113 protein-coding genes, 1 tRNA gene and 4 pseudogenes (2 of these 118 running past the window's edge) are annotated in these 113904 nt (G+C 62.3%); 53 read left to right on the top strand and 65 right to left on the bottom strand.

The window, feature by feature from the left end:
- On the top strand, window positions 1-880 hold the end of the coding sequence (locus ACSQ84_RS04820; RefSeq protein ID WP_436210473.1) for a multidrug efflux RND transporter permease subunit. 2267 nt of this gene lie to the left of the window's left edge; the window shows 880 of its 3147 coding nt (coding positions 2268-3147); its start codon lies beyond the left edge, outside the window; the stop codon is at window positions 878-880.
- A gap of 86 nt (window positions 881-966) precedes the next feature.
- Complete coding sequence (locus ACSQ84_RS04815) at window positions 967-1545, top strand: invasion associated locus B family protein (protein ID WP_436210472.1); 579 nt, start codon at window positions 967-969, stop codon at window positions 1543-1545.
- Window positions 1546-1563: 18 nt separating this feature from the next.
- On the opposite strand, the gene ACSQ84_RS04810 is transcribed toward ACSQ84_RS04815, so the two are convergent.
- Window positions 1564-2307, bottom strand: coding sequence for a spermidine synthase (locus ACSQ84_RS04810; protein WP_436210471.1), 744 nt, complete (start codon window positions 2305-2307; stop codon window positions 1564-1566).
- A gap of 201 nt (window positions 2308-2508) precedes the next feature.
- Here ACSQ84_RS04810 and ACSQ84_RS04805 point away from each other — a divergent pair.
- The 6 genes from ACSQ84_RS04805 to ACSQ84_RS04780 all read left to right on the top strand — a co-directional run bounded on the left by ACSQ84_RS04805 (window position 2509) and on the right by ACSQ84_RS04780 (window position 7831).
- A tRNA-Gln gene (locus tag ACSQ84_RS04805) sits at window positions 2509-2582 on the top strand.
- A 202-nt stretch (window positions 2583-2784) separates the two neighbouring features.
- The gene (gene upp, locus ACSQ84_RS04800; RefSeq protein ID WP_436210470.1) at window positions 2785-3420 is read left to right on the top strand and encodes a uracil phosphoribosyltransferase; all 636 of its coding nucleotides are present in this window, start codon (window positions 2785-2787) and stop codon (window positions 3418-3420) included.
- Window positions 3421-3649: 229 nt separating this feature from the next.
- Complete coding sequence (locus ACSQ84_RS04795; protein WP_436210469.1) at window positions 3650-4684, top strand: ABC transporter ATP-binding protein; 1035 nt, start codon at window positions 3650-3652, stop codon at window positions 4682-4684.
- 19 nt (window positions 4685-4703) lie between these two features.
- The gene (locus tag ACSQ84_RS04790; protein ID WP_436210468.1) at window positions 4704-5996 is read left to right on the top strand and encodes an ABC transporter substrate-binding protein; all 1293 of its coding nucleotides are present in this window, start codon (window positions 4704-4706) and stop codon (window positions 5994-5996) included.
- A 73-nt stretch (window positions 5997-6069) separates the two neighbouring features.
- Window positions 6070-6951 carry an ABC transporter permease gene (locus ACSQ84_RS04785; RefSeq protein ID WP_436210467.1) on the top strand — a complete coding sequence of 294 codons (882 nt, stop codon included), beginning with the start codon at window positions 6070-6072 and terminating at the stop codon, window positions 6949-6951.
- 1 nt (window position 6952) lies between these two features.
- Complete coding sequence (locus ACSQ84_RS04780; protein WP_436210466.1) at window positions 6953-7831, top strand: ABC transporter permease; 879 nt, start codon at window positions 6953-6955, stop codon at window positions 7829-7831.
- Between the two features lie 10 nt (window positions 7832-7841).
- On the opposite strand, the gene ACSQ84_RS04775 is transcribed toward ACSQ84_RS04780, so the two are convergent.
- From ACSQ84_RS04775 to ACSQ84_RS04710, 14 genes are all read right to left on the bottom strand, one after another.
- The gene (locus tag ACSQ84_RS04775) at window positions 7842-8225 is read right to left on the bottom strand and encodes a RidA family protein (protein WP_436210465.1); all 384 of its coding nucleotides are present in this window, start codon (window positions 8223-8225) and stop codon (window positions 7842-7844) included.
- Window positions 8226-8244: 19 nt separating this feature from the next.
- Window positions 8245-10584, bottom strand: coding sequence for an acetamidase/formamidase family protein (locus ACSQ84_RS04770; protein WP_436210464.1), 2340 nt, complete (start codon window positions 10582-10584; stop codon window positions 8245-8247).
- Window positions 10585-10714: 130 nt separating this feature from the next.
- Window positions 10715-11956, bottom strand: a complete 1242-nt coding sequence (locus tag ACSQ84_RS04765; protein WP_436210463.1) for an acetamidase/formamidase family protein — start codon at window positions 11954-11956, stop codon at window positions 10715-10717.
- Between the two features lie 61 nt (window positions 11957-12017).
- Window positions 12018-13643 (bottom strand): amino acid ABC transporter permease/ATP-binding protein, encoded by a 1626-nt coding sequence (locus ACSQ84_RS04760; protein WP_436210462.1) that lies wholly within the window; start codon window positions 13641-13643, stop codon window positions 12018-12020.
- Window positions 13643-14542: an ABC transporter substrate-binding protein gene (locus ACSQ84_RS04755; RefSeq protein ID WP_436210461.1), complete on the bottom strand. Its 900-nt coding sequence runs from the start codon at window positions 14540-14542 to the stop codon at window positions 13643-13645. Before ACSQ84_RS04755 ends, ACSQ84_RS04760 begins: the two co-directional genes overlap by 1 nt.
- 173 nt (window positions 14543-14715) lie before the next feature.
- Window positions 14716-15666 carry a catechol 2,3-dioxygenase gene (locus ACSQ84_RS04750; RefSeq protein ID WP_436210460.1) on the bottom strand — a complete coding sequence of 317 codons (951 nt, stop codon included), beginning with the start codon at window positions 15664-15666 and terminating at the stop codon, window positions 14716-14718.
- 144 nt (window positions 15667-15810) lie between these two features.
- Complete coding sequence (locus ACSQ84_RS04745) at window positions 15811-16662, bottom strand: hypothetical protein (RefSeq protein ID WP_436210459.1); 852 nt, start codon at window positions 16660-16662, stop codon at window positions 15811-15813.
- A gap of 1 nt (window position 16663) precedes the next feature.
- The gene (locus tag ACSQ84_RS04740) at window positions 16664-17356 is read right to left on the bottom strand and encodes a 4-carboxy-4-hydroxy-2-oxoadipate aldolase/oxaloacetate decarboxylase (protein WP_436210458.1); all 693 of its coding nucleotides are present in this window, start codon (window positions 17354-17356) and stop codon (window positions 16664-16666) included.
- Window positions 17353-18078, bottom strand: a complete 726-nt coding sequence (locus ACSQ84_RS04735; RefSeq protein WP_436210457.1) for a PIG-L deacetylase family protein — start codon at window positions 18076-18078, stop codon at window positions 17353-17355. The genes ACSQ84_RS04740 and ACSQ84_RS04735 overlap by 4 nt, the downstream gene beginning before the upstream one ends.
- 26 nt (window positions 18079-18104) lie before the next feature.
- Complete coding sequence (locus ACSQ84_RS04730) at window positions 18105-19109, bottom strand: Bug family tripartite tricarboxylate transporter substrate binding protein (RefSeq protein WP_436210456.1); 1005 nt, start codon at window positions 19107-19109, stop codon at window positions 18105-18107.
- Between the two features lie 10 nt (window positions 19110-19119).
- Window positions 19120-19986, bottom strand: coding sequence for an amidohydrolase family protein (locus ACSQ84_RS04725; RefSeq protein ID WP_436210455.1), 867 nt, complete (start codon window positions 19984-19986; stop codon window positions 19120-19122).
- A gap of 10 nt (window positions 19987-19996) precedes the next feature.
- Window positions 19997-20707, bottom strand: coding sequence for a TetR/AcrR family transcriptional regulator (locus ACSQ84_RS04720; RefSeq protein ID WP_436210454.1), 711 nt, complete (start codon window positions 20705-20707; stop codon window positions 19997-19999).
- 148 nt (window positions 20708-20855) lie between these two features.
- A complete protein-coding gene (locus ACSQ84_RS04715) occupies window positions 20856-22115 on the bottom strand; it encodes an MFS transporter (protein ID WP_436210453.1) in 1260 nt (419 codons plus the stop codon).
- A gap of 231 nt (window positions 22116-22346) precedes the next feature.
- Entirely contained in the window at window positions 22347-23270 is a 924-nt protein-coding gene (locus ACSQ84_RS04710; protein ID WP_436211182.1) for a formylglycine-generating enzyme family protein, read from the bottom strand.
- A 494-nt stretch (window positions 23271-23764) separates the two neighbouring features.
- On the opposite strand from ACSQ84_RS04710, the gene ACSQ84_RS04705 reads away from it, so the two are divergent.
- Window positions 23765-24784, top strand: coding sequence for a helix-turn-helix transcriptional regulator (locus tag ACSQ84_RS04705; RefSeq protein ID WP_436210452.1), 1020 nt, complete (start codon window positions 23765-23767; stop codon window positions 24782-24784).
- A gap of 40 nt (window positions 24785-24824) precedes the next feature.
- Here the strand turns inward: ACSQ84_RS04705 and ACSQ84_RS04700 are convergent.
- Window positions 24825-26645: pseudogene (locus ACSQ84_RS04700) on the bottom strand (putative bifunctional diguanylate cyclase/phosphodiesterase); the annotation flags it as partial.
- Between the two features lie 487 nt (window positions 26646-27132).
- Here ACSQ84_RS04700 and ACSQ84_RS04695 point away from each other — a divergent pair.
- From ACSQ84_RS04695 to ACSQ84_RS04650, 10 genes are all read left to right on the top strand, one after another.
- Window positions 27133-28878, top strand: coding sequence for an ATP-binding protein (locus tag ACSQ84_RS04695; protein ID WP_436210451.1), 1746 nt, complete (start codon window positions 27133-27135; stop codon window positions 28876-28878).
- A gap of 1721 nt (window positions 28879-30599) precedes the next feature.
- A complete protein-coding gene (locus ACSQ84_RS04690; RefSeq protein ID WP_436210450.1) occupies window positions 30600-30950 on the top strand; it encodes an ArsR/SmtB family transcription factor in 351 nt (116 codons plus the stop codon).
- Window positions 30925-31428 (top strand): SRPBCC family protein, encoded by a 504-nt coding sequence (locus ACSQ84_RS04685; protein ID WP_436210449.1) that lies wholly within the window; start codon window positions 30925-30927, stop codon window positions 31426-31428. Before ACSQ84_RS04690 ends, ACSQ84_RS04685 begins: the two co-directional genes overlap by 26 nt.
- 107 nt (window positions 31429-31535) lie before the next feature.
- Window positions 31536-32114, top strand: a complete 579-nt coding sequence (locus ACSQ84_RS04680; protein WP_436210448.1) for a peroxidase-related enzyme — start codon at window positions 31536-31538, stop codon at window positions 32112-32114.
- A gap of 140 nt (window positions 32115-32254) precedes the next feature.
- Window positions 32255-32638, top strand: a complete 384-nt coding sequence (locus tag ACSQ84_RS04675) for a hypothetical protein (RefSeq protein WP_436210447.1) — start codon at window positions 32255-32257, stop codon at window positions 32636-32638.
- A gap of 178 nt (window positions 32639-32816) precedes the next feature.
- Complete coding sequence (locus tag ACSQ84_RS04670; protein WP_436210446.1) at window positions 32817-33110, top strand: acyl carrier protein; 294 nt, start codon at window positions 32817-32819, stop codon at window positions 33108-33110.
- 9 nt (window positions 33111-33119) lie between these two features.
- Window positions 33120-33590 (top strand): 3-hydroxyacyl-ACP dehydratase FabZ family protein, encoded by a 471-nt coding sequence (locus tag ACSQ84_RS04665; protein WP_436210445.1) that lies wholly within the window; start codon window positions 33120-33122, stop codon window positions 33588-33590.
- Window positions 33583-34785, top strand: a complete 1203-nt coding sequence (locus ACSQ84_RS04660) for a beta-ketoacyl-ACP synthase (RefSeq protein ID WP_436210444.1) — start codon at window positions 33583-33585, stop codon at window positions 34783-34785. Before ACSQ84_RS04665 ends, ACSQ84_RS04660 begins: the two co-directional genes overlap by 8 nt.
- Window positions 34786-34834: 49 nt before the next feature.
- Complete coding sequence (locus ACSQ84_RS04655) at window positions 34835-36112, top strand: beta-ketoacyl-ACP synthase (RefSeq protein WP_436210443.1); 1278 nt, start codon at window positions 34835-34837, stop codon at window positions 36110-36112.
- Window positions 36113-36142: 30 nt separating this feature from the next.
- Window positions 36143-37078, top strand: coding sequence for a lipid A biosynthesis lauroyl acyltransferase (locus tag ACSQ84_RS04650; RefSeq protein ID WP_436210442.1), 936 nt, complete (start codon window positions 36143-36145; stop codon window positions 37076-37078).
- 295 nt (window positions 37079-37373) lie between these two features.
- On the opposite strand, the gene ACSQ84_RS04645 is transcribed toward ACSQ84_RS04650, so the two are convergent.
- The 17 genes from ACSQ84_RS04645 to ACSQ84_RS04565 all read right to left on the bottom strand — a co-directional run bounded on the left by ACSQ84_RS04645 (window position 37374) and on the right by ACSQ84_RS04565 (window position 54980).
- Entirely contained in the window at window positions 37374-38294 is a 921-nt protein-coding gene (locus ACSQ84_RS04645) for a pyridoxal-phosphate dependent enzyme (RefSeq protein ID WP_436210441.1), read from the bottom strand.
- 151 nt (window positions 38295-38445) lie between these two features.
- The gene (locus ACSQ84_RS04640; RefSeq protein WP_436210440.1) at window positions 38446-39009 is read right to left on the bottom strand and encodes a hypothetical protein; all 564 of its coding nucleotides are present in this window, start codon (window positions 39007-39009) and stop codon (window positions 38446-38448) included.
- Window positions 39006-40061 (bottom strand): polyamine ABC transporter substrate-binding protein, encoded by a 1056-nt coding sequence (locus tag ACSQ84_RS04635; protein WP_436211181.1) that lies wholly within the window; start codon window positions 40059-40061, stop codon window positions 39006-39008. The genes ACSQ84_RS04640 and ACSQ84_RS04635 overlap by 4 nt, the downstream gene beginning before the upstream one ends.
- 56 nt (window positions 40062-40117) lie before the next feature.
- Window positions 40118-41287, bottom strand: coding sequence for an aminotransferase (locus ACSQ84_RS04630; protein ID WP_436210439.1), 1170 nt, complete (start codon window positions 41285-41287; stop codon window positions 40118-40120).
- Between the two features lie 24 nt (window positions 41288-41311).
- A complete protein-coding gene (locus ACSQ84_RS04625; protein WP_436211180.1) occupies window positions 41312-41590 on the bottom strand; it encodes a rhodanese-like domain-containing protein in 279 nt (92 codons plus the stop codon).
- A 216-nt stretch (window positions 41591-41806) separates the two neighbouring features.
- Window positions 41807-42259 carry a GNAT family N-acetyltransferase gene (locus ACSQ84_RS04620; RefSeq protein ID WP_436210438.1) on the bottom strand — a complete coding sequence of 151 codons (453 nt, stop codon included), beginning with the start codon at window positions 42257-42259 and terminating at the stop codon, window positions 41807-41809.
- Between the two features lie 64 nt (window positions 42260-42323).
- Window positions 42324-44255 carry a potassium transporter Kup gene (locus ACSQ84_RS04615; protein WP_436210437.1) on the bottom strand — a complete coding sequence of 644 codons (1932 nt, stop codon included), beginning with the start codon at window positions 44253-44255 and terminating at the stop codon, window positions 42324-42326.
- A 152-nt stretch (window positions 44256-44407) separates the two neighbouring features.
- Window positions 44408-46306: a potassium transporter Kup gene (locus tag ACSQ84_RS04610; RefSeq protein ID WP_436210436.1), complete on the bottom strand. Its 1899-nt coding sequence runs from the start codon at window positions 46304-46306 to the stop codon at window positions 44408-44410.
- 159 nt (window positions 46307-46465) lie between these two features.
- Window positions 46466-47293, bottom strand: a complete 828-nt coding sequence (locus ACSQ84_RS04605; RefSeq protein WP_436210435.1) for an OmpA/MotB family protein — start codon at window positions 47291-47293, stop codon at window positions 46466-46468.
- A 32-nt stretch (window positions 47294-47325) separates the two neighbouring features.
- Window positions 47326-48099, bottom strand: a complete 774-nt coding sequence (locus tag ACSQ84_RS04600; RefSeq protein ID WP_436210434.1) for a motility protein A — start codon at window positions 48097-48099, stop codon at window positions 47326-47328.
- Window positions 48100-48368: 269 nt separating this feature from the next.
- Window positions 48369-49196 carry an SDR family NAD(P)-dependent oxidoreductase gene (locus tag ACSQ84_RS04595; RefSeq protein ID WP_436210433.1) on the bottom strand — a complete coding sequence of 276 codons (828 nt, stop codon included), beginning with the start codon at window positions 49194-49196 and terminating at the stop codon, window positions 48369-48371.
- Window positions 49197-49220: 24 nt separating this feature from the next.
- Window positions 49221-50189 carry a Bug family tripartite tricarboxylate transporter substrate binding protein gene (locus ACSQ84_RS04590; protein WP_436210432.1) on the bottom strand — a complete coding sequence of 323 codons (969 nt, stop codon included), beginning with the start codon at window positions 50187-50189 and terminating at the stop codon, window positions 49221-49223.
- A gap of 54 nt (window positions 50190-50243) precedes the next feature.
- On the bottom strand, window positions 50244-50963 hold the full coding sequence (locus ACSQ84_RS04585; RefSeq protein ID WP_436210431.1) for an RraA family protein: 720 nt from the start codon (window positions 50961-50963) through the stop codon (window positions 50244-50246).
- A gap of 145 nt (window positions 50964-51108) precedes the next feature.
- Window positions 51109-51993, bottom strand: a complete 885-nt coding sequence (locus tag ACSQ84_RS04580) for a CDP-alcohol phosphatidyltransferase family protein (protein ID WP_436211179.1) — start codon at window positions 51991-51993, stop codon at window positions 51109-51111.
- A 57-nt stretch (window positions 51994-52050) separates the two neighbouring features.
- Window positions 52051-52755: a phosphatidylserine decarboxylase gene (locus ACSQ84_RS04575; RefSeq protein ID WP_436210430.1), complete on the bottom strand. Its 705-nt coding sequence runs from the start codon at window positions 52753-52755 to the stop codon at window positions 52051-52053.
- A 55-nt stretch (window positions 52756-52810) separates the two neighbouring features.
- Window positions 52811-54757 carry an ABCB family ABC transporter ATP-binding protein/permease gene (locus ACSQ84_RS04570; RefSeq protein ID WP_436210429.1) on the bottom strand — a complete coding sequence of 649 codons (1947 nt, stop codon included), beginning with the start codon at window positions 54755-54757 and terminating at the stop codon, window positions 52811-52813.
- Complete coding sequence (locus ACSQ84_RS04565) at window positions 54750-54980, bottom strand: hypothetical protein (protein WP_436210428.1); 231 nt, start codon at window positions 54978-54980, stop codon at window positions 54750-54752. Before ACSQ84_RS04565 ends, ACSQ84_RS04570 begins: the two co-directional genes overlap by 8 nt.
- Here ACSQ84_RS04565 and ACSQ84_RS04560 point away from each other — a divergent pair.
- Window positions 54972-55577 (top strand): TIGR00730 family Rossman fold protein, encoded by a 606-nt coding sequence (locus ACSQ84_RS04560; protein ID WP_436210427.1) that lies wholly within the window; start codon window positions 54972-54974, stop codon window positions 55575-55577. The two genes, ACSQ84_RS04565 and ACSQ84_RS04560, sit on opposite strands and share 9 nt — an antisense overlap.
- A 4-nt stretch (window positions 55578-55581) precedes the next feature.
- Here ACSQ84_RS04560 and ACSQ84_RS04555 read toward each other — a convergent pair whose 3' ends face one another.
- The 4 genes from ACSQ84_RS04555 to cysS form a co-directional block, all read right to left on the bottom strand.
- Window positions 55582-55959, bottom strand: coding sequence for a VOC family protein (locus tag ACSQ84_RS04555; RefSeq protein WP_436210426.1), 378 nt, complete (start codon window positions 55957-55959; stop codon window positions 55582-55584).
- 131 nt (window positions 55960-56090) lie between these two features.
- The gene (cimA, locus tag ACSQ84_RS04550) at window positions 56091-57689 is read right to left on the bottom strand and encodes a citramalate synthase (protein WP_436210425.1); all 1599 of its coding nucleotides are present in this window, start codon (window positions 57687-57689) and stop codon (window positions 56091-56093) included.
- The gene (locus ACSQ84_RS04545; protein WP_436210424.1) at window positions 57686-58195 is read right to left on the bottom strand and encodes a GNAT family N-acetyltransferase; all 510 of its coding nucleotides are present in this window, start codon (window positions 58193-58195) and stop codon (window positions 57686-57688) included. Before ACSQ84_RS04545 ends, cimA begins: the two co-directional genes overlap by 4 nt.
- Before the next feature lie 117 nt (window positions 58196-58312).
- Window positions 58313-59728 (bottom strand): cysteine--tRNA ligase, encoded by a 1416-nt coding sequence (cysS, locus tag ACSQ84_RS04540; protein ID WP_436210423.1) that lies wholly within the window; start codon window positions 59726-59728, stop codon window positions 58313-58315.
- A gap of 287 nt (window positions 59729-60015) precedes the next feature.
- Here cysS and ACSQ84_RS04535 point away from each other — a divergent pair, with 287 nt between their 5' ends.
- Window positions 60016-60324: a hypothetical protein gene (locus ACSQ84_RS04535; RefSeq protein WP_436210422.1), complete on the top strand. Its 309-nt coding sequence runs from the start codon at window positions 60016-60018 to the stop codon at window positions 60322-60324.
- A gap of 167 nt (window positions 60325-60491) precedes the next feature.
- A complete protein-coding gene (locus ACSQ84_RS04530; RefSeq protein ID WP_436210421.1) occupies window positions 60492-61709 on the top strand; it encodes a DUF2865 domain-containing protein in 1218 nt (405 codons plus the stop codon).
- Here ACSQ84_RS04530 and ACSQ84_RS04525 read toward each other — a convergent pair whose 3' ends face one another.
- From ACSQ84_RS04525 to ACSQ84_RS04515, 3 genes are read right to left on the bottom strand one after another with little or no spacing between them, the layout of a single operon-like run.
- Window positions 61710-63461, bottom strand: a complete 1752-nt coding sequence (locus tag ACSQ84_RS04525) for an NAD+ synthase (protein WP_436210420.1) — start codon at window positions 63459-63461, stop codon at window positions 61710-61712. It abuts the gene before it with no gap.
- Between the two features lie 44 nt (window positions 63462-63505).
- A complete protein-coding gene (locus ACSQ84_RS04520) occupies window positions 63506-63859 on the bottom strand; it encodes a diacylglycerol kinase (RefSeq protein WP_436210419.1) in 354 nt (117 codons plus the stop codon).
- Window position 63860: 1 nt separating this feature from the next.
- Window positions 63861-65249, bottom strand: a complete 1389-nt coding sequence (locus tag ACSQ84_RS04515) for a class II 3-deoxy-7-phosphoheptulonate synthase (RefSeq protein ID WP_436210418.1) — start codon at window positions 65247-65249, stop codon at window positions 63861-63863.
- A gap of 175 nt (window positions 65250-65424) precedes the next feature.
- Here ACSQ84_RS04515 and ACSQ84_RS04510 point away from each other — a divergent pair, with 175 nt between their 5' ends.
- The 3 genes from ACSQ84_RS04510 (at window position 65425) to ACSQ84_RS04500 (ending at window position 67881) form a co-directional block, all read left to right on the top strand.
- Window positions 65425-66330 carry an alpha/beta hydrolase family protein gene (locus tag ACSQ84_RS04510; RefSeq protein ID WP_436210417.1) on the top strand — a complete coding sequence of 302 codons (906 nt, stop codon included), beginning with the start codon at window positions 65425-65427 and terminating at the stop codon, window positions 66328-66330.
- A 646-nt stretch (window positions 66331-66976) separates the two neighbouring features.
- Window positions 66977-67174, top strand: coding sequence for a hypothetical protein (locus ACSQ84_RS04505; RefSeq protein WP_436210416.1), 198 nt, complete (start codon window positions 66977-66979; stop codon window positions 67172-67174).
- 527 nt (window positions 67175-67701) lie between these two features.
- On the top strand, window positions 67702-67881 hold the full coding sequence (locus ACSQ84_RS04500) for a hypothetical protein (protein ID WP_436210415.1): 180 nt from the start codon (window positions 67702-67704) through the stop codon (window positions 67879-67881).
- A gap of 110 nt (window positions 67882-67991) precedes the next feature.
- Here the strand turns inward: ACSQ84_RS04500 and ACSQ84_RS04495 are convergent, their stop codons facing one another.
- Window positions 67992-68366 (bottom strand): PilZ domain-containing protein, encoded by a 375-nt coding sequence (locus tag ACSQ84_RS04495; protein WP_436210414.1) that lies wholly within the window; start codon window positions 68364-68366, stop codon window positions 67992-67994.
- A gap of 257 nt (window positions 68367-68623) precedes the next feature.
- Between ACSQ84_RS04495 and ACSQ84_RS04490 the strand changes: the two genes are divergently transcribed.
- The 4 genes from ACSQ84_RS04490 to ACSQ84_RS04475 all read left to right on the top strand — a co-directional run bounded on the left by ACSQ84_RS04490 (window position 68624) and on the right by ACSQ84_RS04475 (window position 70642).
- On the top strand, window positions 68624-68809 hold the full coding sequence (locus tag ACSQ84_RS04490; protein ID WP_436210413.1) for a hypothetical protein: 186 nt from the start codon (window positions 68624-68626) through the stop codon (window positions 68807-68809).
- Window positions 68810-68891: 82 nt separating this feature from the next.
- Window positions 68892-69122: a hypothetical protein gene (locus tag ACSQ84_RS04485; RefSeq protein WP_436210412.1), complete on the top strand. Its 231-nt coding sequence runs from the start codon at window positions 68892-68894 to the stop codon at window positions 69120-69122.
- 170 nt (window positions 69123-69292) lie between these two features.
- Window positions 69293-69616, top strand: a complete 324-nt coding sequence (locus ACSQ84_RS04480) for a hypothetical protein (RefSeq protein WP_436210411.1) — start codon at window positions 69293-69295, stop codon at window positions 69614-69616.
- 261 nt (window positions 69617-69877) lie between these two features.
- Complete coding sequence (locus ACSQ84_RS04475) at window positions 69878-70642, top strand: outer membrane protein (protein WP_436210410.1); 765 nt, start codon at window positions 69878-69880, stop codon at window positions 70640-70642.
- A gap of 213 nt (window positions 70643-70855) precedes the next feature.
- Here ACSQ84_RS04475 and ACSQ84_RS04470 read toward each other — a convergent pair whose 3' ends face one another.
- Window positions 70856-71503, bottom strand: a complete 648-nt coding sequence (locus ACSQ84_RS04470) for a GNAT family N-acetyltransferase (protein WP_436210409.1) — start codon at window positions 71501-71503, stop codon at window positions 70856-70858.
- A gap of 119 nt (window positions 71504-71622) precedes the next feature.
- Between ACSQ84_RS04470 and ACSQ84_RS04465 the strand changes: the two genes are divergently transcribed.
- A complete protein-coding gene (locus tag ACSQ84_RS04465; RefSeq protein ID WP_436210408.1) occupies window positions 71623-71760 on the top strand; it encodes a hypothetical protein in 138 nt (45 codons plus the stop codon).
- 21 nt (window positions 71761-71781) lie between these two features.
- On the opposite strand, the gene ACSQ84_RS04460 is transcribed toward ACSQ84_RS04465, so the two are convergent.
- Together ACSQ84_RS04460 and ACSQ84_RS04455 are read right to left on the bottom strand one after the other, a co-directional pair.
- Window positions 71782-72075, bottom strand: a complete 294-nt coding sequence (locus tag ACSQ84_RS04460) for a helix-turn-helix domain-containing protein (protein ID WP_436210407.1) — start codon at window positions 72073-72075, stop codon at window positions 71782-71784.
- Window positions 72076-72215: 140 nt separating this feature from the next.
- Window positions 72216-72455 carry an addiction module toxin RelE gene (locus ACSQ84_RS04455; RefSeq protein WP_436210406.1) on the bottom strand — a complete coding sequence of 80 codons (240 nt, stop codon included), beginning with the start codon at window positions 72453-72455 and terminating at the stop codon, window positions 72216-72218.
- Window positions 72456-72594: 139 nt separating this feature from the next.
- Between ACSQ84_RS04455 and ACSQ84_RS04450 the strand changes: the two genes are divergently transcribed.
- Window positions 72595-73002, top strand: a complete 408-nt coding sequence (locus ACSQ84_RS04450; protein WP_436210405.1) for a c-type cytochrome — start codon at window positions 72595-72597, stop codon at window positions 73000-73002.
- Window positions 73003-73116: 114 nt separating this feature from the next.
- Here the strand turns inward: ACSQ84_RS04450 and gor are convergent, their stop codons facing one another.
- The 4 genes from gor to ACSQ84_RS04430 form a co-directional block, all read right to left on the bottom strand.
- Window positions 73117-74505, bottom strand: coding sequence for a glutathione-disulfide reductase (gor, locus tag ACSQ84_RS04445; protein ID WP_436210404.1), 1389 nt, complete (start codon window positions 74503-74505; stop codon window positions 73117-73119).
- A gap of 49 nt (window positions 74506-74554) precedes the next feature.
- On the bottom strand, window positions 74555-75094 hold the full coding sequence (locus ACSQ84_RS04440) for a DUF2059 domain-containing protein (RefSeq protein ID WP_436210403.1): 540 nt from the start codon (window positions 75092-75094) through the stop codon (window positions 74555-74557).
- 25 nt (window positions 75095-75119) lie between these two features.
- Window positions 75120-75818, bottom strand: coding sequence for a ribose-5-phosphate isomerase RpiA (gene rpiA, locus ACSQ84_RS04435; RefSeq protein ID WP_436210402.1), 699 nt, complete (start codon window positions 75816-75818; stop codon window positions 75120-75122).
- Between the two features lie 159 nt (window positions 75819-75977).
- Window positions 75978-76970 (bottom strand): AraC family transcriptional regulator, encoded by a 993-nt coding sequence (locus tag ACSQ84_RS04430; protein WP_436210401.1) that lies wholly within the window; start codon window positions 76968-76970, stop codon window positions 75978-75980.
- A gap of 183 nt (window positions 76971-77153) precedes the next feature.
- Between ACSQ84_RS04430 and ACSQ84_RS04425 the strand changes: the two genes are divergently transcribed.
- Window positions 77154-77576, top strand: coding sequence for a cupin domain-containing protein (locus ACSQ84_RS04425; protein WP_436210400.1), 423 nt, complete (start codon window positions 77154-77156; stop codon window positions 77574-77576).
- Window positions 77577-77615: 39 nt separating this feature from the next.
- A complete protein-coding gene (locus tag ACSQ84_RS04420; protein ID WP_436210399.1) occupies window positions 77616-78158 on the top strand; it encodes a cupin domain-containing protein in 543 nt (180 codons plus the stop codon).
- Here the strand turns inward: ACSQ84_RS04420 and ACSQ84_RS04415 are convergent.
- Entirely contained in the window at window positions 78155-78283 is a 129-nt protein-coding gene (locus tag ACSQ84_RS04415) for a hypothetical protein (protein ID WP_436210398.1), read from the bottom strand. The two genes, ACSQ84_RS04420 and ACSQ84_RS04415, sit on opposite strands and share 4 nt — an antisense overlap.
- Before the next feature lie 79 nt (window positions 78284-78362).
- On the opposite strand from ACSQ84_RS04415, the gene ACSQ84_RS04410 reads away from it, so the two are divergent.
- The 5 genes from ACSQ84_RS04410 to ACSQ84_RS04390 all read left to right on the top strand — a co-directional run bounded on the left by ACSQ84_RS04410 (window position 78363) and on the right by ACSQ84_RS04390 (window position 83338).
- A complete protein-coding gene (locus tag ACSQ84_RS04410) occupies window positions 78363-79049 on the top strand; it encodes an HAD-IA family hydrolase (RefSeq protein ID WP_436210397.1) in 687 nt (228 codons plus the stop codon).
- A 144-nt stretch (window positions 79050-79193) separates the two neighbouring features.
- Window positions 79194-79658, top strand: coding sequence for a hypothetical protein (locus tag ACSQ84_RS04405; RefSeq protein WP_436210396.1), 465 nt, complete (start codon window positions 79194-79196; stop codon window positions 79656-79658).
- A gap of 133 nt (window positions 79659-79791) precedes the next feature.
- The gene (gene moaA, locus ACSQ84_RS04400; protein WP_436210395.1) at window positions 79792-80823 is read left to right on the top strand and encodes a GTP 3',8-cyclase MoaA; all 1032 of its coding nucleotides are present in this window, start codon (window positions 79792-79794) and stop codon (window positions 80821-80823) included.
- A 377-nt stretch (window positions 80824-81200) separates the two neighbouring features.
- Window positions 81201-81740, top strand: coding sequence for a TRAP transporter small permease subunit (locus tag ACSQ84_RS04395; RefSeq protein ID WP_436210394.1), 540 nt, complete (start codon window positions 81201-81203; stop codon window positions 81738-81740).
- The gene (locus ACSQ84_RS04390) at window positions 81737-83338 is read left to right on the top strand and encodes a TRAP transporter large permease (RefSeq protein ID WP_436210393.1); all 1602 of its coding nucleotides are present in this window, start codon (window positions 81737-81739) and stop codon (window positions 83336-83338) included. The genes ACSQ84_RS04395 and ACSQ84_RS04390 overlap by 4 nt, the downstream gene beginning before the upstream one ends.
- Window positions 83339-83452: 114 nt before the next feature.
- Here the strand turns inward: ACSQ84_RS04390 and ACSQ84_RS04385 are convergent, their stop codons facing one another.
- The 4 genes from ACSQ84_RS04385 to ACSQ84_RS04370 all read right to left on the bottom strand — a co-directional run bounded on the left by ACSQ84_RS04385 (window position 83453) and on the right by ACSQ84_RS04370 (window position 87638).
- Entirely contained in the window at window positions 83453-84541 is a 1089-nt protein-coding gene (locus ACSQ84_RS04385; protein WP_436210392.1) for a TRAP transporter substrate-binding protein, read from the bottom strand.
- A gap of 167 nt (window positions 84542-84708) precedes the next feature.
- Complete coding sequence (locus ACSQ84_RS04380; RefSeq protein ID WP_436210391.1) at window positions 84709-85797, bottom strand: TRAP transporter substrate-binding protein; 1089 nt, start codon at window positions 85795-85797, stop codon at window positions 84709-84711.
- 187 nt (window positions 85798-85984) lie between these two features.
- Window positions 85985-87127: an Mrp/NBP35 family ATP-binding protein gene (locus tag ACSQ84_RS04375; protein ID WP_436210390.1), complete on the bottom strand. Its 1143-nt coding sequence runs from the start codon at window positions 87125-87127 to the stop codon at window positions 85985-85987.
- A 73-nt stretch (window positions 87128-87200) separates the two neighbouring features.
- Window positions 87201-87638 carry a VOC family protein gene (locus ACSQ84_RS04370; protein WP_436210389.1) on the bottom strand — a complete coding sequence of 146 codons (438 nt, stop codon included), beginning with the start codon at window positions 87636-87638 and terminating at the stop codon, window positions 87201-87203.
- 204 nt (window positions 87639-87842) lie between these two features.
- Between ACSQ84_RS04370 and ACSQ84_RS04365 the strand changes: the two genes are divergently transcribed.
- The 6 genes from ACSQ84_RS04365 (at window position 87843) to ACSQ84_RS04340 (ending at window position 94620) form a co-directional block, all read left to right on the top strand.
- Complete coding sequence (locus ACSQ84_RS04365) at window positions 87843-88712, top strand: NAD(P)-dependent oxidoreductase (protein WP_436210388.1); 870 nt, start codon at window positions 87843-87845, stop codon at window positions 88710-88712.
- Between the two features lie 280 nt (window positions 88713-88992).
- Entirely contained in the window at window positions 88993-90597 is a 1605-nt protein-coding gene (locus ACSQ84_RS04360) for a sensor histidine kinase (protein ID WP_436210387.1), read from the top strand.
- A gap of 45 nt (window positions 90598-90642) precedes the next feature.
- Window positions 90643-90846, top strand: a complete 204-nt coding sequence (locus ACSQ84_RS04355; protein ID WP_436210386.1) for a DUF1289 domain-containing protein — start codon at window positions 90643-90645, stop codon at window positions 90844-90846.
- A 31-nt stretch (window positions 90847-90877) separates the two neighbouring features.
- Window positions 90878-91450: a TIGR02281 family clan AA aspartic protease gene (locus ACSQ84_RS04350; protein ID WP_436210385.1), complete on the top strand. Its 573-nt coding sequence runs from the start codon at window positions 90878-90880 to the stop codon at window positions 91448-91450.
- Between the two features lie 286 nt (window positions 91451-91736).
- The gene (locus ACSQ84_RS04345) at window positions 91737-92723 is read left to right on the top strand and encodes a TAXI family TRAP transporter solute-binding subunit (RefSeq protein WP_436210384.1); all 987 of its coding nucleotides are present in this window, start codon (window positions 91737-91739) and stop codon (window positions 92721-92723) included.
- Between the two features lie 10 nt (window positions 92724-92733).
- The gene (locus ACSQ84_RS04340) at window positions 92734-94620 is read left to right on the top strand and encodes a TRAP transporter permease (RefSeq protein ID WP_436210383.1); all 1887 of its coding nucleotides are present in this window, start codon (window positions 92734-92736) and stop codon (window positions 94618-94620) included.
- Window positions 94621-94824: 204 nt separating this feature from the next.
- On the opposite strand, the gene ACSQ84_RS04335 is transcribed toward ACSQ84_RS04340, so the two are convergent.
- From ACSQ84_RS04335 to ACSQ84_RS04310, 6 genes are all read right to left on the bottom strand, one after another.
- The gene (locus ACSQ84_RS04335; protein WP_436210382.1) at window positions 94825-96225 is read right to left on the bottom strand and encodes a TRAP transporter large permease; all 1401 of its coding nucleotides are present in this window, start codon (window positions 96223-96225) and stop codon (window positions 94825-94827) included.
- The gene (locus ACSQ84_RS04330; protein WP_436210381.1) at window positions 96222-96812 is read right to left on the bottom strand and encodes a TRAP transporter small permease subunit; all 591 of its coding nucleotides are present in this window, start codon (window positions 96810-96812) and stop codon (window positions 96222-96224) included. Before ACSQ84_RS04330 ends, ACSQ84_RS04335 begins: the two co-directional genes overlap by 4 nt.
- 78 nt (window positions 96813-96890) lie before the next feature.
- On the bottom strand, window positions 96891-97946 hold the full coding sequence (locus ACSQ84_RS04325; RefSeq protein WP_436210380.1) for a TRAP transporter substrate-binding protein: 1056 nt from the start codon (window positions 97944-97946) through the stop codon (window positions 96891-96893).
- A 210-nt stretch (window positions 97947-98156) separates the two neighbouring features.
- Window positions 98157-99146 (bottom strand): tRNA dihydrouridine(20/20a) synthase DusA, encoded by a 990-nt coding sequence (dusA, locus tag ACSQ84_RS04320; RefSeq protein WP_436210379.1) that lies wholly within the window; start codon window positions 99144-99146, stop codon window positions 98157-98159.
- A gap of 672 nt (window positions 99147-99818) precedes the next feature.
- On the bottom strand, window positions 99819-100151 hold the full coding sequence (locus ACSQ84_RS04315) for a hypothetical protein (RefSeq protein WP_436210378.1): 333 nt from the start codon (window positions 100149-100151) through the stop codon (window positions 99819-99821).
- A gap of 177 nt (window positions 100152-100328) precedes the next feature.
- Window positions 100329-101321: a LysR substrate-binding domain-containing protein gene (locus tag ACSQ84_RS04310; RefSeq protein ID WP_436210377.1), complete on the bottom strand. Its 993-nt coding sequence runs from the start codon at window positions 101319-101321 to the stop codon at window positions 100329-100331.
- A 55-nt stretch (window positions 101322-101376) separates the two neighbouring features.
- Between ACSQ84_RS04310 and ACSQ84_RS04305 the strand changes: the two genes are divergently transcribed.
- The 5 genes and pseudogenes from ACSQ84_RS04305 to ACSQ84_RS04285 all read left to right on the top strand — a co-directional run.
- Window positions 101377-102006, top strand: a complete 630-nt coding sequence (locus ACSQ84_RS04305; protein WP_436210376.1) for an HD domain-containing protein — start codon at window positions 101377-101379, stop codon at window positions 102004-102006.
- Window positions 102003-102398 (top strand): annotated as a pseudogene (locus tag ACSQ84_RS04300) (Bug family tripartite tricarboxylate transporter substrate binding protein); the annotation flags it as partial. The gene ACSQ84_RS04305 and the pseudogene ACSQ84_RS04300, both read left to right, overlap by 4 nt.
- 7 nt (window positions 102399-102405) lie before the next feature.
- Window positions 102406-102981, top strand: coding sequence for a Bug family tripartite tricarboxylate transporter substrate binding protein (locus ACSQ84_RS04295; protein WP_436211178.1), 576 nt, complete (start codon window positions 102406-102408; stop codon window positions 102979-102981).
- A gap of 59 nt (window positions 102982-103040) precedes the next feature.
- Complete coding sequence (locus tag ACSQ84_RS04290) at window positions 103041-104411, top strand: lipase family protein (RefSeq protein ID WP_436211177.1); 1371 nt, start codon at window positions 103041-103043, stop codon at window positions 104409-104411.
- 93 nt (window positions 104412-104504) lie between these two features.
- Window positions 104505-104945: pseudogene (locus tag ACSQ84_RS04285) on the top strand (Bug family tripartite tricarboxylate transporter substrate binding protein); the annotation flags it as partial.
- On the opposite strand, the gene ACSQ84_RS04280 reads toward ACSQ84_RS04285, so the two are convergent.
- Together ACSQ84_RS04280 and ACSQ84_RS04275 are read right to left on the bottom strand one after the other, a co-directional pair.
- The gene (locus ACSQ84_RS04280; RefSeq protein WP_436211176.1) at window positions 104846-105238 is read right to left on the bottom strand and encodes a LysR substrate-binding domain-containing protein; all 393 of its coding nucleotides are present in this window, start codon (window positions 105236-105238) and stop codon (window positions 104846-104848) included. The pseudogene ACSQ84_RS04285 and the gene ACSQ84_RS04280 overlap by 100 nt on opposite strands.
- 26 nt (window positions 105239-105264) lie before the next feature.
- On the bottom strand, window positions 105265-105624 hold the full coding sequence (locus ACSQ84_RS04275) for a helix-turn-helix domain-containing protein (RefSeq protein ID WP_436210375.1): 360 nt from the start codon (window positions 105622-105624) through the stop codon (window positions 105265-105267).
- 64 nt (window positions 105625-105688) lie between these two features.
- Between ACSQ84_RS04275 and ACSQ84_RS04270 the strand changes: the two genes are divergently transcribed.
- From ACSQ84_RS04270 to ACSQ84_RS04255, 4 genes and pseudogenes are all read left to right on the top strand, one after another.
- The gene (locus tag ACSQ84_RS04270; RefSeq protein ID WP_436210374.1) at window positions 105689-106855 is read left to right on the top strand and encodes a mandelate racemase/muconate lactonizing enzyme family protein; all 1167 of its coding nucleotides are present in this window, start codon (window positions 105689-105691) and stop codon (window positions 106853-106855) included.
- A 29-nt stretch (window positions 106856-106884) separates the two neighbouring features.
- Window positions 106885-107868 carry a Bug family tripartite tricarboxylate transporter substrate binding protein gene (locus ACSQ84_RS04265; RefSeq protein WP_436210373.1) on the top strand — a complete coding sequence of 328 codons (984 nt, stop codon included), beginning with the start codon at window positions 106885-106887 and terminating at the stop codon, window positions 107866-107868.
- A 72-nt stretch (window positions 107869-107940) separates the two neighbouring features.
- Window positions 107941-108885, top strand: coding sequence for a Bug family tripartite tricarboxylate transporter substrate binding protein (locus tag ACSQ84_RS04260; protein ID WP_436210372.1), 945 nt, complete (start codon window positions 107941-107943; stop codon window positions 108883-108885).
- A 690-nt stretch (window positions 108886-109575) separates the two neighbouring features.
- Window positions 109576-110013: pseudogene (locus ACSQ84_RS04255) on the top strand (transposase); the annotation flags it as partial.
- Window positions 110014-110294: 281 nt separating this feature from the next.
- Here the strand turns inward: ACSQ84_RS04255 and ACSQ84_RS04250 are convergent.
- The 4 genes in view from ACSQ84_RS04250 to ACSQ84_RS04235 are tightly spaced (at most 12 nt apart) and all read right to left on the bottom strand, a layout consistent with a single transcriptional unit that may run on beyond the window.
- Window positions 110295-111233 carry a 3-keto-5-aminohexanoate cleavage protein gene (locus ACSQ84_RS04250; protein WP_436210371.1) on the bottom strand — a complete coding sequence of 313 codons (939 nt, stop codon included), beginning with the start codon at window positions 111231-111233 and terminating at the stop codon, window positions 110295-110297.
- A gap of 12 nt (window positions 111234-111245) precedes the next feature.
- On the bottom strand, window positions 111246-111968 hold the full coding sequence (locus tag ACSQ84_RS04245; protein ID WP_436210370.1) for an ABC transporter ATP-binding protein: 723 nt from the start codon (window positions 111966-111968) through the stop codon (window positions 111246-111248).
- Window positions 111965-113755, bottom strand: a complete 1791-nt coding sequence (locus ACSQ84_RS04240) for a branched-chain amino acid ABC transporter ATP-binding protein/permease (protein WP_436210369.1) — start codon at window positions 113753-113755, stop codon at window positions 111965-111967. Before ACSQ84_RS04240 ends, ACSQ84_RS04245 begins: the two co-directional genes overlap by 4 nt.
- Window positions 113752-113904, bottom strand: the 3' portion of a protein-coding gene (locus ACSQ84_RS04235; protein WP_436210368.1) for a branched-chain amino acid ABC transporter permease. 885 nt of this gene lie beyond the right edge of the window; the window shows 153 of its 1038 coding nt (coding positions 886-1038); its start codon lies beyond the right edge, outside the window — the gene reads right to left on this strand; it ends in the stop codon at window positions 113752-113754. The genes ACSQ84_RS04240 and ACSQ84_RS04235 overlap by 4 nt, the downstream gene beginning before the upstream one ends.

The following is a 113904-nucleotide window of genomic DNA, read 5'->3' as shown; positions in this document are numbered from 1 at the left end:
AGTGCTGCCGGAATTGCAGGGCAGCCTCGACACCCTGAACAAGATCTATGTGAAATCCCCGACCACCGGCGACCAGGTGCCGCTGTCGACCTTCGCGAAATGGACCAGCGTGCCGGTGCGGCCGCTGTCGATCAGCCACCAGGGCCAGTTCCCCGCCATCACGATCAGCTTCAACCTCGCGGAGGGTGCGGCGCTGGGCCAGGCAACCGACGCCATCCAGAAAGCGATGGTCGAGATCGGCGCGCCGACCACGCTCAATTCGAGCTTCCAGGGCACCGCGCAGGCCTTCCAGCAATCGCTCGGCACCGTGCCGCTGTTGATCCTTGCGGCCCTCGTCGTCGTCTACCTGATCCTCGGCATCCTCTATGAAAGCTACATCCACCCGATCACGATCCTGTCCACGCTGCCGTCGGCCGGCGTCGGTGCGCTGGCGATCCTGATGCTGTTCGGATTCGATTTCAGCCTGATCGCGCTGATCGGCATCGTCCTGTTGATCGGCATCGTGAAGAAGAACGGCATCATGATGGTCGACTTCGCGATCTCGGCCGAACGCGACGAGCAGCTGGAGCCGGAGGCCGCGATCCGCCGGGCGGCGCTGCTGCGTTTCCGCCCGATCATGATGACGACGATGGCGGCATTGCTCGGCGGCGTGCCGCTGATGCTCGGCACCGGCACCGGATCGGAAATCCGCCAGCCGCTCGGCTATGCCATGGTCGGCGGCCTCATCGTCAGCCAGGCGCTGACGCTGTTCACGACGCCGGTGGTCTATCTCTATCTCGACCGGCTCTCCAATGCGTTTGCGCGCTGGGGACGACCGGCAGATTCCGAGCGCGAAGCCGATCCGGAAGACCAGCGCGCGGTCAAGCAAGCCGCCGAGTGAATTTGCTTGCCAGGTGATTGGGCTCATTACTTGACTTTGCGCGCCTGACAGCACATCCGAGAGCGGCATATTCCGGAGCCGGATCAGTGAAAATCTCAGCAGCGCTCGCGTTCGTCGTCGCCGTTACGTTTGCCTCGCCCGGCTTCGGCCAGACGCCGCCGGCGCCCAAGGCCAAGACCGCGCCGCGTGCGGCCCAGGCAACGCCGTCACCGACTCCGACCCCTCAGGCCGAAGCTGCGCCGGCCAACACCCCTGCCCCTCCCGGCTGGGTCGCGCGCTGCCAGAGCCCAAGCCGCGATGCGCCGCTCGAATGCGCGGTCGAACAAACCGCGGTTCTCACCAAGACCGGACAGGTGATCGTGCTGGTCAACATCCGCGTCGCCGGCGACACCCGCCAGCCGATCGCTATCATCCAGTTGCCGCTCGGACTTAACCTGCCCGCTGGCGCCAAGCTCCAGGTCGACGACGGCAAGGTCTCCGATCTCCAGATCCAGACCTGCGAGCAACGCGGCTGCTACGCCAACAGCCCGATCCCGGCGGAGATGCTGGCGGCGATGAAATCCGGCAAGCAAATGAAAGTGTCGTTCCAGAACATGGCGAAGGAAAGCATCACCATTCCGATGCCGCTCGCCGACTTCGCCGCGGCCTACGACAAGATCAAGTAACGGCGCGCGTCGATCGGCTCAAGCGGCTGCTGCCGGCACCGGCAGATCCGCCTTTGCGGCCACGTAGACGGTGTTGCTGGCATCGTGGTCGCCGCGCCAATTGTCGAAGGTGACGACGTGGGATGTCGAGGTCGCAAAGGCATCGGCCAATAAGCGCTCAAATGCATCGTCCGGCGGATCGTTCGACCACAGCGCGAAGACGCCGCCCGGGCGGAGATGATCGGCGATGCGTGCCAGCCCTTCCGGCTGGTACAGTGCGGCGTGCCGCGGATGCAGCAGCTTGCGCGGCGAATGGTCGATATCGACCAGCACGGCATCGAAACGGCGCGCCGGTGAACCCGTGTCGAACCCTTCGGCGGAGGACGACATCGCAAAGAAATCGCCATGGGCCAGGCGGCAGCGCGGATCGCCGGTGAGCTGCTTGCCGAGCGGAAGCAAGCCCTGCTCGTGCCATTCGATGACCTCTGAAAGCGCATCGACCACGATCAACGATCGCACACGAGCGTTTTCGAGCACCGCGCGTGCGGTGTAGCCGAGCCCGAGGCCGCCGACCACCACGTCGAGCTCTTCCCGACCGAGCGCCGCGAGGCCAAGTCGCGCCAATTCGACCTCGGCCAGCGTGTACTGGCTCGACATCAGAAACTCGTCGCCGAGCTTGATTTCGTAAACATCGACCTCGGACATCGGCCGCCGGCGCCGCCGCAGGCTGAGCACGCCCATCGGCGTCGGCCGGAAATCCAGCTCTTCGAAAGAAACGCTCATGCGCGCAGCCCTGACTGCGGCCCGGCCGCTTCCCAAAATACCGGCGGATTGCCGGGCCCCTTGCAACAACGCCTTCCCCGCGCGCTTGCCAAGGGCTGATGGTAGCGAGTAGAAGGGCGCCAGTTCGCCGGATTCCCAGGATCCGGCCGCTGACAATTACCCAGCCGACATCCTAACATACTGATGTTGTTGAGTAATTCTTGGGGAATGGTGTAACGGTAGCACAACAGACTCTGACTCTGTTTGTCTAGGTTCGAATCCTAGTTCCCCAGCCAATGACCGGCAGCCCGCTCCCCGACACGCCGTGCGCTTCATAAAGATGCACCTTTGGAGACCCGCGTAGCGGCGGCCGGTGCACGTGCCCCCGTACTCTCAAGCGCATCCCGCAAACGGCGGCCGTCGAATTTTCCGAAAAGCGTTTGCAGGGCATGCTACTTGCAGGAAATCCCGCGTACACCCTCCCGATAAATCGATCTCATGACCGCCAACATCGTAACCCTCGTCAGCCATCCCCTGGTCCAGCACAAGCTCTCGCTGATGCGCGAGAAGGAATGCTCCACCAAGGGTTTTCGCGAGCTTCTGAACGAGATCGGCATGCTGCTCTGCTACGAGGTCACCCGGGACTTGGCTGTGGAGATGGTCGACATCGATACGCCGGTCGCTGCGATGAAGGCGCCAAAACTCTCGGGCAAGAAGCTTACACTCGCGCCCATCCTGCGGGCGGGCGCCGGATTTCTCGACGGCATGCTGGCGCTCCTTCCGTCGGCGCGCGTCGCCCATATCGGGCTCTATCGGGATCCCACGACGCTTCAGGCCGTCGAATACTTCTTCAAGGCGCCCCAGGATTTGTCGGATCGCATGGTGATCCTGCTGGATCCAATGCTGGCGACAGGAAATTCGGCGTGCGCCGCGGTCGCCCTGCTCAAATCGCGCGGCGCCCGCGATATCAGGTTCGTCTGCCTGCTCGCGGCCCCCGAAGGAATTGCCCGGTTTCACACCGCGTGTCCCGATATCCCGATCTGGACGGCCGCCGTCGACGAGCGGCTGAATGATCACGGCTATATCGTGCCTGGTCTCGGCGATGCCGGGGACAGGATGTTCGGCACCAAGTAGATGCGTGCGGCGTCGCCTTCGCCTGGAAGCGACCGAAACAGCAAAATATCGCAGCTTCATGCCAAAGGCGGCTTGATCGACAGACGGGTATTGCCCACACTTTGTCCAACTGTCGCAATTTTTGGCACATCTGTTGCATTCAATTCCGGATGGCGTTCCGGGCACCAACGCCGCCCGGGGCCTTCGACAAGACCCGGGGTCCTCGGCAAAACGATACGGAATGGTGCGGATGACAACGGCAGCGGCGCTCGAACTGGTGCAATTGACGAAGAAGTACGGCGGCGTTACCGCCGTCGATGCCATCGACCTCAAGATTCCCGCCGGCGCCTATTGTTGCCTGCTCGGACCGTCGGGCTGCGGCAAGACATCCACCTTGCGGATGGTGGCTGGCCATGAATCGGCGACTTCGGGCGACATCCTGGTCGGGCCGAAGAATGTGACCGACCTGCCGCCTGCCGGTCGAAACACGGCGATGATGTTCCAGTCCTACGCCCTGTTCCCGCATCTCTCCGTGATCGACAATGTCGCCTTTGCCTTGAAGATGAAAGGCGTTGCCAAGGCGGGGCGCCATGCCGAAGCCAACAGATTGCTGGAGCTGGTCGATATGCAGCCCTATGCGGCAAGGCTGCCGGCGCAGCTTTCCGGAGGCCAGCAGCAGCGCGTGGCGCTGGCGCGCGCGCTGATCACCTCGCCGCAGATCCTGCTGCTGGACGAGCCGCTTTCGGCGCTCGATCCGTTCTTGCGGCTGCGGATGAGGACCGAACTGAAAAAGCTGCAGCGCGAGCTTGGGATTTCCTTCATCCATGTGACGCACGGCCAGGACGAGGCGATGGCGCTCGCCGATATCGTGGTTCTGATGAATGGCGGCCGGATCGAACAGCAGGGTTCGCCGCGCGAGATATTCAACCACCCCCGGACCGAGTTCACGGCGAGATTCATTGGCAGCCACAACGTCATCGCCATCGGCAACGAAAGTTTTGCGGTTCGCGAAGATCGCCTCAAGCTGAGACGGCCGGGCGAAGCCTTCAGCGGTCCGTCGGTCGCAGGCACCGTCAGCGAAGTCGAATACCAGGGGACTTACATTCGTATCGCGATTGCCGCCGAAGGCGGCACCGATATCTGCGCCCAGCTCACCGAAGATGAATTCGACGCCGCCAACTACGCCGTCGGTGAGCGTGTTCTCGCCAGCTGGGACCCGGCGCAGGCCAGTCCCTTGATAACCAGCCGTTCTGTAACCGTCCCGCCGCCCGATGAGGCGGCTTGACACTTGAGGGGAGATGATCATGAGCAAATCTTCGAAATTCAAGGGCGGCGTCAGCCGTCGCGCCGTGCTGAAGGGGGCGGCCGGTGCGGTGGGCCTGGCGGCCGGCTCCGGCGCGATTACCGGATTTCCTTACGTGCACTCGGCCGACCCGAAAGTGTTGCGCTACCTCGGGACCGCGGTGAACGCAGGCGACGAGATCTCGAAGAAATGCCTGCAGGATACCGGCATCAAGATCGAGTACATCACGGCTACGACCGACGACGTGACCAAGCGCGTCATCACCCAGCCGAATTCGTTTGACGTGCTCGACACCGAATATTTCTCGCTGAAGAAGCTGGTGCCGTCGGGCAATATTTTCGCGCTCGATGCCAAGAAGATCAAGGAATTCGGTAACATCACGCCGGTGTTCACCAAGGGCCAGTTGCCCAACGGCAAGAAGATCGGCGCCCAGGGCACCGCGCCCTGGAAGGTACTTTACCTCGAGGGCGCCAACTCGAAGAAATTCTCGACAACCCCCACCGAGTTCGTGACGCTGATCCCGACGGTCTACAATGCCGATACGCTCGGCATCCGGCCGGACCTGATCAAGCGGCCGATTTCATCCTGGAGCGAACTGCTCAATCCCGAATTCAAGGGCAAGGCGTCGATCCTGAACATCCCGTCGATCGGCATCATGGATGCGGCGATGGTGGTGGAGGCCACCGGCCAGCACAAATATGCCGACAAGGGCAACATGACCAAGGCCGAGATCGATCTGACCATGAAGATCATGACGGAGGCCAAGAAGGCCGGTCAGTTCCGCGCCTTCTGGAAGGATTTCAACGAGTCCGTCAACCTGATGGCCGCAGGTGAAACCGTCATCCAGTCGATGTGGTCTCCCGCGGTCACCAAGGTACGCTCGATGGGAATTGCCTGCACGTTCCAGCCGCTCAAGGAAGGCTATCGCTCGTGGGCGTCAGGGTTCTGCGTGTCGAAGGCGGTCTCGGGGCCGAAGCTCGACTGGGCCTATGAATTCGTGAACTGGTATCTGTCGGGCTGGGCCGGCGCCTATCTCAATCGCCAGGGCTATTATTCCGCCGTCCTCTCCACCGCCAAGGCCAACATGACGGCGGACGAATGGGGTTACTGGATGGAGGGCAAGGCTGCTGTCGGCGATATCAAGGCGCCCGACGGCACCATCCTGGAAAAGGCCGGCTCCAAGCGTGACGGCGGCTCCTACGACGACCGCATGGGCGGCGTCGCCTGCTGGAACGCCGTCATGGACGAGAACGACTACATGGTGCGCAAGTGGAACGAGTTCATCGCCGCTTGATGCCATCTTGCGACTTGCCGGGCCAGCGCGGCCCGGCAGGTACGTTTGCGCGTTGCTAGAGATCGGCTCCCAGATGGTTCAAGACCGAAAATCCTTCGTTGCGTGGCTGCAAGCCGCGCCGATGATGCTGGTCTTCGCGGTGTTCTTCATACTGCCGCTGCTGTTCGTGACGATCGTCAGTGCGTGGGACTACAATGAATATGAAATGCTCCCCGCTTTCAGTCTGCGCGGTTACACCGATACGTTCGAAGGCTGCATCGCCGAGCTGCCCGGCCTCTGCACGATCCTGAAGACCTACCTGAAAACCCTGAAATTGTGCCTGCTGACCTGGGTCCTGACGCTGCTGATCGGCTTCACCGTCGCCTATTTCCTCGCATTCCACGTCCGGTCCAAAACCTGGCAGATCGTGCTCTCCCTGCTCTGCACCATTCCATTCTGGACTTCGAACGTGATCCGCATGATCGCGTGGATTCCGCTGCTCGGCCGTAACGGATTGGTCAACACCGGCCTCCAGAGCACGGGACTAATACAGCAGCCGCTGGAATGGCTGTTGTTCTCCGAGTTCTCCGTCGTGCTCGCCCTCGTTCACCTCTTCACGTTCTTCATGGTGGTGCCGATCTTCAACTCGATGATCCGGATCGACAAGCGGCTGATCGAGGCCGCCTACGACGCCGGCGCCACCGGCTGGCAGACGCTGGTCAACATCATCATTCCCCTCTCGAAGCCGGGCATCGTGATCGGCTCGATTTTCGTGATCACGATCGTCATGGGTGATTTCGTCACGATCGGCGTGATGGGCGGCCAACAGATCGCATCCGCCGGAAAGATCATCGAGGCGCGGCTCAACGCGCTGCAGTTTCCCGCCGCCGCCGCCAACGCCGTCATCCTGCTCGGCATCACCATCATGATCATTTCGGCGCTGACGCGGATCGTCGATATCCGCAAGGAGCTGTGAGATGGGCGACAAGCGGTCGCGATCTTTTTACGTTCTGGCGGCGTTCTTCGCGGCCTACGTACTGTTCCTCTATGGGCCGATGATCGCGATCTACATCCTGTCGTTTCAGGGCCCCGATGGCGGGCTGACGTTCCCGATGAACGGGGTTTCGCTGGTGTGGTTCGGCAAGGTGTTCTCGGGCGCCGGCATCGTCGACATCGGCGCCGCCTTCAAGCGATCGCTCATGCTCGGCCTCGTCGTCATGGTCCTGACCGTCGTCCTTTCGGTTTCGGCCGGCATGGCCTTTCGAAAATCGTTCCGCGGCGCGACCGTGCTGTTTTATGTCGCGATCGCAAGCCTGATCATGCCATCGATCATCACCTCGCTCGGCATCGCGCTGGAATTTCGACTGCTGGACGATTTCATCATCAAGAGCGGCGCCGAAGGCTGGACCACGGCGATGGGACTTTTCACGTCAGGCCTTGGCGCCCATCTCACCTGGACCTTGCCGTTTGGCCTGCTGATCATGTTCGCGATCTTCAACCGCTTCGATAGCCGGCTCGAGGAGGCGGCGCGCGACCTTGGCGCGACGCCATGGCAGACCTTCCGCCATGTCGTGCTGCCGATCATATTGCCGTCCGTCGTGGGCATCGGTCTGTTCGGATTTACATTGTCGTGGGACGAACTCGCGCGTTCCAGCCAGGCGATCGGATCCGTCAACACCTTGCCGCTTGAATTGCAGGGCCTGACGACAACGGTGACAAAGCCGGACATCTACGCGCTGGGAACATTGACGAGCGCGGTATCCTTTCTTGTCATTTTCTCGGCGCTCGTCGTCATTCTCGTGCTGCAGGCACGCCAACGGCGCCACGGATCGGACGCCGGCAAGGGAATGGTGTAGAGCCGCTCGCTCACCCCCGCCGGCACACCAGATCGATCTCGACCAGCGCATCATAGGCCAGCCCCGTCACGCCGACGCAGGTTCGGGCCGGCAGGCGACCGGGCGCGAAATAGCTGCGGTAGGTCTCATTCATGTCGGCGTAGTCCTGCTTGAACTGCGTCAGATAAATGCGCGCCATCACCACGTGCTCGAACCCAAGCTCCAGGCCTGTCAGCACGAGCCGCAGATTTTCCATCACCGCGCGGGTCTGCGCGACGATACCTTCGGGCAGCATGCCCGGCGTGTCGGGCGTGTCCGGCATCTGGCCGGTGACGAAGACGAAGCCGTCGGTCTCGACGGCATGGCTGAACGGCGCTACGGGCTTCGGCCCGCCCGCGATCATGTGAAACTTCACTGCTGTTGGCCTCCGGTTATCACGACGCGTCCGGGAACAGCCGCTTGCTGAGGATCGCGTGGACGCCCCAATTGCCGTCAACGACCTGGGTGACGCCGAAGTCGACGGCGGCCGACATCAGCGCGATCGCCTCGTCTTCAGAGAGCCCTTTGACGTTCATCAGGAAGCGGCGCATCTTGCGGAACGCATCCTTCATCGCGAGGTCGAGCGAGGATTTTGTATAGACCTCGCTCTGTCCCTGCGCGCCGAATTCAGCCAGATAGTTCGGATGACTGAACCCGGTCAGCACCCAATCGGTCTCGGTCTCGATCAGGGGATAGCTGAGATCGGCAAAAGGGCGGCCCGCGAGATTGCCCTTCTTGTGCAGGATCACCTGAAACGTCCCCGTCATCGAACATTCGATCGCGGTGCCGGAGAGTTCGCCGTCACCCTGCGCCGCATGCGGATCGCCGATCGACAGCAACGCCCCGGGAACCGAGACGGGTAGATAAATCGTCGATCCCTTGCCGAGCCGCCAATTATCCAAATTGCCGCCGAAATAGGACGGCGGCACCGAGTCGACAAAGTCAGCCTCGCGCGGCGCCACGGCGATGACGCCGAAATGCGGCCGCAGCGGAATGCGAATGCCGTCGAGCACGGCGTGCCGCCGCTTCACGCTGCCCGCCACGACCGGCACGCCCGGATAGTCGTAGGTGGTATGGACCACGCCGAAGGGATCGGTCTGCGGCTCCCAGCGGTAGGAATAGAGCGCACGCGCATGCGGCGCGCCGCCGTCATGAAATATCTCGTAGATCGTCACCGCCTCGCGCGGCTTCGGCCCGGCCAGCAATTCGTCGTAATGATATCCCCACCAAGCTGCGACGCTGCTGCCGAACACCCGTCCCTGATATTGCGGGTTACGGCTCGGGCGCGGCACCATGTCGAGAATGCGGACCTCCAATACGTCGCCTGGCTGGGCTTCCTTCACCGCGACCGGGCCGGTGCAGATGTGGACGCCGAACCCCTCGCCCGCACCCCGGCCGAACACCGACGCATCCATCGGCCCGGCGCCGCGCCGGTCGACATTCTTGCAGCGGCTGGTCCAGCCGAACACGCTCTCGGCACCGGCGTCACCGGAGATCATCCGCTCGGGATCATCGGAGGCGTGTTGCGTCAGAGTTTCGATGGTGATGGTGTCGCCGGACGCGATCTCGATCTGCGGTGCCAGCATGCGGCTGAAGTAACCCCAATGCACCCGCGCCGCTTCCACGGAAATATGGTGGTGGGTTTGGTCGGCTTTGGCGATCCGATCATCGGCGTCGGCACGCGGAAAGCTTTTTCGGATCGTTCCCACCGTCTGATGCGCGCGCGAGTGGGCGAGCGCGTCCTGCGGCCAGCCGCGCTGACCTGCCGCCGCCGATGGCGCCGTCGCGCGCTCGACTTCCTGCTGGCGAAACTCGCGCGGCGGCAATCCAAAACGGTGACGGAAGGTCCGGCTAAAATGCGCGGAATCGCCGAAGCCGTAGCGATAGGCGATCTCGGAGATCGACTGATGCGCCCCCGCCGGGTTCGATAGATCGGCCCATGCACGCTGCAACCGCCGTTCGCGCACATAATGGGTGAAATTGTCGCCGACCCCTTCGAACAGCTTTTGCAAATAACGTTCCGAGATTCCCTCGGCCTGGGCAACCCGCGCCGGCGTCAGTTCGGGATCGTCGAGCCGGCGCTCGATGGTTTGGCAGATCCGGTGCAAGATCGCGGCCTGGGTCGCGCTGTGGCCGACATCCGATGTCGGAGCCGCGAGTTGGTGCGCGAAGGTCAGCAGCAGATCGGCGAGCCCCTGCGCGATAGCCGCCCATTCCACGTCGGTCAGCGATTCCAGCGTTCGCGCGGTCGCGTCCAGCATCCGCGAGAACACGTCGGCGAGTCCGCCGGGTGCGACGACACGCGCGTCGCCGAATTTCAGCTTGCCGGTGATGCGGCCATGCAGCGCCTCCGAAGTCACCGACAACACGATCACGCGCATGTCACGCTGGAACACGACGCTCCAGTCGCCGCTGCGCGGCAACAACAGCAAATGGCCGACCGGCACGATCCGGTGTCCCGATCCCTGCCGCAGCACCACGCCGTCCTCGACCGGCAACAGCGCGATCGGCAGGCTGTCACCGGAAGTCGGCAGCGGCGCCACACCCTGCGATCCAGCCGAAATCCGGGTCAAGGCCACGCCGGCGGCGTTACGATGAAACGCGGTCGCATGGCCGTCATGGAAGGCACAGGCGGCGGCGGCCGGCTGAAGGCCCACCGCAGCCAGCACATCCCGCCAGGCATCCGGGCGGTCGCTCGCGGCGTAGGATTCACTCGTGAACGGACGAAAACTCATCGTATCGACCCACCTTGGTCGATCGAAGCAACCTCTGTGCCAGACGCGCGCGATTGGACCACCCGGAAAACCGGCGCCGGAACCACATTGGTTATCGGCGTACCGCCGAAAGGCAATTCCTTTCAACGCATTAGTCGCACCTGAAGACGTTCTTGCGGATCGTGCCATGGACGCCCCAATTGGCATCCACGACCTGGGTCACGCCGAAATCCGCGCCGACCGACATCAGCGAAATCGCCTCATCTTCACTCAGACCGTGCACGGTCATCAGGAACCGGCGCAGTTTGCGGAACGCGTCGCGCATGGCACGGTCGAGGCTGGAATGGTTGGCGATCTCGGTTTGCGCGTTGGCGCCAAGTTCGGCGAGATAGTTGGGATAGGTGAAGCCGTAGACCGACCAGGCCTGCTCGGTCTCCAGCATCGGATGCGCCAATCCTTCGAGCGGGGTGCCGCCGAGGTCGCGATGCTTGTGCAGGATGAATTCGAAATCGCCGGTCAGGGACGTTTCGATGGCGGTGCCGCCGAGTTCGCTGTCGCCTTGCGCGGCATGGGGATCGCCGACCGAGAAGAAAGCGCCGGGCACCGCGACCGGATAATACATCCGTGCGCCCTTGCCCACCCGCCAATCATCGATATTGCCGCCGGTATAGCTCGGCGGAATCGAACTGACGAAATCGGCTTCCGAGGGCGCCAACCCCATGGTGCCGAAGTGCAGCCGGGCCGGCACCTTGACGCTAGTCAGGATATTTTCCCTCTTGCGGATCGTCGCATGATCGACCCGCACGCCGGGATAATCGATGGTCGCATGCACTATGCCGTCCGGATCGGTTTGCGGGGTCCAGACGTAGTTGTAGACTGCCCTCGCGAACGGCTCACCCGACGTGTCGAGTTCGAAGATCGTGATGACTTCGCGCGGCTTCGGCTCCTCGATCAAATCGTGATAATGAAAACCCCAATTCGCCGCCGCGTTGGATCCGAAGCAGCGGCCGGCATGACAGGCGTGACAAGCCGGCCTTGGCCTGACGTCGAGGATGCGCACTTCGAGGATATCGCCGGGTTCAGCGTTCTCGATCGCGACCGGGCCGGTCAAGAGATGGACGCCGACGCCTTCGCCCGAACCGCGAATGAACGGTCCTTCGGTCGGGCCGGAGCCGCGGCGGGCGACCGCCTTATGCTCGCGGGTCCAGTGAAACACGCTTTCGGCGCCGGGGTCGCCCGCGATCATCCGCTCGTAATCGTCGTTGGCGTGGTGGGTCAGCGTCTCGATCGTCGCACGGTCCCCCGAGCGAAGCGTCAGAGCCGGCGCGACCTTCTTGCTGAAATAACCCCAGTGAACGGTCGCCGGTGAAACCGGCAGGGTAAAGTGCTTCATGCTTGTGTCTCCTGGGGCCACGGTCGCAGAATTGCCATGCGTAGCGCGTGTTCACGTAACGTCATCTCACCGGCTCCGGCGCCCTGTCGGCTTCCATCACGCTGAGAAAACGGGCGGTGAGCGGGTGACGCGGGTTGGAGAGAACCTCATGCGCCGGCCCCTCCTCCAGAATCGTGCCGTCGCTCAGAAACGCGACGCGGTCGGCAACTTCATCGGCAAAGCGAATCTGATGGGTGGAGATAACCATGGTCAGGCCGTCGTCGATGGCGAGCCGCCGGATCACCTCCAGCACCTCATTGACGAGTTCGGGGTCCAGCGCGGACGTCGGTTCGTCCAGCAACAGCACGCTCGGGTTCGGCGCCAGCGCGCGCGCTATAGCGACCCGCTGCTGTTGCCCGCCCGAGAGGTGCCGGGGGAGTGCGTCGGCGCGATGGCTGAGACCGACGCGGTCGAGCAATTCGCGCGCCCGCCGGTCGGCGTCGAGCCGCGTCAACCCGTGCACCCAGCGTAATGGCCCCGCGACATTCTCTTTGGCCGTGAGATGGCTGAACAGGTTGAATTGCTGAAACACCATGCCGACACCAACACTGGCGCGCTCGTCGGCGATATCGCGCGGCGATAGGGGCTTGCCGTTGTCGCGGAAGCCGAGCCGCCGTCCACCGACGCGCACGATGCCTGAATCCGGATTTTCGAGATGGTTGATGCAGCGAAGCAACGTGCTCTTGCCGGAGCCGCTCGGACCCAATAGCGCCACCACTTCGCCGATGCGGACCGTCAGGTCGACGCCTTCGAGCACGGCCTGCGCGTCATAGCGCTTGCGCAGATTCTCGACCTCGACCACGACATTGTTGCGCGCGATGGTGGCAGATCGCCTGGCACGATCTTCACGCGTCAGCACCTTTGACGGCGCGAGCTCGACGCTTTCCGGCCGCACTACCACAGCGGGGTCGAGCGCGGCCGTCGCCTTCCCGTCCGCTTTCGGAAACATATCGACGCGGCGCCACGGCAGATATTCGGCAAACCGGCGACGCCGCACGGTGCGATCGAGATCGAGCCACCTCTCGACAAACAGCTGGATGACGCTGATCGCACCGGTCAGCAACAGGTAAAGCAGACCGGATGCCAAGAAGATCGAGAAGAAATCGAACGTCGAGGATGCGAGTTGCGTGCTTCGCAGCGTCAGCTCCTGTACGGCGATGACGGAGGCGAGCGAGGAATTCTTTAGCGCGCTGACCGATTCGTTGCCGAACGCCGGAATCATGGTGCGGATCGCCTGCGGCGCGATTACGCGCCGCATCAGCACCGCCGGCGTCATGCCGAGCGCCTGGCCGGCCGACACCTGCCCGCGATCGACGCCGAGCACGGCTGAGCGAAGCATTTCGGCGATGAACGGCGCTTCGTTGCAGGCCAGCGCCAACCCTGCTGCGATGATCGCGGGCAGTTTGATGCCGATATGCGGCAGAGCGTTGTAGGCAAACACCATCTGCAGCATCAACGGCGTGCCGCGAAAGATCACGGCGTACCCCCGCGCCAGCACGGCCAGGAGCCGGAAACGGCTGAGCTGCATCCAGGCCAGGATCAGCCCGAGGATCACGCCGCCGCCGAGCCCGAGGGCAGTCACCTGAAACGTGACCTGGATGCCCTCGAGCAAATACGGCATGCTTAGATAGTTCAGGAACAGGGACATCAATTGACCGTCAGCAGGCCCGGTTCCATGAGGTTTTCGGGATCAAGACCCCATTTCTTGAGCAGCGCGAGCTGATCGCCGGATTTGTAGATTTCCATCATCGCCGCCATCACGGCGTCGCGGAATTTGGGCTTGTTCTTGGGAACGGCGATGCCGACCGAATACGGGATCGTCACCGCGACCGCCTTCTCCAGCTTGTCGGGATAGGCCTTCACCGCATTATCGACGGTATTGACGTCGTTGATGTAGGTGTCGGCGCGGCCGGCAAGGATCGCCTGGATGCAATTGGCATTGTTGTCGTAGAGCTGCAGCGTCGGCTCAGGCTTGCCTTCGGCCTTGCAAATGGGAATCAGCGCCTGCACCAGCGGGACTTCGACGAAGCCGGTATTTTCGGCCGCCGCCGCCCCGCACAAGGAGGTGTTGATGCCGGTGATCTTTTTAGGATTGCCCTTGGCGACCAGCACGCCATCGAACACCTTCGAATAGGTGATGAAGTCGGCGGCCTTGGCGCGCTCCTCGGTGGCGTAGATGTCCGAGATCACGATATCGGCCTGGCCGGCGGCGAGCGTCGTCAGCAGGGCAGCGAAGGTGACCGCCTTGTAAGTAAGCTTGAAGCCGAGGCATTCGCCGATCTCCTCGCCGAGATCGATGTCGAAACCGATATATTTGCTGGGATCCTTCGGGTCGATCGATTCATAACCTGGCGTATGCGGGTTGATTGCATTGACCAGCGTCTTGCCTTTCCAGTCCGGATATTTTTCCTGCAGTGCCGCGCATCCTGCCGGCAGCGCCTGTGCGCTTGCAGGAATCAGGACTGCAGCGGCAAGGATTGATCCCAGGGCCGCCTTGCGCCACGGAAGTGAGGCGTGCCGTGCCCTTTTGAAAAGCCCTTTATGCATGTTGCCAGCTCCTTCGACTTTGTCATGGCGCCTGCCATGTTCCAAAACTCGAAGGAAAGCCTAGCGGCAACGGTCCCCGAAAAGCTTGTTCTGGGGCGTACAAAAAATTGGATCAGACGAGCCTGCGATTTGGGCACGGCTGCACAAAAAATGTCCGCGCGATTGGCGCCCCCTCACACCGGCGGCGTGCCGTGGGTGTGAAACGACTCGATCGTCTTCAGCCCCCAGGCCTGACCCTTCTTGCGCTCTTCCTCGGTCCAGATGATCGGCTTCCAGTCGGGCGCGAGAATGAGACGGGCGCCGGCGTTGGCGACTTCGACGCGGTTGCCGCCGGGCTCATAGACATAGAGGAAGAAGGTCTGCTGGATCGCGTGCTTGTGCGGGCCGGTCTCGATATGGATGCCGTGCTCCAGGAAAATATCGGCGGCGCGCAAAATTTCCTCACGGCTGTCGAGCGCATAGGTGACATGGTGGAAGCGGCCCATCTTGCCGTAGTGATCGCTTGTGTAGGCGAAGTCGTAGCTCTTGTTGCACATCGTCATCCACATCGCCGCTTCGGTGCCGTCGTTGAGCACGATCTGCTCGGTGGTCCGCAATCCCAGATAGTTTTCGAAGAACAGGCGGTTGGCCTTGATATCGACCGCCAGGCAATTGAGGTGGTCGAGCCGGCGGACATTGACGCCACGCGCCGGAAACCGCTGCGCCTGGTTCTTCAGCGCAGGTTTTAGCTCCGGCGGCGCCTGATACCATTCGGTCTCGTAATAGAGTTCGACGATGTGGCCGTCGGGATCGCGGCACCGAAATGCCGGCCCCTGCCCCATGTCGCCGTCGATCCAGCCGATCTCGAAGCCGGATCCCTTCAGCGCGGCGACGCGGCGTTCCAGCGCCTGCGGACTGCGCGCGCGTAGCGCCATGTGCTCCATCCCGGAGGTTTTTGACGCCGTGAGCTTCAGCGAATAGCGCTCGTAATCATCCCAGCCGCGCAGATAGACCGACTCGCCCTTGCGGCCGCTGACCGTCATGCCCATGACGTCGACAAAGAACTTTTCGCTCTCCTCCGGCTTTGGCGTCAGCATTTCCATGTGGCCGAGATGGGCGAGATCGAAGATCGGCTCGGGGGTCATTGTGTTGCTCCTGATGACCAAAATGCTCGGATCGTCATACCCCGCGAAAGCGGGGTATCCAGTACGCCGCGGCTCCTCTGTCGAACCGAACCTTCCCGGAGTGCTGGATCATCCGCTTTCGCGGATGATGACCGCTTGCGGATGCTACCAAAGCGCCCGCGTTACATCGTCGAACAATTCATCCACGCTGAACGCGCGCGGAATGAGCCCCTGCTGCGCGGAATAACCAATAATCAGCTCCAGCGAACGATGCATTTCGTCGGCGCTGAAGCGCGGCGTGGCCGGCGACGCCGCGGCCGACTCGGTCAGCAGGCGATGCACTTCCTGCACCGCGTCCGGATTTGTCTCGCACAGCGCCCGGCTCACCACCACCATGTGGTTGATCGGGACCACGTTATGCTTGGCAGCCCACGCCTTCTCCTCCGCCGCAACGTCGGCGAATAGCGGCTTCAAATCGGCATGCTCGGATTTCTCGCCGAGCACCGCGTCGAGTTCGCCGTCAACAAGCATCTGGATGATCTGTTTGCCGGCCGGCGCCCGCTTGGTCGTATCCTTGAATTCGGCGACATGGGCATCCTCGAAGGTCACCCAGTCGATCGAATTGAGATCAACGCCGTAATCATTGGCGAGAATGCCGCGCAGCCAGGCGCCGGTAGTTGTGGTGAAGGAGCGGATGCCGACGCGCTTGCCGCCCAGATCAGTGGGCGTCAGTGTGCCTCGTTTCGCGTTGTACAGCGCGAGGCTGTGCTGGAAGCGCGCCATCACCACATGAGGCAGCAGCACCATCGGCTTGTCAAAACCCTTGGCCATCAGATAGGTCACGATCGCCATCTCCGAGACGTCAAACGCGGCCTTGCGAACCATCGGCTTGAAGCCTTTGTTGGTCGGCGAATACTCGACGAAGTCGAACTCGACCAGACCCGACTTCAGCGCCCCGCTCTTCAGCGCTGCTGTCCCCGGATGGTCGCCGAGCAAAGTGCGTAGACGCATCGCCATCTCAGTCGCTCTCCGGCTCGTCGATGTAGACGAGGCCTGCTTTGGCCAGCGGCTCGCGCATCTTGTACATGTCGAGCCCGAGCACGCCGGCAGCAAGCTGCTTGCGCTTGCCGTCCTCGTCGGCGCGGCGCTTTTCGCCCTTGGCGACGACGTCGGCGGCGTCCTTGCGCCCGATCACCACGACGCCGTCGTCATCGGCGACAACGGCATCGCCCGGCACCACGTTGATTCCGGCGCAGACCACCGGCACGTTGACGGCGCCCAAGGTCGCCTTGACCGTGCCCCTGGCCGAAATCGCCTTCGACCATACCGGGAATCCCATCTCGCGCAGCGCCCTGGCATCGCGGACGCCGGCATCGATCACGAGGCCCTTCACGCCGCGCGCGATCAGCGATGTCGCCAGGAGATCGCCGAACATGCCGTCGGTATTGTCGGTGGTGCAGCCGACCACCAGGATGTCGCCGGGCTTGCACTGCTCCACCGCGACATGGATCATCCAGTTGTCGCCGGGCTGCGCCAGCACGGTCACCGCGGTGCCCGCCGCCTCGCCGCCGGCCCATACCGGACGCAGATAAGGCTTCATCAGGCCGAAGCGGCCATAGGCCTCATGCGCGGTGGCGACGCCAAGCGCACCGAGACGATTTACGAGATCAGCATCGGTACGCTTGATGTTGCGGACGACGACCGTTTTCATACCAACTCCTCCATCGCCATCGGGAACAGCCGCTGATAGGCCTCGCCATAGGTCATGGCCTTGCCGGAGTTGCGACCACCCTGCATGCCCCGCTGCAAAGCCACGCGCTCGTAATAGGCCCACAGGTGCTTTTGCGCCGCGAGTATCTCGAACGTTTTGCGCTTCTGCTCCCAGACCTCGTCGATGTTGAGGATCACCTGCGGCTTGAAATTGCACATCTCCGGTTGGTGCGGTTCGAACAGGAACACCGGCGGCGCGGCATAAGTGTACTTCGCGCCGGGCTTGTGGCCCATCGCCTGCGCGACCACGCGGGTTTCCTGCGCGAAATGCGCGGCGTTGGGGTGGTCGAAATTATAGGGATCCTCCAGCGCGTGGGTGAGGACGAAGGACGGATTGAGTTCGCGGTAGATATCGACCATGCGGTCGAAATGCGCTTCGGTGGTGCGCAGCGGATAATCGCCAGCATCGAAGAATTCGATTTCCGCGCCCAGCATTTCGGCGGCGCGCTGCGCTTCATCCCGCCTTCCGGCCTTGACCTTTTCCAGCGTGGCGCCGGATTCTTTCCAGGCGAACTGGCTCTCGCCGCGCTCGCCGAACGACAGGCAGGCGATCTTGATACGGTAACCCTTTTTGGCATGCAACGCGATCGCGCCGCCCGCGCGCCAGACAAAATCGCCGGGATGCGCCGTGACCACGAGACCCGTCTTGTTTGCATTGGTCATTGCTGTTTCCTCCGTTATTGGTCCGGCTATTGCTTCTCGATGCCCGCCCGCTCGATCACTTTAGCCCATTTCTCGATATCGTCCTTTAGCCGCTGCGCGATCTCCTCAGGCGTCGAGGCCCTGGCCTCGATGCCGAGTTCGAGCGCGCGCTTCTTCAGATCGGGCGTGTCGAGCACATCGCGCAGCGCGATGTTGAGCGTCTTGATCACCTCCGGCGGCGTGCCCCTGGGGGCGAAGATCGCGTTCCAGGAGCGCGCCTCGAAATCGCCGCCGCCCGCTTCCTTCACCGTTGGAACGTCAGGCAGGAAGCTGGTGCGGACCAGGCCGGACGACGATACCGCCGTCACCGCCTTGCCTGATATGTGCGACTGCACGGCCGTATAGTTCTCGATCGCCATCTGGATGTCGCCGCGCAATAGCGCGATCAGGACATCGGGCGAACTGCGGAACGGAACGATGGTGACATCGACACTGGCGGTGGATTTGAACAGCTGCGCCGAAAGGTTTTGCGTCGAGCCGACATTGATGGTGCCGACGTTGAGCCCGCCAGGCTTTTCCTGCGCCGCCTTGATGACATCGGCCAGCGTCCGGTACGGCGAGCCGGCCTGGGTGACGAGGATGAAGTCGAAATAACCCATGCTCGAGACCGGAACGAAATCCGTGACCGGATTGAAGCGAAGATTCTTGAACAGCGACACCGAAATCGCGGTGCCGTTGCTGAGCAGCGCCAGCGTATAGCCGTCCGCCGGCGACGACAGCACCGCACGCGCGGCATTGATGCCGCCGGCTCCCGGCATGTTCTCGATAACAAAACGCTGCCCCAGCTTTTCGCCCAGCTTCTCGGTGACGATCCGCGCGGTGACGTCGGCCACCCCGCCCGGACCGAACGAGAGAACCAGCCGCACCGGACGGTTGGGATAACTCTGGGCGTGCACCATCTGCGGCATCAGCAGCGCCGCTGCCAACGCAACGATCGCCCTGATCGATGCGCGCCGACTGTTCAAACCAAAGGCTTCACACTTGCCCGTCATGGTTGACCCGTCAGAATTCGAACAGCCGTGCGGGATTGTCGACCAGTATCTTCTGCTGCAGCGCCGGCTCCGGCGCGAACAGCGGAATGAGATCGACCAGGTCGCCGTCGTTCGGCATCGCGTTGACGTTGGGATGCGGCCAGTCGGTTCCCCAGATCACGCGATCCGGCGCGGTCCCGATGATGCGGCGCGCGAACGGCACTGCATCGTGGAACGGCGGACCGCTGGACACCCGTTCGCAACCGCACACCTTGACCCAGCATTTCTCGTCGCGCGCCATCAGGTCGATCAGGGTCCGGAATGGCAGCTGGTCGAGACCATCGGCGGCCTTGACGCGGCCCATGTGATCGATGGTGTAGCGCACCGGCAGTTTCGCCAGCATGTCGGCATAGTCAGGCAGATCGATCGCATCGAAATGCAGGTCGATGTGCCAGCCGAATGGTGCCACCATCGCAACGATTTTGTGAAACACCGCCATGTCGGGCACGCCACCGAGATGGCGGACGAAATTGAAGCGGCAGCCGCGGAAGCCGCCGTCATGCAGTGCGCGAAGCCCGCGCTCCGTAATCGAGTCATCGATGTTGGCTACGGCGCGAAAGGTCCCGTTGCTGACCGCGATGGCATCGAGTGCGACGCGGTTATCGGTGCCGTGCACGCTGGCATTGACGATGACGGCCCGGCCAATGCCGATCTTCCGGTGCAGTGCCCTGAAATCCTCCAGCGGCGCATCCGGCGGCGTGTACGGCCGTCCCGGCGCGTACGGATATTTGTCGCCGGGGCCGAAAATATGGGTGTGCGCATCGCACGCCAGCGGTGGCAGCCGGAATTTCGGCGTCCGCGTATTCGGATCAGGACCGGGAATAGTTGGCTTCGTCATCATGCTCTCGTCAGGGGCGTGAACGCGAACCGGCCGGCGCTTTCCTGGCCCCGGCCTTCGCAGCGGGTTCTCCGACTGGCGCGCCGTTGATGTCAGGCGCCTGCAGCGAGGCGACGGTGGCGGAAACCAGTTGCTCGATCGCCTCGGCCATGTCGGCGCCATCGGCCTCGCCGCGCGACAGCCGCGTCACCCGCTCCGGGCTGACGAGGGTGTAATAGAGCGCGCCGAGCAGGAACTGGGATCGCCACACCAGCGTCTTGCGCGGCAGATGCGGCAGGCTCTGCTCGATCGCTTCGATGAACGCATTGGTGGTGTCGTCGAAGATTTCCGCGATGATGCGGCCGACCACGGCGTTGCCTTCCGCCGACATGACAGCGCGCAGCCGCGTAAACCGCGCGCCCCCGCCAGCCAGATCGCTGCTCGACGAAAACGCCGGCTGCACATAGGCACGCACGATCGCCTCGAGCCGATCCTGCACGTCGCGCACGCGCTTCGCCGCCACCAGCAGTTCAATGCGGCGCTTGTTCATGGGGCCGCAGTGCCGCTTGTAGATCTCCAGCAGCAGGCCGTCCTTGCTCTTGAAATGATAGGTGACGCTGCCGGGGTTGGCGCCCGCCTCCAGCGCGATGTCGCGGATCGACACCGCATTGAAGCCACGGGTCGAGAACAGCGTCTCGGCCGAGCTCAGGATCGCCTCCCGCATATTGGGATTGCGCGTCATGGGATTGCTTTCCGCTTTCTCTTTTGTACAGATGTACAAATCTAAAGGCCAAGTCAATAAATATATGGCGAGCATCGGACGGCACGCGCACGTGGCGATATAGCCGACGCCGCACGCAGCCAATCAGGAGATCCAGTGAGGCCGCGCCCTACCGCGCATTGGCCGGGGCATGCACCGGCCACAAATCGTCGCGCCAGCGCAGCACGGTGGCGAGTATCAGCGCGAGGCCGAAAGCCGCATACAGCGTTCCGGTCGCCGCAAAACCGATTTCGTCGATCAGGCTACCGGCGGCAAGCAGGCCAAACGGCAGGCCGTAGATCACCATCATGCGCACGCCCATCACCCGGCCGCGAAAATTCTCGGCGGAAGTGCGCATCAGGATGACGGCGATCGAGATCATGGCAAGGCTCTGCGAGAATCCGGCAATCACCAGACAGACGATCGCGGTCGGCACCGTCTGCATCTGCACGAACAGCAGCAGCGTCGCATACCACAGCACGGTCGAGGCGATCATCAGCCGGGCCACCCGGATACCGTGGACCAGGCTCAGCACGATCGAGCCGGCCAGCGAGCCGATGGCAAAACTTGCCGAGAGATAGCCGAGCCCGGTCTGGTTGGTGTCGTAGATCGCCTTGGCAACGTAGGGCAGCAATCCGTTGGTCAGCGGATAGGCCGTGAGGTTGGCGAGGAACGCGACCCAGAGCGCGGCGCGCATGCGCGGTGTGGTCCAGCAATAGGCCACGCCCTCCATCAGGTCGCGCAATGGCGAGGGCCGCAGCGCTTCAGTTTCGGCATCGCCGGTTCGATGCGGCTTCACAGGCGCCGCCACGCACAGCGTCAGCGCCGTCGCGACGAGATAGAGGCAGACGATCGCCACATAGGCCGGCCCCATCCCGAGCGCGGCGAACAATCCGGCGCCGCTCAGCGCGCCGGCGATGCGTGCGGTATCCATCGTGGTCCGGGAAATGCTGATGGCACCGATCAACTGATCGCGCGGCATGATGGTGGCGACCAGCGCGCCGCGCACGCCGAGGTCCGACGGCCGGACCACACCCATCAGCGCCGCGACGGCAAACACAAAGAGCGGGCTGAGATGGCCTGACAACGCCAGCGCCATCAGCACAGTCGCCAGCACGGCATAGCACGCGCGCATCATGGCCAGCAGATCGCGATGGCCGATGCGATCGCCGACGACGCCGAACATCGGGGCGACCAATGTGCCGATATAGCCGAGGGAAGCGAACACCGTGAGCAGCAGCACCGACCCGGTCTCGACCAGCACGTACCAGCCGAGGATGATCATCTCCATCTCGAACGCCCACGAGGTGAGCAGATCGGCGGGCCACTGGAAACGATAATTCCGGATCCGGAACGGAGCGAGCGCGGAAGGCCGCGCGAAGTCGCTCAAGACGCGCTGTCGCGAATCATCGCGTTCCACCCTGCCCTGTTTCTTGTTCTTTGCTTCAGTTTGGATACCGTGCAGCGATCGCTTGTGTCAATTAAGACGCACCTTCGGGCAGGCGCTCGAACTGCACCGCTGCCATGCGCCGACCTATCCCTGGCCTCCCGCGGACGCCAGCATCGGTTCAAACGAACTTTCGTCGCGCTTGCGCCGGGTTTGAATGACATGCCGCCAGATTTATCGCGCGGCCGGGATCCTCAGCACGCATCGAAATCCGAGATGACTGGTGGATGTGTCGATCGCCTCGGCGATGCGCGCGGCCGGTCGGCAGTGGCGGCAATCATTCGGCGCACAGAGATGCGAACCGCCCTTGACGACCTTGCGCGGGATTTTGAGGTTCGGCGCGCGAGGGCCGCGACTTCCCTCCATTCGCCCGCCGCGCGGATTTCCGGGAATGGAGCATGCCTCTGGGGTGGCCGCCTGGTGTTTTGGCGAATACCAGTCGGCCGTCCATTCCCAGACATTGCCGATCATGTCGTAGACACCATAACCATTGGGTGGAAAGGCCGTTACCGGGGAAGTGCGCTCGTAGCCGTCCTGACGAAGGTTGCGCAACGGGAATTCCCCCTGCCAGGTATTGGCCATGTGAACGCCGCCGGGCGTCAATTCATCGCCCCACGCGAATTCGGCGCGGCCGAGCCCGCCGCGCGCCGCAAGCTCCCATTCGGCCTCGTTCGGCAGCTCCTTGCCGGCCCATTGCGCATAGGCGAGCGCATCGCGGTAAGACACCTGCACCACCGGATGATCGTTCAAGCTGTTGATGTCGCTCCTGGGGCCGTAAGGGTGCCGCCAGTTGGCTCCCTTCAGGAAGGTCCACCATCGGCTGCAGTCTCGTAAATCATAGGTCGAGTGCGGTCGCTCGAACACGAGGGAACCCGCCTCGGGCATATCCGGCAACGCACCGGTACAGGACTCCGGATCGGCTGGGGTTTCGGCATTGGTTTTGTAGCCGGTCGCGATCACAAACCGCGCAAACTGACGGTTGGTCACCGGCGTGCGGTCGATCCAAAAGCCGCCCACCGTCACAAGGTGGGCCGGCGCTTCCTCCGGATAGTGATTGTCGGAACCCATCTGGAAGGTGCCGTCAGGAATCCAGACCATATCGATGGTCCGGTCATCTTCCGATTCCCGATTGCCCCGCAGGATGTCGGGTTGCAGCAACGTCACGGCACGAACTCCAGAAATGCGCGGGTGGCACAGCGCATTGGCGGATTGGCTCGATCCCTGAACAGCTCATGGGCGCGAAGCAATGGCGCACCAGCAAGCTAGATGAATCGCGAACGGATGTGATGTGCAATTTGTGCCAATCTGTAATGAAGCAGGCTCACAACACAAATGCGCGATTTCACAAATCGGCCAATTCGTTGATTTGATGCGAGCCGATCTCCAAGAAAAATTGTGTGAATGTGTGATGCAGATGGGAACCCGAGCCATCGAAACTGACGTCGCGCGTGCCAAGTCCGGCTAAACTCAAGTCCGGCTAAACTTATTGTCGTCACGCTCAAGTTGTGACTAGACTGGTGTGCGCTGATTTGCGTTGGCCGATTCCGATCGTCGTCGGGCGAGACGTTGCAAGGCCGAGGGAGCGCCGAACCATGAGCGGGCAGCTTGCGGTCAATACCTGTAGTCTGGACAGCTTCGAAGGCCTTCACCAGGCGATCAGGGGATCCCATGTCGAGGTGATGCAACTCGGCCGCGGAAAGTTTCGCGGCGCGTTGAGCCATGTCGGCATCGGGGATTTTTCGCTCAGTATCGGCTCGTTTTCCGTCGGCGTCCGCACCCAGCGCATTTCGACCGACGACAAGCTGGTCGTGGGCATGCTGCTAAGTTCCGAAGACCGCGTTACCCATTGGTCTTTCGATATGCGTCCGGCGGACGTCCTGATCATGCCGCCCAGCACCGAGCACGACGGAGTTTTCCACGGCGCCTCAGCCTATGCCGCGATCCGTCTCGACCTCGCCGAGGTGATGTCCCTGTTCAAGGGCGAACCAAGGTTGAGCGACCCCGCCGCATGGCTCAACAAGAACGTCTATCACGCGGACCCTTCGATCGGCATGGCGGCGACACGGCGGCTGCCGCTGATCATTTCCCGGCTGGCACGGCAGCAGACCGCCTTATCCGATGCCGTCGCCGATTTCTGGAAGCGCTCGATCGTCGACGCCGTTACCGGAACCATCGTGCAATCGTTACCGCCTGACAGCAGAGGGCTTTTGCCCTCGGCGATGCAACTGGTCGGTAAAGTCGACGACTATCTCGATGCAGCCGGCCTTCGCCCGGTGCACGTTTCCGAAATCTGCGCCCATCTCAACGTCTCGCGGCGGACACTGCATCGCGCCTTTTACGAGGTTCTCGGTCTCGGACCCATCACCTACCTGCGTCACAAACGGCTTTGCGCGATTCATTCCGCCTTGAGGGAAAGCAATCCCGCGATGGTCACCGTCGCGCGGGTGGCGATCCAGCACGGTTTCATCGAGCTTGGACGCTTCTCGCACTACTATCATTCGCTGTTCGGGGAGTATCCGTCGGAAACGCTGGGCGGCCGCGGGTTCCGCGCGCGCAAGGAGATCGATCCGAGTTTGGCCGAGCCGGTTCCGGTCGGCATTAACACCCATTAACCGGTCGCACCCGCGAAACCGGCCGGCGTCAAATTCCGATTCAAGCCGCTGATACCACCTTGCCGCGGTGCGAGAGCAACAGCCGCCGGATCTCCACGGCCGGTATTGCGGGGCTGAACAGAAACCCCTGTATTTCGGTGCAGCCGAGGATGTACAGCAGATTGCGTTGCTGCTCGGTCTCGACGCCTTCCGCTGTCGTCGTCATGTCGCTCGCGGCCGCGATGTTCACCACCGCCTGGACGATTGACGAGGAAGCGCCGGCGCCGGCGAGATCCTTGATGAAGGAGCGGTCGATCTTGATCTTGTCGAATGGAAATCGCTGCAGATAGCTCAGCGAGGAATAGCCGGTGCCAAAATCGTCCAGCGCGATGCGCACGCCGAGCTTGCGCAACTGATGCAAAACCTCCAGCGCGCCCTCGTCGTCGCGGATCAGCACGGCTTCGGTGATCTCGAGTTCGAGCCTGGAGGCGGCGAGGCCCGACGCGGCAAGGGCTGCCGCCACGTTGAGCGCCAGTGTCTGGCTCCGAAACTGCACCGGCGAGACGTTGACCGCGACGCGGACCTCCACCGGCCATTTGGCCGCCTCGGCGCAGGCCGCATTGAGCACAAAGTGGCCAAGTTCGTTGATCAGGCCGGTCTCTTCCGCGACCGGAATGAATTCCGCGGGCGAGATCATGCCGCGCTTGAGGTGGCGCCATCGCAGCAGCGCCTCGCAACAGGAGATCTTGCCGTCCTCGAGATTGAGCACCGGCTGGTAGTAGGCCTCAAGATCGCCATCCGAGATCGCCTGACCCAATTCGAGTTCCAGAATTCGCCGCGCCCTGGCGCGCGCATCCATGCCGGCCTCGAAGAACCGGTAGGTCCGCCGTCCGTCTGCTTTGGCGCTGTATAGCGCAAGGTCGGCGTTCCGCAGCAACTGGTCAAGATCCAGCCCATCGACGGGCGCAAGCGCGATGCCGATGCTGGCATCGGTCGTGATCAGGTGGCCCGAACACTCGAACGGCGTCCTGATCGCCGCATAAATTCCGTCAACGAGTTGAGTGGTTTCCGACTGTCTCTTGATAGCGGTCTGAATGACGGCGAATTCGTCACCGCCGAGCCGCGCCGCCACGTCGGTTTCTTTCAGGCAGCCGCGCAGGCGATCGGCCACGCCCTTGAGCAACTCGTCGCCGATCGCATGGCCGAGGGCATCGTTGACGCGCTTGAATTCGTCGATGTCGATATAAAGTACTGCGATTTGTTCGCCGGGCCTGACGGCCTTCAGCGCCTGTTCCAGCCGCTCGCGAAACAGGACCCGGTTGGGCAGATCGGTCAGCCCGTCGTAATGCGCCAGATGGGCGATCTTCTCCTCGGCGCGGGTGCGCTCGGTGATGTCCTCGATCGTGGCCACCCAGCCGCCCGCCTTCAGCGGCCGGTTGACGATCTCGATCGCGCGGCCGCCAGGTGCTTCCGTAAGCTGTCGCGTGGCCTTGCCGAGCGACACGGTGCGGATGATGGCGTCGCAGAACTCGTCGACATCGCCATCGAAGGATCCGGTTTCCTTGCGGTGCTCGATCAGGCGATGCATCGAGCAGCCGGACTTCGCCACATCCGGCGACAATCCGAACATATCAATATAAGGCTGATTGCAAATGACGATGCGCGCCGATGCATCATAGAGAACAAGACCCTGCGGGATATTGTTCACGGCAACCGTGAGCTGGCGCCGCTCCGCCGCGAGCCGCTGCTCGGACAACCGATGGCGCCTCAGCAGCACGCCGACGACGACGGCGAGGACCGCAACAAAGGCAAGCAACACACGTTCGCGCAGGCCCCACGCCGAGGTCGCCACGCCAGCCGAAATGACCGCGGCGATCAGGACCGCACAAAAAGCAAGGCGCTTTGCCGTTCCGGGCTTCTCAGCAGGATTCGTCAAACCGCGGGGCATGTGATGGCCGCTATCGAAAGTCACCTGGTCCTCCCCAGCGTGACAACGCTACGCATGACAGATGGAAGGTGCGTTACAACTTGCGGTTAGCAATCGGTTACCGCGATACACGGCCTGGTTCCATCGCCGGCATCGCAGGTTAGCGGCACGCGTTGATCAGGGCAGGCCTCTCCTTGGAGGTGGTAAACAAAGGATTAAACCGGGGCGGTCTGTCGTGCACGCGGGCAATTGCGAAAAAGCACTGATTTTCCTGCTTAACTTGGATGTCGATACGGCGATCAGAACCGTTTGCGCAACGGATCATGAGGCGGGATGCAGCGGATTTAGCGAATCCGAAACCTCGTCCGCTTAACCGTTTCGCTAGTGCCGGCCGCCCATAATGCGGTCCGATCCATTTTCATGACATGCCAGGTTCAACATCGTGACATCCTTCGGACGTGTGATTTCGGTGCGCGGCTCCCTCGCCCGGGTCGGACTTCTGGCGGTAAGCCAGATGGCCACCTCGGAAGTTCGTGCCACCGTCGGCCGCTTCATCAGCATTCGCTGCGCAACTTCCACCATCGTCGCCATGATCACCGACGTTTCCTGCGAGGACCTGCCGAGTTCCGACACCTACATTGCCACTGCCGGGGTCGACCTGCTCGGCGAAATCCTCGGCGGCGAGCGGCCGAAATTCCAGCGCGGCGTCACCAACTATCCGACCATCGGCGATGCCGTCGAGCTGATCACCAATCAGGAATTGCGTACGGTCTACGCCCCGACCGGGTCGGACCAGATCAATGTCGGCACCCTGCAGCAGGACCGTTCGGTCATTGCCTATGTCGACGTCGAGGAAATGCTCTCCAAGCATTTCGCCGTACTCGGATCGACCGGCGTCGGTAAATCGACCGGCGTATCGCTGCTGCTCAACGAGATCCTCAAAGCGCGGCCGAACCTGCGGATCTTCCTGCTCGACGTCCACAATGAATACGGCCGCTGCTTCGGCGACCGCGCGCTGGTGCTGAACCCGCGGAACCTGAAGCTGCCGTTCTGGCTGTTCAATTTCGAAGAGATCGTCGACGTGCTGTTCGCCGGCCGCCCCGGCGTGCCGGAAGAGCTCGATATTCTCGCCGAAGTCGTTCCGATGGCGAAGGGCATCTACACCCAGTACCAGAACGCCGACCGCGTCGGCCTGAAGCGGATCGATCCCAAGGCGATCGGCTATACCGTCGATACGCCGGTGCCGTATCGGCTGGTCGATCTGATTTCGCTGATCGACGAGCGGATGGGCAAGCTGGAAAATCGCTCCTCGCGCATCATCTATCACAAGCTGATTTCGCGCATCGAGACCGTCCGCAACGACCCGCGCTACGCCTTCATGTTCGACAACGCCAATGTCGGCGGCGACACCATGGCGGAAGTCATCAGCCACCTGTTCCGCCTGCCCGCCAACGGCCGGCCGATGACCATCATGCAGCTCGCCGGCTTCCCCGCCGAAGTCGTCGATTCCGTGGTCTCGGTGCTGTGCCGCATGGCGTTCGACTTCGGCCTGTGGAGCGACGGCGTCTCGCCGCTATTGTTCGTCTGCGAAGAGGCGCATCGCTACGCCGCCGCGGACCGCAATATCGGCTTCGGTCCGACCCGCAAGGCGGTCTCGCGCATCGCCAAGGAAGGCCGCAAATACGGCGTCTATCTCGGCCTGGTCACGCAGCGGCCGGCCGAACTCGACGCCACCATCATCTCCCAGTGCAACACGCTGTTTGCGATGCGCCTCGCCAACGACCGCGACCAGGCGCTGCTGCGCTCGGCGGTCTCGGACGCCGCCGCCAACCTGCTGTCGTTCGTGCCTTCGCTCGGCACCCGCGAGGTGCTGGCGTTCGGCGAGGGCGTCGCGCTGCCGACGCGGCTGCGCTTCAAGGAAGTCCCGCTCCATCAATTGCCGCGCAGCGAAGCCACCATCTCGACCTCGCCCTCGATTGCGGCCGGTCACGACATGCATTTCGTCAGTGCCGTGCTGGACCGCTGGCGCGGCGCCACCTCGCATCGCGACGTGCCCAACGATCCCATGATCAACGAACGGCCGGCCGCCCGAACGCTGGAACCGCGCGCGGTGGAAGCGCCGATGCTGCAGCCGTCGCTCGGGCTCGATCCCGACCGCTTCTCGCTGTTGAAGAAGCCGCTGCGCTGACGGGTCTGCGGCTTGCGGGCTGATCGGGACAGCCGAAAGGCCGACCCGGTCAAACCAAAATATCGAAAACAACCCCATGCAAAGAAAGCAACCCCTTGTAAACAAAGGGGTCGCCGGCATGGATGCCTACCGCGCAAAAACATTTTGACACGTCGGGCAAATCACCGGCACGTTTCCACCATCGCGCCAATTGTTGACCCGACCATGGCCTTTCCCATCGGGCTCTCCGCGTGAGCGCAAACCAAAATTCCGATCAGAATGACGACGGCGACAGTGCCCTTAATCGCTGCAGGTTCGGCGTTACTGGCACAGCCTGTAGGGCGGGTTCTCTTTAACCCGCCGCTTCACGTGAATCACCTAAAACGGTGACAGTGCACTCAACTGACAGAGGCTATTAAGTGCACTGTCACCGAAATTGATCGGGACAGGCGAAAGGCCGACCCGGTCAAACCAAAATATCGAAAACAACCCCATGCATAGAAAGCAACCCCTTGCAAACAAAGGGGTCGTCGGCATGGATGCCTACCGCGCAAAAACATTTTGACACGTCGGGCAAATCACCGGCACGTTTCCACCATCGCGCCAATTGTTGACCCGACCATGGCCTTTCCCATCGGGCTCTCCGCGTGAGCGCAAACCAAAATTCCGATCAGAATGACGACGGCGACAGTGCCCTTAATCGCTGCAGGTTCGGCGTTACTGGCACAGCCTGTAGGGCGGGTTCTCTTTAACCCGCCGCTTCACGTGAATCACCTAAAACGGTGACAGTGCACTCAACTGACAGAGGCTATTAAGTGCACTGTCACCGAAATTGATCGGGACAGGCGAAAGGCCGACCCGGTCAAACCAAAATATCGAAAACAACCCCATGCATAGAAAGCAACCCCTTGCAAACAAAGGGGTCGTCGGCATGGATGCCTACCGCGCAAAAACATTTTGACACGTCGGGCAAATCACCGGCACGTTTCCACCATCGCGCCAATTGTTGACCCGACCATGGCCTTTCCCATCGGGCTCTCCGCGTGAGCGCAAACCAAAATTCCGATCAGAATGACGACGGCGACAGTGCCCTTAATCGCTGCAGGTTCGGCGTTACTGGCACAGCCTGTAGGGCGGGTTCTCTTTAACCCGCCGCTTCACGTGAATCACCTAAAACGGTGACAGTGCACTCAACTGACAGAGGCTATTAAGTGCACTGTCACCGAAATTGATCGGGACAGGCGAAAGGCCGACCCGGTCAAACCAAAATATCGAAAACAACCCCATGCATAGAAAGCAACCCCTTGCAAACAAAGGGGTCGTCGGCATGGATGCCTACCGCGCAAAAACATTTTGACACGTCGGGCAAATCACCGGCACGTTTCCACCATCGCGCCAATTGTTGACCCGACCATGGCCTTTCCCATCGGGCTCTCCGCGTGAGCGCAAACCAAAATTCCGATCGGTGCCTCTCTTACGGGTGCAGTCTGTAGCCTGTAGGGCGGGTTCTCTTTAACCCGCCACTTCACGTGAAGCACCTAAATCGGTGAAATCGGTGACAGTGCACTCAATCGACAGGCTATTAAGTGCACTGTCACCGAAATAGAAATGAGCCGTGCCATCATTACTGTCAGGCGCGATCGGCGACGCTGTGCTCACCACCTATTAGTTAGCCGTCCGGCTAACTGTCATTGACACACGTTTGCGCCTCCGCTATAGTTAGCTCTATGGCTAACCATTCAATGCAACTCGACCATGTTTTCGGGGCCCTGTCCGACGCGACCCGTCGTGCGATCGTCATGCGACTATGTGATGGCGAGGCATCCGTCGGCGAGCTGGCGAAGCCGTTCGAAATGGCGCTGCCGAGCCTGATGAAACACATCCGCATTCTGGAGAGCAGCGGCCTCGTGGCGTCCGAGAAGACCGGTCGCGTCAGGATGTGTTCATTGCAGACGGAAGCTCTCGCGACCGTCGAGCTTTGGTTGGCGGCGCAAAGGCAGATCTGGGAGCAACGACTGGATCGACTGGAAATGTACGTTGAGAAACTGAAGAAAAAGGAGAAGTCCAATGCCCGCAAACGCAAGTCAAAATGAAACGCCCCTCTCCACTTGGGCGCTCGATCGGGAGATCGTCCTCTCGCGTGTGATCAACGCGCCACGCGAGTTGGTTTTCTCCGCCTGGGTCGATCCGCGCCACCTCCCCCAATGGTTTGGTCCGGCCGGTTTTAGGGTCGAGACAAAGTCCATGGATATTCGCGTCGACGGCGAATGGCGGTTCGATATGATCGCTCCCGACGGCAAGCGATATACCAATCGGATGCAATTCCGGCGCATCGAGCGGCCGCATTTGATCGAGATCGATCATGGCGCCGACAAGGACAACGATCCCGGCATCTTCCGCACCACCATCACGTTCGATGAGCAGAGCGACGGCAAGACCGTCATCACTTTGCGGCAGTTGCATCCGACGAAGGCCCAGCGCGACGCGGGGATCGGATTCGGCGCGGTCGAATTCGGCTATCAGACCCTCGACAAACTGGCGCAGCACGTCGAACGCAGTGGCGCTGCTTAACGAATACGAACAGCCTCCGCGCAAACCTCGCTCCACCTGCCTTGCGCTGACGCGACCATGCATTATGGTTCCGGCCGTCCGCATCTCGCGGTAGCCGGAATCTCCTCATGACCCAGCCCGTACCAATACGCTTCCCCGCCCCCGCCATCGACAAACTGCCGGAAGATATCCGCACGCGCATTCTCGCGGTGCAGGAAAAATCCGGCTTCGTGCCCAACGTCTTTCTGACGCTGGCCTATCGTCCGGACGAGTTCCGCGCGTTCTTTGCCTATCACGACGCATTGATGGAAAAGGACAGCGGCCTGACCAAGGCCGAGCGCGAAATGATCGTGGTGGCGACGTCCAGCGTCAACCAGTGCCACTACTGCGTGATCGCCCACGGGGCGATCCTGCGCATCCGGGCCAAGAACCCTGTCATCGCCGACCAGATCGCCGTCAACTACCGCAAGGCCGACATCACGCCGCGCCAGCGCGCGATGCTCGACTTCGCCATGAAGGTGAGCCAGCAGGCGAATACGGTTTCCGAACAGGATTTTGCCGAGTTGGCCGGCCACGGATTCTCCGACGACGACATCTGGGACGTGACGGCGATTTCCGCGTTCTTTGCGCTGTCGAACCGGCTGGCCAACGTCACCGCGATGCGGCCGAACGACGAGTTCTACATGATGGGGCGGCTGCCGAAGTAGCGCCATCATGCGACCCTGCCGACTACGTGGGTTCCATGAGTCTCTGCAGGCATGGGTCTGCATGGATGCGCACCAACATTTTATGTTGGAAGCGCCGCCAGCATGCTAAACAGTGTCACGACTTCCGCGGACCGACTGCAGTGAAGACCCAGCTGCCCATACACGGGGATGACGAGCACGTCGTGGTCAAATTCAGGCCGCGTACTTCTGCTCATCCCCCTGGCCGGCGAGATGAGCCCGCCGCGACGCATACCCAGCCGGCTGCCCGGCCGCCCGCCCAGCTTGCCCCTACCAACGCCCCGCCGGCGGCAAAGGATCTGTCGCGCTTCGAACGCCCCCGGGACGAACCGGACGACTTCCGTCAACGCATGCTGGCCAATGTCGCGGCCCTCGCGTTTACCGTGGCTCTGACGGTGATCGGGATCTGGCTCGCGATCAGCATCGCGGATCTGCGCAAGACCCAGGATTGCGTGCTGATGGGACGCCGGGACTGCGCCCGGATTTCCGTGATGCCGCACAGCTAGAGCCGCCCAAAACGGCCATTTTCGCCTGTGAATCGGTTGCCGCCGGGGTTGCCAACCTCCATTGAACTCAAGGCTGCGCTCCGATATACGGGCTCTCGACTCCGGCCGAGGGAAAAACGCCGCGCCCGCCTCCCCCAAGCCCTCCGGGATTTATCTCCAATATATCAAAGGCTTAATGATGTCCTCTACATTCGATCAGATCGCCAACATTATCGCCGAGACGTGCGACATTCCGCGCGACACGATCAAGCCGGAGAGCCACGCCATCGACGATCTGGGCATCGACAGCCTGGACTTCCTCGACATTGCCTTTGCCATCGACAAGGCGTTCGGAATCAAGATGCCGCTCGAAAAATGGACCCAGGAGGTCAACGATGGCAAGGCCACGACCGAACAGTACTTCGTGCTGCAGAACCTCGCCGATCGTATCGACGAACTGGTCGCCGCCAAGAACGCGGGCACGGGCGCGTAATCGCCCGCCATGGATCTTGATTATTTCAAGCTGATCGATCGTATCGTCGACCTCAATCTCGGCGAACGGACGATTGTGGTCGAAGCCCAGGTTCCGGAAAAGCACACCATTTTCGAAGGGCATTTCCCGGGCTTTCCAATCATGCCCGGCGTGCTGCTGACCGAAGCGATGGCGCAGAGTTCCGGCTGGCTTCTGCTCGGCGTGTTGAAGTTCACGCGGATGCCGTTCCTGGCGATTGTGCGGGAAGCCAAGATGCGGGGTTTCGTCAGTCCCGGTCAGTTGCTGACGATCGAGGCCAAGGTCGAGCATGAAGGTTCCGGCTTCGCCGTCACCAAGGCAAAGGGCCGCGTCGGCAAGGAATTGAAGTGCAGCGCTGAAATATCGTTTGGTCTTTCTCCGTTTCCTGATCCTGCTTTTCGCGTCCACATGGACGCGATGGCGCACAAGGTCGGTTTCCCTCTGCAGGTCCTGAATGACTGAGCCCAAGGCATCATCCGCAAAGGAAGTCTGGATCACCGGCATCGGCATCGTGTCCTCGCTCGGTGAAGGACTGGACGCGCATTGGGATGCGCTGAACCAGAAACGCGTCAATGTCGACGACAAGCGCTTTGCGCCCTACATCGTCCACCCGCTGGCTCCGGTGTCGTTCGACGCCCAGATCCCGAAAAAGGGCGACCAGCGCCAGATGGAAGCCTGGCAGCGCATCGGCACCTACGCCGCCGGGCTGGCGCTGGATTCCGCCGGGGTCAAAGGCAACCAGGAAATCCTGGGCCGGATGGACATGATCGTGGCCGCCGGCGGCGGCGAGCGCGACATCGCGGTCGATTTGGCGATCATGAACGCCGATGCCAAGGGCAATTCGAGTCCGGCCTTCCTCAACGAACGGCTGATGAACGATTTGCGGCCGACGCTGTTCCTGGCCCAGCTCTCCAATCTGCTCGCCGGCAACATCGCCATCGTTCACGGCGTGTGCGGCACGTCGCGAACGTTCATGGGCGAGGAAGCCGCCAGCATCGATGCGGCGCGGATTGCGCTGGCGCGGATCGAATCCGGGCAGAGCGAGATCGCGCTGGTCGGCGCCGCGCATAATGGCGAGCGCCCCGATCTGCTCATCCTCTATGAATTCGGCGAGTTCAATCTGACCGAGAAATACGCCCCGGTGTGGCAACGCGACGCCAAGGGCGGCTTCGCGCTTGGTTCCGCCGGCTGCTTCCTGGTGATGGAATCCCGCGAGCACGCCGAGGCCCGCGGCGCCAAGCCGTACGCCCGGCTGACCAAGGTGGTCGCCGACCTCGCCCAGCGCAAGCAACCCGGCGCCGTGACGAAATCGCTGGAAGCGCTGTGGCCGAAGCTCGGCGTCGCCGGCGATACCGGCAACCTGATTACCGGCGCGACCGGCGTCGAACCGGTGACGTCGGAGGAAAAGGCCTTCCTGCGCCAGCATCCCGGCTTTGCCGTGCGCGCGACTGGAACGATGTTCGGCCACACGCTGGAGACCCAGTTTCCGCTGGGACTGGCGCTCGCGGCCCTGTCGCTCTCGCGCGGCGCGCTGTTTCCGCCCAACGATCCGACCGGGCTCGAGGTTGAAAAGTCTGATGTGCCGGACCAGATTGTGGTGCTGGGCGCCGGTCACTGGCAGGGCGAAGGCATGGCCTTGGTCGAGGCCATCAAGTAGCGCGTGATCCGGAAATAACATCGCTGTTCGCAGCATCGACGGGGGAACCATGTCAGCACCACGCGATAAATTCGGCAGGCCGATCGTCGTCGTCACCGGCATGGGCGTCGTGACGTCGCTTGGCGCCGGCAAGCAGGACAACTGGACCAGGCTGACCGCGGGCGAATCCGGCATTCGCACCGTGACGCGCTTTCCCGTTGACGGCCTGAGGTCAACCATGGCGGGCACGGTCGACTTCGTCACCGTCGATCCCGTGTCCTCGACTGAATTGACCGAGCGGCTGGCAAAAATGGCGACCGAGGAAGCGCTCGAACAGGCCGCCATCGGTGCCAAGGCCGATTTTCCCGGTCCGCTGTTCCTGGCGGTGGCGCCCGTCGAGGTCGAGTGGCCGCAGCGGCTCGAACTCGGACGCGCGATCGGAAAGACCGATTTCGGCTATGAGGACATGCTGCGCGTCAGCGGCGGCGGCCGGTTCGCCGCGTTCCATCACCGTTTCATGTTTGGCTCGGTGGCAAGCCATCTGGCCGAAACCTACGGCACCAAGGGCTCCCCGATCTCGCTCTCGACCGCCTGCGCCTCCGGCGCGACCGCGATCCAGCTCGGCGTCGAAGCGATCCGGCGCGGCGACGCCGACGCGGCGCTGTGCGTGGCGACCGACGGCTCGGTCAATCCGGAGGCATTGGTGCGATTCTCGCTGCTGTCGGCGCTGTCGACGCAGAACGATCCGCCGCAAGCCGCGTCAAAACCATTCTCGAAGAACCGCGACGGTTTCGTCATGGCGGAAGGCGCCGGCGCGATGGTGCTGGAGAGCTACGAATCCGCGACCGCGCGGGGCGCCAGGATATTGGGCGTCCTCGCCGGCTGCGGCGAACTGACGGACTCGTTTCACCGCACCCGCTCCAGCCCGGACGGCAAGCCGATCATCGGCTGCATGCGCAAGACGCTGGCCGATGCCGGCCTCGAGCCCGAGCAGATCGACCACATCAACGCGCACGGCACCGCGACGCCGGAAAACGACAAGATGGAATACAACACCACCGCCGTGGTGTTCGGCGATCATCTGCCGAAGATTCCGGTATCGTCGAACAAGTCGATGGTCGGGCATACGATTTCTGCCGCCGGCGCGGTCGAGGCGGTGTTCTCGCTGCTGACGCTCGAGCATCAGCGGATTCCGCCGACCATCAACTACGACGTACCGGATCCGGCGATCCTGTTCGACGTCGTCGGCAACAAGGCGCGCGATGCCCGCGTCACGGCCGTGATGTCCAACTCGTTCGGCTTCGGCGGGCAGAACGCCTCGCTGATCCTGACGCGTGAACCGGCCTAGCAAGCCAAAATGCTATAGCCGCCCGTCCCCATGAACCGCCTGCTCCTTCGCACCAAGGCGCGCGTTCGCGACGCCGCCAAGCCGGTCACGGAAGCCGCCGTGGGCGGGCTGACGATCGCCCTGCTGCGCACCACGCGCTATTTCGATCCGGACAAGACCGCCAATTTCTTCGGCCGCGTCACGCGCTTCATCGGCCGCAGGCTGCGCGAGGACCGGATCGGCCGCCAGAACCTCACGGCGGCGTTCCCGGAAAAATCTCCCGAAGAAATCGAGAAAATCCTCGCCGGCGTCTGGGACAATCTCGGCCGCATCGGCGCCGAATTTGCCCATCTCGACCACATCTGGGATTACGACGTCAATCATCCGGACAAGCCGAGCCGCATCGAGTTCGGCGCGCGGACCAAGCAGATCTTCGATACGCTGCGCGACGACGGCAAGCCGGCGATCATCTTCGCGGGCCATCTTGGCAATTGGGAAATACCGGCGCTCGGCGCCGTCGCGCACGGGCTCGATTGCGCGATCCTGTTCCGGCGGCCCAACAGCGAATCCGCCGATCGCGCCATCGAGCGGATACGCGCCGTCAAGATGGGCACGTTGATTCCGGCCGGCCGCGAGGCGCCGCTCAAGCTCGCCGACGCCCTGCAGAATAACCAGCATGTCGCGATGCTGGTCGATCAGTATTTGACCAACGGCGTCGACGTCACCTTCTTCGGCCGCAAGACCAAGGCCAATCCGACGCTGGCGCGGCTGGTACGCCAGGTCGAATGCCCGATCCACGGCGTGCGCATCATCCGCCTGCCCAACCATCGCTTCCGCGCCGAACTCTCCGAAGAGGTCAAGCCGGTGCGCGATGCGTCGGGGCAGATCGACATCGCCGGCACCATGCAGGCCGTCACTTCTGTCATCGAGGGCTGGGTGCGCGAATATCCGGACCAGTGGCTGTGGCTGCACCGAAGGTGGCGGTAGCGCGCCTTTCGTAGCCGGAATGAGTCAACGGGTCGCGCGCTTATCCGCCGAACACCAAACCGAGGCTCCAGGCCTTCATGGCGACGGTCGACCCCAGGACGAAGATGATCTGCAGCAGCGTGCGCGTTGAAAAGAACGTGAGGATTTTGGTCATGTGATGCTCCCGGGGAGAGCTATAGATTTTGCCGGGAGTTTCGGCAATAGAAGCGCAACGGTATCCGGGATGTTGCGGCATCGGCCCGAATATCGTCTCGCTCACAAACCGCGCCGGAGCCGCTGCCCGATACCGACGGTTTTACACATTTCCTCCGCAGGCGATGACCCACACCCGCGAATGCTCTCGGCCGACGGCACCTCCCAACACCGCTCCCATCGCCAGCGCCCCGCTCGGCTCTGCGCGGATGCCGCATGTCGCGTGAAGCAGCGCGCTTGCGCCGTGCACCAGGTCGTCGCCGACCGCGCATACCTGGACGTTCGACCGTTCCAGGATTTCGAATGCGCGCGCTCCAATCCGACGAGAGCGTAGCGCGTCGCACACGGTTTTCCCGGATGGATCGATCCTGACCGGCGCCCCAACTTCACGCGCGTGAGCATATCGTTGGTGCGTGGCCGGCTCGACAACGTAGATGGCAGCGGAAACAGACTGCGTCCGCAGGGCAAGAGCTACACCCGCGGCCAGCCCGCCGCCCCCGCAGGCAACAACCACAGCATCTGAAGCGGCACTGCTTGCTTTAATGGCGACCGCCACCTCGGAACCCAGCGTATAGCTTCCCGCGATCATCTCTATGTCTTCGAAAGCATGCAGGTTGCGCCAGCCGCGTCTTTGCGCCTCCACCTGCGCATGGTCAGTCAACTCCGACCGCTCGGCGATCTTTATCTCCGCTCCCGTTTTCTCCGCTTGTTCGCGTTTGAACGCCGGCGCGTCGCGCGGCATAACCAGGCAAGCCGGCTTGTTGAGCGCCTGAGCTGCCAGACCAACGGCAATCGGGAAGTTTCCTGCTCCCGCAGCGACCACGCCTCGCTCGGCGTTTCCTACGCCAAGTACGGCGCCACGAAACTTGAAGGAGCCGCTGCGCTGAACGGTCTCGTCCTTGACGTGGACCATCCGACCGAGCTGTGCGTCAAGCACGGACGACGTTCGCACGGGAGTCTTTAGCACGTGACGAGCAATGAACTGGAGATCGCCGGCAGGCGGAATGACCAACGGACCAAGCATTTTCGTCTCAGCGGCAAAAGAAAATGAACATCGCCGCTTATCCGGCAGATTCACATAGGTGTCTAGTCAGCTGTTGTGACGGCCCGACTTTTGTCGTGACCTGGAATATGTCGCTGCGCGATCGTGCCTCGGCCGCTTTCGGAAGCAACGCTCATTGCGGCCTTGCCCTTCCAAACACCTCCCACTCTTTCGCTTGCGATCTCGCCAACCCCTCAAGCGCAGTTGTCAACAACTCGTGCGGCGCAATGCCCGAATTGAAGACATAGATGTTCTTATTGATACATTTACCGGGATGCAGCGTCACATTCGGAGTTCGCTCACAAATTCCTATCGCGACAAGATACTCTGCGGGTTGACCGTGCAGTCGAACGGCAGACACTTTTCCGGTAACGACAGTGACAAAAAATTCCCAAGGACACGTGCCGACGTCTGCGTCGAAGAGAACTGCCTTGACTGGTAAAATTTCGGCAATTGTCTCAACAAGTCTTGGCTCCGAATAGGTCTGCTCATTAACGATCACCTTGCGCGGATCAATCGACAAGCAACGGAGACCATCAACAAGGATGTCCGAGCTACGCACGGAAGCCGCCGCCTGGATTTGGCTCGGGTCTGGACTTAAATTTCGAGCAGAGGACGCAACCAGCAATCCAACCAGAATGACGGCGATAATGCCCCAGGAAGCTTCGCTTTTGGTTAGCACCGGGATGAATTTCACTTCCCCGTCTTCACCCTGGTCCAGAGCCGGTTGATGATGCGTTGCGTCGCAGGATCGCGCGCGTTGATCACGAACAGCTTCTTCTGGATCGCTTCATCCGGATAGATGTTCTTGTCGTTGAGGATTTTGGGATCGACCAGCTTCTGGCTCGCCAGATTGCCGTTGGCGTAGGACAGGAAATTCGAATTTTTGGCCGCGACCTCCGGGCGGTAGAGATAGTCGATCAGCTGATAGGCTTCCGCGACGTTCCTGGCGTCGGCCGGGATCGCGAGATTGTCGAAGAACATCTGCGCGCCCTCCTTCGGGATCGTGTAGCCGATCTCGATCTCGTTCTTGGCTTCCGCCGCGCGGCTGCGCGCCTGCATGATGTCGCCCGACCAGCCGACCACGAAGCAGATTTCGCCCGACGCCAGCGCGCCCAGATATTCCGACGAGTGAAACTTGCGGACGTAGGGCCTGATCTTGCCGACGAGTTCGGCGGCCTTCTCCAGATCGGCCTGCCTGGTCGAGTTCGGATCGATGCCGAGATAGCTCAGCGCCGCGGGCAGAATGTCGTCGGCGGAATCCAGCATGTGGATGCCGCAATCCCTGAATTTGGCGAGGTTCTCCGGCTTAAACACGATATCCCAGCTGTCGATCTTGGCGTCCGCGCCCAAGATCTTCTGCGCCGTCTTGACGTTGTAGCCGATGCCGGTGGTGCCCCACATGTAATTGGCGCCGTAATGGTTGCCGGGATCGTAGGTCGCGAGCTGCCTGGTCACCACCGGCCAGGCGTTGGCGAGGTTGGGCAGTTTCGACTTGTCGAGTTTGTGGAAAACCTTTGCCGTGATCTGGCGCTGCAGGAAATACCCGGTGGGAACGACGACGTCGTAGCCCGATTTTCCAGCGAGCAGCCGCGTCTCCAGCGTCTCGTTGGCGTCGAAGGTGTCGTAAGTTACCTTGATGCCGGTTTCCTTGGTAAAGTCCTCCAGCACGCTTGGCGCCATATAGTTCGACCAATTGTAGAAATTGACCGTGCGCTCTTCGGCGCGCGCCCGCGACAACAACAGCATCGCGGCAACCGCGCCAATCAAACCAACGACATTGCGGGTCTGGTTGCGCATCTCGTCTACCTCTTCCGGCGATTCACCGCGTCCGACAGACGCTCCAGCGCGGTATCCAGCGTTTCGTCCTTCTTGGAGAAACAGAACCGCACCACCGACGTCACCGCATCCTGTTCGTAGAAGGCCGATACCGGGATCGCGGCGACCTTGTAGTCGTTCACGATGCGATGGCAAAATTGCACGTCGGTCTCGTTGAGCCCGAGCGGCGAGAGGTCGACGGTCAGGAAATACGTGCCTTGTGATTTCAGGACGGGAAAGCCAATGCTCTCGAGCCCCTTGGTCAGACGGTCCCTGCTCCGCGCCAGACCCTTGCGCATGTCGTGGAAATATTCCGCGGGCTTGTCGAGACCGTAGGCGACGGCCGCTTGCAAATTGGGGGCGCTGGTGAAGGTGAGAAACTGGTGCACCTTCGCCGCGACGCGCAGCAGCGGCGGCGCGGCACAGACGAAGCCGATCTTCCAGCCCGTCAGCGAAAAGATCTTGCCGGCGCTGCCGACCTTGATGGTGCGCTCGCGCATGCCCGGGATCGCGATCAGCGGGATATGCTCGCGGCCGTCGAAGGTGACATGCTCCCAGACCTCGTCGCAGATCGCGACCGTGTCGAACTCCTGGCAGAACCGCGCCAGCAATTCGAGGTCCTCGCGCGGATAGACCACGGCGGCGGGGTTGAGCGGGTTGTTGAACAGCACCGCCTTGGTCTTGTGATTGAAGACGCTGCGCAGCATCTCCTCGTTCAACCGCCAGTGCGGCGGTTCGAGACGCAATAGCCGCGGGATGCCGCCGGCCTGGCGGATGATCGGCAGGTAGCTGTCATAGACCGGCTGGAAGCAGACGACTTCGTCGCCGGGCTCGACCATGGCCAGAATGGAGCATGTCAGCGCTTCGGTGCCGCCCGAGGTCACCATCACCTCGCTCATCGGGTCGAGGTTCAACCCGTGCCAGCGTCCATAGTGCGACGCGATCGCCTGCCGCAGTTCCGGAATGCCCATCATCGACGGGTATTGGTTATAGCCGTTGATCGACGCCTCCGCGGCGGCGCGCCTGATGTCCTCAGGCCCGGGATCGTCGGGAAAACCCTGGCCGAGATTGATGGCGTTGTTGTCGCGCGCGGCTTGCGACATCGCCTCGAAGACGGTGACGGGAAGGTCAGCGAAGACCTTGTTCATGGAGGTCATTGTTCAAAGAATTCCTTGGGGGCGTCAGCCGCCGGCCTTGGTCTGCAGCCCCACCGCCTTCCAGGCTATGATGCCGCCCGCCAGATGCTTGTCATACGGCAGCCCCGCCGCCTGCGCCGCCAGCGACGCCGTCACCGAACGCTTGCCGGAGCGGCAGGCGAACACCACCTGCTTGCCCTTGGGGTCCGGAATGGCCGCTGGATCGAACGACTGCAGCGGAACCACCACGCCATCAGGATAGGCTTCGACGGCGACCTCGTTCGGCTCGCGGACGTCGACCAGCAGGTAGCGTCCCTCCGCCATCCCCTTTGCGACATCTTCCGGCGTCAAATCGTGCACCTGATGGTCCGCCACGCATAATCCTCCCGACAACGTGCTTTGCGGGGTCCGCCCCGCAGCCGGCGCCAAAGTCGCCTCTGGCGCGACGAAAATCAAGCGCTGCAAACGGTTTAGGGGACCTCAAACGGGGCCGCGCGGCGACCATCGTCTGGCGATATTTATTCTCCCGCGGCGTTGTTTTCAGGTCAGAAATTGCCTGGCTATCGGCCAGGCTCCGACCGCCGTTTGCGGACCGGTCACCCGGTAACCGCGTCGCAGGTAGAATCCCAAGGCGTTTGTGCTGGCTTCCGCGCAAACCGCCTCAAAGCCCCGTCCTCGCATCAGTTCCTCGAACCGGTCAAGCAACGCCGCGCCGACGCCCTGCCCGGCATATTCGGGCGCCGTGTACAGCCCCTCGAGCACGTCGCCGCGGATGGCGCCCCATCCGGCCACGACGCTATCCAGTTCGGCGATCCATATTTCCAGGTCGCGAAGCTTCTGCTGCATTCCGGCGAGCGTGAGCTGACCCGCCCACGCCTCGGCGTCCGCGACGGACATTTTCGGCGGCGCCAACGCAAGGATGGATTGCCGTCGCACCTCGAACAGACGCGTCGCGTCGTCGAGCTTAGCCAGGCGGTGAACGGCAGCAGCCATATGACGTGCGATCCAGCGGTGGGACGTGAGACACCCGCACCGATGTCATAGCAGATCGCCGCGCCTAGATGGTCACCTGCGTTCCGACCTCGACCACGCGCCCAGTCGGGATCTGGAAATAATCGGTGGCGTCGTTGGAGCTGCGGCTGAGCGCGATGAACAGATGGTCCTGCCAGCGCGGCATACCCGAATGCGCGGCCGGCTTGAGCGCGCGGCGGGACAGGAAGAACGACGTCGCCATGATGTCGAACTGCCAGCCGAGCTTGCGGGCGACCGCCAGCGTCCTCGGCACATTGGGCGACTCCATGAAGCCGAACCGCAGCGTCACCTTGGAGAAGGTCTCGCTGAGTTGCTCCATCCGGACCCGCTCGCTGTCATCGATCCGCGGCGTCGGCGCGGTTTCGATGGTGAGGATGACGTTCTTTTCGTGCAGCACCTTGTAGTGCTTCAGGCTGTGCATCAGCGCGGTCGGTGCGCTTTCGGGGTCGCTGGTCAGGAACACCGCCGTGCCGGGGACCCGCTGCGGCGGTCGTTTTTCCAGCATCGCCACCAGTTCGGCGAGCGGGAATTCCAGCTTGCGCGATTTATCGAACAACAGCCGGCTGCCGCGCCGCCACGTATACATCAGCAGCATCACGATGCCGCCCAGCGCCAGCGGCACCCAGCCGCCGTCGAACACTTTCAGCAGATTGGCGGCAAGGAAGGTCAGATCGAGGAACAAGAACGGCGCGATCAGCGCGGTGGCTGCGACCGCCGACCATTTCCAGACCCGCCAGATCACGACAAAGCCCATCATCGCCGTGACCACCATGGTTCCGGTCACGGAAATCCCGTAGGCCGAGGCCAGTGCGCTGGAGGAGCGGAACAGCAGCACCAGCAGGATCACCGAAATGAACAGCAGCAGATTGATGCGCGGAATGTAGATCTGGCCGGAATGCGATTCCGAGGTATGGCGGATTTCAAACCGCGGCATCAGGCCGAGCTGGATCGCGGTGCGCGTCAGCGAATAGGCGCCGGTGATCACGGCCTGGCTCGCGATCACGGTCGCCAGCGTGGCGAGCGCGACCATCGGGATCAGCGCCCAGTCCGGGAACATCAGGAAGAACGGGTTCTCGATCGCCTTGGGATCGCCGATCAGGAGCGCGCCCTGCCCCATGTAATTCAGCGCCAGCGACGGCAGCACGATGAAGAGCCAGGCGGTCTGGATCGGCCGTTTGCCGAAATGGCCCAAATCAGCATAGAGCGCTTCCGCGCCGGTGACGGCGAGAAACACCGCACCAAGCGTCACGAAACCGATCACGCCGTGATGGAGCATGAAGGAGACCGCATGCAGCGGATTGAGCGCCTGCAGCACCTGGGGGTGTTGCATGATCTGCGGGACGGCGGCGATCGCGATGACCGCGAACCAGACGCACATCACCGGCCCGAAGAATGTGGCGACCCGCGCGGTGCCGCGCGACTGAACCGCGAACAACACGATCAGAATGATCACCGTGAGCGGCACGACATAGTGCTCGAACGTCGCGGTGACGAGCTTGATGCCTTCGAGCGCCGACAGCACCGACACCGCCGGCGTGAGGACAGCGTCGCCGTAGAACAGCGCACCGCTGATGACCCCGAGCAAAACGATCGCGGCGCCGCCCTTGCCTTTGCCGACGGCGCGTTGCGCCAGCGCCATCAGCGCCAGCGTTCCACCTTCGCCGTTGTTGTCCGCGCGCAACAGGATCACCACGTATTTCAGCGTGACGACGATGATCAGCGCCCACAGGATCAGGGAAAGAATCCCGAGGATGGCAGGCGTGGTGACGCCGCCGTCAGACCTGCTCGCGGCCACGACGGCCTCGCGCAGCGCGTAGAGCGGGCTGGTGCCGATGTCGCCATAGACGACGCCGATGCAGCCCAGCATCAGGGCCTTGAAGCCGGCCGTGGAATGGACTTCCCCATGCCCGTTGGCCGCGGGCGTTTCCGCCGCGCTAATCGCAATCTGGGATGACATCTGACAGGCCTCGGATTTTGCCGCACTGCACAATGCAGGAGCGCAGGCCTATACTCCTGTCGTGAATGCATAGGTTAGGCCGATTTCAGGCCTCCGATATGCACTGCGCGCATGGATCGAAGATAAAGTTTCGGCTGAATTTCGCTACAAAATCAAATGGTTACTTGCGTACCGACCTCGACGACCCGCCCGGTCGGGATCTGGAAATAGTCGGTGGCGTCGTTGGCCGACCGGCTCATCGCGATGAACAGGTGATCCTGCCATTGCGGCATTCCCGACTGCGCCGACGGCTTCAGCGAGCGCCTGGAGACGAAGAACGACGTCGCCATGATGTCGAACTGCCAGCCGAGCTTGCGCGCGATCACCAGCGCCTTGGGCACGTTCGGCGATTCCATGAAACCGAACCGCAGCCGCACGGTGGCGAATTTTTCGCTGATCGTATCCATCTTGACGCGGTCGGCCGGATCGACGCGCGGCGTCTGCGCGGTCTCGATAGTCAGGATCACATTGTGCTCGTGAAGCACCTTGTTGTGCTTGAGATTATGCAGCAGCGCCGTCGGCACGAAATTCGGATCGCTGGTCAGGAACACCGCGGTCCCCTTCACGATGTGCGGCGGACGTTTTTCCAGGCTCTTGATCAGGTCGATCAGCGGCACCTCGATGCGCCGCGTCTTGGCGATCAGAATCGCCGCGCCGCGGCGCCAGGTCCAGATCATCACCGCCATCGCGACCCCGAACAGCAGCGGCACCCAGGCGCCTTCGAGCAGCTTCAACAAATTGGCGGTGAAGAACGCCATGTCGACGACGACGAGGGGCACGATCACGGCCGCCGCCGTCGCGGCGCGCCAGTTCCACAACTTCCAGATCACGACAAAGCCCATGATGCCGTCGACGACCATGGTGGTGGAGACGGCGATGCCATAGGCGGACGCCAATCCGCTCGAAGTGCGGAACAGCAGCACCAGCAGGATGACGCCGAGCAGCAGCAGCCGGTTGACCCGCGGCAGGTAGATCTGCCCGGCATGGGTCTCGGAGGTGTAGCGAACCTCGAACCGCGGCAACAGGCCAAGTTGCACCGCCTGCCGCACCAGCGAATAGGCGCCCGTAATCACCGCCTGACTCGCGATCACCGTCGCCGCAGTCGCGAGCACCACCAGCGGCAGCAGCAGGATGTCGGGGGCCAGCCGGTAGAACGGGCTTACGATCGCAGCCGGATTGGCCAGCACCAGCGCGCCCTGCCCGAAGTAATTGATCAGAAGCGCCGGCATCACGAGATAGAACCACCCGGTCTGAATCGGCTTGCGTCCAAAATGTCCGAGGTCCGCATAAAGCGCCTCGCCGCCGGTCACGGCCAGAAACACCAGGCCCAGCGTCACCAGGCCGATCACGCCGTGGGAAAGCACGAACTGGATCGCGTAATAGGGATTGATCGCCTGCAAGACGGAAGGATCGTCGCTGATGTGGATGAGGCCCAATATCGTCAGCGTCGCGAACCAGACCAGCATGACCGGCCCAAAGGCCGAGGCGACGCGCGCGGTGCCGCTGCTCTGCACCGAGAACAGCAGGACGAGAATAAAGATCGTCAGCGGCACCACATAATGGTCGAGTGCCGGGGCGACCAGTTTGAGACCTTCGACAGCCGACAGCACCGAAATAGCCGGCGTGATCATGGAATCGCCGATGAACATCGAGGCGCCGACGACGCCGAGCGCCAGCAACGCCCAACTGCGCCGGCCCATCGCCCGTTGACCGAGCGCCATCAGCGAGAGCGTGCCGCCCTCGCCGTGATTGTCGGCGCGCAGCAGCAACAGCACGTATTTGGCCGTCACGACGATGAACAGCGACCACAGGATCAGGGAGAGCACGCCGAGCACGATCGCGCGCGATACCGGCTCGCCGGCCGCCGCATGCGTTACGGCTTCGCGGAAGGCATACAGCGGCGACGTGCCGATGTCGCCAAACACCACGCCGATGCTGCCCAGCGTCAGGGCCCAAAAGCCAGAGGTGGCCTGCCCCTCATGGGCCTCGGTGGATGTGACGCTGACAGTCATGACGCAGGGAAAACGCTCTCAGTTGGTTTGATCCGGGCGGCTATCGACGCTTCTGCGTCGCCTGTCAATCATCGGCCAAGCATAGCACCGCAAGGGACGTGGCGACCACGCAAAGCAAATTTCATCACAATTTTCGAGAGGTAATATAGTAGCGTCGATTTACGGCTTCAGATCCGGTGGAAGCGGTGGATTTTCGCGCATTAATGTGATGGTCACGCGACGGTTGGCCGGCAACGTCGGATCATCGGGAAACAGCGGCTGGCTGTCAGCCTTGCCGGATACGGCAAAGACGTGCGACGGCGGCAGGCCCTCGCGCTCAAGGATCTGACGCACCACATTGGCGCGGTCGGACGAAAGATCGAACGCGCCATAGTCGCTGCGCGCCGGCAGGAAACCCGCCGCCGTGTGGCCGACGATCGACAATCGCAGCGGCGTCGCCCTCAGCGGAACCGCGAGCTTCTGGATCAGCCGGCGGGTGCGCTCGTGAGGCACCTTGGAGCCATCGGCAAACATCGACCGCCCTTCCTGATCGACGATCTCGAGATTGAGGCCCTGGCTGGTCTCCTCGAACATGATGTGCTTGGACATCTCGGTCAGTTCCGGCAGGTCCTGCAACGCCTGCCGCAGCGACGCCGAAGCCAGCGCGAACTCCCGATCGACCGTGATGCGGGCGCCGCTTTCGCGGGAGCGTTCTTTCTCGTCCGGCGTCGGCGTGGCGGAGGATTCCTCCGGCGATATATGAGCGACGTTCTTCAGCTTCGGGCGCGTCGGCAGGCCGTCGGATTCGACGATGCCGGAATAGCGTACCTGGGTCTGCACACCGAACGCTTCGCGCATCGAGCCGGCAACGATCTTCAGCTTGTCCTTGTCCTGGCTGGAGAACGCGACCAGCATCACGAAGAAGGCCAGCAGCAACGCCATCAGATCGGCGAACGTCACGAACCAGCCGTGACCGCCATGTGCCTCTTCGCGTTTTTTCTTGGCCATGCTCTATGTCCGCGCCTGGGTGCTGCCGAAGGTCAGGCAGGCGCCAGTTCGCCCTCTTCGTGGCGATGTTTTTCGGGCAGATAGGCCAGCAGCATCTCGCGCACCAGCGCCGGACTCTTGGAATCGCGGATCATCAGGATGCCGTCGATGATCAGCGTGCGGTTGGTCTCCTCGTCGAGCAGCTTGCCGTGCAGCTTGTCGGCGATCGGCAGACAAATCAGGTTTGCGACCAGCGCGCCGTACAGCGTCGCCAGCAGCGCCACCGCCATGAAGGGACCGAGTTTCGAAGGATCCGACATGTTTGAGAACATCTGCACCATGCCGAGCAGCGTGCCGATCATGCCGAACGCCGGCGCGCAGTCGCCGATCGCGCGATAGATCTTCGAACCTTCGTTCAGGTGCATCAGAAAATTGTCGCGATCGCGCTCGAGGTTGTCCCGGATAAATTCGAGATCGTAACCGTCGGCGACGTAACGGATGCCCTTGGCGAGGAACGGCTCGTTGGTATCGACCTTTTCGAGGCCGACCGGACCCTGCTTGCGGGCGATCTCGGCGATACGGGCGAGTTCATCGACCAGGTCGCGCGCCGACAGACGGCTCATCGTGAAGGCGAATTTGGCGCCGAGCGGCATGCCATGCAGGATCGCGCTGAGCGGAAACCGGATCAGTGTCGCCGCGAACGAACCGCCGAAGATGATGATGACGGCATGGATGTCGTAGAACATCCGGAAATCGCCACCCATCAGAATCAGCGTCGACAGCACGATGGCGCCGACGACCAGGCCAATCAGCGTGGTGATATCCATTCTGAACTCCAACGCGTACGCGAACTACCAGCCCGTCCTGGACGGTGGCGCGGCGGTTTACGGGACCGCGCAAATTGAACCCTACGTCGGCGCTGTTAAAGACGCGTAAAGGTTAAGCCGGAGCCGGTTGCCGTAGAATTGCGAGGGCGAGCATCCGATGCCCGGAAAGCCGGCCGAAACCGGCGCCATTGGCCGGATCGAGGCCCAAACCCGATTGAAAGCTTTTGCTAACCATAATGCGCCGGCGGATTAGCCAGCGCCGCGTTGCCTCACGTCGCTGGTAGACCCGTCAATTCCAGGCTAAGGGTCCGCAAGCGCTGGCGGGCTGCCGCATCGTAGGCTTGGGGGTTGGCCTTGGCTTCCTGCATCCCGTTGAAGAACAGTCCGCTTTTGCCGGCAACGTCTTCGCCGGTCACCAGACGCAGGATCGCGGCGCCACCCTGCTCCACCGTCGAGATCGGCGTGACGCCGCCGGCCCGCACCATCGTCGTATTCATGTAGGTGGCCGGATGGAGTGAATTCACGGTTACGCCCGATCCCCTGAGTTGCTCGGCGAGATCGATCGTGAACATGATTTGCGCAAGCTTGCTCTGCGCGTAAGCGCGGCTGCCGTTGTAACCCCGGGTGATCATCACGTCGTCGAAATCGATCGGGTGCTGGCCGAGCGAGGCGACGTTGACGATGCGCGATGGCGCGCTCGCCTTCAACAGCGGCAACAGCCGATGGGCAAGCAGGAAGCCTGCGAGGTAGTTCACCGCAAAGCGCAGCTCATATCCGTCCGCGCTGGTCTGCCGCCCGGGCCCGTCATTCTGCGAGCCGATCCCGGCATTGCTGACGAAGACGTCGATCCGCCCGTGATCGGCAAGCACCGCGTCGGCGAGTTTGCGCGTATCGGCGAGCGAAGACAGGTCGGCTTGATAGAATGCCGGCTCAGGGCCGCCTGCCCGCTTGATCTCTTCCGATAGCGTTTCGGCCCGCGCCTTGTCGCGGCCGTGAAGCAGAACATTAGCGCCAGCGGCGGCAAGTTGCGCGGCGACGTAGCGGCCGACGCCGTCGGTCGAACCCGTGATCAGCACCGTCTTGCCGGCCATCCGCATATCAACGACCTTCCATGCGCGTCGTTACTGGGCCTGTACACCGATGCCGGCGGATTTGATGATGGGCCACCATTTGTCGATCTCGGCCTTCTGGAAAGCCGCCAGCCCTTCCGGCGTCTGCTGCGCGCGGGGGGCGACGTCGAGCCCCAACTCGGTAAAGCGCTTCTGGATCGCCGGATCGGCCAATGCCTCGACGGTTGCCGCGTTGAGTTTGGCGATGATGTCCCTGGGCGTGCCCTTCGGCGCCCAGAAGCCGAACCAGCCCGACATATAAAGTCCGGGCACGCCGGTCTCATCCGCCGTCGGGATATCCGGCATCGACGCCGAGCGCGCCACCGACAGATTGGCGAGCGCCTTGATCTTGCCGGCGCGGATTTGCGGCAGCGCCACCGCGCCCTGCACGACCAACAGATCGACGGTGCCGGAGACGAGATCGGTCATCGCCGGCCCCGCGCCGCGATAGGGAATGAACTGCACCTTCTGCTTGGTCAATCTCTCGAACATCACGCCGGTGACATTGGCGGCCGCGTTCTGGTTGACGAAATTGATCTTGTCGGGATTGGCCTTCATCCAGGTCACGAGTTCGGCCAGCGTGTTCGCCGGCAGATCTTTCTTGGCCACCATCAGTTGCGGATTGTTCGAGATCAGCGCGATCGGCTCGAAATCCTTTTCGAGATCATAGTCGAGTTTGTAGATGATGCTGCCGACATGGGTGTCCCATTGACCGATGTCGAAGGTGTAACCGTCCGGCGCCGCGCGGGCGACGCGGCCGACGCCGATGCTGCCGCCGGCGCCGCCGACATTTTCGATCACAATCGACTGGCCCAGCGTGGCGCGCATCCGCTCGGCCATGATCCGGGCGGCGGCGTCGGTGGATCCGCCGGGCGGAAAGGGAACAATCAGCGTAATGGGACGAGAGGGATAGGTTTGCGCCTGAACCTCCGCCACGCCGGCAACGACCAGCAATGACAACGCCGCCCAAATTGCTCGCATGACGTTCCCCCTCGTGTTTCGATCACCCTGACTTTTGTCAGTGGCTTCTTTTCGTCAGTGGATCTCCGCCGACCGCCTCAGCGCCTCTTTCAGTTTCTCGAGCGTGAAGTCCGGGCTGCGCGCGATATCCAGGATCGGCGTCTCGCGGCGGCCGCAGAGTTCGGCGGCGTCGGGAATCTTGGCGGCGATGTCGATCGGGATCACGATCGCGCCATGCTGGTCGGCATGGATCAGATCGTCGGAATGCACCGTCATGCCGGCGACGCGCACTTCGCCGCCGAAACTCTCGGCATGCACCCAGGCATGTGACGGGCCGATCGAGCCGGCCAGTGCCTGGAAGCCCGGCGCCCATTGCGGGATGTCCCTGATGGAGCCATCGGTGATGACGCCGAGGCAGCCGAGCGCCTTGTGCACGTTGCTTTGCACTTCGCCCCAGAACGCGCCGTAGCCGACGTCGGCGCCGTCGATATCCTGGATCACGGTGATGCGCGGACCAAACCCTGTTCCGACATATTCGTAATAGGCGATGCGGCGCCGCGCCTGCTCGTCGGCCGGCAGGCCTGACTTGAGCACCGAGCGGATCGACACGGTACGGGCATAGCCGACCATCGGCGGCAAATTGGGAAACGGGCAGACCAGCGGCTTGGTCGTGTAGCCGATCAGCCGGCGCTCAGGCGCCACGATCTCCATCGCATTGCAGATCGTCGGCGTGTCGTAGCGGGCCAACGCTTCAAGCACGGAAGCCGGTAGCGGGGCGGAAGCGGACTGGGTCACTGCGTTTCTCTCCTGATTTTTGGGCCGGATATTCTGCAAGGCCGTATCGCTAAGCCCTATAGCCGAGATTGGGATCGAACCCAACTCGGCCAGCGCTCATGGCAGATATCTTGGCAGATAAGTCGGAAGGCCGTCTCGCGGCCGCTCAGTTCAGCCGCGTCGGCCGGTCGTCATGGTCGGCATCGGCCGGAGCCGGCGGGAAGCCGGGTGCCGGGATCGCGGGCGCGGCGGCATCGGTGGTCGCCGCCGCCTGCGCGGCAGCCGCATTTCGCTCGTGATCGCGATAGGTCTTCCAGCCCCACGGCAGGGTCAAGAGATAGATGATCGTCCCGGCCGACAGGATGTACCAGGGATAGCTGACGAGCAGCGCGATGAAGAACACCACCGAGACGAAAACCGGCAGCACCATTTCCGGCGGCACGCGCATGCGCACGGTCTTGCCGGAAAGCACCGGCAGCCGCGACACCATCAGGAATCCGATCAGCAGCGTATAGAACGCGGTCAGCAAGGCCGGCGGCTGCGGGACACCCAGAAAGACCAGATAGATGGGCAGCATCACAGTCAGCGCGCCGAGCGGCGCCGGGACGCCGGTGAAATAATTCGCCGCGAATGCGGGCTTGTTCGGATCGTCTATGCTGGCGTTGAACCGCGCCAGCCGCAGGCCGCCCGAAATCGCATACACCATGGCCGCGATCCAGCCGCCATTGCCGAGTTCATGCAACTGCCAGAAATACAGCATCAGGCCGGGCGTGACACCGAAATTGACGAAGTCCGCGAGGCTGTCGAGTTCGGCGCCGAATTTCGACTGGCCCTTGATCATGCGGGCGACGCGGCCGTCGACCCCATCGAGCACCGCCGCGAACACGATCGCGGCAACCGCGAGTTCCATGCGGCCTTCGATCGACAGCCGGATCGCCGTCAGCCCGGCGCAGATCGCCAGCAGCGTGATGAAGTTCGGCACCAGCATCCGGATCGGGATCGGACGAAACCGGCGGCGGCGCAGCTCCGGAGATTTGGGATCAGGTATCATCATGGCTGGACAGTATATAGCAGCCACGGCCCTGCGCCGCCATTGTGGCGGCCGTGGTTAATCGGCGCGGAAGGTCCTGCCCTGCTCGCCGGCGGCGCCGAGATCAGCCAGCACGGTCTCGCCGGCGACCGCGGTTTGGCCCTCGGAAACCAGCGATTTGCCGCCTTCTGGCAAATAGACGTCGAGCCGCGAGCCAAACCGGATCAGGCCGAACCGCTCGCCGGCGCCGATCGTCTGGCCCTCGCGCACAAACGAGACAATACGTCGCGCCACCAGGCCCGCGATCTGGACCACGCCGATACGGCCGTGGCCGGCGGTCGAGATCACCAGCGAGTTGCGCTCGTTGTCCTCACTGGCCTTGTCGAGCTCGGCGTTGATGAAGGTGCCGGGCCGGTAGGCGATGCGGTCGATCCGCCCCGCCACCGGGGCGCGGTTCACGTGGCAGTTGAACACGCTCATGAAGATCGAGATACGCAGCAGCGGCCGGTCGCCGAGGCCGAGCTCGGCCGGCGGCAGCACCGGCGCGATCATCGAGACCCGGCCGTCGGCCGGGGACACCACGATGCCGTCGCGCACCGGGGTGACGCGCACCGGGTCGCGGAAGAACAGCGCGCACCAGACGGTCAGGATCGTGCCGATCCAGCCGAGCGGCGTCCAGATCCAGAACAGGATCAGGCTTGCGAGCGCAAAGGCGCCGATGAAGGGATAGCCCTGCGGATGGATCGGCGGGATTTGCGCGCGGATGGAATTGGCAATCGACATCGAGGCTCACTATTGGCTGGCCCGGTCCCGTTCCCGGGAGCGAGCTAAATTCAAATTATTCCGCGGCGGTTACCAGAGGATCCTGGACCGGCGGCGGGGCACGGTTCGGCGCCTCGTTGTCGTCGTCGATCTGCGCGAGTTTCTCCCGCGCCTCCTCGGCTTCACGCTGCCTGTTCCACATACTGGCATAAAGTCCGCCGGAAGCCAAAAGCCTGGCGTGCGTGCCGCGCTCGGCGATGCGGCCCTGATCCAGCACGATAATTTCGTCGGCGCCGACGATGGTCGAGAGCCGATGCGCGATCACCAGCGAGGTGCGGCCACGCGAGACGCGCTCGAGCGATTCCTGGATTTCATGTTCGGTGTGGCTGTCGAGCGCCGAGGTCGCCTCATCGAGCACCAGGATCGGCGGCGCCTTCAAGACGGTGCGCGCAATTGCGACGCGCTGCTTCTCGCCGCCGGACAATTTCAAGCCGCGTTCGCCGACCTGGGTCTCATATCCCAGCGGTGACATCCGGATGAAGCCGTCGATCTGCGTCAGTTGCGCCGCCTCCTCCACCTCGGCATCGCTGGCGTCCCAGCGGCCGTAGCGGATGTTGTAGCGGATGGTGTCGTTGAACAGCACGGTATCCTGCGGCACCATGCCGATCGAGGCGCGGAGCGACGCCTGGGTGACGTTCCTGATGTCCTGGCCGTCGATCAATATACTGCCGCCGGACACGTCATAAAGACGGAACAGCAGCCGCGAGATGGTCGACTTGCCCGCACCCGAGGGGCCGACGATCGCAACCGTCTTGCCCGCCGGCACCTCGAAGCTGAGGCCTTTCAGGATCGGCCGCTCGGGATCATAGGAAAACCGCACGTCCTCGAAACGCACATTGCCCGAACCGACCACCAGCGGCACGGCCGCCGGGATATCCTTGACTTCGGGATTGCGCTGCAAAACGTTGAACATCTTCTCGATGTCGATTACCGCCTGCTTGATCTCGCGGTAGACCATGCCCATGAAATTGAGCGGCTGGTACAGCTGGATCATCATGGCGTTGACCATGACGAAGTCGCCGACGGTGTTGGTGCCGTTACGCACCCCGATCGCGCACATCAGCATGGTCGCCGTGAGCCCGAACGTGAAGATGATCGCCTGCCCGGTGTTAAGCACCGCCAGCGACGTATAGGTCTTCACGCTGTTGTGCTCGTAGCGTTCCATCGAGCGGTCGTAGCGCGCGGCCTCGCGCTGCTCGGCGCTGAAATATTTCACGGTCTCGTAGTTCAGCAGCGAGTCGATCGCCTTGGTGTTGGCCTCGGTGTCGGAATCGTTCATCTTGCGGCGGATTTCGATCCGCCATTCGGTCGCAATGTAAGTGTAGTACATATAGATCACGACCGTGATCGCGGTGACCAGCACGTAGCGCCAGTCGAACTGCCACAGCAGCACCGCCATCAACAGCGACACCTCGACGATGGTCGGGATCAATTGCAGGATCACCATCCGCACGATCACTTCGATGCCGGTGCGGCCGCGCTCCAGCACGCGGGTCAGTCCGCCGGTCTTGCGCTCGAGGTGAAAGCGCAGCGACAGCTCGTGCATGTGAACGAAGGTGATGTAGGCGAGCTTGCGCACGGCATGCATCGCAACGCGCGCGAAGATGCCGTCGCGCCACTGCGTCAGCACCGCCATCAGCACCCGCACCGCGCCGTAGCTTGCGGTCATCAGCAAAGGTGACGCGATCAGCCACAGCGTCCAGTTCGACGGCTCGACCGGCGCGCTGCCCTGGCCGTTGAGCGCGTCGATCGCCCATTTGAAGGTGAACGGCACTGTCAGCGTCGCGAGTTTCGCGACCAGCAGCAGCACCATCGACCAGACCACGCGCATTTTCAGGTCGGTGCGGTCGCCGGGCCAGATATAGGGCCACAGGTGCGCCAGCGTCCCGATCAGGGTCGCCTTTTCCAGGGAGTCGCCGGCGGGGATCGGCGCGTCGTCGGCTTGCGAATCAGTGTCAGCCATCGCTCAAGCGCCCAAAAGCCTGATGCCGCGCCTGTTCGCCGTCAGATGGTTTTCGTTTGTCTTCATTCTGCTCGTCATATAGAGCGTTTGAACGCCGCGTACAGCCTTGAAAGGCAAAACTTTCTCCGGTTTGCCCGGATTTCGGGCTCAAATCCACTGCGGCGGCACGCTGATCGGACTTGAGCTTTTTTCGCTGCAGTGCCACATAAATTGCATGAACCAAATCAAAACCGTCTGCGTCTATTGCGGCTCCGGCTCCGGCTCCAATCCCCGCTTCGCGGAATCCGCGATTGCGCTCGGCAGGGTGTTTGCCGAAAACAGCATCCGCCTGGTCTATGGCGGCGGTTCAGTGGGCCTGATGGGCGCGGTCGCCAAATCCGTGCTGGATCACGGCGGTGCCGTCACCGGCATCATTCCGGATTTCCTTGCCAACCGCGAGCGCATGAATCCGAACCTGACCGAACTGGTCGTCACGCCTGACATGCACGAGCGCAAGCGGCTGATGTTCGAACGCTCGGATGCCTTCGTCGCGCTTCCCGGCGGCGTCGGCACGCTGGAAGAGCTGGTCGAGCAGATGACCTGGCAACAGCTCGGCCGCCACACCAAGCCGGTGTTGCTCGCCAACATCGACAATTTCTGGGAACCGCTGATCGCGCTGCTTACGCATATGCGCGCCAACCAGTTCATCCGCCCTGCCCTCGACGTCGAGGTGCTGAAGGCCGAACGCGTCGACGACATCCTGCCGCGCCTGCGCGCCGCCGCAGCCCTTGCCCCCGCGGGCACCCAGGACATGGTGCCGGACGTGGCACGACGGCTTTAGGGCTTCACTCGCTAGGAAACGTCACCGCCTCGATGCGGTTGCCGTCGGGATCGACCACAAACGCCGCGTAGTATTTTACGCGGTCATGCGGGCGCAAGCCCGGCGCGCCATCGGAGCGGCCGCCTGCGCTGAGCGCGGCGGCATGAAAGGCGTCCACCGCCTCAGTGGATCTTGCGCGAAGGCAGATATGCGCGCCGCTCTCCGAAGCCACCGGCGGCATACCGGCGCGCAGGTTGATCCAGAACTCGGGATAGGTCTTGCCGAAACCGATGGTGGCCGGGCGTGTCACCAGCCGCGTCAGGCCGAGTGCGGCGAGGGTCGGTTCATAGAAGCGCGTCGCACGTTCGAGGTCGGCGACGCCGACGGAGATGTGGTCGAGCATTTTTGGGCCCCCAATCTTTCAACGTCATTGCGAGGAGCACTTGCGACGAAGCAATCCATGCTTTCTTCGCGGCACGATGGATTGCTTCGCTGCGCTCGCAATGACGGCGCTTATTGGCATGCGGCGAACCCTCACACCGGCGCGCCTGATTTCACCAGTTTGTAGACCACCGAATCCATCAGCGCCTGGAACGAGGCGTCGATGATGTTCGGCGACACACCGACCGTAATCCAGCTATCGCCGTTTTCATCCTCGCTCTCGATCAGCACCCGCGTCACCGCTTCCGTTCCGCCATTGAGGATACGCACGCGGTAGTCGATCAGCTTGAGGCCTTCGATGTATTTCTGGTACTTGCCGAGGTCCTTGCGCAACGCGACGTCGAGTGCGTTGACGGGGCCGTTGCCTTCCGCCGCCGAGATCAGCCGCTCGCCGGCGACGTCGACCTTCACCACCGCGAGCGCCACCGTGACGCGCTGGCCGTGGGAATTGTAGCGCTGCTCGACATTGACATCGAACTGCTCGACCCGGAAATATTCCGGCACCCGGCCGAGCGTGCGCCGCGCCAGCAGATCGAACGACGCGTTGGCGGACTCATAGGCGTAACCCGCGGCCTCGCGCTCCTTCAGTTCATCGACCAGCCGCGCCAGCTTCGGGTCGCTTTTCTCGTAAGGAATGCCGGCGCGGTCGAGTTCGGCCATCACATTGGAGCGGCCGGCCTGATCGGACACCAGCACCTTGCGATGGTTGCCGACCAGTTCGGGCAATACATGCTCATAGGTGTGCGGGTCCTTCATGACCGCGGAAGCATGGATGCCCGTCTTGGTCACGAAGGCGCTTTCGCCGACATAGGCGGCATGGCGGTTCGGCGCGCGGTTCAGCATGTCGTCGAGCGTCCGCGACACCTTCATCAGCGTCGCCATCTTCTCAGTGGTGACGCCGATCTCGAAAGCGTCGGAGAACTCGTTCTTCAGCCGCAAGGTCGGGATCAGCGAACAGAGATTGGCGTTGCCGCAGCGCTCGCCGAGGCCGTTCAGCGTGCCCTGGATCTGCCGCGCCCCGGCGCGCACCGCGGCGAGCGAATTCGCGACCGCCTGCTCGGTGTCGTTATGGGCGTGGATGCCGACGTTGCCGCCCGGGATATGCTTGATGACCTCGCCGACGATGGTCTCGACTTCATGCGGCATGGTGCCGCCATTGGTGTCGCACAGCACCACCCAGCGCGCGCCGGACTCATACGCGGCCCTGGCGCAGGCCAGCGCGAACTCGGCATTCTCCTTGTAGCCGTCGAAGAAGTGCTCGCAATCGACCATCACCTCGCGCCCCGCGGCCTTGGCGGCACTGACGCTGTCGCGGATCGAGGCGAGGTTTTCCTCATTGGTGGTTTCGAGCGCGACGCGCACCTGATAGGCCGAGGCTTTCGCGACAAAGCAGATCGCATCGGCCTTGGCTTCGATCAGCGCCGCCAGCCCCGGATCGTTGGAGGCCGAGCGGCCGGGACGGCGCGTCATGCCGAACGCGGTGAAGCGGGCATGGTCGAGTTTTGGTTTGGTCGCAAAAAACTCGGTGTCGGTCGGATTGGCGCCGGGGTAGCCGCCTTCGACATAATCGATGCCGAGTTCGTCGAGCATGCCGGCGATGATCTGCTTGTCATGCAGCGTGAAATCGACGCCGTTGGTCTGCGCGCCGTCGCGCAGCGTGGTGTCGAACAGATAGAGGCGTTCGCGGCTCATTGTGGCGCTCCTGGCGCGGCCTCGGCCAGCGTCTTCTGCATCGTGGTATTGGCGAGCCATTCGCCATTGATGGTGACAGTGTTGCGCTGCATGGCGATGTAACCGCGCTTCAGGAAGAATTCCTGCGCGTTGTCGCTGGCATCGACGGTAAGAACCTTGGCGCCGCGCCCGCCGGCGAGCTTTTCCAGCGCATCGCACAGCATGGCGCCGACACCCTGCCCGACCGCGCCCGGGTGCACGTAGAGCATCTCGATATGCGAGGCGCCCTTCAGCGAGGCAAACCCGACCGGCGAGTTCTGCAGCGTCGCGATCAGGGTCAATTCGCCGGCCAGCTTCCTGCCGAATTGCTCTTCATCGTCGGCCGCCGAGGCCCAGGCTTCCTGCTGCGCCTCGCCGTAATCGTCGCCGGTCAGTTCCTGGATCGCGGCAACGAAGATCGCCGCCACAACAGGGGTATCCGCCGCAAGGAACGGCCGCAATGCAGGCTTGGGCAACGATTGTCCCATCGCGTCAAAACACTCCAAACAGTCTCAGCACGAGCACCACCGCGGCAACGATCACCGCCCATTTGATGAAGATGTAGTAGCGCCAGTGTTTCGGGAAAGGTGTGTCGGGCTTATCCATCACGCGACCTCCCATGTCGTCACAGGTTTACCGTCGGCGTCCTTGCCGTCCTTGATAACAACGCCCATCGCGGCGAGTTCGTCACGGATGCGGTCGGACTCCTTGAAATCCTTTCGCGCCCGCGCCGCGGTACGGTCCGCGAGCAGGCGGCCAACCTGCTCTGCATCGATGCCGCTCGCCTGCTGTTTCCGGCCTTTCCAGTCGGCCGCGCTCACCGACAAGAATCCGAGCAGCCGAAGCGACGCGGCAAACTCGCCACGTTCGCGATCGCCGCCGGACGCCGCCGCATTGCGCAGCCCGTGCAGGACCGCCATGGCCTGCGCGGTATTCAGGTCGTCATAGAGGGCTTCGGTCAGGGCCGCCGACGGCTGACCGGGCTCGGCGTCGGCCGCGACGGCGTACCAATCGTCCAGCGTCCTGGCGCTTTCCTCCGCCCCCTTGGTGGTCCAGTCGAGCGGCGACCGGTAATGCGTCTTGAGCATGCTCAGGCGCAGCACCTCGCCCGGCCAATCGGCCAGCATCTCGCGGATCGTGAAGAAGTTGCCGGTTGATTTCGACATCTTCTCGCTCTCGAGCTGCAGGAAGCCGTTGTGCATCCAGACATTCGCCATGCGGTCGGAATGAAAGGCGCAGCAGGTCTGCGCGAGTTCGTTCTCATGGTGCGGAAACACCAGGTCGATGCCGCCGCCATGGATGTCGAATTTCTCGCCGAGATGTTTCCAGGCCATCGCCGAGCATTCGATGTGCCAGCCCGGGCGGCCTTCCGCCTTGATGCCGGCCGGCGATGGCCACGACGGCTCGCCCGGTTTCGCCGGTTTCCACAGCACGAAGTCGGTGTTGTCGCGCTTGTAGGGGGCGACGTCGACGCGGGCGCCGGCGATCATCTCGTCGAGCGAGCGCTTCGACAATGCGCCATAGCGCGGCATCACCGAATTTGCCGCGTTCATCGCCTGCGGCGAGAACAGCACGTGGTCTTCAGCGACATAGGCAAAGCCGCCGGCGACCAGCTTCTCGATGATCGCCCGCATTTCAGGGATATGCTCGGTCGCGCGGGGCTGCACCGTCGGGGCCAAGCAGCCGAGGGCCGCGACGTCGTCCTGATATTGCTGATAGGTCTGTTCCGTGACCTTGCGGATCGCTTCGTTCAGCGGCACGCCGGGATAGTCGCGCGCGGCGCGCACGTTGATCTTGTCGTCGACGTCGGTGACGTTGCGCACGTAGGTCACATGATCGGCGCCATAACGATGGCGCAGCACGCGGAACAGCACGTCGAACACGATCGCGGCGCGACCATTGCCGATATGGGCGAAGTCATAGACTGTCGGTCCGCAGGCATAGATGCGGACGTTACCTGAATCGATCGGCTCGAACGGCCGCTTTTCCTTCGTCAACGTATCGTAGAGTCGTAATGGCATGGATATCCGTCCGTTACGGCCGGGCGTCCAGTGATCTCGTTTTGAGAAAAGACGGCCTCAGCCAGCGAATCGCTAGCTAATAATCTCGCGGCAAATGCTGCAGATGGCGAGGAAACCGTTCATGGTTCCACCATGTCCCAGCCCGGGTGACCCCGTCAAGGCCAACTTGCGCCGGATTTTGGACCAAATTGGGCGCGAAACACCCGGCGCCGCCCTCATGGTTAATCATTATTAACCTTTTAGGTCTATTTGCGATGGGCGGTTCCCTTTTCCATTGCCGGTGCCCCATGCGATTTTCCTCAAGCATCATTGCCTGCACGTTCCTGCTCGCAGCTTCGGCCGCCAATGCCGACAGCCGCGTCTTCATCATCGCCAATCAGGCCGATGGCTACGGCATCGACCAGTGCCTCGCCAAGGGCGACAAATGCGGCGCCCATGCCGCCCGCTCCTATTGCCAGTCACGGGAATTTGCTTCCGCGACCGCCTACCGCCGCGTCGATCCTGATGAGATCACCGGGTCGGTGCCGAGGAGCGGAAACGACAGATGTACCGGCAGCGGCTGCGACGAATACGTCGCCATCACCTGCCAGCGCTGAGCCGGATCGCCGCGCTGGGCCGTGGCCGCATTGCCACACCTGCGCCGCGGAAACGACGTGACGATGCCCCGAGAAGCGGCTATGGGATGCGGCCTCGGCCGCACCATGCCGCCCTGGCCGCGCCTTTCGGCTATAAAGCCGCGCGGATTCGTTTTTGATGGCTGGATATGCCCCTGACGCTGACTACTCCCTTCTCCCAATCGATTTTGCGCTGGATTTTGACTTGCGCCGTGCTGCTTGCTGGCATCGCCGCGACGAGTTCGGCTGCGACCGCACAATCCGATCCCGCACCATCCAACATGGACGCGCGCGCGCAAATGCCCCCCGGCGCAGCGCCGCCGCAGCAGCAACAGGGCGCGCAAGCCAATCCGATCTGCATCCGGCTTGAGGGACAATTGGCGGCCGTCGACCGCGGCGCCAGCGGCGGCGATCCCGCCAAGGAAGAGCAAATCCGCCGCTACCAGGAAGCCGCAACCAAACAGCAGGCCGAGCTTGACCGCGTCACACTGCAGGCCAAGCGAATGGGCTGCGAAAGCTCCGGCTTCTTCTCGCTGTTCAACGGCCAGTCCGCGCAGTGCGGACCGGTCAATAACCAAATCCAGCAGATGCGCGGCAATCTCGAGCAGATGACGACCAGTCTCGAGCGGCTGCGCTCTGGCGGCATCGGCGGCGCCGACCGTGAAAACCAGCGCCGTTCAGTGCTGACGGCGCTCGCGCAGAACAATTGCGGGCCGCAATACGCCAATGCCGCGCGCGGACCCGGCAGCTTCATCGACAATCTGTTCGGCAACAACACGATCGCCCCGCCCAGCGCCGAACTCGGGCCGCCATCCGGCACGTTCCGCACGGTGTGCGTGCGCACCTGCGACGGCGCCTATTTCCCGGTCTCGTTCGCCACCTACCAGGCGCGCTTCCAGGACGATGAGAAGAGCTGCAAGGCGCTGTGCCCGGCCACGGAAGCTTCGCTGTTCACCTATCGCAATCCCGGCGAAGACATCAACCAGGCGGTCTCGATCAGCGGCCAGCCTTACTCGTCGCTGCCCAATGCATTCAAATTCCGCACCGAGTTCAACCCGTCCTGCGCCTGCAAGGCCGCGGGCCAGACCTGGTCGGATGCGCTGAAATCGATCGACGAGAAAGCCGCCGCCGAACAGCAGGGCGACATCATCGTCACCGAGGAGAGCGCCAGGAAGATGCAGCAGCGCGCGACGCCTCAGCAAAAGGCAGCCCCGGTCGCCAAGAAGGGTGCCGCGCCCGCAGCAGGCACCGCGGCCGCCGCGCCCGCTCCTGCCGCACCGGACCCAGCGGCGAATTCAACCGGCTCGACCGACGAGAAGAAAGCGATCCGCACCGTCGGGCCGACGTTCATTCCGCCGAAGCAATAATTAGCCGTCGAACACGTCCGCCGACGCGCGGCCCGCGCGGGCGACCAGTTTCTCGTCGGGCTTGGGCAACGCCTCGCCATTGTCGCGAAAGCGGTTGGTGATTGGATAGCGGCGGTCGCGGCCGAAATTCTTTTCGGTGACCTTGACCCCCGGCGCCGCCTGACGGCGCTTGTATTCGGCGATGTTGAGCAGACGGTCGATCCGCGTCACCACGTCGGCGGGGAAACCCGCCGCAATGATCGAGGCCAGCGGCTCCTCGCGCTCGACGAGCCGCTCCAGAATGCCGTCAAGCATCTCGTAGGGCGGCAGCGAATCCTGGTCGGTCTGGTTCTCGCGCAATTCGGCGGTCGGCGGCCGCGTGATGATGTTGACCGGGATCACCTCGCCTGACGGCCCGAGCGCGCCGTCCGGCTTCCACTCATTGCGCAGGCTCGACAGGCGGAACACTTCGGTCTTGTAGATGTCCTTGATCGGGTTGAAGCCGCCGTTCATGTCGCCATAGAGCGTGGCGTAGCCGACCGACATTTCCGACTTGTTGCCGGTCGTGACCACCATCGCGCCGGTCTTGTTCGAAAGCGCCATCAGCAGCGTGCCGCGGGCGCGCGCCTGCAGGTTTTCCTCGGTGATGTCGCGCGGCAGGCCGGCAAACGTGCCGGAGAGGATTTTTTCAAAACCATTGACGGCGTCCGCGATCGGCAGCACCTCGTAGCGGAAGCCTAATGCCGTCGCGAGTTTTGCGGCATCGTCGAGCGACTCCTGCGCGGTAAACCGGAACGGCAGCATCACGCCGCGCAGCTTGTCCGCGCCGAGCGCATCGACGGCGATTGCCGCACACAACGCGGAATCGATGCCGCCGGAGACGCCGAGCAGCACGCCGGGAAAACCGTTCTTGCGGACGTAGTCGCGCAAGCCCAGCACGCACGCCGCGTAGTCGGCCTTGTCGCCTTCGATCAGCGGCGCCACCGGCCCAACGCAGCGCCAGCCGTCGACGCCTTTGGTCCAAACCAGCGTCGTGACGTTCTCCTCGAACGCGGGCAGCTGCGCCGCCACCGAGAGATCGGCGTTCAGCGCAAACGACGCGCCGTCGAACACCAGTTCGTCCTGCCCGCCGATCTGGTTCAGATACACCAGCGGCAGCCCGCTTTCGGTAACGCGGGCGACCGCGATCGACAGCCGCAGGTCGTTCTTGTCTCGGGCGTAGGGTGAGCCGTTGGGCACGACCAGGATTTCCGCGCCGGTTTCGGCCAGGCACTCGACGACGTTTTCGTATTCTTCGGATTCTTCGAGCCAGATGTCCTCGCAGATGGGAACGCCGACGCGGATCCCCTTCACCGTCACCGGCCCCGCGGCGGGGCCGCGCGCGAACAGGCGCTTTTCGTCGAATACGCCGTAGTTCGGCAAATTGGCTTTGAAACGAAGGGCCGTGATGCGGCCGTCATCGAGCAGCGCGCAGGCATTATAGAGCTTGCCGTCCTCGACCCAGGGCGTGCCGATCAGCACCGCGGGACCCCCGCCGGCGGTCTCGCGCGCCAGTTCCTCGACCGCTGCGCGGCAGGCGGCCTGGAACGCGGGTTTCAGCACCAGATCTTCCGGCGGATAGCCGGTGATGAATAGTTCCGGCAGCACCAGCAAATCGGCGCCGTCAGCCTTCGCCTGCTGGCGCGCGGCGCGCGCTTTGGCGGCGTTGCCGGGGACGTCGCCCACGGTCGGGTTCAGCTGGGCCAGCGTAATTTTGAATTTCGGTTCGCTCATACGCCAATGGTGCCCTGCACAGGCCGAAACTTCAATCGCCCGCTTTAGAACGCGCCTATGCGTTCGGCGATGGCAAACAGCCAGAACGCGCCGGACATCAACAGTGCGACACCGACCGCGGCCGAACCCATGTCCTTGACCCGCCCGATTTGCGGATCGTGGTCGGTGGTGAGGCGGTCGGCGAGCTTTTCGATCGCCGTATTGAGTATCTCGACGACAAGAACGAACGCCACCGCCGCGACCAATTCCACCCGGCGCATCACCGTGGCGCCGATCAGCCAGGCCAGCGGCACCGACAGCGCCAGCGCACACAGTTCCTCGCGCACGGCCTGCTCCGAGCGGATCGCAAAAGCGAGTCCGTTACGCGTATTGATCGTGGCACGCCAAAGTCGCAGCAAGTCAGAAACCCGCTACGGCCGGCATCGGTTTGACCTTGCCGGCGCGTTCCTGCTTGAGCAGTTCGGCGATCAGGAAGGCCATATCGATCGATTGTTCGGCGTTCAGACGGGGATCGCAGACCGTGTGATAGCGGTCGTTGAGGTCCTCGTCGGTGATGGCGCGCGCGCCGCCAATACATTCGGTGACGTCCTGCCCGGTCATTTCCAGATGAATGCCGCCGGCGTGGGTGCCTTCCGCCTGATGGATGGCAAAGAACGACTTCACTTCCGACAATATCCGGTCGAACGGCCGGGTCTTGTAGCCCGAATTGGAGGTGATGGTGTTGCCGTGCATCGGATCGCACGACCAGACCACGACACGTCCCTCGCGCTGCACCGCGCGGATCAGCGGCGCCAGGTGATCGCCGACCTTGTCCGAACCGAAGCGGTTGATCAGCGTCAGCCGTCCCGGCTCGTTGTCGGGGTTGAGGATGTCGATCAGCTTCAGGAGTTCATCGGGCTTGAGCGACGGACCGCATTTCAGGCCGATCGGATTCCTGATGCCGCGGAAATATTCGACATGGCCATGGTCGAGCTGGCGGGTGCGGTCGCCGATCCAGATCATGTGGCCCGAGGTCGCGTACCAGTCGCCGGTGGTGGAATCGACGCGGGTGAAGGCCTGCTCATAGCCCAAGAGCAACGCCTCGTGGCTGGTGTAGAAATCGGTGGCGCGCAGCTCCGGATGGCTTTCGAGATCGAGGCCGCAGGCGCGCATGAAATTCAGCGCATCCGAAATACGGTCGGCCAGCTCCTTGTAGCGCCGCGACTGCGGCGAATCCTTCAGGAAGCCCAGCATCCACTGATGCACGCTGCCGAGATTGGCAAAGCCGCCGGTCGCGAATGCGCGCAAGAGATTGAGCGTCGCCGCCGATTGCCGATACGCCATCAACTGGCGCTGCGGATCGGGGGTGCGCGCTTCCGGCGTGAACGCGAAGTCGTTGACGATGTCGCCGCGATAGCTCGGCAGCTCGACGCCGCCAATCTTTTCGGTGTTCGACGAACGCGGTTTTGCAAATTGCCCGGCGATGCGGCCGACCTTCACCACCGGCAATGCGCCGGCATAGGTCAGCACGACGGCCATCTGCAGCAGCACGCGGAAGAAATCGCGGATGTTGTTGGCGCCGTGCTCGGCAAAGCTCTCGGCGCAATCGCCGCCCTGCAGCAGGAAGGCTTCGCCGGCGGCGACGCGCGCCAGTGACTTCTTCAGATTGCGGGCCTCGCCGGCAAATACCAGCGGCGGAAACGTAGCCAATTGCGCCTCGACATCGGCCAATGCCTTGGCATCGGGATAATCGGGCACCTGCAGCACCGGCTTGGCGCGCCAGCTATCGGGTGTCCACCGCTCGGACATGTCGTTAACTCCTGAGCAAAAACCGCGACTTATGCGCGGTTACGAAGGGCCGGGTTATACACAGGGCGCTGGCCAACCGCCAGTTAGATTTCCGCCTTTCCAGTCAAGCCCTTGCGGCAAAAGCCGAATTCGCATTTATAGGGCCGGATCGCGAAAGCGAGGAAGGAAATCGCGGGTGGCCGAGCCGGGGCTGGACGACGTATTCATCGACGATATCACGCTTCCCGCCGCGGATGGCTATCCGCTGGGGGCGACGCTGTTTTTGCCGCGCGGAGCCAAGCGCCACGCCGTGCTGATCAACTCGGCCACCGCGGTTCACCGTAAGGTCTATCGCGGTTTTGCCGGCTATCTCGCGAAGCGCGGCTGCGCGGTGCTGACCTATGATTATCGCGGCACCGGCGATAGCAGGCAGAAGTCGATGACCGGCTACAACCAGGCCAAATCGCTGGTCGGCTTCAAGGCCTCGATGTCGGACTGGGCGGCGCAGGATGTCACCTCCGCCGTGGCCTGGATGCGCGAGCGCTACAAGGCGTTGCCGTTCGCCTATGTCGGGCACTCCTTCGGCGGCCAGGCGCTGGGCTTGCTGCCCAACAACACCGAGATTTCGCGCGCGCTGTTTATCGCAGCGCAAGCCGGCTACTGGAAATTGATGGCGGTGCCGGAGCGCTATCGCGTCTACGCGATGCTGAATTTCGCCGGCGTCCCCCTCACCCGAGCGTTCGGCTACACGCCGGGCTGGATGGGCCTCGGCATGGACCTGCCGAAGGATATGTTCCTGCAATGGGTCTCCTGGGTCATGAGCCCGCGCTACCTGTTCGACGACAAGAATCTGGCGGCCTTGCAAAATTTTCCGAAGTACAAGGGCGCGTTGCGCGCGCTGTGCATGTCCGACGATCCCTGGGCGACGCGCCCAGCGGTGGAATTGCTGTGCTCGGGTTTTACGTCGATCAAGCCCGAGATCATCACCGTGATGCCAAAGGACACCGGCGCCAGCCGGATCGGCCACTTCGGATTTTTTCGGCCCGAGCATCGCGACACGCTGTGGCGCGGCGCCGCGGAATGGATCGAGGCGGCGGAGTAGCCCGGCGCATTGCGCCGATTTGTCGTTGTCGTCCCTGCGAACGCCGATGCGCAATTGCGCATCGGGGGACCCATACCGCGTGATCTCTCGGCGAAGCTTCGGTAGCAGAGACCTTTCGCAAAATTTCTCCCTGTGGTTATGGGTCCCGGCTCAAGGCCGGGACGACGGCGGTGTTTGTTCTTGCACCGTGGTCCAAACACACCTTCGCATTCTCGCGACGCGATGCGCCCGAGCTTTGCTGGAAACTTCCCGCCCTCCTCAACAGAGGGCGCAGGGAAGACCGGGTGCGCGCTGCACCCGCGGTGGGGCTTGACACGACTTCCGAAAACCAGAACTCAATTGCCCAGCTCCCGCCTTCCTCCTTCGCTCTTCGAGCTACGGCGGGACACGTCGCTCGTTGAGCTACGGCGGACAAGTCGCCAAGGCTAGTGCGGCCGTCGGGTTGTTTTGTCGCAGCCAGATGCCGCGCCTTCCCTGCCTGGCAAGGGCGAATTTTGCCTGCGCACCATCGCAAGCCCGTGGCGAAGCCGACAGCGCTGGCATCCTGCTCTGTGCCGGCCGTCACAGCCGCCCAGACGCACCTTGGGTATTTTCATCACCATCAACGGTCGCTGTTGACCGTCACTCAAAACAAAGGGAGCATGAAATGAACACCACCAACATTCGCGAACTGATTGTTGCCGAGTTGAACCAGGTTTCCGGCGGAGTGGATGGGACCGGGAATTGGCAGGGCTGTACCAATGGCCCGGCTGGCGAGGGCGTCTATCCCTGGTACGTCAAGTGCGACTACACCAACGCCGAATTCGTCCGAGACATTATCCGCTTTGGCGGTGGACGGAGTTAAAAAAGGGGGCCGGACTTTCCGGCTCCTTTTTCATCGCCCGGGCGCGTCGGAATATGCCCCCGGCCACAAGATGCAGTTGCTGCGCTTGCGCGCGACGCGACGCAGCGCGCGTTCGATGGGGTCAACCTGTCTCTCCCCGTCATTGCGAGCGAAGCGAAGCAATCCATCTGGCGGCATAACGGATGGGTGGATTGCTTCGTCGAAAGTGCTCCTCGCAATGACGAGGGTCCAGCGCTGCTGTGTAGGATTGGAGCCGAAGGCGTAATCCGCCATCCTCGGCCAACCAATGTACCAATCACCGTCGCTCACCAAACTTGCTGCTCACCTCACCGGCTCCACCCAGATGCTCCCAAAAGCGACGCTGCCAGACAGCGGACAGGTCGCCAAAGGCTACGCCGGGCGCTGCCATCGGCTAATTTGCGTACCGCAACGTGACGGCCATCACAGCCAGACACAACGCCCACCGCTTATGGCTGCGACCGAGATCGCAAGGGATGGTCCCTTCTACGTCGCAGCAGGAGAGAAGCATGGATACGCCGAAAATTGCCACGAGCACGCAGAATGAAATCAGCGCTGACGAATTCACGGCTGTAGAATTGGACGCCGTGTCGGGCGGTAAGCCGGGTCTCGACCGAGCCACCTACGAGTGGCTCAAGGCGAATTACTTTCCTTTTATGTTCAAGACCTCGACCAGGAACGTTTGTTGAAGCTGCTGACGCCCCGGATGTAGCTCTGCTCATCGGGCTTCGCTTGCTGATTTGCCGACGAGCGGCTCAGTTCGGGCTTGCCCGAGTTCACCAATGTGGGGGACGGCGGCTTACACTTCCGCCTTCGTTCGCTGAGCTGTATCGAACAGATCCGCCTGCGCCTGGGTCTCTACAGCGGGCGCGTCGTTGATCGGGCCTGCGCTTGCTTCGCCGGCGCTCAAAAACTTGATGCCATAGGTCTTGCCGCGGCGCCAGACGACTTCGCAGGATTGATGCTTTGGTCGATCGCGCACCAGCGCGAGGCCGAACTTGTCGCGGACGTCGATCGCGACATCGGTCACGATCCTTGCGCCGCCGGGCGAGACGTCGAGCACAAAGCATTCGCGGTTGGTCAAGCCGTCGTCGACCGTCATCCACGCCGGCTGCTTGTGCAGCTGGCGGCGCGGTTCGCGCACAACCTTTGTCTTCGGCGCATCAACAATCACGGGTGCATCCGTTGCAGGCTTCAGCAAGCGGCCAATTTGAAGGTGACCCCGTAAGGTTCCCTTAGCGCATTGAATCGAAATTTATGGATTTGCCCGACGATGTTGAACCAAGGCGCATTAACCAACGGGACCGCGCGTCGCGGGAAGCATCGCCCGCGCCGCATGCATTGTGACGTCGGTCACGGTAGCGAACCTGCCGCTGTGGTCCTCTTTTCCTCATCGCAGATGGCCTTGCCGCCAATGAACCGGAGACTGACATGAAGACCGACAATCGCGAACTCAACACCAGCGAACTTGAAGCCGTGAACGGCGGCATGAAGTGGACGCCGGGTACCAAGAATCCCGACGTGATCGACGCCCGCGGCGGCCAGTTCTCGTGTCTCGGGCTTACCTTCACCTTCGATATCAAGGGTAACCTCAGCAGCGTCGGTACCAAGCCGTGAATCCCGACGCGGCTGAAGGCGTGGATCTCCCATGCGGCCGCCGCACGCAGGAACTGATGGTTCTCACAGGCGTTTTGTACCCATGACCGAGCCAATACCATTGCTGATGGAAAATTCGATCGAGATCGCCTGGGATTATCTCGAGCGGACCGGCGAACTCGGCGATGCCGAGATCGCGGCGCGATTCTTGTCGGATGCCATCGAGATCATGATCCTGCGCGGCGAAACGCGAAAGCTGATGCTCGCGAACCGCGCGATCGACGCTTACAAGCGGTTCAAGGCCGAGCATTACCCGTTGTCGCTGGTCTCCTGAGCGCATCTGCCAATCAGGGCGCACGAGCAGCGCGATAGGCGGGGAGTAACACCCGTGCGGCCATGACGGGTGTCGCCCGTATCGACAATTAGCCGAAGGTCCTGATGTCGCCGTAGGAACAAACGCTTTGCCTCAAACTTGATTCATCGCCTCCACGGAGCGTTCAGGCCATGAATGGAATACCGTCAACCGTACCCTATGGCGCCGATCAAACCCTGTATCTGGTGATGGATACGGTCGGACCGAAGGGTCTGGAGCTTCAGAATCCGATCGAGCGGCCCGATCTCGATTCCGTGATCACCGATCTGATGCTGGCGCGTTTCAACAACCCGATCGGCATCTACGCCTTCAACACGCTCGAACACTGGACTGCCGACATCTCCAAAAATGTCGCAGAGGAAATTCAGTGCCGCTGTGATATCGAAGGAGCTCCGGTGCCGGCGCATCTCGAAGACTTTATTGCCAATAGTCTGAGCGATCGCCGAGCAAGATAGGAGCGCCAATGAACTGGATTTATTGGAATACGTTCTGCTCGCTGCTCGTCAGCTCGATCTGGTTCATGACGATCGTTTCGCATCCTGACTCCGTCGTCGTAGACAGGCATCGGTCCAAGCCGCCCGCGCCCCGGCGGTAGACGGCGCTGCCCAAAAAGCAGGCGCCTTGCTCTCGAATCCCAGGAGGTGTTGCCCAAACGGTACAGACCCGGCGACGGCGGCCGCTATAGTCAGGCTTTCAACGTTTGATTGAGAGCCGTGATGAAGAAATTGCTCCTCGCCACCTCCGCCCTCGCCCTCGCGGGATCCGCAAACGCCGCCGATATGCCGGCGCGCATAGCGGTGAAGTCTCCCATCGTCGCGGCCATTCCCTTCACCTGGACCGGATGCTATGTCGGCGCCCATGCCGGCTATGGCTGGGGCCGCGAGAACTTCAACGACATCCTCGGCAATTTCAGCGCGGCTCCCGGCGACAATCTCCGAATCAAGTCGGAAGGCGCCATCGTCGGCGGCCAGCTCGGCTGCAACTACCAGGTCGCCAGCAACTGGGTGATCGGCGTCGAGGGCATGGGCGCCTGGACCGACATCAAGGGCAGCGCCCCCGACCTCGTGTTCGGCACCAAGAACCTGTCGTCAAAAACCGAAGCGCTGGCCAGCATCACCGGCCGCCTCGGCTACAGCTTCGATCGCGTGCTGTTCTACGGCAAGGGCGGCGGCGCCTTCGCGCGCGACCGCTATCAGGAGAACACGCCGGGATTCCTGCCGTTCATCGGTCCGAACGTGTTCACCGCCAGGACGGACCGCTTCGGCTGGACACTGGGCGCCGGCGTGGAATGGGCTTTCGCGAACAACTGGTCCGCCAAGCTCGAATACAATCACTATGATTTCGGCACCAAAGGCGTGAACCTGACTGATGCTACCGGGATCATCATCCCCATCAATGTGTCGCAGCGGATCGACACCGTGACGGTCGGTATCAACTACCGGTTCTGGGCGCCGCAAAGCGCAGTTGTCGCGCGGTATTGATTTAGCGAGCTAGCTCCGGTCTCGGCTTCACCTCTCCCGCTTGCGGGGTCGAGACGAGCGAAGCTCGCTCTTAGGTCGGATCACATCGTTAGATGTGATCCGGGTGGGGGCTCTCTCCACACGAACACTCTGACTCGCGGCAACACCCCCACCCCGCCCTCCCCCGCAAGCGCGGGAGAGGGAGCGCACCGCCCGCGTGGGTGCAGCCCGTACTCACTTCCGCCCCGGCGCGCCCTTCTCGGCGTCCGCCAACCGGCGCAGGATGCGTTTGCCGAGTCCGGTCAGGCGAAAGGCGCGATAGGATTCGCGCGTCCATACCACCGACTTCACGTCCAGCATCGATCCATCCGCGCTCGATTTGATCTGGCCTGAGGCTGCTTCATCGAGTTCCCAGCCCATCTTGAGCAGGTACTGCAAGGTGAGGTTGTTGCGCGCCAGCACCGAGGCGCGCACCCGCGCCATGTTTTCCTTGTCGAAAAGAAAATCGAGCGTGGAGACGAAGGCATCCGTGGTGGCGCCGCGGTTTCGGTGTTCGGGCTCGCCAATGATCGCGTTGACCAGCGCTTCGCGGCTCGCATAATCGAGGTCGATCCGGATGATCCCGACATGGACGCGCGTGCCGCGCTCGAAGATGCCGAGCATCAGATGCGTGCGCTGGTCGGACGCCTTGATGTAGCCGGCGATATCATCCTTGGTCAGGGCACGGGGCGCGAGGTTGAGCGCCTCGACCACCCAGGGATCGTTCAGCCACTGCGCCCAGCGCTCGGACGCATCCTCGCGCCGGACCGTGCGCGCAAAGTAGCGGCCGCACTGAAACCAGAGCTCTTTCCTGGTGGGCCGCTTCTGGCCGGAAGACTGCATGAACGCCCCGAACACGTGACTGAGTTCGAAGATTGTAGGCGGTCAGCGCCAAGACGTCGATGCAGGGAAACGTAACGGCACCGTAATGATACGGAAGACAAATCACCTGCAAATCATTTATGCACGTGGCCATGGAAATCGCGCTCACCATCATGCTCGCCGTCGTCGGCATCGCCTCCTGCGCGGTCGTGATGATCCGGATGTGGGGCCCGGAGGCGCTAGCTTTCCGGAGAAGGTCGTCGCGGGACAGGAAGTAGCGGCAGGCAGTCGTTGACAGATCACGGCCGTGCAACAGCTTCCATGATTTCCTTTGGACGCCGCTTGATCGCCAGCAGATAGGCTGCGGCAGGAGCGTCAGGCAGGCGCCGTCCTTGCTCCCAATTCTTGAGCGTCGGAAGCGGAATACGATACGCCGCAGCAAAGTGATTCTGCGACATCCGCAGCGAAAGACGGATGGCTTTCACGTCCGGCAACTCGACCTTGGACACACGCAGCCCGCGCACCTTCTTGCCAGCGGCATGCTTTGCCGCCTGTTGCATGCTCTCGATCAGCTCCTTTCCAAACTTTGTCATGTGTTCTGCTCCTTCCATTTGTCGCCGTTCAAGCCTTCAAGATCGCTGCCAGCTTGCGAACCATCTTCTTTTCCTCCGGCGTGAGATTCTCCCGACGCGCCTTCGCGTAGACCATCAGCAGATAGAGCGGGCGGTCGCCATTATGAAAAAAAATAGATCACCCGCGCGCCGCCGCGTTTACCGCTTCCAGGCCGCGCCCACCGAATCTTCCGCACCCCACCCGTTTCCGGGATGAGGTCCCCTTCTTCGGGATTGCGCGCGATGAAACCAATGAACGCTTCGCGCTCGGCATCGTCCCAGACATCCTGGGACTGGCGTCTGAAGAGAGGCGTTTCCGCCACAGTGATGAATCGTCGCGCCACCTGAGCACTATACGCCATTGGCGCCTAAAGCTCCAGAGATAAAGACTCCATTGGCGTCCGGCTCATCGGCCGGGATGGATCAGCCGATTGCTTCAAGTCCCAGGGAAACCTTCACCGCCTCGCGCGTTTGTTGGGCGGGCAATACGGAGGATGGCCGATGCGAACCCTGGTTCGAGCCGCGGCGCTGAGCGGGATGGCGTGCCTGCTGTTGTCGTCGTCAGCCTCATCGCAAACGCCGACGCAAGGCGCCGACACTGCAGCCGGCCAATTGCTGTTCAACAATGCGTGCCGAACCTGCCACACGGTCAAGGAGGGCGACAACCGGCAAGGCCCAAATCTGCACCGGATTGTCGGACGGAAGGCCGGATCGCTGCCGGGCTACGGCTATTCCAGCGCCATGAAGGAGGCAGGCTTCGCCTGGGACGCGGACAAACTCGATGGCTTCATGGCCAACGCCGATGCGGTGGTGCCCGGCAACACCATGAAGCCGTATGGCGGTCTCGCATCGGCGGAAGACAGGGCAAAGATCATTGCCTACTTGCAATCAGGCGCGGCCGGTCAATAACAGGCCGGAGGGGCCTGCGAAAGACGGCATCGCTGTATGATGCGATTGATCGATGCGCTTCCGTCCGTTTTAGGAAATCCCGGATATCGCTGCGCTCATCCGGGCTACGCGCCCCTACTCCGCCGCAGCTTCCCGCACATAGCGTGCCGTTGGCGTCCGCATCGTCACCAACTCCTCGGCGGCCGTCGGATGCAGTGCGATGGTGGAATCGAAATCGGCCTTGGTCGCTTTCATCCTCACGGCGATGCCGACGGCCTGGGTGATCTCGGCGGCGGCTTCGCCGACGATGTGACAGCCGAGCACGCGGTCGGTCTGGCCGTCGACCACGAGCTTCATTAGGACGCGGGTGTCGCGGCCGGACATCGTCGCCTTGATGGGGCGGAAATCGGTCTTGAAGATATCGACATGGCTGAACTGCGCGCGGGCCTCGGCTTCGGTCAGGCCCACGGTGCCGACTTCGGGCTGCGAGAACACCGCGGTCGGGATGGTGGCGTGATCGACCTGCACCGGGCGCTTGCCGAACACGGTGTCGGCGAAGGCGTGGCCCTCGCGGATCGCCACCGGCGTCAGGTTGGTGCGGTGGGTGACGTCGCCGATGGCGTAGATGTTCGGCGTTGAGGTCTTCGACCACGCATCGACGGCGATGCCGCCGTTGTTCGGATTGATGGCGACGCCCGCGGTTTCCAGTCCGAGATTGGCGACGTTGGGGTGGCGGCCGATCGCGAACATGACCTGGTCGGAGGCAATGCTCGATCCATCAGACAGATGCGTGGTGAATTCACGGCCGTGCTTGTCGACCCTGGCGATGGTGCAGCCGGTGATGATGTTGACGCCCTGCTTCTCCATCTCCATGCGCACATGCTTGCGGACGTCCTCGTCAAAACCGCGCAAAATGTTGTCGCCGCGATAGATCACGGTGACATCGGCGCCGTAGCCCTTGAAGATACCGGCGAATTCGAGCGCGATGTAGCCGCCGCCCTGGATCACGATGCGTTTGGGCAACTCGTCGAGGTGAAACGCTTCGTCCGAGGAGATCACGTGCTCGATGCCGGGAATCTCGGCGCCGTGGTTGGGCCGGCCGCCGGTCGCGATCAGAATGGTTTGCGCGGTGACGCGCTTGCCGTCGGACAAAAGCAGCGTGTGGGCGTCTTCGAGTACCGCGCGGGCCTTCACCACCTCCGCGCCCGACTTCTCGACATTGGAGGTGTAGATGCCCTCGAGCCGGGCGATCTCCTTGTCCTTGTTGGCCACCAGGGTGGGCCAGTCAAAGGAGACTTCCGGAATGGTCCAACCGAAGCCGGCGGCGTCCTCGATCTCGTGACGGACATGCGAGCCGATCACGAACAGTTTTTTCGGCACGCAGCCGCGGATCACGCAGGTGCCGCCCATCCGGTATTCTTCGGCGACCATCACCTTGGCGCCGTAGCCGGCGGCGATGCGCGCGGCGCGGACGCCGCCCGAACCGCCACCGATGACAAACAGATCGACGTCGTATTCAGCCATGGTCAGCCCCACTTTGCGAGTGGCGGACCGCCATTCGCCGTCTACCAGCTCAGATTTCCTTGCCGCGCTTCTTCATTTCGCTGCGGAACTGGCCGTTGATCACCTCGGCAAAGGACTGCGCCCACTCGTTCATATAGGCCATGCTGCCCTGGATTGCTTTCGGTTCGTTCAGGATCAACTTCTGGCCGAGCGGCGATTTGTAGAACGTCACCAGATCCTTCAATTCCTGCTCGGTGAATTCGTTGGCGTAGATCTGCGCCATGCCGTCGCCGATTTCCTTTTCGCGGCCGGCCAGATTCTTGGCGACGATCACGGCGACCTCGTTGAGGTCCTTCTGATAGTTGAGGTTGGCCCCCAGCAGCACGTTCTTGGTCTTCTCGACCAGACCGGGAACCGCGTTGGCGTACATCGCGACCGCGTTCTTCATGGTCAGGATTTCCTTGGCGGCGGCGATGGCCGCCGGCGACCCCGGCTTGCCCGGTATGGCCACGGTGGGGGCGTTTTTCTGCTGCGCCATGGCCGGCGCTCCGATCAGCGCCAGTGCCACCGCGAGACCCGCAGCCGACAAACTTCCCGAAAAGCTCTTCATTCCAATTCTCCTCAAAGATTCGGCGCTATCGCCGTTCAACTACGCGTATTCCCTGTGCGCCGGCCAGGACGGCCGTGCGCGCCAGGCCAATGAACAGGCCGTGTTCGACGACGCCCGGGATCACGCTCAACAAGCCTGCCAGGCGCGGTGCATCCGCTATTTTCCCGAGATGGGCATCGACAATCCAGTGGCCGCCATCGGTGACAAAAACGTGGCCGTCTTTGGCCTTGCGGACCCCCATTTGCCCGGAAACCCCGCTTTGCGCAAATGCTGATGCCATCGCCCGCTGCGTTGCGGCAAGCCCGAACGGAATCACCTCCACAGGCAGGGGGAAGCGGCCGAGAACATCGACCCACTTGGTGTCGTCGGCGATCACGATCATGCGATCGGAGGCCGCCGCCACGATCTTCTCCCGGAGCAGCGCACCGCCGCCGCCCTTGATCAGATTGAGCGCGCCGTCACACTCGTCGGCGCCGTCGACGGTGAGATCGAGATGGTCGATCTCGTCGAGCGTGGTCAGCGGCACACCGCAGCGGATCGCGTCCAAGCGCGTCGCTTCGGAGGTCGGCACGCCAATCACGCGCAGTCCAGTTGCAACCTTCTCGCCAAGCAGTTCGACAAAGTGCTTGGCGGTCGAGCCGGTGCCAAGCCCGAGCTTCATGCCGTCGGTGACGTGCTCCAGCGCACGCGCCGCCGCCTGCCGTTTCAATGCGTCCATGTCCACGTGGATATGCCTTTTGAAAATCCGCCGGTCTGGCGGCGCATATCTAGCGTCGTTTGGGCGGCAGGAACAGCACCGTTGGTGCTCCGATGGACCGATTTTGACGTCGATTGGGCCGATTGACACCGATTCCGGAGGACAAATCGGCGGCAGCTCGTGCCGCTACCGTTCGTCCCGCCTCGCCGCGGCCCGGAGCGCGGAGGGCGTCATGCCGTAGCAGCGCCGGAAATCATGGTTGAAGGTCGACAGGTCGCCATAACCGGCATCGAACGCCAGTTCGCCGATGGCGCGACCTGCGTGGCGCGGATCGGTCAGATTCCGGTGCACCCGCGCCAATCGCTGGGCGCGGACGAATTGCGACAGCGAGACGCCCTCGCCTTCAAACAGCTTGTGTACATAGCGCGGCGTCATGCGATGGCGTTGCGCCAGCGCGGCCGCCGTGACCGGGCCGAGCGTCAGATTGCTGGCGATATCCTCCTTCAGCATCCGCAACCTCGCCTGGCGCAGACCGCGCCCCCTTGCGATCTCCGCGGCGTCCCGCGAAGCGCCGATCGCGAGCGCGCAGAGGTCATGGATGTGGGCGGCAACCGCTCGCGCCAGATCCGGCGACTGCGTTGCGGATTGCTCCTCGGCGACGGCAAGGTAACTGATCAGCAAATGCAGCACCGCCGAATCTGATCCCGCCGGTTTGACGATCGCATCCTCCGCGCGCGGCGCCAGCGCCATCATGACCCGGCGCGGCAAGGCGATGCTGGTGAACCTGACCGGACCGCGAAACGCAATCGTCGAGACATCGGCGTTCGACGTCAGGATCGCCCCGCCCGCTGCCGCGGTCGCCTGCATGCCGCATTGTGAAACGCAGGTATCGCCGGCTTCCTGGATGTTGAGGACGAGGTCGTCGCTGCCATCGCTCAGAAGCTCACGCGGGCGATGCGTCTCGATGGAGTGGCTGAGCGTGACGCGCTGAACCCGGACCGTACAGGCATCGGCGGGACCGAGGGTCCATATCCGTACGTCGGTGTGGCAGGTCTCGTCGAGCGGCGCGCAGTAGCGCCGCGAAGTCGAACGGGAAAACACCTCGTACCATGCCGGCAGCCGCTCTGCGGGCGAAAGCGCCGTCGTCGAAAAGCGGAACGCTGGGTTCGGAACAGGCATGACGGTGCATCTCCCACACGCTGGGGGTGTTGAGGGAAAATTCCGGCGACAGGGCACTCGTTCCCAAATCGTTGTTCGCTCCTGCCCAAGCACAGCGTCGGCGCCGCAATTATCCTCCATGACACGCGCTGGGGTTCCGGCCGCCGGAACCGCGGCACTGATTCAATATGAAGGAGATGCGCCATGACTATCCGCGTACGCGCCCTCGCCGCGCTGATCGCCTCGACGGCGATGCCGGCCAATGCCACCGCGGTCGAGCCGCCACGCGAAACCGTGATTTCGTCGCTCAAGCAGCCAATCCCCAACATTGCCGGAAAGAACCTCGTCGCTTCGGTGGTCTATTACAGGCCGGGCGCCAAATCGCCGCCGCATACGCATCCGGGCGCCGATCTGATCTTTGCCCACGTGCTGTCGGGCGAGATTCGCAGCCAGATCAACGACGCGCCGGCCAAGGTCTATCGCGCGGGGGAGGGCTGGTTCGAGCCGCACGGTTCGCACCACATCATCAGCGAGAACGCCAGCACGTCCGAATCCGCGCAGCTTCTCGTCGTCTTCGTGGTCGACGCGGAAACCCGCGCGCTGATTGCGCCTGATGCGATGCCGTGATGGCGCAAAGCCCGATGCCATTTTCAACGGAGACACCCAATGTCACATGCTCATCAACAAAACGCACCGAAGGCCCATGTCGTCGATTGGCGGGGTTTCGAACGTCTCGACATCATGGGACCCGTGATCCAGTTCCTGTCGCCGCCGGACGGCAAGGGGGCTTCGCCCTGCATCCTGCGAGGCGTCGTGCCGCCCGGCGTCTGCATCCCGCTGCACAGCCACGACGATCCCGAAACCTTCATTCAGATATCCGGAGAACTTGAAGGACTTTCGGAATCGGATGGTAAATTCGCGTGGTCGCGGATGCGGCCGGGCGATGTGTTTCACGTGCAGGCGAACGCCAAACATGCATTTCGCAACCGCGCGTCCGAGCCTGCGGTGTCCATCATCGTGACCACCGCGAAGCTCGCTGGCTTCCTGCGCGACATCGGCATACCCACGACCGAGGACGCAGCGAATCCCGGCGCACCCTCGCCAGAGCGAATCTCGCAATTCCTGGCCCTCGCGGAAAGGCTCGGTTACTGGAATGCCGGCCCGGACGAGAATGCCCGATTAGGCCTGGTGCCGGCCCAGCCCAGCTAGCCGACGAAGGCGTCAAAGAACGCCTGCGTCGAGGAATCGGCAACGCCGCAGATTGTGCCGCGCATGTTGGGCGCAAACGTGCTCAAGCACGAACCGCCGCCGGCAAAGCCGATACTGCCGGCCACGGATTTCCGATGGCTGATCTCCAGGGGATTTGGTGCATATCCACTTGCACGGCCGCGCCGCTGCCGGTAGCGAATTCCAATGACACTTCCCCGCACCCTCGTATTCGATCTCGACGGCACGCTGGTCGATACCGCGCCGGATCTGATCAGCGCGCTCAATTTCGTGCTGGACCGCGAGGGCATCGCCCCGTTGCCGCTCGCTCGTGCGCGCAACCTGATCGGCGCCGGCGCGCGCAAGCTGATCGAACGCGGCCTCGAGGTCGAGGACCGCGCCGTTGATGTCGAAGACCTCAACCGGCTGACCAGGGATTTCGTCGAATATTACGGCGCCCACATCGCGGATGAATCGCGCCCCTTCGAGGGGCTGGAAGCCGCCCTGGATGAACTGGAAACCCAGGGCTTTCGCTTTGCAGTCTGCACCAACAAGCTGGAATGGCTTTCAAAACTGCTGCTCGACAAGCTCGACCTCAGCAAGCGGTTTGCCGCGATCTGCGGCGCGGACACTTTTGGGGTCTCAAAGCCCGATCCAGTGATCCTGCGAGAGACGCTGGCCCGCGCCGGCGGGCAGCTCGCGGGCGCCATCATGGTCGGCGATGCCGGTCCCGACATCGGCGTGGCCCGGCGCGCGGGCATTCCCGTGATCGGGGTCGAATTCGGTTACACCGATGTTCCCATCGCGGAGTTCAAGCCGGACCGGCTGATCGGCCATTTTCGCGAACTGCCGGCGGCAGTGAACAGCCTGATCGGGGTCACGACGGCACCGTAACCGATTGATTTTCATCACATATCAGATTCGCACCGACCCGCCATTAACCATCACTTAACGAATCTGCCCGGTACGGTTGCGGCCCTGTTCTCACGCTCATAAGGTCGGGCTGGGGATTGTGGCTGATCGCCGCAGGTGTGAGTGATGATCATACGTCGTGTTTTTGCGATTGCCGTCGCCGGAACTGCTCTGGCCGGTTGCTCGTCGTTTTCCCTCGATTCCTTCAAGGGGGCGCCGCCACCGATCCCGGTCCAGCTGGAAACGGTGCCGCCCGGGGCCGACGCCACCACCTCGCTTGGACCGGGCTGCAAGACCCCCTGCACCGTATCGGTCCCTGCGCCGGATGCCGGCTTCTCCGTAACCTTCAACCTGCCCCGGTTCCAGCCGGTCACTGTTCCCGTCCAGGTGATCCGGAACCCGGGCGACTTTACCACGCCCGCCTCCACCACCCTTGAACCAAGCCCTGTATTCGCCGAGTTGAAGCCCGCCGGGCCGCCGCCGCGCGTTCGCAAGCCGATGCGTCCCAGGAAGCCCAAGCCCGCTGCAGCGCCCGCAGCGGATTCGCCGTTCCCCGCCGCGCCGGCGCCAGCAGCACAGCCGGCCCGCTGATCGCGACCCCGCAGCGCACCCCGAAAGAGTGCGATTGTAGCCGTCTTGCTTCGTGCCTACATTCCATGTGACAGACGTTGCGGCGGCTCCGCCGCACGCGGCTGATATGCGAACCCTTTGCAAGGCAGTTTGGATGAGCGGATTGTCGACTTCTCCTGATCAGCTGTTCCGTCCGATGACCGACCCGTTTGGCCGGACCATCCGCTATCTGCGCGTCTCCGTCACCGATCGCTGCGACCTGCGCTGCTTCTACTGCATGTCCGAGGACATGACGTTCCTGCCGAAGGCCGACTTGCTGACGCTGGAAGAACTCGACCGGCTGTGCACGGCCTTCGTCGCCAAGGGCGTGCGCAAGATCCGCCTCACCGGCGGCGAGCCGCTGGTCCGGCGCAACGTGATGTCGCTGGTGCGCTCGCTGTCGCGGCATCTTTCGAGCGGCGCGCTCGATGAATTGACGCTGACCACCAACGGTTCGCAGCTGGCGCGCTTTGCCGGCGAGTTGCGCGACGCCGGCGTGCGCCGGATCAACGTCTCGCTCGATACGCTCGATCCCGCCAAATTCCGCGCCATCACGCGCTGGGGCGACATCGACAAGGTACTTGCCGGCATCGAAGCGGCGCGCGCCGCGGGACTTGCGGTGAAGATCAACGCGGTGGCGCTGAAGAACATGAACGAGGAGGAAATCCCCTCGCTGATGGAATGGGCGCATGGCAAGGGCATGGCGCTGACGTTGATCGAAGTGATGCCGATGGGCGATATCGGCGAGGGCCGGATCGACCAGTACGTGCCGCTGTCGCTGTTGCGCGCGCGTCTCGCCAAGCACTACACGCTGACCGACCTCGACGACGACACCGGCGGCCCTGCCCGCTATGTCCGCATCAGCGAGACCGGCGGCAAGCTCGGCTTCATCACGCCGATGACCCATAATTTCTGCGAGTCCTGCAACCGGGTGCGGATCACCTGCACCGGCACGCTGCATACCTGCCTCGGTCACGAGGATGCCTCCGATTTGCGCAAGCCGTTGCGGGCATCTGCCGACAACGACCTGCTCGCCGCCGCGATCGATCGCGCCATCGGCCTGAAGCCGAAGGGCCACGACTTCATCATCGACCGCCGCCATAACCGCCCAAGCGTTAGTCGCCACATGAGTGTTACCGGCGGTTGAAATTTCAGCGTGTATTTCGGCCTTCCCGCACAACCATGTGCGTGCTCCCCATGTAACTGATAGCCCGCGTCAATTTGTCCATTTTCCGATTGACGCCGCCACAACGCACTGAAATGGTGCGCCAGCTTTACGCCAGCACGGCCGGATGGGCCGCTGTTCCCCGATGGAGCAGTCAAGACGGCGGAAGCGTGCGAACGGGGGAGGACTATCGTTGCAATCGCTCCAGCGAATGGGCTGCGAACCTGCGCGTTTTTCGCGCAGGAATGAAGCTGCGCGTTTGCCGCGCGGCAGCGGCTCTGCGCGCCTGGCACAGGGTGGCGACGCAATATCAATGAAGAAATCCGGCGCACGTCGATGACGTGCCCGAGGAGAGCGTAATGGGCCCATTGCTGGCACTGAGTAACGGCATCGATTGGATCAATGAGAAACTCGGCGGCGTCTGCAACTGGCTCGTACTCGCCGCCTGCGTGGTGAGTGCGGCCAACGCGATGATCCGCTACGCGTTCGGTTACAGTTCCAACAGCTGGCTCGAATTGCAGTGGTACATGTTCGCCGTCTTCGTGATGTTCGGCGCCTCCTATACCTTCAAGAAGAACGAGCACGTCCGCGTCGAAATTCTTTATCTCATGCTGTCCGAGCGCGGACAGCTGTGGCTCGACATGATCGGAACGCTGTTTTTCCTGATCCCGTCCTGCCTGCTGCTTGCCTATCTGTCGTGGCCATTCTTCATGCAGGCCTACGCCGTCGGCGAGATTTCGAGCAATGCCGGCGGCCTGGTGCGCTGGCCAATCAAGGCCGTAGTTCCCGTCGGCTTCGTTTTCCTGGCTCTGCAAGGACTCTCTGAAGTGATCAAGCGCATCGCGGCGTTGAAGGGCTATGTCATGATCGACGCCAAATACGAGAGGCCGCTGCAATGATTACGCTGGAGATGATGCCGCCGCTGATGTTCGGCGGCTTGATTCTGGCCATGCTGATCGGCTTTCCGGTGGCCTTCACGCTGGCCGCGCTCGGGCTGTCGTTCGGATTCCTGTCGATCTATCTCGGCTTCTTCGACATGAACTTCCTGCAGGCCATTCCGGGCCGCATCTTCGGCAGCGTGCTCTCCAACGAGTTGCTGCTGGCGATCCCCTTCTTCACCTTCATGGGCTCGATCCTGGAACGGTGCGGGCTTGCAGAAGACATGCTGGACTCGATGGGCCAGCTGTTCGGGCCGGTCCGCGGCGGCCTCGGCTATTCCGTCATCATCGTCGGCTTCATCCTCGGCGCGATCACCGGCACGGTGGCGGCGCAGGTCATCGCGATGGCGCTGATCTCGATGCCGGTGATGATGCGCTACGGCTACAACATTCGCTACATCACCGGCGTGCTCGCCGCGTCCGGCACGATCACCCAATTGGTGCCGCCCTCGCTGGTGCTGATCGTGATGGCCGACCAGCTCGGCAAGTCGGTCGGCGACATGTATCTCGGCGCCTGGGGGCCATCGATCCTCCAGATCGCCCTGTTCGCCGGCTATACGTTCATGCTCGGCCTCATCAAACCACATCACGTCCCTCCGGTTCCGAGGGACGCGCTCACGCTGACGGGCTGGCCGCTCTGGAAGAAATGCCTGATGGGCATCATTCCGTCGGCCGTCCTGATCTTCGTCGTGCTTGGCACCATGATGATGGGCCTCGCAACGCCGACCGAAGCCGGCGCGATGGGCGCCATCGGCGCCATCGTCCTCGCCGCGATCCACCACAAGGACCTGAGCAGCAAGGGGCAAAAGATGCTCCTGGTCGGCATCGCCGCCACCGGTGTCGCCGTGATCGTCGGCATGCTGCTCGGTGAAGGCAAGGTTTTGAAACTCACCTTCGCGGTGGTCTATCTCGCCGTCGTCTGGCTCTGCCTCGAAGCCGTCCGTATCCCCGACCTGCGCGACCTGATCAAGCAGGGCTACCAGTCGACGATGCGCCTTTCCACCATGGTGGTGTTCATCCTGATCGGCTCGACCTGCTTCTCGGTGGTGTTCCTCGGAGTCTCCGGCGGCGTCTGGCTCGAGCATCATCTGACCTCGATCCCCGGCGGCGTCTGGGGCTTCCTGGTCTTCATCAACCTCTTCATCTTCTTCCTGGCGTTCTTCCTCGACTTCTTCGAGATCGCCTTCATCATCCTGCCGATGGTGGCGCCGATCGCGCAGAAGGTACTGGCGCCGGTGGTAGGCCCCGACGCCGCACTGATCTGGTTCGGCGTCATGCTGTGCGTCAACATGCAGACGTCGTTCCTGCATCCGCCGTTCGGCTTTGCGCTGTTCTATTTGCGCGGCGTCGCGCCCAGGGAAGTAAAGAGTTCCGACATCTATTGGGGCGCCCTGCCCTGGATCGGCCTGCAGGCGATCATGGTGGCGATCGTGGTCGCCTTCCCGAGCGTGGTCACCGTGTTCCTCGACAAGCCGATCGACGTCGACCTCAGCAAGGTCAGGATCGAGGTGCCGCAGATCGAACTGCCACCACTGGATTTTGGTCAGCCTAAACAATAGCGGGCGGGATTCCTGTCGAGATTCCTGCCAAGATTCTTGCAATGAAAAACCCCGGAGCTTTCACTCCGGGGTTTTTGTTTTGAGGCTTCTTCCGCTTCGCGAGAACGCTATCGATCAGCCCTGCGGGTTGCGCGCCATGAAGCTGTCGTAGCCGAGCTCGGCGACCTGGAACCACTGGTATCCGTTGGTCGTGAAGCCGTTTAGCGAGTCCAGGACCTTCTTGAAGTTCGGATTGGTCGCCGCCGTTTCGGCATATATTTCCTTGGTCGCCTTCAGGCAGGCCTGCATGATCGGTGGCGAAAACGCATGCAGCTTGGTGCCGCCGGCGAGCAGTTTTTTCAGCGCTTGTGGATTGCCCTGATCGTACTTCGCCATCATCCAGCTGTTGGCGGCCTGGCCGGCCTGTTCGAGGACGCTCTGATAGTACTTCGGCAGCGCGTTCCACTTATCCAGATTGACGAGGGCTAGCAGCATCGGGCCACCTTCCCACCATCCGGGATAATAGTAGTGCGGCGCGACCTTGTTGAAGCCGAGCTTCTCATCGTCGTACGGGCCGACCCATTCCGCCGCGTCGATCGTGCCTTTTTCGAGCGCGGGATAGATATCGCCGCCGGCGAGCTGCTGCGGCACGACGCCCAGTTTCTGCATGACGCGGCCGGCGAAGCCGCCGATGCGCATCTTGAGCCCCTTCAGATCGTCGACGGTATTGATCTCCTTGCGGAACCAGCCGCCCATCTGGCAACCGGTATTGCCGGCGAGAAACGACGTGACGTTGTAGCCCTTGTAGAACTCGTTGAGCAGTTCCCTGCCCCCGCCGAGCATGTACCAGGCCTGGTTGAGGCGCTGGTTGGGTCCGAACGGCACGGCAGTGCCGAACGCAAACGTCGGGTCCTTGCCGAAGTAATAATAGGAAGCGGTATGTCCCATCTCGACGGTGCCGTTTTGCACGGCATCGAGGACTTGCAGACCCGGGACGATTTCACCGCCCGCAAAGGCCTGAAGCTGGAACTTGTTGTCGGTGGCTTCGGCGACGAGTTTGGACATCAGCTCGACCCCGCCCCACAGCGTGTCGAGCGATTTCGGCCAGCTCGCCGTCAACCGCCATTTGATTTCCGGCATCGACTGCGCAATCGCAGGCGCCGCAAGGGTTGCCGCACCCGCCGCGCCTATACCTGTGACCTTTAGAAAATCTCTTCTTTTCATGGAATCCTGCCCTTGTGGTTGTGTGTCCGACAGCCTTCTTGCCGAGGCTTTTGCGAGGCACCATGGAGCATCCGGTTGTTAATTTCCATCCCGAACTGCAAGGCGTAACGCAAAAAGCCCGGCCTCCTCGCGGAGACCGGGCTGGCTTGTGCGACTTAAGAATAAGATCAGCCGCGCGTGCGCGAGCGGATCATGAAGCTGTCGAAGGTGTATTCGGCGACCTGCCACCACAGGTACTGGTCGGAGCGGTAGGCCTGCATCGAATCGATGGTCTTTTTGAAGTCGGCATTCTTGCCGGAGAGTTCGGTCCACAGCTCGTTGGTCGCCTTCAGGCAGGCTTCCAGCACTTCGTTGGTGAAGGGACGAAGCTGGGTGCCACCGGCGACCAGGCGCTTCAACGCGGCCGGATTGAGCATGTCATAGCGTTCGTTCATCCAGGCGTTGGCGTGCGCCGAAGCGTTGGTGAGGATCGCCTGATAATTCTTCGGCAGCGAATTCCACTTCTCGAGGTTGGTGAAGGCGTGGACCATCGGGCCGCCTTCCCAGAAGCCGGGGTAATAGTAGAACTTCGCGACCTTCTGGAAGCCGAGCTTTTCGTCGTCATACGGACCGACCCACTCGGCGGCGTCGATGGTGCCCTTTTCCAGCGCCGGATAGATGTCGCCGCCGGCGATCTGCTGCGGCACGACGCCGACCTTCTGCAACACCTGGCCGGCGATGCCGCCGATGCGGAATTTGAGGCCCGACATGTCGGCAACCGTCTTGATTTCCTTGCGGAACCAGCCGCCCATCTGGGTACCGGTGTTGCCGCAGGGGAAGCCGATGACGCCAAACTTCTTGAAGAACTCGTTGCCGAGTTCCGCGCCGCCACCCTGCGACCACCAGGAGTTCTGCTGGCGCGCATTGAGGCCGAACGGAACCGACGCAAAGATCGCAAAGGTCGGGTCCTTGCCGACGTAGTAATAGGAAACGGTGTGGCACATCTCGACGGTGCCGTTGGAGGTGGCGTCGAGCGCCTGCAGACCCGGAACGACTTCGCCCGCGGCGAATACCTGGATCTGGAATTTGTTGTCGGTCATCTCGGCGACGTATTTCGACAGCTGGTCAGCACCGCCGTAAATGGTGTCGAGCGACTTCGGGAAGCTCGACGTCAAGCGCCATTTGATTTCAGGCGAGGATTGCGCGATCGCCGGCGAGGCAACGGCTGTCGCGGCAGCACCGGCCGCTGAAACTTTCAAAAAATCACGACGCTTCATTCAGGCTTCTCCTTAAAGTCGGGGACGTTTCCCAATTTCCGCGAGCGATCCTCCGGAAGAGGCGAATTCCACGTGTTCCGGGGCGCTCTGGCGGGGGCGCTTTAACATGGAAGTTGCCTAACGAAAACGCGACGAAGGCATGACAGCACTGATTAAACGAAAGTCTCAGAAAGGAAGGATAAGGCCTTCAAGTGGCTGGATTTACGCCCTGAAGCTGGTCGCGGACCTTGGTACCGATCTCGCGGTAGATGGCGGCATGCGGGCCGTCCGGTTCGCTGGCCACCACGGGCTTGCCGGAATCCGACGTGGTGCGAATCGACATGTGTAGCGGGATTTCGCCCAGGAACGGCACACCCAGCCGCTCGGCCTCGTGCCGCGCCCCGCCGTGGCCGAAAATGTCCGACCGCGTGCCGCAATGCGGGCACTGGAAATAGCTCATGTTCTCGACGATACCGAGCACGGGCACGTTGACCTTCTTGAACATGGCAAGCCCGCGCCGCGCGTCGATCAAGGAGAGGTCCTGCGGCGTCGAGATGATGACCGCCCCCTTTAGCGGCACGTTCTGCGCCAGGGTCAGTTGCGCGTCGCCGGTGCCCGGCGGCATGTCGACCACGAGAATGTCGAGCGTGCCCCACGCCACGTCGCGCAGCATCTGGGTGATCGCCGACATCACCATCGGTCCACGCCAGATCATCGCGGTTTCTTCCTCGACCAGGAAGCCGATCGACATGATGGAGAGACCGAAACGTTCGATCGGAATCATCTTGCGGTCGTCGTTCAGTTTCGGCTTCTCGTGAATGCCGGTCAGCCGCGGCACCGAGGGGCCGTAAATATCCGCGTCGAGCAGACCGACGCGCAGGCCGAGATCGCGCAAGCCGAGCGCCAGATTGAGCGCCGTGGTCGACTTGCCGACGCCGCCCTTGCCGGACGCCACCGCAATCACGGCCGCGACGCCCGGAATTTCCGCCTGCCTGGACATCGGCGACGACGGGCTTTGCGGCGGCCGATGCGCCGACACCGGCTGCACGCCGTGCGCATGGCGGTGCGGCTGAGGTGGCGGCGGCGGCGCCGCAGCAGTACCGGGCTTGCGCTCGGCGGTCAGCGCGATCATCGCCACGCTGACGCCGGGAATGGCGCGAACCGCGGCTTCCGCCTGGGCCCGCGCGCTTTCCCACGCGCGGGCTTCCGCAGCGTCGACATTGATGGAGAAAAACACCTTGCCGTCGTTAGCCGTGATCTCCGACAGCACGTTTGCGTTGGTCAAGGCGACGCCGCGCGGCGAAGCCACCTTGGCCAAGGCATCGAGAACCTGTTGCTGCGTTACGCTCACGGCACGTCTCCTGGAGCCTCGGTTCCATCTGCATCAGAACCGGGGCCCTCTTAGAGCGTTGCAGCCGAAAAGGCTACCTCGCTCCGACGTCGTCCCGGCGTTCGGCCGGGGCCACGACCCCGCCCTCCTTGGCGGCTTCGTAGTTCAATTCGACCATGACGCCGTTGGGATCGGTGACGAAGATCTGCCAGAGATCGCCGCCGGGAACCTGACGCGAGTCGAACTCCGTCCCTTTGGATTTGAGCCGCTGCTGCATGCCGGCAAAACCCGTACTGGCGAAGGCCACGTGATGGACAACGCCGGAATCCGGCTTTTGTGGCTCGTCGGTTTTGGAAATATCGACCAGATGCACCACCGCCTTGCCCTCCGAGTACATCCACGCCCCGGGGAACGCGAAGTTCGGCCGGGGCCCTTTTTCCAGTCCCAGGATATCCTCGTAAAAGCGGACCGTGTCGGCGAGATTCCGGGTCCGGATGTTGAAATGATCGAGCACGCCCACGCTGACGCCCATGCGATCTCACTCCCTTTTTTGTGAACTTCTTAAGTGGCCCGATCCTAGCACAAAAACCGGCCCTTTCAGCCAAACGAAGGCGGTTGCCCTTCATGGCGCAGGGGTTATGGTGCCGCCTCCCGCCTGCATAATGCCGTCCGCCCGGCACCTTTGCCGGCCAAACTCCAAGGTAAGCCCGAACGGGCAAACGATAAGGTAGCACACATGGCTAAAGTCGCTTTTCTCGGTCTCGGCGTGATGGGTTTCCCGATGGCGGGCCATCTGGTGAAAAAAGGCGGCCACGAGGTCACCGTTTACAACCGGACCGGAGCCAAGGCGAAGGAGTGGGCGGACAAGTTCGGCGGCCGCACCGCGCCGACGCCAAAGGCCGCCGCCGAAGGCCAGGATTTCGTGATGTGCTGCGTCGGCAACGACAATGATTTGCGCGCGGTCACGATCGGCACCGATGGCGCGTTCGCCGGCATGAAGAAGGGCGCGACCTTCGTCGACCACACCACCGCTTCGGCCGAAGTCGCCCGCGAGCTCGATGCCGCCGCCACCAAGGCCGGCTTCAAGTTCGTCGACGGGCCGGTATCCGGCGGACAGGCCGGCGCCGAAAACGGCATCCTGACCGTGATGTGCGGCGGTGCGCTGGACGCCTATGCGGGCGCCGAGCCCGTGATCGCGGCCTATGCGCGGATGTGCAAGCTGCTCGGACCCGCAGGTTCCGGCCAGTTAACAAAGATGGTCAACCAGATCTGTATCGCGGGGCTGGTTCAGGGCCTGTCCGAAGGCATTCACTTCGCGAAAAAATCCGGCCTCGACGTCCAGGCCGTGATCGAGACCATCTCCAAGGGCGCCGCGCAGTCCTGGCAGATGGAGAACCGCTACAAGACCATGAACGACGGCAAGTTCGATTTCGGCTTTGCGGTCGAATGGATGCGCAAGGATCTGTCGATCTGCATCGCCGAATCCCGCCGCAACGGCGCCAATTTGCCGGTCACCGCGCTGGTCGATCAGTTCTATTCCGAAGTCGAAAAAATGGGCGGCAAGCGCTGGGACACGTCGAGCCTGCTGGCGAGGTTGGAGCGGTAGCGCGACATTTACAGCCCTCGTCGCTGTGCCCGGGCTTGTCCCGGGCATCCGCGTTTTCCTTTGGCCGCTACAGAAACAAGACGTGGATGGCCGGGCATAGGCGAGCGGAAGCGACGCCGTCCTAACAGACGACCATGCCCGGCCATGACGATGGGAAGTGTTAATTTAACCCGGCGTTAACGTGATTCTTTAGCTCTTTAAGTCATCGCTTAAGGTTTTGGGCTCACAGATAGACAATGCAAAAGCCCGCGCGGTTCGCGGGCAGGGTTTGTGTTGTTTGATGAGTATTCCCGCAGAAAAGCCCGAGGTCGTCCAGCTTCCGGCGGAACCGCCAGTTGCCGCCCCGGTCAATACCCGGCGTCTCGCGGCGCAGCGGGTGCGTGAGGCGCGCGACCGGTTAACGTCGACCAGCGGAACCCGCCCGGCTTTCGATACCGAACTGCTCCGGCAATATGCCCAGACCAGGATGTCGGCTTCCTATGTCGTCATGCTGCTGGTGGTTGCGACCGGTGTACTGTTCGGCCTTTGGATGCACCTGCTCGCGGCCGTGGCCTGGACCATCGGCATGCTCTGCATCCATGCCGTCATCATCCGCAATTGCCGGCGGTTTCTGGCGGTGCAGCCCTCGCTCGCCGCCACGCGCAAATGGCGCACGCGATTTGTGCTGCTCGACCTGCTCTACGGCCTGTGCTGGACCGCGATCCTGATCCACCCCGCCGGCCTCGACGTCGTGTCCAACACGATGATGATGTTCCTGATGCTGCTGGTGATCGCGGTGTCGAGCATGCTGGCGGCCAGCCTGCCGATTGCGGCGCTGGCGGCCACCGCGCCGGTCACCGCGGCGATCGCGCTGAATTTCGTGATGGGCGGCACCTTCGACACTTACGCGCTCGCCATGCTGGCGCTGGCCGCCGAAGGCTATTTCGCGCTGCTCGCCCATCGCCTGCACTCGACCACCCTGGCGACGCTGGAAGCGCGCGCCGAAAAGGATGCGCTGATCGGCGAGCTTGAGCAGGCCAAGGCGATCTCCGACGAGGCACGGCATCGCGCCGAATCCGCCAACGTCGCCAAGTCGCGCTTTCTCGCGCAGATGAGCCACGAACTGCGCACGCCGCTGAACGCGATCCTCGGATTCTCCGAGGTGATGAAGAGCGAGATTTTCGGCGCGCACACCGTGCCGGTCTACAAGGAATACTCTGCCGACATCCACAATTCCGGCGTCCATCTGCTCAACCTCATCAACGAGATCCTCGATCTGTCGCGGATCGAGGCCGGCCGCTATGAGCTCAATGAAGAAGCGGTGTCGCTGGTGCATGTCGTCGCCGACTGCCACCATCTTTTGAAGTTGCGCGCCACCAGCCGCGGCATCACCATCCACGAAGTGTTCGAACAGGGCATGCCGCGGATCTGGGGCGATGAGCGCGCCACCCGCCAGATCGTGCTCAACCTGTTGTCGAACTCGATCAAGTTCACCCCGCAAGGCGGCGAAATCTGGCTGAAGGTCGGCTGGACCGCATCCGGCGGACAGTATCTGAGCGTCAAGGATACCGGCTCCGGTATTGCGGAAGATGAGATCCCGATCGTGCTGGCGTCGTTCGGCCAAGGCTCCAACTCGATCAAGTCGGCCGAACAGGGCGCTGGGCTCGGACTGCCGATCGCAAAAAGCCTGATCGACATGCATGGCGGCACCTTCACGCTGAAATCGAAGCTGCGCATCGGCACCGAAGTCATCGTCACCTTCCCGCCGGAGCGCGTGATGTCGGCCCTGGCGCCGATGGCCGAGGAGGCCCCGCCCCTGCAGCCGGAACCCATCATCCCTGCGCCCGCCGACGAGAGACGCCGGGCGCGCAACAAACCGATCATGAGCGCCGGAACCGGATTGTAACTGGAGCGCTTGCGCAAAACACCGAAAGCATTTCACACTCCCTGAATGAGCAAAGAAACGCCGTGTATCGCAGTCTGCATGATGGATCCCAAAACCAAGCTCTGCTTCGGCTGCGGACGAACGCTGCCGGAAATCGCGCAGTGGCACCGTATGGACAGCGCGGCGCGGTTGGCGGTGATGGATGGATTGCCGGCACGCATGGCAGAGGCCGGCCTGGCGCAGATCGCGGAGCGTCCGACGTCCGGCTGATCAATGCCTGGACTGCCGAGGGAGGCGTGCTGTGAGCCGCATCCTGCTTGTCCTTGTCACGCTCGCGGCCACGGCCGGCGCAGTGGTGGCCTATGGTGACCCCGAACAGATCGCGCGCGCCAGCGACCAGGTTTCGCAGATGCTGCGGCGGCGCGGCCTGCAGCCGGAGCCCGCGGTGCAGATCGCCCGCGGCCAGACCGGCGAATTCGCGCTGCATGCCAAGATCAACGGCGTCAAGGCGCCGATGGTGATCGACACCGGTGCGACCTCGGTGGTGCTGACCTGGGAGACCGCGAAGGCGATCGGGCTGCCGCTCGAGATGCTCGAATACAATGTCGACGTCGAAACCGCGGGCGGACACACCAAGGCGGCGCGCCTGACGCTGAACCGTCTCGCGGTCGGTCACCTCGTCGAGAAATCAGTTCCGGCGCTGGTGGTGCCGCGCGGGCAGATGAAAACCAATTTGCTCGGCATGAGCTTTCTGGATCGCCTGGAAAGCTGGGGCGTAAAGGCCGACCAGCTGATGCTGCACGGCTATCCCGACGTGACCGGCAGTGTGAACGCCCCGCGCCGCCAGAAGCGCGACCGCGCGGCCAGCAACTAGCGCGATCGCATCCAAGGCCGGCCGCCGTTCCAGCCATCAGGGCCTGCGCCGCGGCCATGAGTCTGCAGGCGTGGCGGCCGACAAATCGTGATGCAGTGCACGCAAACGTCGGCGTGGCACACTTCGTTGACAGTCGCCGCAGCGTGCTTGTAGCGTACCCGCTGCAGAACAGGCGCCAGATAATCGCACGCCGTGGGGACGACGAGGTCCCCGCCGGGAATTTGCGGACCAGAGCCCAAACAAGCTGCACCATCAGGGAGAGTTAACGCAGAGAGGGGATCCGCCGATGTCCGTGCACATGCGTGTCACACGCCGAGTGCTGTGCCTAACCGCTGCCGCAACACTGGCCATCGCCGCGACAGGCGCCACCCATGCCCAGCAGAAGACCGATGTCATCTTCAGCGCCGGCCCGACCGGCGGCAGCTGGACGCCGATGGCTGCGGCGGCCTCGCAGGTCGTCAACAAGCGATTTCCCGAATTGAACGTGCAGGTCGAGCCGGGCGCCGCCCTCGTCAACATGGAGAAGATCCGCAACGACAAGGCCGATATCGGCTGGTCGATGACCACCGTGATGTCCGACGCGCAGAAGGGCGAAGGTCAATTCGCCGGCAAGCAGACCGACAAGGGCCTGTTCGTCGCCAACTTCTACCCCAATGTCTGGCAACTCGTGGTTCCCGCGACCAGTGACATCAAGAGCGTCAAGGATCTGAAGGGTCATCCGGTGGCGCTGCCGTCACGCGGCAACACCAGCCTGGCGGCCGGCTGGGAGTATGTCCTCAAGGTCAACGGCATGACGCTGGACGACCTCGGCGCCAAGAGCTACGGGCCGGTCTCGTCCAACGCCGAGGCGGTGAAGAACCGGCAGGCGATGGCGGTCGGATGGTTCACGGTGGTGCCGGCGTCCTTCATCATGGACATGGGCTCGGCGATGAAAGTGCGGGTGCTTGGTGTCAGCAACGAGGAGATGGCCGCCCTGCAAAAGCTCAATCCGGGATTCGTGCCCTACACTCTCCCGGCCGGCCTCTACAAGGACCAGGGCGTGACCGAGGCCGTGCAGACCTTCCAGTCGCCGACCGTGCTGATTGGATCCTCCAAGACGTCCGCCGACGTGATCTACAAGATCACCAAGGCCATCGTTGAAGGGCGGGATGAGTTCGGCAACGTCACCAGCGTCATGAAGGGCGTGACGGGGGCGGAGATGGCGAAGAATTTCGGCATGCGGATGCACCCAGGTGCGGAGAAATATTACCGTGAAGCTGGGTTGATCAAGTAGGACCGGCGCAGTGCGCAAGCTCGCAGGCTACGCAGGCTTCGTCGTCGGCTTGGTGGCGGTCACGATGTCCGTCTACCACGTCTACGCCCGGCTGACGACGTACGCTCCCGATCAGCAGGCCCTGCTCTATATCACCCTCGCCTTCAGCCTGGTGCTGTCGTTCCTGCTGTGGCCTCGCAGCAAGGGCGCGACCCCCGATCTCGTGCCGTGGGCGGACCTTGCTCTGGCGGGTCTTTCGCTGGCGTGCATCGGCTACATGTTCTGGAATTACAACTACATCGTAAACCGTTTCCCCACTGCGGATGCGCTGACCCGCGTGGACATGATGGTGGGAATCACCGCCACACTCCTGGTGCTGGAGGCGACGCGACGCACCATCGGCGCGGCCCTGCCGATCGTGGCGATCGTCTTCCTGTTCTATGGGTTCGCTGGCCCCTGGCTGTACGGCTGGACTTACCACCGCGGCCTCACGCTCGAGATCACGGTCGACCAGGTATATTTCACCACCGAGGGCATTTTCGGTGTGCCGATGACGGTGGCCGCCACCTACGTCATCCTCTTCATCATCTTCGGCACCTTTCTGGAGAAATCCGGGGCGGGGCAGTTCTTCATGAACTTCGCCAACGCGATCGCGGGCGGCGCGCGCGGCGGCCCCGGCAAGGTCGCGGTGGTTTCCTCGAGCCTGTTCGGCACAATCTCCGGCTCCGCGGTCGCCAACGTCATGGTCGACGGCTGGCTGACCATTCCGATGATGAAGAAGACCGGCTTCAAGCCCGAGGCGGCGGCCGCCATCGAGGCGGTGGCTTCCACCGGCGGACAGATCATGCCGCCGATCATGGGGGCGGCGGCCTTCGTGATGGCCGAATTCCAGGGCGTCAGCTATACTCAGGTGATGATCGCCGCGGCGATCCCCGCGTTATTCTACTACGGCGCGCTGTTCGCCGCGATCCACTTCAACGCCGTGCGCTCGGGCCTCAAGGGCATACCGCGCGAGGAACTGCCGATCCTCGGTCACATCATGCTGCGCCAGGGGCACCTGTTCCTGCCGGTCATCGTGCTGCTGGTCCTGCTGCTCTACGGCTTCACGCCGACCTATGGCGCGATCATCGCCACCGTCGCGCTGGTCGGCATCTCGTGGCTGCGTCCCTCGACGGGGCTGAACTGGCGCGATTGCCTCGAAGGCCTGCGCGAAGGCGCGGTTCAGACCGTGCCGGTGGCGATGGCTTGTGCGTCCGCCGGAATCGTGATCGGCATCGTGCTGCAGACCGGGCTGGCGCTGCGGTTCACGGCGTTCCTGATCGACTTCACCTACGGCTCGCTGATGCCCGCGCTGCTCATCACCATGGTCGCCGGCGTCATTCTCGGGATGGGCATGCCGACCACTCCCGCCTATATCATGCAGGCGGCGCTGCTGGTGCCTGCGCTCATGAAGCTCGGCGTGGAGCCGATGGCGGCGCACATGTTCGCGTTCTACTTCTCGTGCCTGTCGGCGGTGACGCCGCCGGTGGCACTTGCGGTGTACGCCGCCGCGTCGATCGGCGGGGCCGGCCTGTGGGCCTCGGGCGTGCAGGCGATGAAGTTCGCCGCCGCCGGATTCATCGTGCCGTTCTTCTTCGTCTATAACCCTGCCCTGCTGTTCCAGGGGCCATGGCTCGAGATTCTGGGCGCGGTGCTTTCCGGCACCATTGGAGTGATCGCGCTTGCGGCCAGTCTCGAAGGCTACTTCCTGCGTGTGGCAACGTGGTTCGAGCGGGCACTGTTCCTTGCTGCCGCCTTGCTGCTGATCGATCCCGGTCTCGTCACCGATGCCATCGGCATAGGCCTGCTTATCATCGCATTGCTGCTGCAGAAGTTGTGGACTCCGCAATCCATGATCGCACGGGAAGCGAGCTCGTGACCCGCCCCCAGTTCATCGCCCTGACGCTGATTGCGGCAACACTGATCGTCGGCACCGTGCTTTACGGCGTACTACGCATCTACGCCTGAGCTCATTCGGCAGGCCGGCGGCCGCAGAATAAACTCCTGAAATGATTGCAATCATCCGTCGCTCGCGCCGCTCGGACCAAACGGGCGAGTTCTCATGTTCTTGCGACGACAAGAGTCAATTCGGTCCGACCGCCGAGGCGGCGATTTGTACGGGCACCACATACTCGATCTGCACCTTCTTGCGTTCGGCATCCCTGCGGGCCTGCAACCAGCCAGGAAACCACATCGCAATCGCGGGGAAGATCAGCACCAGGATCACGCAGAGAACCTGGATGACCATGAAGTCCGCCATGCCGCGGTAGATCAACCGCAGGTTCCATTCCCGCACGACCTGCTTGAGATAGTAGGCCGACATCGCGACGGGTGGAGACAGGAACGCGGTCTGCAGAACCACCGCGACGATGCAGCCGAACCACACCATGTCGTAGCCGAGCCCCTTGGCCACCGGCGCCAGCATGGGCAGAAAGATAAACACGATCGCCGGCCATTCGAACGGCCAGCCGAGCAGGAATATCAGGGTCAGCAGCAGCGTCATGGTGCCCCATGCCGGCAGCGGCGAGGCAAGCAGGGCATTGGTCATCCAGCTCGCCGTGCCGAGCCACGCGAACACGGCACCGAACACGTTGGAGGCGACGGCGAGCAGCAGCACCATGCTGGTGGTCGCCATCGTGCTGTAACAGGCCTGCAGCAACCCGCTCCACGTGAATTTGCCGTACAGGATGACCAGCAGGATGGCGCCGAGCGCGCCGAGGGCTGCCGCCTCCGCCGCCGTCGTGATGCCGGCAAGGATCGCCCCCAGCGTGACGACGGTCAGCACCGTCACCGGAACGAGGCCGACCAGGCACTCCCACAGCACGATCTTCATCGATTCCGGCCGCTCGTCGAGCGGCACGGGCGGACCGAGTTTGGGATTGAAATGACAGCGGATCAGCGTGTAGGCGATGAACATGCCGGATAGCAGGAAGCCCGGACCGAACGCCGCCGCGTAAAGGTCGATGATCGAGATATCCAGCACCGGCGCCATCACGACCAGCATCACCGACGGCGGAATCAGGATGCCGAGCGTGCCGCCGGCCGCGATCGCGCCCGCCGACATGCGCACGTCGTAACCGGCGCGGATCATCATCGGCCCGGCCATGATGCCGAGCAGCGCCACCGTCGCGCCCACCGTTCCGGCAGCGATGCCGAACAGCGTCGCGGTGACGATGACGACCACATAAAGCGCGCCCTTGAGCGGCGCAAACAGGTCGCGGAACGCCCTGAACAGCCGTTCCATCAGCCCCGCCTGATCGCAGATGAAGCCCATCAGGATGAACATGGGCACCGCGACCAACTCATCCTGCTTCATGATGCCGATGGTCTGCAGGTAAGCGAGGCTGAGCACCCGCTCTCCCATCCCGATGTAGCCGAACACGCCGGCGAGAAAAAGCAGCGTGAAGCTGATCGGCAGGCCGATGAAGATCGCCCCCAGCATCACCAGCAGCATGAACAGGCCAAGCAGCTCTAGACCGGTCATATCTCGATCTTTTCCTTGTGCTCGAACTCGCGCCCGAACTGGATCTGGTACCAGCACTTCAATACTTCGGACACGCCCTGGATCATGAGCAGGACGGCCGCCAACGGCACGGTGGCGCGGAACGGCCACATGATCACGCGCCACACGCTTTCCTGCGACCGTTCGCCGGTGTCCCAGGAATGCAACGCGGCGTCGAAGCTGATCAGCATGAAGGTGATCATGACCGGGTAGAACAGCAGGATGTAGGAGATCATGTCGATGATCCCCTTGGTGCGTTCCGAAAAGTTCTCCCAGTAGATGTCGGTTCGAACGTGCGCGCCTTTGTAGAGCGCATATCCGCAGGCGAGCATGAAGGCCGCGCCGTTGGCCATGAAGCTCGACTCGTAAACCCAGACGGTCGGGGCATTGAACCCGTACCGCATCACGACCTCGTAGGAGATCGTCACCACGAGGAACAGCATCGTCAAGGCGATGATCCGGCCGGTGACGTCCGAGAACCGGTCGATCGCCCGAATGATGGTGTAGAAGGCGCGCGGAAATTCGCTCCCCACGCCGGCAGGTTGAGAGGCTCCGGTGTCAACCGACATGAATGATCTCCCTTAGAAGCAACTGGCGTCGGGTATCCCGACGCCAGCAGCACGCGACGCGCAATCAAAGAAAGCGGATCACTTCTTCAGGTAGATCTTGTCCTTCCAGTAATACTCGCCGGCAAAATTGTACGGTGGGAACCAGGAAAGCTTGAACGGAACGATCTGTTCGGCGTACGCTTTCTGGCTGTCCATCGCCTTCTTGTAGAAGGGGTTCTTGGCGGCGTACTCGACCTGGATCTTCTCCCACTCGTCGAGGAAGTTCTTCAGGACATCATCCGGCGTGCGATGCATCTGGACGCCCATCTTGATGAGCTCCTGGCAGGCCAGCGCGGTCTCGCGGTTGAAGGCGAAATTGCGCTGCGTCGTGGCATAGACGCTGGCAACCTTGATGATCTCCTGCAAGTCCGGTGTGAGCTTCTTCCAGACCTCGCCGTTGATGATCAGCTGACCGCCGGTGACGGGCTCGTGCATGCCAGGGGTGTAGTAGTGCTTCGCGACCTGGTGCAAACCGAGCTTCTTGTCCTCCTCGCAGTTGATCCACTCCGCGCCTTCGATCACGCCGCGCTCCATCGCCGGAACGATTTCGCCGCCCGGTATGGTCACGACCGACACGCCGAGCCGGCCGTAGGTCTCGGCGCCGATACCGTAGATGCGATACTTCAGGCCCTTGAGATCGGCGAGGCTGTTGATCTCCTTCTTGAACCAGCCCATCCCTTGCGGATAATCGGTCGGGATCGGGAAGCCGACGACGTTGAGTTTGAGGACGTCGCGGTAGAACTCTTCCAGCAGCTTCATGCCGCCGCCGTCATAGTACCAGGCCCAATAGTCCTGCCCGTCCATGCCGAACAGCGGACCGTGCGACATCGGGATGGTGGCGGTGTTGCGCCCGAGAATGTAGCCAAACGGCGCCATTCCAACATCGAGGACGTTCTTGGAGGTTGCGTCGAATACCTCGAACGGGGGAACGATCGCGCCGGCGGGGAGAGTCTCGATCTTGAGACGACCGCCAGACATTTTCTCGACGGTCTCGGCCCACAATTTGAAGATGAGGTGAAAGTTCGACGACGCGGGATGGGTCGATTGCCCCTTCAACAGCAGGGGCTTCGGCGCCGGAGCCGGGGTCTGAGCCAAAGCTGGCTCCGTAAAGGTGGCGGCGAGTCCGAGGGCAGCAGCCACGACAACAGACGTGTATCTGAGCATTCTCACTCCTCCCTTTTTTGTAGTTTTCTCCTTGGTCGATGTCTTTTTGATTTTATGCGCTGAGGTTACGGACGGGATGATTGCGCTGTCAAGGCGATATCTGTTGGACCGGCAGCTGGCTCGTTCGAAGGTCGTGTAGCGTTACGCTGCGATCGAGGACGCCGCGCAGGTGTCAACCAGCGCGATTGCATCGCACAACACGTTGACGCCGGCGCCTTGCCTGACGCCGTTCTCGGCGAGGTGACGGCGGAACGCGCGCGCCCCCGGCACGCCGTGAAAGGCGCCGACGAAATGCCGCGTCATCGAATGCAGCCGCGTGCCCTGCCCGAGCTGGTCTTCGATGTAAGGCATCATCGCATGGAAGACATCTTTCATGCTGGCATGCGGTGCCGTCTCGCCAAACAATTCGGAATCGACCGTCAATAATCGCCACGGCTCCTGGTAGGCCGCCCGTCCCAGCATCACGCCATCGACATGGCCAAGATGCGCCTTCGCTTCGGCGAGGCTGCCGACGCCACCATTGATCATGATGGGCACCTCAGGCAATGCGGCTTTCAGCCGATAGACCCTGTTGTAATCGAGCGGCGGGATGTCGCGGTTTTCCTTCGGCGACAAGCCGTTGAGCCAGGCCTTGCGCGCATGCACGATCAACGCATCGGCGCCTGCCGCGACGACGCCGCGCGCGAGCACGTCGAGCGCCACTTCGGGATCCTGGTCGTCGATGCCGATACGGCATTTGACCGTGACCGGGATGTTCACCGCGCGCTTCATCGCGGCGACGCCCGCGGCGACCAGCGCCGGCTCCGCCATCAGGCAGGCGCCGAAGCGGCCGTCCTTCACCCGGTCGGACGGACAGCCGACATTGAGGTTGATCTCGTCATAGCCGAAATCCTCGCCGATCTTCGCAGCGGCAGCGAGATCGCGCGGATCGGACCCGCCAAGCTGCAGCGCCACCGGATGCTCGCTCGCATCAAAACCGAGCAGCCGCACGCGGTCGCCATGAATGATGGCGCCGGTCGTCAGCATCTCGGTGTAGAGCCGCGCCCGCCGCGTCATCAGACGGTGGAACACGCGGCAATGCCGGTCGGTCCAATCCATCATGGGTGCAATGCAAAATCGATGCGCTAACATATTGATGTTATTTCGCTTTATCGTCGCAAATGGAATAGTTGATTTTTGGGCCGACAGAAATTCAAAGCTGACTATTGGGGCATTTTCCTTTCATTTCAAGTTCTTAAGTCGATCGCCTGTTCGTCCTTCGATGACGCCGTGCCTTGTCCGGTACAGCATTGCAGTACCGAACGAGTTCATGCAGTACCGCGCTAGTTCCGACCCTCCTTACCAATCCCCCGCAAAGTAACGTGCCGCTCTGGCCATGCCTAGGATCGAACAAACGCCATCGTTGTTTTGGCGGCGATAGATCAAGGAAACCTGCGGGCGGCGATCCCGAGGTTGGCGTTTGCGCTATCAGAACCGCAGACATGCGAAAGCTTCGGCCTATATTGGGCTCGAAGAATGAGCGTTGCCCTCCGAAGGCGGAGGCCACGACTGCCCCACGGCCGAGGAATGATCAAATGACGCTGGTACCTCGATATTCGCGGCTCAATCGCCCGAGTAGATCACGTCCAAAATGGCGAACTCCTGCTCGATAAAGTGCCGTGCCAGCGTATGCATCACGCGTGCAGCCGTATGCTATTTCGTGGGCATCATCGGGGTCGGACTTCGAGCGCTTCCCTGCATGCGCAACGGCCATGCGGCATGAGTTGTGAATGTACTCGTGCGGGGGTTCGTTGCCACACAGGGTCAGGAAGCGGCCGATGTTGTCGTTTCCCTTGGACGCGACGCGTAATGCCTCAAAATGCATACGAAACCATTTCCGCGCCGCCTTCCGCAATGCGGGCCCTTTTCGCGAGACATTTGCTTTGCAGACCGATGGCGCATGACATCTTGTCGATGTTCGCCGTAGGTGATCGCCTTGTCCATAGAGATAGCCGCTTTGCTATCCGCAAACCTCGCAAACCTTTCCTCGAACAGTTCGACCAACAAAGAATACTGGCTAACATCGACATCGGCGGGCATTCCATCGGGATAGTGCCGCAGCCAAAATCGGTTCACTAAAGCCGCTTTTGCGGTCACGCTCGATTTACTCTCCTTGCCCGGGCGGCCGAATGCAGCCTGGACGGAGAGAACTAATGGCGCAGCACAAAGAGGCTCCGAGGTGCTTGGCGTGAGAGAGCCCGTCCGTCAAACCGCTTTCGTCGCACTGGCGCATTTCGGCAATCGCTTCCGCCAACCGAGTGCGATTCTGCATCGTTACAAGCCGCTCTCGGCCGTAACCCTCTGCACGACGCCGGCAAACTCTTCCACAAGACGAGAAGCCGGTCGTTTTGTGCCTTTCAGCAAGCGTGCGACGCTTTGCAGGCTCGGTGCGAATGGACGTGTGACCAGGTCGGGGGCTCGCGCACTGAGCAAGCCGAGGCCGTCCAGGATCGCGATTCCGGCACCGGCGCGCACCAACTCGCAGGCGATATTCGACTGCGACGTCTCGACCGCGATGCGCAAGCGTAGATTGGCCTCGGCAAACGCAATGACGATCGCGGCCCCGATCGACAAATGCGGGCCCGGACAGATCACTGGCTCGTCGGCAAGATCGGGCGCGCTCAATGCAGCCTTGGCCGCAAGCCGGTGGCCGACCGGCAGCACGCAACCGAGCTTGGTCGTGCAGAGAATGGTGCTTTCAAGGGACTGATCCCCAATCGGGCCGACAGTCAGACCGAGATCAGCTCGCCCTTGGGCGACGCGGGTGACGACCTCCGGCCCTGTCAATGTTTGAATGACAATGGAGACGTCCGGCCGTTCGGCGCGAAAGCGCCGGACCGCCTGCGGCACGATGGTGTGGCCGAAGCCGGTGACGGTCGCAACCGTCAGCAGCCCCGCCTGACCGTCGCGAAGTTCGACCGCCAGCCGTTGGGTGTGCTCGATCGCCGCGAACACGTTCACGACTTCTGCGAAAAGCGTCTGCGCCTCGGTCGTCGGCTTCAGGCGCTTCTTCTCGCGTTCAAACAACCTGAAACCGAGACGCTCCTCCGCCTGTTGCAGCATACGGCTGACCGCCGGTTGGGAGATGTTCAAGGTGATGGCCGCGTTGGTCACCGAGCCCGATTGCATCACGCATCGGAACACGTCCATCTCGCGTACGCTGATCGCCATATATAACTCCAGAGCATGAACTATGACCAAATCGGTATTTGAAACTATGTTGTGGGCGGCGGCAACATCCGGTTGAGACGAATAATGGTTGTCCATGTATTTCCTTGATCGACGCCCGCCCCGCCCCGTCACAGACGCGCTGCGCGCGACAGTGCTCGAGGATCTGCCGGAACTTGCGCACGTTCGTGATGAAGAACTGCGCCACAAAGCCGTCGAGGCCTGGGCCTATGCATTGGCGGAAACGGATTTTCCGCGCATCAGCGCCATTCCCGGAGAAGCGACGCCCGGCGTCTTCGCGCTGAAGCGCGGCAGCCAGGCGATACATCTGCGCAGCGTGGCCCGAATCTCGATCGCGATCGCAGACGAATTTGCGCAGGAATTTCCCGAAGCCATTGTCGACCGCGACATCGTTCTGGCGGGTGCACTGCTGCACGATGTCGGCAAGGCCTGGGAGTTTGATCCCGTCAACCGCAGACGATGGGAAGCAGACAAGTCGCAGGCCGGTTCGCCCGCACTGCGTCATCCGGTCTACGGCGCCCACATCTGCATCGCAGTGGGGCTACCCGAAGAAGTCGCGCACATCGCACTCGGCCATTCCTACGAGGGCGACCTGATGCACCGTAGCCTCGAATGCCTGATCGTTCATCGCGCGGATCATATGTGGTGGTCGATTGCAGGCGGTTTCGGCCTGCTCAAGGCGGAAACGGCGGGCATGCTCGAAGGCAGAAAAATAGCGCCGCGCGCCGTGCGGACAGTCGAAAGACCGGGAGAAACAGGATGACAACGGCGAGAGGGCTGACGCGGCGGGTTAGCCTTGGCCTGCTCGGTGCGCTCGCAACTCCGTGGCTTGCCCGCGCGCAGAGCGATTATCCCAGCCGCATCGTCAAGCTGATCGTGCCCTATGCTGCCGGCGGGAGCAGCGATGTCGTCGCGCGTTTCATCGCGGAGCGCATGCGCGACTGGCTGGGGCAGTCGATCGTCATCGATAACCGGCCAGGCGCGGGGGCGATCATCGGATCGAAATTCGTCGCAAAGTCGGCACCCGACGGCTACACGCTGCTCGGTGGCGTATCCACCCACGCGGTGAATCCACATCTGCGCAAGCTCGCACCCTATGACGGGATCAACGACTTCACTTCGCTGGGGCTGATCGGCACCGGGCCTCTGGTGATCTCGGTCAATCCTGGCGCCTGTCAACAATCTGCAGGAACTCATCGCCTACGGCAAGGCGAACCCAACCAAGCTCGCCTACGGTTCCGCGACCGGCGTCATTCTGCATCTCGCCGGCAAGTTGCTGAAGAACATGGCGGGCTTCGAGATACTGCATATTCCCTATGGCGGCAACGGACCGGCGCTGACCGATGTGCTCGGCGGAAAGCTGCAGGTGATGGTCGACGCTGTCAGCAACTCGGCACCCTACATCGCCGATGGAAAATTGCGACCCTTGGTCGTCCCGTCGCGGCACCGTACGCCGCTGCTGCCGGACGTGCCGAGTTCGGCGGAGGCAGGCTTGCCCAGCTATCAGGTCGAGACATGGTTCGCGCTCTACGGTCCGGCAGCGATGCCGGACGAAACCGTCGGGAAGGTCAACGCCGCACTCAATGCCGTGCTGCTGGGGCCCGACGCGGTGGCTCAGTCCGCCAAGATCGGCCTCGAGCCGCGGGTTACGAGCCCAGCGCAAGCGGCTGCGCTGCTCAAGGCGGAATCGGAAAAGTGGCGAGATGTCATCCGCCGGATCGGGCTACAGGTGGAATAGGATTCTCGACTGGCTGCCAACGCGCCTTTCGAGTGCGAAAAATATGCGTAGCTCGGTACGTGCGCAGGACCTGGCGCCGTACGGAGGAACGCGACCAGTCACAAGCGGGCGCAGCTTTGAGTGCTGCGCCAAACACCGTAGGGAAGAAAGCAATGAAAGCACTTGCAAGAATGAGCGTCACCGTACTCGCTCTCTGCGCCTCGCCTCATGCGGGCGTGCTTTACGCCGCGGCGGAGTCGCTACCTCAGGGACCGACCGTTGGTGACCAGGATCTGTCGCCATTCTACCGCTGGACCGGCGCTTTGCCCGAGAAGCCAGGTCTCATGCTACGCCAGGAGGGGTTACCCGATCAGCCTGAGATCGTTGCGGCGGCAACGGCGAGGCGAATCCTGTACACTTCGACGGATGCAAGATGGCGATCCGGCATCATTCCGGTAAGCGGCACACTTTATCTTCCGAAGCGAGCCGCGCCACAGGGCGGATGGCCGCTTGTTGCCTGGGCGCACGGCACGCTTGGCGCCTCTGACAGGTGCGCGCCATCCTGGAGCAGGCATCGCCCGCGCGACGGCGAGTACATCAACAATTGGCTGGAACAAGGTTTCGCTGTCGTTGCGACTGACTACCAGGGTCTTGGCGGCCCCGGCCCGCATCCCTATCTCAATTGGGGAGCAGAAGGACGCTCGGTGCTCGATGCCGCAAGAGCAGCACTCGGCCATTCGAACGGACAGATCGCCAACACCATCATCATCACGGGTCAGTCGCAAGGCTCCGGCGCCTCGCTCGGCGCAACGCGTCTGGCGCCCTCTTACGCGCCCGACCTCAACATCAAGGCATCGATCGCAACCGGCATCATTTCCGCGTTTCCCCCGGCAGACAAGAAGCCTTCAAGCGAGCAGAGTTTTGCGCGTTCAGTTCCGCCGCAACTCACCATTCTCATGATGATCGGCGGTGCTCTCGGGGACGACGCGATAAAGCCGGACGACCTCGTTACTGAGGTAGGGAAGCCACTGCTCCAGGCCGCCCGCGAGGGATGCAACGCGGAGCTTGCACAGGTCGTTCGCTGCAACGGCCTGACCCTGGCAAACAGCCTGAAAGATCCAGAGATCGCGGACCGTGTAAGCGCCGTCATAGACATGAGTCCGGTTCGAATGCCGGTACCGGTCTTTCTCGCCACAGGCCTGGCCGACAAGTCGATCTACCCGCAGCGCCAATATGCCGCGGTTGCAGCCCTCTGCGCTGCCGGGAGCCATGTGGTTTGGAAAGCCTATGCCGGTGTAAGCCATAACGGAACGGTCCACGCAGCCTACCCCGACGAACTTGCATTCGTTCAGGCCGCCTTGGCTGGGAATCCGATGCAGTCCAATTGCGCTGCGATTGCCGATCCGGGCCTGCCGGGAGACCCCTTACCCGGTTTCAAATTCAACGATTGATGAGACGCCGGGAAACCACGCGATCGTCTAATTCAATCTTGATCCGCGGGCCGCGCTGTTCAAGGCAGAGACCCTGGGCAATGGAGGAGGTCAATGCGCTCATTTACGCGAAGAACGATCGTCGGCTCGGCGCTGGCGACCGCGCTTTCTGTTTCGCCATTTCTGCGAACAGCCAAGGCGCAGACTTACCCGCAACGACCAGTAAAGGTCATCGTTCCGTATGCCGCGGGAGGTGCCTCCGACATCATTGCACGGCTGATTGCACCGGAATTCGAACGTGCCATGGGCCAGCCCTTCATTGTCGATAATCGCGGTGGCGGCGCGAGCATGGTCGGCACGCAGGCGGTCGCGACCGCCTGCCCCGAAGGCGAAACGATCGGAATTATGGATAGCGCGTTTGTCATTAATCCTGGTCTGTTTCGCACGAAGCTTCCCTACAACACCAAAAACGACTTTGCTCCGATCTCGCTGTTGGCGACTTCGCCTCTCGTTCTCGTCGCGCATCCCTCTGTGGCCGCCAATAGCCTGCAGGAATTTGTGGCGCTACCTCGATTGCAGTCTTCAACGGGACGTCCGCATCGGCGAAGGCGCGTTACAGCTTGGATTCCCAAGGGAAGTTGCCTGTTCAGACATATCAGTGTTTCGTACTCGATATCGGCGGGTACGACATAAAGCTTCGATGCCAATGGATGCGTGTGCGGCATGACACATCCGAAATCGGTCGCCCAAAGATCGCTCACCGACACACCGGGCGCGGCTATGGAGTCGATGACAAATCCCAGGTCCGCCTGGTGGTTGGCGAGATGGGCGCCGACCTGGAGCGCCACTCATCGACTGCAGCGTGATCACGACATCAGGCCGCGACTGGCGGAATTTTGCCACGGCGGTCGGCAGCAACGCATTTGCGAAGGCCGAAATCGCGGCGATGTTGAGTCCGCCCGCTCACCCCGCCTGCAGGTCGGCGGCGCGCTTCTGGACGACGTCGAAAGCCGCGAACGCGCTGACGCACTCTGGAAACAACGATTGGGCTTCGGGCGTCGCCAACAATCGCTTCTTTCGCCGCCAAAAAGAGCGGAAACCCGAGCCGTCGCTCCGCGTGCTGCAACGTTCGGCTGACGGCCGGCTGCGAAATGCGAAGCGCCTCGGCAGCCGCGGTGATGGTGCTGAGCTCCATGACGCGCCGAAACACCTCCAGCTCCCGAATTCTCAACATCATAACCTCAGGATATGATTGGTGCAGCTTTTAGTATTTTGAACACGTACATCATGGGCCCACAATGGCTCCCGACGGCCGCTCAGCCCGGCGCGCCGGCCAAATGCCGCTTCGTCCATGGACACCTCAACCGATGAACTCACCCCGGATTGCGACGATCACGGCGTTTCCACTCGCGATTCCGTTCGACCACTGGGCCTCCCCGCCGATGTTTGCTGGCCGGCCGCGCACCAGCCTCGATACTGTCCTGGTCAGGGTAACGACCGATCAGGGCACGGTGGGGTGGGGCGAAGCCTATGGCAGCTTTTGGTCCGCGGTCGTTCCGGCGATCGAGCAATGGGCTGCCCCGCTGGCGGTAGGCCAAAGAGTCGATGACGTCGAACTGCCGGCGCGGATTGAACGGACCTTGCACAACCTCGGTCGTGCCGGTGCCACGGTCCACGCGATCAGCGGTCTGGACATTGCTCTATGGGACATCCGGGGCAAACTCGCGGGATTGCCGGTTTCGACGTTGCTGGGCGGCCGCCGTCGCGACCGTATCGAGGTCTACGCATCCTTGCTTCAATACGACGGCAATACCGAAGAGATCCGCCGCGTCGTGGATCGTGTGCTCGGCGAAGGCTTTCGCCAGATCAAGTTGCACGAGCGCACGGCGAACGCTGTCGCTTCTGCCCGTGCCGCGGCGGGCCCGGACGTGCCGTTGATGGTCGATACCAATTGCGCGTGGTTGCCAGCGGACGCTGCTGCCGCCGTTATGGAAATGGCGCCATCCAATCTTCGATGGATCGAAGAACCTATCTGGCCGCCAGAAGACTTCGAATCGCTTGCGGCTCTTAGGCAATCGGCTGGCGTTCCGACCGCCATCGGAGAGAATGCCGGCAATGCTCTCGATTTCAAGAAGATGCTCGCAGCACGCTGCGTCGATTATGTTCAACCCAGCGCGATCAAGATCGGCGGTCTGACGCCGCTTTGGCAAATCTGCACCGAGTCGGAAGCGGCCGGAACGACCTGTGCGCCCCACTCACCCTTCTTCGGCCCGGGCTATCTCGCCACCATTCACGTGCTGGCGGCCAAGGCGAAGGCAAGCGCCCTGGAAAGATTTTATTGCGACCTCGCCTTCGACCCCTGCGGCGGCTTCGTTCCGATCGAAGCAGGTTTCCTCGCCGTGCCGGACGCCCCGGGCCTCGGAGGAGATCCGGACATGGACTTGATCGATCAATACCGCCTCTGACAGTCACCCAATCAAGGGGAGAGAAAATCATGCAAGGCATCAACCGGCGTACGCTGTTGATCGGATTGACATCTGCCGCGACCATCTCGCTGTCCGGACAGCGTGCGCAGGCGCAGCAATTTCCGCAGCGACCTGTCCGTGTCATCGTCCCTTACGCCGCCGGTGGCGCGTCGGACATCGTAGCGCGGCTCGTCGCCGCCGCCTTGGCAGAGAAGCTCGGCCAATCGCTCTTCGTCGATAACCGGGGCGGCGGTGCGAGCATCATCGGCACGCAGGCGATCGCCACCGCCGCGCCCGACGGTTACACGATCGGCGTCGTCGACAGCGCGTTCGCCATCAACCCCAGCCTGTTCGGCATCAAACTGCCATATGACACCAAGAAAGATTTCACGCCGGTGTCCCTGCTGGCACGGACCTCGCTGCTGCTGGTTGTTTCGGAATCACTTCCGGTCAGCAACGTCAAGGAGCTTGTCGCGTTCGCCAAGTCGAAGCCCGGCGCACTCAGCATGGCGACCGCCGGCCTCGGCACGGCGGTCCACCTCGGCTGCGAACAATTTCGGCAGGAGACCGGCATCGACGTTGTCGCGGTGCCTTATCGCGGCGGTGGGCCATCCATCATCGACCTGCTCGGCGGGAAGGTCGATTTTACGTTCAGCACCATCCCCGCCGTGCTCGAGCATGTTCGCGGCAATAAGCTGAAGGCCTTGGGAAGCACGACAGGACGCATCGCGCAATTGCCTGACGTGCCCAGCATGGCGGAGGCCGGCCTGCCAAAGGTAGACGCAGCTCCGGACTTCGGAATCGTGGCACCCGCCAACCTGTCGGGCTCGATCCTTTCCCAACTCAGCACCGTCGCGCAGGGCGCGCTGAAATCCGATGATCTGCGCCGGCGTCTCGATGAAATCGGCTACGAATCCATCGGCTCCACACCGCAGGAATACATCGCTCATATCGATGCATCGATCGAGAAATGGCGCCGCGTCGTCACCGCCGGCAACATCAAGCCGGAGTAGCGCACAGGCTCGCTTCGAGATGACGGCTTTTGCGATGATTGGAGAAATGAAATGCGCTGTCGATTATTTGGCATGATCGCCCTGGTTCTTTTGGCGACCGGCGTCTCATCCGCGGCGTGGGCTTGGCCGGATCGGAGCATCAAGATCATTGTTCCATTCGTCGCCGGCGGCAGCTCGGACACCCTGGCGCGCATTCTGGCAGAAGGATTGCGCGAGAAGCTCGGTCAAACGGTGTTGGTCGAAAACCGCCCGGGCGGCAACAGCGTGATTGGAATGTCGGCGGTTGCCGGGGCCCCTGCAGACGGATACACGTTTCTCGCAGGACATATTGGAACACACGCGATCACGCCGGCGATCACACCTCCAGTCGGGTACGACCCAGCCAAGACATTCGTGACGATTGCCGTTCCTGCCACATCGGCCAGCGTACTGGTCGTGCGGGCCGACACGAAGATCGACAGCTTGAAGGATTTGATCGACGCCGCCAAGAGCAAGCCTTTCGCGCTCAACTACGGTTCGCCCGGCGTCGGATCGCCGTCACATATGGCGGTCGTGCAGCTCGCAGCTCTCTCCGGCATCGAAGTGACGCACATCGCCTATCGCGGCAACGCGGCCGCGGTCACTGATTTGCTGAACGGGACACTGGATTTTATGTTCGGGAGCCCGGCAGAGGTGCTTGAACTCGTGCGCTCCGGGAAGTTCAAGGCGCTGTCGACGACGGGGGAGAGCCGCTCGCGTGCTACCCCAGACATCCCGGCCCTCGCCGAGACCGTCGAAGGATACGAATTCCGCACGTGGCATGTCATGTCTATGAGGGCCGACACGCCGCCCGAAATCATCGAGCAGGTGCGCAAGGCGGCAACCGGAATTGTTGCCAGCGACGCCTTTCACAAAAAACTCAATGAACTCGGTCTCGATGCAGGCCGCGCCAACGGCGCGGAAGCAGAAAACTTCGTGCAAGCTGAAATCGTCCGATGGGGCGCGTTTGTGAAGGCTTCCGGAATCAAGGCCGAGTAAGCGGTACCAGATGCAGATGTTGGTGCTCGCTTAGAGAACATCGGGAATGAACCGAATAGAAGGCTGCGTTTTCGCCCGAAACTATAGTGTTATCAGGAGACACTTCGATTGTCCTCGGGTCGGCCAGCCAGGCAATTTCGGAGTTTTGCCTCTCCAAGGTCATTCACACCTGCGGCTTACGCCTACCAGCGGGCGCCACCGCGACCGCAAATTCCTGCGAGCAATATTGGATCCGCTTTCCTGAACGAGCGTGTTTCAGGTCCGCAAGCATGCCCTGCGAGGAAAGACCTGCTGAGGCTTTTCTAAGTTAGCCCAAAGTTGGCATCGGGTACTGGGGAACGGCCGCTTTGCGCCAATTGTGTTGAAAAACTCGAAAATCGCGAGGCTCCGAAAATCTCGCATTGTAGCGCATTGGCGATTGCTGCCGCTGCAAGGCATGGTAGAAACGATACGAGGGCAAGCGATCGCTTTGGCGGAAGTGCATGTGGTCCCTCACGTCGCAACGAGAGAAACGCACCAGCGGTCCTGAGAATTTTCAGTCATGAGCGAAAACGGACTTTTTCAACACAATCCGCCAGTAGTGGACGTTCGGTGCCGTCGCGGAGTTGGTAGGATTTGAGGTTGGCGTAGTCTCCGGGGTGATCAACCTCGAATCATCCGGCGTTGAAGCGTCGGACTGGAGACTACGCCATGAACAAGCCTACCACGAAGCCTGATTCCTCGCAGCCTGCGACTGAGCTGACTGTTGATCTTTTCGACAACTGGTTTGACCCGATCGAGGCCGAGGTGCGGGCTCGGTCGCGTCAGTTCATCGAAGAACTGATCCGCGACGAACTCGATACCGTGCTGGCACGGCCGCGTTACGAACGAAGCAAGATGGCCGGCAATGAAGCAGGAGCCTGCGTCACGGGCCACCGTCATGGCAGCCGGACGCGCTCGCTGACGGGCACGTTCGGGCCGATCGAGATCGCGGTGCCGCGGGCCCGGCTGGCCACGCCGGAGGGCAAAACGACGGAATGGAAGAGCCAGGAGCTGCGAACCTATCAGCGGCGCACGCTTGCGGCCGACGCGCTGATCGCAAGCAGCTACCTGGCCGGCACCAATACGCGACGGGTACGTCGCGCGCTGGTTGAGGTTGGCCCCCCACATGATTATTGGCAAAACAGACAAATGCCGCGCACCAACACGACAATCGACAGTCCTGCCAACAGGGTCAGCAACTGACCTAGTCGAACATCGCGCATATCAATATCAGGCATCGACACGAGCGCAAATTGAGTTACTTGATGTTGACAATCCATTTCTCATTCTCCCAAGTTCGAGCCGTTCTGTAAAAGCGAGTACCGATTGGCGACCAATACACCGGGATGACCAGCGCACAGTTAGTCCCGTTGGACCCCGCATCACTCTCAGAAGCCCACACAATCACCACCTTTCAACTCCAGCATCGCGCGCGCCTCAGCCGGCGTTGCAACTCCCAAGCCCAACTCTTCAGCAATCCGACGGATCTTTATGACTTGCTGCGCGTTCGAAACCGCGAGTTCACCGCGCCCGATATAAAGGCTGTCCTCAAGCCCCACGCGCACATTGCCGCCCAGCAACAGCGCCTGGGTCGCGAACGGCACTTGAAACCGTCCGGCCGCCAATACCGACCAGTGATAGGCGTCGCCAAATAGGCGGTCCGCAGTCTGCTTCATGAAGGTCATATTCTCCAGGTCCGCACCAATTCCCCCTAAAATGCCAAAAATCATCTGAACAAAGAACGGCGGCTTGATGAGTCCTCTATCGAGAAAATGAGCAACGCTGTAGAGATGGCCGACGTCGTAACACTCATGTTCGAAGCGAGTACCGTGGTCGTCTCCCAGCAGCTTGAGAATCCGCTCGATGTCCCGAAACGTGTTACGGAAAATGAAATCATCCGTATTGCGCAGATAGGCTTCTTCCCAACCGAATTTCCACTTTTTGTATCGATCGGCGAGCGGGAAAATCCCGAAATTCATCGACCCCATATTCAGCGAGCACATTTCCGGTTTTGCGATGAGTGGGGCGGCAAGCCGCTGCTCCACCGTCATGTTGAGGCTTCCGCCTGTCGTTATGTTTATTACCGCATCTGTCGCCTGCTTGATGCGTGGTAAAAACTGCATGAAATGATCTAGTGACGGCGACGGACTGCCGTCCTCGGGATCACGCGCGTGCAGATGCAGAATTGACGCGCCAGCCTCCGCGGCGGCGATTGCCTGACTCGCGATATCGTCGGCGGTGTAAGGCAACGCATCGGACATCGTCGGCGTGTGAATGCCGCCGGTGACGGCACAGGTAATAACGATCTTCTCCTGCTTCTTGCGCATCGATTGTCCCTGTCAATTTTTGCCGAGATAGGTGCCCGCAACCTTCGGGTCAGCGGCCAGTTCGATTGCCAGTCCTTGCAGAACGACCCGGCCCTGCTCGATTACGTAACCATATTTCGCAATAGCGAGAGCCGCCCGCGCGTTCTGTTCGACAAGGATGATCGATACGCCGCTCCTGCAGAGATCCGAGATGATCTCGAATATCTGCCGTGTGATGAGTGGGGCGAGTCCGAGGCTTGGTTCATCCAGCAGCAGGAGCCTCGGCTTCGACATCAGCGCGCGGCCGAGAGCCAGCATCTGCCGCTCACCGCCCGAAAGGGTTTCGGCAGTCTGCTTCCTGCGTTCCTTCAGGCGCGGGAACAGCGAAAAAATTTGATCGAGATCACCACGTAGCGTGCGCCCCCCGGTCCAACGCCGGTGATAAGCACCTAGATTGAGATTGTCCTCAACTGACATGTCGGGGAATAGCTCGCGCTTCTCAGGCACGAGCACCAGGCCACGTTCGAGCCGCGCTTCCGTGGCCAACGAGGAAATATCTGCGCCGTCAAGAACCACTTGACCGGCGGACAGCGGATGAAGCCCAGCAAGCGAAGAAAGCAATGTCGTTTTGCCAGCTCCATTAGGACCAATGATGGTCGTAATACATCCTTGCTCGGCAACGAGATTAACGCCAAACACGGCCTCGACCTTGCCATAGGCGACGTGGACATCGCTGACTTGCAACAAGCTCATCAAGCCACCCCAAGATAGGCTTCAAGCACACGGGGATTTTGCTGAATTTCTTTCGACGTTCCCTCTGCTATCTTGCAGCCGTACTCCATGACGACGATGTGTTCGGCAAGATTCATCAGGAATTCCATGTCATGCTCGACCAACAGAACCGTCATGCCATTCCCCTTAAGATGGCGGATGAGCTTGGCCAGGAGCTGCTTTTCCTGATGACGAAGTCCAGCCGCAGGTTCATCAAGCAGCAAAATGCGGGGGCTCAGCGCCAACGCGCGTGCTATCTCTACGATCCGCTGCTGCCCCAGCGACAATTGACCGGAAGGACGGGCTCCAAGTCCGCCAAGTGCCGTCAATTTTAGTGCCTCCTCGCTTCTTGCGATAAGCTGTCGTTCATCGGCGCGATCAAGCCGCAGCGCACTGCGGATAAACCCACTGGATCCGAAACGATGTGCGCCGATAGCCACGTTCTCGATGACGCTCAGGTCATCGAGCAATTTGACGTGCTGGAACGTACGAGCGACACCGAGCCTCGCAATCGCGCGCGACGGCAGCGCATCAAGCCGGTGGCCTTCCAGACTTACCGAGCCAGAGGTTGGGCTCAGCACGCCCGTAATCAAATTGAACATCGTGCTCTTTCCGGCACCGTTCGGGCCGATCAACGCGACGATCTGTCCGCCTTCAACTTCAAAGTTGACATCGTTGACGGCAACCAGCCCGCCAAACTCCTTACGGATGTCGCTTAGCTGGAGGAGAGCCGCCTTAGCTCCGGCTCCAGTTTCCGCCGGCAACCCCGAGTCGGAGTTCACGACACCCTCCCCGTCCGCAACAGCCGGCGAGACCTCTGCAGCCGGTGTGCCGCGCCTCGCTTGTTTCACAATCATCGGCCAGACGCCGGCCGGCATGTAACGCAGGAATAGAACTGTGATGACGCAGAATACGATGGTTTCAAATTGTCCGCTCTGGCCCAACAGGCGCGGCAAGAAGTCTCCGAGCCAATGATGGAGCAGCGTTACGATTGTCGCGCCGGTTATCGCACCACCCACAGAAGACAACCCCCCTATCACGATCATGAAGAGGTATTCGATACTCATGTGAAGACTAAACGGCGTTGGATTGATAAAGCGCTGAAAATGTGCGTACAGCCATCCAGACAATCCCGCCAGGACGGCTGCGAAGACAAAGATCATCAGCTTGTAACGGAACGTGTCGACCCCCATCGCTTCGGCCATCACCGCGCGGCCGTTGATTGCGCGTAGAGCGCGCCCCGTGCGGGAATTGAGAACATTTTGGCAGGACCATGCCGTAACGCCGGTGAAAACAAGCACCATCGGAAGAAATTCACGCGCGGTTCCGATTGGATGCCCTCCAATTGATAGCGGTGGAATCCCTGTTAGCCCGGTGTGTCCGCCGATGCTTTGCAAATTCCCGGCGATGAGATAGAGGCTCACGCTCCAGGCGATGGTGCCGAGAGGAAGAAAATGACCTGACAGATGCAGGGTGAGAAAGCCGATGAGCCATCCCGCCAAGCCCGTCAGCAAGATCGCAAACACCAGCCCAAGCCATGGAGATATGCTGAGCTGGGTAGTTGCCAGCGCGCTCGCATATGCGCCCAATCCAACGAAGGCGGCCTGCCCGAACGACGTCAGGCCGCATATGCCCGTCAACATTACCAACCCAAAACAGACGATCGCCGCGAGGCAAATGTAGACCAACAGCGTCACATAGAATTCCGGCGCAGAATAGGTCAGCGCGGTCACCAAGGCGAGGAACAGAATGAGGAATGATGTTTGCTTCATTCTTCCTCCCGATGCGGCGCTCGAATAGAGCGCCAAAGCAGAACCGGGAGAATAAGTGCGAATACGATGGCGTCCTTGAATGCGCTTGCATAAAAAGACGCAATCGACTCCGATAAACCAACGAACAGCGCGCCAAACACCGTCAACGG

Origin of the sequence: Bradyrhizobium sp. LjRoot220 (genome assembly GCF_964252915.1) — a bacterium.
GTDB lineage: Bacteria > Pseudomonadota > Alphaproteobacteria > Rhizobiales > Xanthobacteraceae > Bradyrhizobium.
This window is presented reverse-complemented; position numbering and strand designations above follow the sequence as displayed.

Coding starts and splice junctions, on each gene's coding strand:
- ACSQ84_RS04345 (WP_436210384.1), top strand. CDS start 91,737: ATGTCCGTGCACATGCGTGTCACACGCCGAGTGCTGTGCCTAACCGCT.
- ACSQ84_RS04370 (WP_436210389.1), bottom strand. CDS start 87,638: ATGGGCGTCAGCGTGGGCGTGCTCGATCATTTCAACATCCGGACCCGG.
- ACSQ84_RS04545 (WP_436210424.1), bottom strand. CDS start 58,195: ATGGGACAATCGTTGCCCAAGCCTGCATTGCGGCCGTTCCTTGCGGCG.
- ACSQ84_RS04605 (WP_436210435.1), bottom strand. CDS start 47,293: ATGGCCAAGAAAAAACGCGAAGAGGCACATGGCGGTCACGGCTGGTTC.
- ACSQ84_RS04335 (WP_436210382.1), bottom strand. CDS start 96,225: ATGACCGGTCTAGAGCTGCTTGGCCTGTTCATGCTGCTGGTGATGCTG.
- cimA (WP_436210425.1), bottom strand. CDS start 57,689: ATGAGCCGCGAACGCCTCTATCTGTTCGACACCACGCTGCGCGACGGC.
- ACSQ84_RS04720 (WP_436210454.1), bottom strand. CDS start 20,707: ATGACGCGCAATCCCAATATGCGGGAGGCGATCCTGAGCTCGGCCGAG.
- ACSQ84_RS04310 (WP_436210377.1), bottom strand. CDS start 101,321: ATGGACAACCATTATTCGTCTCAACCGGATGTTGCCGCCGCCCACAAC.
- ACSQ84_RS04250 (WP_436210371.1), bottom strand. CDS start 111,233: ATGCGCAAGAAGCAGGAGAAGATCGTTATTACCTGTGCCGTCACCGGC.
- ACSQ84_RS04380 (WP_436210391.1), bottom strand. CDS start 85,797: ATGAAGCGTCGTGATTTTTTGAAAGTTTCAGCGGCCGGTGCTGCCGCG.
- ACSQ84_RS04425 (WP_436210400.1), top strand. CDS start 77,154: ATGACTATCCGCGTACGCGCCCTCGCCGCGCTGATCGCCTCGACGGCG.
- ACSQ84_RS04500 (WP_436210415.1), top strand. CDS start 67,702: ATGGATACGCCGAAAATTGCCACGAGCACGCAGAATGAAATCAGCGCT.
- ACSQ84_RS04260 (WP_436210372.1), top strand. CDS start 107,941: ATGATCGCCCTGGTTCTTTTGGCGACCGGCGTCTCATCCGCGGCGTGG.
- ACSQ84_RS04665 (WP_436210445.1), top strand. CDS start 33,120: ATGGATCTTGATTATTTCAAGCTGATCGATCGTATCGTCGACCTCAAT.
- ACSQ84_RS04685 (WP_436210449.1), top strand. CDS start 30,925: ATGCCCGCAAACGCAAGTCAAAATGAAACGCCCCTCTCCACTTGGGCG.
- ACSQ84_RS04385 (WP_436210392.1), bottom strand. CDS start 84,541: ATGAAAAGAAGAGATTTTCTAAAGGTCACAGGTATAGGCGCGGCGGGT.
- ACSQ84_RS04630 (WP_436210439.1), bottom strand. CDS start 41,287: ATGACCTCCATGAACAAGGTCTTCGCTGACCTTCCCGTCACCGTCTTC.
- ACSQ84_RS04780 (WP_436210466.1), top strand. CDS start 6,953: ATGGGCGACAAGCGGTCGCGATCTTTTTACGTTCTGGCGGCGTTCTTC.
- ACSQ84_RS04735 (WP_436210457.1), bottom strand. CDS start 18,078: ATGACCAATGCAAACAAGACGGGTCTCGTGGTCACGGCGCATCCCGGC.
- ACSQ84_RS04240 (WP_436210369.1), bottom strand. CDS start 113,755: ATGAAGCAAACATCATTCCTCATTCTGTTCCTCGCCTTGGTGACCGCG.
- ACSQ84_RS04265 (WP_436210373.1), top strand. CDS start 106,885: ATGCAAGGCATCAACCGGCGTACGCTGTTGATCGGATTGACATCTGCC.
- cysS (WP_436210423.1), bottom strand. CDS start 59,728: ATGCCATTACGACTCTACGATACGTTGACGAAGGAAAAGCGGCCGTTC.
- ACSQ84_RS04790 (WP_436210468.1), top strand. CDS start 4,704: ATGAGCAAATCTTCGAAATTCAAGGGCGGCGTCAGCCGTCGCGCCGTG.
- ACSQ84_RS04355 (WP_436210386.1), top strand. CDS start 90,643: ATGAGCAAAGAAACGCCGTGTATCGCAGTCTGCATGATGGATCCCAAA.
- ACSQ84_RS04360 (WP_436210387.1), top strand. CDS start 88,993: ATGAGTATTCCCGCAGAAAAGCCCGAGGTCGTCCAGCTTCCGGCGGAA.
- ACSQ84_RS04450 (WP_436210405.1), top strand. CDS start 72,595: ATGCGAACCCTGGTTCGAGCCGCGGCGCTGAGCGGGATGGCGTGCCTG.
- ACSQ84_RS04430 (WP_436210401.1), bottom strand. CDS start 76,970: ATGCCTGTTCCGAACCCAGCGTTCCGCTTTTCGACGACGGCGCTTTCG.
- ACSQ84_RS04460 (WP_436210407.1), bottom strand. CDS start 72,075: ATGACAAAGTTTGGAAAGGAGCTGATCGAGAGCATGCAACAGGCGGCA.
- gor (WP_436210404.1), bottom strand. CDS start 74,505: ATGGCTGAATACGACGTCGATCTGTTTGTCATCGGTGGCGGTTCGGGC.
- ACSQ84_RS04765 (WP_436210463.1), bottom strand. CDS start 11,956: ATGAAGCACTTTACCCTGCCGGTTTCACCGGCGACCGTTCACTGGGGT.
- ACSQ84_RS04620 (WP_436210438.1), bottom strand. CDS start 42,259: ATGGCTGCTGCCGTTCACCGCCTGGCTAAGCTCGACGACGCGACGCGT.
- ACSQ84_RS04390 (WP_436210393.1), top strand. CDS start 81,737: ATGATTACGCTGGAGATGATGCCGCCGCTGATGTTCGGCGGCTTGATT.
- ACSQ84_RS04470 (WP_436210409.1), bottom strand. CDS start 71,503: ATGCAGTCTTCCGGCCAGAAGCGGCCCACCAGGAAAGAGCTCTGGTTT.
- upp (WP_436210470.1), top strand. CDS start 2,785: ATGACCGCCAACATCGTAACCCTCGTCAGCCATCCCCTGGTCCAGCAC.
- ACSQ84_RS04785 (WP_436210467.1), top strand. CDS start 6,070: ATGGTTCAAGACCGAAAATCCTTCGTTGCGTGGCTGCAAGCCGCGCCG.
- ACSQ84_RS04570 (WP_436210429.1), bottom strand. CDS start 54,757: ATGGCTGACACTGATTCGCAAGCCGACGACGCGCCGATCCCCGCCGGC.
- ACSQ84_RS04600 (WP_436210434.1), bottom strand. CDS start 48,099: ATGGATATCACCACGCTGATTGGCCTGGTCGTCGGCGCCATCGTGCTG.
- ACSQ84_RS04330 (WP_436210381.1), bottom strand. CDS start 96,812: ATGTCGGTTGACACCGGAGCCTCTCAACCTGCCGGCGTGGGGAGCGAA.
- ACSQ84_RS04755 (WP_436210461.1), bottom strand. CDS start 14,542: ATGCATAAAGGGCTTTTCAAAAGGGCACGGCACGCCTCACTTCCGTGG.
- dusA (WP_436210379.1), bottom strand. CDS start 99,146: ATGTTAGCGCATCGATTTTGCATTGCACCCATGATGGATTGGACCGAC.
- ACSQ84_RS04750 (WP_436210460.1), bottom strand. CDS start 15,666: ATGACCCCCGAGCCGATCTTCGATCTCGCCCATCTCGGCCACATGGAA.
- ACSQ84_RS04575 (WP_436210430.1), bottom strand. CDS start 52,755: ATGTCGATTGCCAATTCCATCCGCGCGCAAATCCCGCCGATCCATCCG.
- ACSQ84_RS04710 (WP_436211182.1), bottom strand. CDS start 23,270: ATGGTCTGGATTCCTGACGGCACCTTCCAGATGGGTTCCGACAATCAC.
- ACSQ84_RS04680 (WP_436210448.1), top strand. CDS start 31,536: ATGACCCAGCCCGTACCAATACGCTTCCCCGCCCCCGCCATCGACAAA.
- ACSQ84_RS04635 (WP_436211181.1), bottom strand. CDS start 40,061: ATGCTGTTGTTGTCGCGGGCGCGCGCCGAAGAGCGCACGGTCAATTTC.
- ACSQ84_RS04645 (WP_436210441.1), bottom strand. CDS start 38,294: ATGCTTGGTCCGTTGGTCATTCCGCCTGCCGGCGATCTCCAGTTCATT.
- ACSQ84_RS04270 (WP_436210374.1), top strand. CDS start 105,689: ATGGCTCCCGACGGCCGCTCAGCCCGGCGCGCCGGCCAAATGCCGCTT.
- ACSQ84_RS04475 (WP_436210410.1), top strand. CDS start 69,878: ATGAAGAAATTGCTCCTCGCCACCTCCGCCCTCGCCCTCGCGGGATCC.
- ACSQ84_RS04515 (WP_436210418.1), bottom strand. CDS start 65,249: ATGTCCGAGCGGTGGACACCCGATAGCTGGCGCGCCAAGCCGGTGCTG.
- moaA (WP_436210395.1), top strand. CDS start 79,792: ATGAGCGGATTGTCGACTTCTCCTGATCAGCTGTTCCGTCCGATGACC.
- ACSQ84_RS04420 (WP_436210399.1), top strand. CDS start 77,616: ATGTCACATGCTCATCAACAAAACGCACCGAAGGCCCATGTCGTCGAT.
- ACSQ84_RS04655 (WP_436210443.1), top strand. CDS start 34,835: ATGTCAGCACCACGCGATAAATTCGGCAGGCCGATCGTCGTCGTCACC.
- ACSQ84_RS04440 (WP_436210403.1), bottom strand. CDS start 75,094: ATGAAGAGCTTTTCGGGAAGTTTGTCGGCTGCGGGTCTCGCGGTGGCA.
- ACSQ84_RS04725 (WP_436210455.1), bottom strand. CDS start 19,986: ATGACGAAGCCAACTATTCCCGGTCCTGATCCGAATACGCGGACGCCG.
- ACSQ84_RS04465 (WP_436210408.1), top strand. CDS start 71,623: ATGCACGTGGCCATGGAAATCGCGCTCACCATCATGCTCGCCGTCGTC.
- ACSQ84_RS04275 (WP_436210375.1), bottom strand. CDS start 105,624: ATGTTGAGAATTCGGGAGCTGGAGGTGTTTCGGCGCGTCATGGAGCTC.
- ACSQ84_RS04760 (WP_436210462.1), bottom strand. CDS start 13,643: ATGTCCCTGTTCCTGAACTATCTAAGCATGCCGTATTTGCTCGAGGGC.
- ACSQ84_RS04560 (WP_436210427.1), top strand. CDS start 54,972: ATGAACCAAATCAAAACCGTCTGCGTCTATTGCGGCTCCGGCTCCGGC.
- ACSQ84_RS04365 (WP_436210388.1), top strand. CDS start 87,843: ATGGCTAAAGTCGCTTTTCTCGGTCTCGGCGTGATGGGTTTCCCGATG.
- ACSQ84_RS04615 (WP_436210437.1), bottom strand. CDS start 44,255: ATGTCATCCCAGATTGCGATTAGCGCGGCGGAAACGCCCGCGGCCAAC.
- ACSQ84_RS04405 (WP_436210396.1), top strand. CDS start 79,194: ATGATCATACGTCGTGTTTTTGCGATTGCCGTCGCCGGAACTGCTCTG.
- ACSQ84_RS04395 (WP_436210394.1), top strand. CDS start 81,201: ATGGGCCCATTGCTGGCACTGAGTAACGGCATCGATTGGATCAATGAG.
- ACSQ84_RS04485 (WP_436210412.1), top strand. CDS start 68,892: ATGACCGAGCCAATACCATTGCTGATGGAAAATTCGATCGAGATCGCC.
- ACSQ84_RS04810 (WP_436210471.1), bottom strand. CDS start 2,307: ATGAGCGTTTCTTTCGAAGAGCTGGATTTCCGGCCGACGCCGATGGGC.
- ACSQ84_RS04745 (WP_436210459.1), bottom strand. CDS start 16,662: ATGGCGATGCGTCTACGCACTTTGCTCGGCGACCATCCGGGGACAGCA.
- ACSQ84_RS04590 (WP_436210432.1), bottom strand. CDS start 50,189: ATGCGAGCAATTTGGGCGGCGTTGTCATTGCTGGTCGTTGCCGGCGTG.
- ACSQ84_RS04650 (WP_436210442.1), top strand. CDS start 36,143: ATGAACCGCCTGCTCCTTCGCACCAAGGCGCGCGTTCGCGACGCCGCC.
- ACSQ84_RS04795 (WP_436210469.1), top strand. CDS start 3,650: ATGACAACGGCAGCGGCGCTCGAACTGGTGCAATTGACGAAGAAGTAC.
- ACSQ84_RS04610 (WP_436210436.1), bottom strand. CDS start 46,306: ATGACTGTCAGCGTCACATCCACCGAGGCCCATGAGGGGCAGGCCACC.
- ACSQ84_RS04770 (WP_436210464.1), bottom strand. CDS start 10,584: ATGAGTTTTCGTCCGTTCACGAGTGAATCCTACGCCGCGAGCGACCGC.
- ACSQ84_RS04410 (WP_436210397.1), top strand. CDS start 78,363: ATGACACTTCCCCGCACCCTCGTATTCGATCTCGACGGCACGCTGGTC.
- ACSQ84_RS04595 (WP_436210433.1), bottom strand. CDS start 49,196: ATGCGGATGGCCGGCAAGACGGTGCTGATCACGGGTTCGACCGACGGC.
- ACSQ84_RS04740 (WP_436210458.1), bottom strand. CDS start 17,356: ATGAAAACGGTCGTCGTCCGCAACATCAAGCGTACCGATGCTGATCTC.
- ACSQ84_RS04730 (WP_436210456.1), bottom strand. CDS start 19,109: ATGACGGGCAAGTGTGAAGCCTTTGGTTTGAACAGTCGGCGCGCATCG.
- ACSQ84_RS04505 (WP_436210416.1), top strand. CDS start 66,977: ATGAACACCACCAACATTCGCGAACTGATTGTTGCCGAGTTGAACCAG.
- ACSQ84_RS04660 (WP_436210444.1), top strand. CDS start 33,583: ATGACTGAGCCCAAGGCATCATCCGCAAAGGAAGTCTGGATCACCGGC.
- ACSQ84_RS04580 (WP_436211179.1), bottom strand. CDS start 51,993: ATGATACCTGATCCCAAATCTCCGGAGCTGCGCCGCCGCCGGTTTCGT.
- ACSQ84_RS04530 (WP_436210421.1), top strand. CDS start 60,492: ATGCCCCTGACGCTGACTACTCCCTTCTCCCAATCGATTTTGCGCTGG.
- ACSQ84_RS04690 (WP_436210450.1), top strand. CDS start 30,600: ATGCAACTCGACCATGTTTTCGGGGCCCTGTCCGACGCGACCCGTCGT.
- ACSQ84_RS04525 (WP_436210420.1), bottom strand. CDS start 63,461: ATGAGCGAACCGAAATTCAAAATTACGCTGGCCCAGCTGAACCCGACC.
- ACSQ84_RS04555 (WP_436210426.1), bottom strand. CDS start 55,959: ATGCTCGACCACATCTCCGTCGGCGTCGCCGACCTCGAACGTGCGACG.
- ACSQ84_RS04455 (WP_436210406.1), bottom strand. CDS start 72,455: ATGGCGTATAGTGCTCAGGTGGCGCGACGATTCATCACTGTGGCGGAA.
- ACSQ84_RS04480 (WP_436210411.1), top strand. CDS start 69,293: ATGAATGGAATACCGTCAACCGTACCCTATGGCGCCGATCAAACCCTG.
- ACSQ84_RS04670 (WP_436210446.1), top strand. CDS start 32,817: ATGTCCTCTACATTCGATCAGATCGCCAACATTATCGCCGAGACGTGC.
- ACSQ84_RS04535 (WP_436210422.1), top strand. CDS start 60,016: ATGCGATTTTCCTCAAGCATCATTGCCTGCACGTTCCTGCTCGCAGCT.
- ACSQ84_RS04490 (WP_436210413.1), top strand. CDS start 68,624: ATGAAGACCGACAATCGCGAACTCAACACCAGCGAACTTGAAGCCGTG.
- ACSQ84_RS04705 (WP_436210452.1), top strand. CDS start 23,765: ATGAGCGGGCAGCTTGCGGTCAATACCTGTAGTCTGGACAGCTTCGAA.
- ACSQ84_RS04625 (WP_436211180.1), bottom strand. CDS start 41,590: ATGGCGGAGGGACGCTACCTGCTGGTCGACGTCCGCGAGCCGAACGAG.